The sequence below is a fragment of the Acinetobacter sp. XS-4 genome (assembly GCF_023920705.1).
Lineage (GTDB): Bacteria > Pseudomonadota > Gammaproteobacteria > Pseudomonadales > Moraxellaceae > Acinetobacter.
This window is the reverse complement of the sequence record NZ_CP094657.1, coordinates 3,458,994-3,574,336: the sequence shown is the minus strand read 5'-3', so window position 1 is coordinate 3,574,336 and position 115,343 is coordinate 3,458,994. Positions and strand designations below refer to the sequence as shown.

Below are 115,343 nucleotides of genomic sequence, written 5' to 3'. Positions count from 1 at the left end.
TATTTATCTAAAGAACAAACCAAAAAAATATTACAACCCGAGGTTTATGAACAAATGTTTTAAGATGGTAGCAGAATTTGCAACCTCTATTTATATGCGCTAATTTCTTAGAAAAGGCACTGTGTAATCTCCTTAGAATAAAAGGCAAAATATGATGTTATCTTCTAAAGCTTCACTGCGATTAACTTTGCTTGCTTCTGCTATATTTTTGGTGGCATGCCAACCTAAAGCTGATCCTAAGGATTCTCAAGAACAGCAGAAACCAGCAGTTGAGGAACAAAAGCCAGTAGAGCTGACTTTGAAGGGTGAAACAGTTCCTAGTAAGGTCGCTTTACCTGATTGTGATGGTAAAACTTGTCCTGAATTCACAGTTGAACGTTTGCAGAGTAATTTTCCATTTATTGACAAAATTCTAGATCAGCAAATTTTAAAAACTCTAGGTCAAATTTTAGAGATTGCTGAACCAGACGCTAAAGTGAAGCAAGCAGATCAAAAAACAGAAGCTTCAGCAGTTGCGAGTGCAGAGCAAAAAAATAGTTTTGATGCACAGGTTCAACGTTATGCTAATTCATTTATTGGTTTGGACAATGAGTTAAAAGCTTTAAGTAGTAATCATCAGATTAATCTTTTGGTGAAACCTAAGATTTTGCAGGCTCAAGGTAAAGTTGTAACCGTGGTACTGAATAGTAGTAGCTATTTAGGTGGTGCACACGGTTCTGCTGCACAGCATTATTATAATTTTGATTTAAAAGAACAAAAGCAGATCAAGCTTGAAGATTTGTTACGCCCACAGCAAAAAGCTGCATTAGAAAAGTTAGCCCATGAAGCCTTTAAGACTTGGGTTGCGGACTCTAAACTGGCTGATAGTGTAGGTGAATATGAGCAAGCTTGGCCGTTTAAACTATCTGATAACTTTTTATTGGGTGAGCAAGGTTTAATTCTTCAATATGGTGAATATGAAATTGGACCGTATGTGGTTGGACTCCCTCGATTAGTCATTCCATATGACCAATTACAGGAAGTTTTAAAACAAGAGTATTTGCCACAGCCTAAAGCTAAACCAGCTTCAGCACCAGTTGTAAAAAGTGCTGGCTAATGCATTTGTTTGATACCCATACCCATTTCGATGTTGCCGATTTTGATGAAGATCGGCAGCAGTTAGCGCTTAATGCCAAAAAAGCTGGGGTTGATGCATTAGTTTTAATTGGTTTTGTGCAGTCACGCTTTGACGAGTTGGTACAGACTCATCATCAGTTAAAGAGCTGGGAAAATGTGCCCACTTCATATTTAGCATCAGGTTTACATCCGTTTTATATTGAGCAGCATCAGCCAGAACATCTTTCTTATCTTGAACTCATCTTGCAGCAACAGGACTGTGTGGCGGTAGGTGAAATTGGCCTAGATACTTTCTTAAAAGAACATAAGCAGCCCGATATATATGCTAAGCAAAAACAATATTTTGCAGATCAGTTAGAGCTGGCAACTCAATACCAAAAACCAGTATTACTCCACATTCGAAAAGCGCATGGTGATGTGCTTGCTATATTAAAAGCTCAAAAATTTAAATTGGGTGGTATTGCTCATGCGTTTAGTGGCGGTGTAGAAGAAGCAAAGGGTCTTATTCAGCTTGGTTTTAAAATTGGTGTGACGGGGCAGATCACCAACCCAAATGCAAAAAAACTTCATACTGTTGTACATGCCATAGGTGCCGAGCACTTGGTAATTGAAACAGATTGTCCAGATATGACACCACTTTGCTGTCAAACCTCAACTGAGCAGCGTACTCGTAATACCCCCGTTAATTTGCCTTACGTTTTACAAAGTTTGGCCGAAAATTTAAATATGCCAGAGTCAGATTTGGCTAAGGTACTGTGGAAAAACTCTCTCACTGCATTGAAATTATCGTAATAAAAATCAAAGATTAAAAATATTAACTAAAACAAAACACAGCGATTAAAAAAGAAGCTTAAAGTAAGAAAACAACATGTAAAAACGTGAAAAATAACATTGCCAGACATGGGAGGATAACCCAATGGCTAAGTATAGCAATATCAATAGTTTTAATGCTTTACAGACGCTAACAGTAGGTTCCAGCAATTATCAGATTTTTAGCTTAGCCCAAGCAGAGAAAACGCTAGGGGATATTGCCAAACTGCCGAAATCTTTAAAGGTATTATTGGAAAACTTATTACGGTTTGAAGATCAGCACAGCGTTAAAACTGAACACATCCATGCTTTAGCAGAATGGCTAAAAACCCGTAGCTCAGATCAGGAAATCCAATATCGTCCTGCCCGAGTTTTAATGCAAGATTTTACGGGGGTGCCAGCGGTAGTTGACTTAGCTGCAATGCGAGCAGCGATGGCGCAAGCAGGCGGCGACCCTGAAAAAATTAACCCGTTATCGCCTGTAGATTTGGTGATTGATCACTCGGTGATGGTCGACTATTTTGCCGACGATCAGGCATTTGAAGAAAACGTACAAATTGAGATGCAACGTAACGGTGAGCGATATCAATTTTTACGTTGGGGGCAATCTGCATTTAATAACTTTAGTGTAGTGCCACCGGGCACAGGTATTTGCCATCAGGTCAATTTAGAGTATTTGGCTCAAGCGGTGTGGCTAGGTGAAGATAACGGTCAGACTTTTGCTTTTCCCGATACTTTAGTCGGTACAGACTCACATACCACCATGATTAATGGTTTAGGTGTTTTAGGTTGGGGGGTAGGGGGTATTGAGGCCGAAGCGGCTATGCTGGGCCAACCGATTTCGATGCTGATTCCTGAGGTTATTGGTTTTAAGTTAACAGGAAAATTGCCAGAAGGGATTACTGCAACTGACTTGGTGTTGACCATTACTCAAATGCTCCGTCAAAAAGGTGTAGTGGGTAAATTTGTAGAGTTCTATGGTGATGGTTTAGCAGATTTACCACTTGCTGACCGTGCAACCATTGCCAATATGGCACCAGAATATGGGGCGACTTGTGGTTTCTTCCCGATTGATGAAGTGACACTAGGATATTTGAGATTAACTGGTCGTCAAAGTGATCGTATTGAACTAGTCGAAGCATATAGCAAGGCACAAGGCTTATGGCGAAATGCAGGTGATGAACCTGTTTTTACAGATACTTTAAGTCTTGATATGAGTACGGTTCAGGCAAGTCTAGCAGGACCAAAACGTCCACAAGACCGAGTGCTTTTATCAGAAGTACCTAAAACCTTTAATGCGCTCATGGAGTTAACATTAAAACCAGCCAAAGAAGCTAAAGAGCGTTTAGAAAATGAAGGCGGTGGCGGTACTGCTGTCGAGGCAAAAAAAGCAAATATTCAACATGAAAGTCCTTCTTGTGTGATTGAAGGACAAACTTATCCATTAAATCATGGTGATGTTGTTATTTCAGCCATCACATCTTGTACCAATACTTCTAACCCAAGTGTAATGCTGGCAGCAGGTCTGCTTGCTAAAAAAGCCATTGAAAAAGGTTTGCAACGTAAACCGTGGGTGAAAAGCTCTCTTGCACCGGGTTCTAAAGTGGTGACTGACTATTTGCTGGCTGCTGGGCTTACGCCATATTTAGATGAGTTGGGCTATAACTTGGTAGGATATGGTTGTACAACTTGTATTGGTAACTCAGGTCCACTACCTGAGCCAGTTGAAGAAGCAATTCAATGTCATGATTTAAATGTTGCATCAGTACTTTCTGGTAACCGTAACTTTGAAGGGCGCGTACATCCATTAGTTAAAACAAATTGGCTTGCTTCGCCACCTTTGGTAGTTGCTTATGGTTTAGTTGGTAATATTCGTACCGATTTGACTACGCAACCTATTGGGCAAGGTAAAGATGGGCAACCTGTTTATTTAAAAGATATTTGGCCAAGTCAGGCGGAAATTGATGCTGTCTTACAGAAAGTAAATACGGACATGTTCCATAAAGAATATGCTGCAGTGTTTGATGGTGATGAAAGCTGGCAATCGATTCAGATTCCAAAAAGTAAAACTTACGAATGGGCTGATGATTCAACTTATATCCGTCATCCGCCGTTTTTTGAAGGGATTGGTGAGCCACCAAAACCAATTAAAAATATTGAACAGGCAAATATCTTGGCAGTGCTTGGTGACTCGGTAACGACTGACCATATTTCACCGGCAGGTAATATCAAAAAAGACAGTCCGGCCGGTCGATATTTACAAGAGCAAGGTGTTGAGCCAAAAGACTTTAACTCTTATGGTTCTCGACGAGGTAATCATGAAGTCATGATGCGCGGGACCTTTGCCAATATTCGTATTAAAAACGAGATGCTTGGTGGTGAAGAGGGTGGTAATACCATTCATGTACCAAGTGGTGAAAAGCTCGCTATTTACGATGCCGCAATGCGTTATCAACAAGAACATACACCACTTGTGATTATTGCTGGTAAAGAGTATGGAACAGGTTCTTCACGTGACTGGGCTGCCAAAGGAACAAATTTATTAGGCGTGAAGGCAGTCATTGCCGAAAGTTTTGAGCGTATTCACCGTTCAAACTTGGTGGGTATGGGCGTGTTGCCACTACAGTTTGTTGATGGGCAAACTCGACAATCTCTCAACTTAATAGGCCATGAAGTGATATCAATTCGAGGTTTGTCGGATGGTGTTCAACCTCATCAAATTCTTGAGGTTGATGTGAAAGGGCCAAATGGAGTCGCCAGCCACTTTAATGTGTTATGTCGAATTGATACGTTAAATGAGGTTGAGTACTTTAAAGCGGGTGGTATTTTGCATTATGTACTGCGGAATTTGATTGCTGGTTAATGTTATTTTGAGATTAATACCAATCAATATTTGTATTGGTTGGTATTGGAAGAATTATTACGGCAGAGTCTTATCGTAAAAAATTCTAATGGTAGTAGCTCATAACCCTACTTTTGTTTCGGCAAAAGTAGGCAAAACCATTGCCATTCACAGAACCTGTTCAATACTGATTAATATCTTATGTTTTGCAAAAACAGTATCTTGTTAATGCTCGACAGGCTGTGAATGGCTTTGGCACCAATCAGATAGCTATCTAGTACAAAGTAGCAATTTGGTTTTGAAAAGCAGTAAAATACCTCCCGTGTTTTATATCCCCAAAGAGTAGCAATGACCGATCTTCAACAAGATGAATATGACCGCCGTTTTGCAGGTGTAGCCAAAGTTTATGGTGATTCATCGTTCCAACACTATGAAAAAAGTCATGTGATGGTGATTGGGATTGGTGGGGTAGGCAGTTGGGTGGTTGAAGCTTTGGCTCGTACGGGTATTGGCGAGATTACACTGGTAGATATGGATGTGATTGCAGCATCAAATGTGAACCGTCAGTTACCTGCAATGACATCAACTTTAGGCTGTGAAAAAGTTGAGATTATGGCGGAACGTTGTCGCCAAATTAACCCACATATTAAAGTAAATATTATTGATGACTTTTTAACGCCTGATAATGTCAAAGAGCTGTTAAACCCTGTACCCGATATTATCTTGGACTGCATTGATGACGTAAAAGCAAAGTTGGCTTTAATGCTGCACTGCCGTTTTAATAAAATTCCTTTGATTGTTTCTGGTGGAGCAGGTGGTAAGCTTGACCCGCTTAAAATTCGTGTGGCTGATTTATCAAAAACAGAACAAGACCCAATGTTAGCGAAGCTACGTAGTCAGCTTCGTGCTCGGGGCATCTGTAAAAAGCCGAAAGAAAAATTTGGAATTACTTGTGTTTACTCAATCGATAATCCATTTTCAAGTGCAGATGTTTGTCCATCGGCTGGGTTGCGCTGTGGTGGCTATGGTTCAGCAGTAGTGGTGACTTCAAGTTTTGCCATGATTGCAGTAGCTGAAGTTTTGAAGAAACTTGATTTAAAGAAAGTTTAATTAAAATATAAAAAAAGCATGCTCTTATGTTGGAGGGCATGCCTTTTGTTTTTTGAGAAAAACAATTTAATCATATAACTCTATAGTGTCGTGTTTGGGCTGTATTGGAAGCTGCTGATCATAAAACTTAAAACACCATAAAAGTAGAACAATGACAGTGAAGATGGTGAAACCTTTTAAATAATTCATGAATAATTCAATCAAATGAATGGTCTTGATAAAATTCTAGCGAAGGTAACCTATCTAATCTAATATAGAAAATAGACCTAATAATCTAATTTTGAGATGGCGATGCTCACATTAAAGCAATTTCAATATTTCATAAAAATTGTAGAAGAAGGGAGCTTTACTGCTGCTTCAGAAAAGCTCTTTATTGCTCAGTCTGCTTTAAGTCGACAAATTAAATTACTAGAAGAAGAGATAGGGTTTCAATTATTTGATCGCACTGACAAGAAAGTAAAACTTACAGCCGCAGGAGAAGTGTTTTATAAAAAAATAAAAGACAATATGCTCTATTTAAATGAAATTATTGGGCTTTCTAAAAATATTGCAGAAGGAAAAAATCGCCAGATTAAAATTGCTCACTCGAGCAGTATCATTATGGATGATAAAAAGGTTGCGATATTAAAAGAAATTAGCTTAACGCAAGAAATCAATTTTGAGATAAATACCTTGTCATCTGAGCATCAAATTTTGGCTTTACTGAATGGGGAAATTGATATTGGCTTGATCAGACCACCTGTTCGGCACTCATTAGATGATATTAACGTTCTTAAGCTATATGAAGAACCTTTAATGGTGGCTGTGCATATTGATCATGCTAAGTTTGCAAATAAACGAGAGATTCAGGTCAAAGATTTAAAGGATGAATACTTCGTTTCTACACCACATTCTAAACGAGGTGGTTTAAGCTATTTAGTTTCAAATCTATGGTTGGTTGCTGGATTTACACCTCAGAAAGCTGCGATTCAGTCACGCAAGATTTCCCAATTACAACTGGTCGCTGCAAATTTGGGGGTGAGCATTGTTCCTGAAGAATTTCAGCAAATTTTGCCTGCCAATGTAAAGTTGTTACCTTTGGCAGATCATCTATTATTTTCAGAGGTAGTTTTAGTCTATAGAACAGAGAACGATGAAATTATTCAGCATTGTGCCGAACTCATGCATCAATTATTTCAATCTTAGAAAATGATTAAGCGGCTAATCTATAGTAGGTGTAAGTAACGCTATCGTCTTTATAGACATCATAGCTATTTTGCTTGAAGTCAGAGACCCATTCACTTCCTGTATATCCAGCAATATGTCCATAAACATGGTTGCGGGTTCTGTGAATGATATAGATGTCACCTTCTTGTGGTTCATCAAAGGCAGGATTAATTTCTTTATACCCAATCTTTTTTAAAGTGTCTCCCCAATCTGAAGCTGCGATTGGGTGGTTTTCGACATTGGCACCAGCAGATTCTAGTGCAAGGCGGATACTTCGTGCGCAACGCGCTTTACTACGTCTAGAGGTAACACTTTCTAATTTTTCTACAAATTTATCAACATCTATAGCGGGGGTACTGGAGGTTTCTGTCTGATGACTATTGGGTTTCATGGTGAAAGGATAAGGAAGGCTTGGAGTGCTGTGGGATACAACAATAGCTGCCTGATTTGAATCCTGATACATATAATTATCAGCTACTTGTCCGTCATAAATAATCATCGTGAAATCTCTACCGTACTATCTATATCCATATTAAAAAAATCACCACCTACCTGTGGCGTTCAGAGATACTAATAGGCGTACCTTAAAAGTTTTGTTTGTGTTATGTAATAACGTATCTTTTTAACTAAAATTACAAGTTGGTGCTAAAAAGATATTTATTAAAATCACTCATAAAAACAATTTAAATTAAGTTATTGATATTATTATTTATAAATAATTAATCAGAGCTTAAATTTGAATATTTTAATTCAGTATTTGCGAATATACTCAAAATCTAAGTCTCTGATTTAAAATGCCACATTTTCTTACAATTTAAGAAGCCATCATAAGCTTAAACTTGATGCTCTTTTAAATATTCCTCAGTACGAATTAGAGCGGCTTGCATGTTGCTAATTGCCTGTTCTACATCACCTAAAGTTTTTGCATTTCCGCCACTTAGCGCCTGACGCCATTTGCGAGCACCCGGTAAGTTTTGGAATAATCCTAAAATATGGCGTGTAATAATTGAGAGGGGAGCACCTTCTGCCATGCGTTGTTCGATATAAGGCAGCATTTGTTCCATAATATCGAAACGATCTGGCGCATCTAAATTCCAAAGCTGACCCATTTCTGCGAGTAAGAATGGATTATGATAGGCTTCACGGCCAATCATAACGCCGTCTACGTGCTGTAAATGTGTTTGAGTTTCAGCAAACGTTTTAATCCCGCCGTTAATTTCAATAGTGAGATGTGGGCGCTCTTGTTTTAAACGATAGACATCTTCATAGCGTAAAGGCGGAACTTCACGATTTTCTTTCGGTGATAGGCCTTTCAAAATAGCAATACGAGCATGCACTACAAAATGAGTGCAACCTGTTGCCGCCACCGTATCTACGAAATGAAGCATCTCTTCATAAGAGTGCATGTCATCAATACCAATACGATGTTTGACTGTTACAGGAATAGTTACTGCTTTTTGCATGGTGTGAATGCATTCAGCAACCAAGTCTGGCTCTGCCATTAAGCAGGCACCGATTTTATTGTTCTGTACACGGTCACTTGGACAGCCTACATTGAGGTTGACTTCATCGTAACCCCAGTCTTCGGCCATTTTTGTGCAGGTTGCAAGCTCTTGCGGGTTTGAACCACCCAACTGCAATACAATCGGATGTTCTTGTGCGCTGTAGTCTAAATGGCGTTTAGCATCGCCAAATAAAATCGCACCTGTGGTGACCATTTCTGTGTATAGCACAACATTTGGGTTAAACAAGCGCGCAAAGAATCGATAATCCTTTGTAGTCCAGTCCATCATGGGTGCGACAGAAATACGAGGTTGTAACGATTGAAGTGATTGCATAACCAATAGCCCAAAAGTCGCTAAATTAATGAAAGGGCAGCATTATACGAGGTTTATGCTTGAATCGACAGGGGCATTTAACCGAGTAATTTATAACCACCCTTATGTTGAATATAGGAAGATGATTTATAACAAGTTACCTTATTGGGAAACCATTTTCTTTTTTTGTAAGACCGTATCGAACATGCTAAATAAAATACAAAGTACGACTAACCCAATACCGGCAAGGCAAGTCATGGTCCATCCACCACGGTTCCATGCAAAAATTCCTAATGCCGAACCACCAGCACCACCAATAAAGTAAGTCGTCATATAGATAGCATTAATACGAGATTTTGCATCTGGTCGTAAACGGAAAATAATGCTCTGGTTACTGGTGTGTACGAGTGCTAGTGCTAACTGAATTAAAGCAAAACCAATAATATAACTAGAGAGTAAAGTTTGCCCATAATAGAAACAGATCCAACTTAATAAGAATAATCCGCAGCCCATCCATGTCAGTAAGCCAGTATGTCCTTGATCTGCATATTTACCAATGTAACGTGTTGATAAAGCACCAAAGATACCCACTAAAGGCACTAGTCCAATAAAGAGGTCAGGTAAATGATGTGCTGAGGTAAGGAGTAATGCGATGGTGGAATACAGGATACTTACTGCTGCAAATGCAAAGCCACCTGTAAGCGCTCTTATTAATAAACGCTTTTCCTCTTTTAGAAGCTGAGCCATAGAACCAAAGATCTGTCCATAGTTCATTTTCATACGCAAGACATAAGGCAGGCGACTTTTTAGGGTATATGCCAGTAGTAACATTAATATACCACTTACGACATACACCACTTTCCAATGGAATAAGTTAGAGAATAAACCCGCCAGACTGGTAGAGAGTAAAATTCCGACCAATAAGCCACTCATTAAAAAACCAATGATCTCACCAGTTTTTTCGGGTTTTACAGTCATTGTGGCAAGTGGAATAAGCACTTGAGCTGCAACTGAAAATAAACCTGCTAAAATTGTGCCGATCCATAGCATGGGTAAGTTAACAGCAAAAGCAGACGTAAATAAGCCAACTGCACAGAGCACCATCAAAAATGGAATAGCCTTGGCTTTATTGACAATATCACCCATCGGAACAATAAAGAGCAGTCCGAGAGCATAAGACACCTGAGCAAATGTAACGGTTAATGCTGCTTGTGCCTGAGTCACGGCAAAGTCTTGTTGAATCGAGTGAATCAGGGGCTGACAATAATAGTTCACACCTGCACATAAACCACATGCTGCTGCCATCAACCAAAGCAACGGTTTATTCTGACTGATATCTTCAGGGGTAGACATGATGTCCTCTCGATTTTTTAGGTGTATGCGGTTGCTTCGACTTCAATGAGCATATGCTCTAATGCAAGGCGTGGTACAGGAATGAGTGTACAGGCTGGAAAAGAATGATTTTTCCATAAATTTTGCATAATTTTAATCAAAACTTGATGTTTTTCGACCGAATGGTCAACAACTAAAACTCTTAATACAGCAATATTGCTAAGCTCTGTATTGGCTGCTTTTAAAGCATGTTGAATGTTATCAAAAGTTTGGATAACTTGTTTTTCAAAATTTGGGCTTAATTCACCTTTTGAGTTTTCGCCTCCTTGACCTGCAATATGAATAATCTTTTTAAAATTTTCTACCACAGCAACATGACTATAAGCATTTGGGGTAGGGTCGTATAATGTTGCTGGATTTATTATTTTGAAAGTCTCTTGATTCATGTAACTCAACCGTTTAGTAAAATTTAGATGAGTATCCAACCTCAACTTAAGTTGAGGTCAAGAAAATTTAGTGTTTTAGTCTTTTCTTGCTGAGTGTAATCATCATCACACCAATAATATTGAGAAGACAGCCTGCCCATTGCCACATGTTTAAATGTTCATTTAGAAAAACAACTGCAAGCAAAATCGTTAAAACAGGTCCAATTGAAGCAATCATTGCTGATTGAGATGCTCCAAGTCTTTCAATACTTTGCATGAGCATAACAGTAGGTAAGACAGTCACTAAGAAGCCTAGACCAACTCCATACCAAATCACACTAGATGGTAGTTGTAATAGAAGTTGAATTGGGTGAGGTGTGCTTAATACATAGTGCGTTAATGTACCGATACAAGCCACAGTTAAAGCTAAACCTGTGAAATTCCAAGAACCAAATTTCTTAATGAGTGGAGGGGTTAGTAATAAATAGCCCGCAAAAGCCACCGCACCTGCAAATACTAAACTTGTGCCTAGCCAGAAGTTGCCCTGAATTGGTGCGTTGTTGTGCTCTTGAAGCATGACCAACACGGTTCCACCATAACTAAGAAAAATGGCAAATAAACTTTTTGCATCTAATTTTTGTTTGTAGAGCAGACTTGAGACGATGACGGTAAGCGTGGGATATAAAAATAGAATAATTCGTTCCAGAGAGGCACTAATAAACATGAGACCCATAAAATCGAGCCAACTTGCAAAGTAGTAGCCTAATAGACCGGCAAAAATTAAAATTAGCCAATCCTTCTTTTTTATGCCCTTATTATGATGCCTGTTAAACCAACAAATGAGTAGAAAGAACGGTAAGGCGCTTAACATGCGTAAAGCCATCAGGACTGTAGCGTCTACTAATGGAGAAAGGGCATAAGTCTGTTTAATAAAGATTGCTTTTGTACTGAATAGAAAAGCAGAGCAAAGAGCAAAAAAAGACCCGATTTGAAACGAAGAAAACGAAATTTTCATATACAAGACTGTATAAGAGAGACTATTGTCTGCAAAAAAAAGAAAAAGCTTCCTATATTACACCTCAAATCAAATATCGTGAATCATCAGTTCAAAATATGGGTATTTATTAAATAAATATTGGGTGGTATTTTAAAAAAGTTCAATTAGAATCCAAATTCTGTACAAAGAATACACATGGGGGAAACATTGCAGCTTAGCAATGTTTTTGACAATGAGAAATTAGCTTGAGGAACGCTCATGCAGATCGGAATCCCAACCGAAACTGTCGTCGGTGAAAATCGTGTAGCTGCTACGCCAGAGACAGTAAAGAAGTTGATTAGCGCTGGTCATAGCGTTGTGATTGAACGTGGTGCTGGTGTAAAGGCCGCGTACATTGACAGTGCTTATGAACAGGTCGGTGCAACCATTACGGATGATGCCTATACGGGTAGTCAAATTATTTTGAAAGTTCGCGCTCCACAAGGCGGGGAAATTCAAAAACTTCCAGCAAATACTGCTGTTGTAGCAATGTTTGATCCTTATCGTAATACCGAGCTAGATCAGTTTGCGAATCAGCAAGTTTCTGCTTTTGCTCTGGAATTGCTTCCTCGTACGCTTTCTCGTGCGCAGAATATGGACGTATTGTCTTCTCAGGCAAACCTTTCTGGTTATAAATCAGTGTTGCTTGCTGCTGCTGAATATCAGCGCATGTTCCCAATGCTTATGACTGCTGCTGGTACGGTAAAACCTGCTCGTGTTGTGATTATGGGTGTGGGCGTTGCAGGTCTTCAGGCAATCGCAACAGCAAAGCGTTTAGGCGCAATCGTTGAAGCAACCGATTTACGTCCTACAGCAAAAGATCAAGTTGAATCTTTAGGTGGTAAGTGGTTAGACGTACCAATGTCTGAAGAAGAACAACAACGTGCAGCAGATGCCGCTAAAAATGGTTATGGATGGATGCCGGGTGAGCAGTACATCAAAGACCAAGCAGCGATTGTTGATAAGGCTGTTTCTAACGCTGACATCGTGATTACTACTGCGTTGTTACCAGGCCGTGATGCACCACGTCTGATTAAAGCTGAAACTGTTGCCAAGATGAAACCAGGTTCTGTCATTTTAGATATGGCTGTTGAAACTGGCGGTAACGTTGAAGGCTCTAAAGTGGGCGAGACTGTTTTTACAGAAAATGGCGTGAAAATTTTGGGTGTTCCAAATATTCCGGCAACTGTAGCGACAGAAGCTTCTGCGCTATATGCACGTAACGTTTTTAATTTCGTAGAGACTTTATTCGACAAAGAGAAAAACTTTGCGATTAATCAGGAAGACGAAATCCAAAAAGCCCTATTGGTCACTCATGGCGGTCAAGTACTGCTTAAGCGTGGTTAAGGAGATTTCTCATGGTTGAAACTATTACAATTTTCGTCCTTGCCATCTTCGTAGGTTATTACGTAGTTTGGGGTGTTACACCAGCTTTACATACGCCACTTATGGCTGTAACCAATGCGTTGTCATCTATTATTGTAGTGGGTGCGATGTTGCAAACTGTGGGTCTACCTATTTTGGGTGTAGATGCTAACGTTGCATTTCAAAGTGTGAATGTGGTGAGCGTACTTGGTGCGATTGCAGTATTTTTGGCAAGCATTAATATTTTCGGTGGCTTTGCAGTAACTGCACGCATGCTGGAAATGTTCAAGCCTAAGCAAAAGAAATAAGAGGGCTTTGACATGGAATTTATTCAAGCAAACGCAAACTGGTTGTACCTTGTTGGCGCAATCCTCTTTATCTTGACGCTTCGTGGCTTGTCTGGCCCTAAAACAGCAATTCAAGGTAACCGTTACGGTATGATCGCGATGGCGATTGCAGTGGTAACGACCTTCTTTGTTGCGAATAACCCAGTCATCTGGATGATTGTTGGTGCAATGGTGTTGGGTGCAATCGTAGGTATTGCACGAGCTCGTACTGTACCAATGACACAAATGCCAGAGACTGTTGCACTCATGCACTCTTTAGTTGGTTTGGCTGCTGTCCTAATTGCAATTGCTGCAATTTTGCATAACAACCAATTAACTGAATTGTTTGCTCAAAATGAGGCGGCTTTAACTGCTGCTGGTGTACAACATGTTCACATGAGCAGTGTTCATTTATTTGAATTGTTCGTGGGTTGTTTTGTTGGTGCGATTACCTTTACTGCATCTGTATTTGCGTATGGTAAATTGGCTGCAAAAAAATGGGCGAAAACAATTTCTGGTGCATGGGTTAAACCTGTTCAGGCGCTTATCTTTATTGCGATGTTGGCTTGTGGTTTCTACTTCTTCACGACTGGCAACATGACTGCTTTCTGGGCAATGACAGCACTTGCGCTTGCGTTTGGCTGGGTATGGATTGCACCAGTCGGTGGTGGTGATATGCCTGTAGTGGTATCGCTTCTTAACTCATTCTCGGGTTGGGCTGCGGCAGGTATTGGTTTTACACTTGAAAACAACATGTTGATCGTTGCGGGTTCTCTCGTAGGTTCATCTGGTGCGATTCTGTCGTACATCATGTGTAAAGCAATGAACCGTTCGATCATCAATGTATTGTTTGGTGGTGCAATGGGCGGTGCGGCAGTTGCTACTGCTGCTAAAGGTGAACAAGTTCAGCGTAACCATCGTTCTGGTTCTGCCGATGATGCTGGTTTCTTGATGTCAAATGCTGACAGCGTTGTGATTGTACCGGGTTATGGTATGGCGCAAGGTCGTGCACAAAATGCTGTAAAAGAATTGTGTGAAATTCTAAAAGAGCAAGGTGTTCGCGTTCGTTTTGCAATCCATCCAGTTGCTGGTCGTATGCCTGGCCATATGAACGTATTGCTTGCTGAAGCAGATGTAGCATATGAAGATATCTTGGAAATGGATGAGATTAACTCAGACTTCCCAGCAACAGATGTCGTGCTTGTAATTGGTGCAAATGACGTAGTAAACCCTGCTGCAAAAGATGATCCAACTTCACCGATTTATGGCATGCCGATTCTTGAAGCACATAAAGCGCGTACAATCATGGTGATTAAGCGTTCTATGGCTACAGGTTATGCAGGTCTAGACAATGATTTGTTCTACAATGAAAAAACGATGATGATCTTTGGTGATGCGAAGAAAGTTGTGGAAGATATGACGAAAGCAATCAATGGTGGTGGTCACTAATCTGACCTTAATCAGGATTGTAAAAGCCACCCTCGGGTGGCTTTTTTTATTTGGCTTACTTGTTTAAAGAAATTTTTCTACAAGGTCTATTGATTGTTGATAGAGGTCGCGTGCCAGTTGCTGGTTTTTGGCATGTGAAGATTTCCAGTCTGGCATGTGTGCACTGACATATTCACCATTACGATTTTGCCATGCATCGCCAGTTGCCATTTCTGTAATGAGATTTGCTGGAACTGAAGTGGGTACTAATCCTAATTTCATCGCGGCATAAACTGGCTTTGGTAAGTCACGGTAAATGTCGGAAGCAACACCGCCAGGGTGTAATGCATTATTGGTAATTGAACTTCCAGCTAGTTGCTCTGCTAATGCGTTGCTGAACAGTAAATTTGCAAGCTTCGATTGCCCATAATAGAACAGGGGGTTATAAAAACCTTCTGCACGAAACTTGTTGGGTTTGATTGAACCAACCCAGTGAGCAATAGATGCAAGATGAACAATACGTGCTTTATGAGATTGTTGTAAAACTGGAAGTAGTTTTTGAGTTAGTAAAAAATGACCCAAGTAGTTAACACCGAATTGCTGCTCGAAACCATCAACAGTTAGTTGTTTGGTTTTGGCAAATAACCCTGCATTGTTAATGAGTACATCGAGGCTGCCATATCGATCGGCAATTTCATCTGCTGCTTTCCGGGTTAACTCAAGGCTGTTTAAATCGAGGGAAACTAAATCGACTTGTCCTTGGTTAAGGGAGCGTAATTTGGTTTGGGCCTCTTGCGCTTTTTCTGGATTTCGGCACGCTAAAATAACATGTTGCCCTTGTTTGATGAGTTGTTCTGCTGTGGCGAAACCAATACCTGTGTTGGCGCCTGTAATTAATACTTTCACTTTCTGTACTCCAGTTATGCTATTTATTGGTGGGGACTTCAAGAGTTTGTATATTGCTGCAAATCTGACAATTTGTCATGTCAAATTTAAAAATGGCTGATGGCTGACTGTTTGTGGTAGGTGTCAAAGTATTTGAGGGGGCGGGGTGTTATTTGAGATTTGTTAATACGATTGTCAGATAAATAAAAAAAAGCGGCTCAAAAGAGCCGCTTTTTTTAAAAGCAAAATTTTAAGCAACCGACTCTGGAGCGGTACGCCATAAGCTTTCTAAATCATAGAATTTACGAGCTGTTGGTAGCATCACATGTACTACAACAAAGCCGAGATCAATCAAGATCCATTCTGCATCTCGTTCACCTTCAACGCCAATCGGGCGGAAACCGGCTTTTCGAGCTTCTTCTGCAACATTGTCTGCGAGTGCTTTCACATGACGAGTAGAGGTGCCGCTCGCAATTACGATAGCATCAGCGACATTGCTAATTGAGCTAACATCTAACTGGAGAATATCTTTTGCTTTTACATCAACTAAAGCGTCGTGGACGACTTTGAGACAAGTTTGTACGTCTTTATTTGAGGCATTCATTGCGAAATCGTGAGAATTAGACACGCTGGGCGATGGTTCTAAATTCATATAGGGTATATTTTCCTGACAATTACTCACTATCTAATATAGTCGTTTTCGCGCTAAATTTCAAACAGAACTCGTAACAGTTTATATATTTACATCATCGGAAAAATACTTTTTCTTCCAAGTAAATGACTGATTTGAAGTATTTTCAGGTTTATATTCTGCTGCAATATAGTTCTGATAAGAACTTTGTTTTAACCAAGAAAAAATTTGTTCATAAGGAATTTCAGCTGTATCAGGCTCATGACGGCCCGGGCAATCCGCAAATTGAATGTGTCCAATTAAATTAATATTTTCTTGCAAACCCTCAAGTACATCTTCACCCATCATTGCCATGTGATAACAATCATATTGCATTTTTAGAGTAGGGTCGTTGACCGCTTCTAGCATTTCTTGTGCCTGCGCAATATTTTGTACTAAAAAGCGGGGCATATCTGTACCGTTAATCATTTCAAAAACGGGTTCTATATCGTGTTCACTAAGTAAGTTGCAGGCAAGTTTTAAATTAGCTGCTAAGGTTTTCAAGCAAGGAAGTAAGTCGGCATCTAGAGGTTGCTTCCCAGCCAAAATATTAACACGAGGAACTTTTAAAGCAGTGGCATAGCTAATGGCTAACTCTAATGCTTCACGGAAAGCTATTTCTTGGCCGGGTACGCCTGCTAAACCATTTCCGCCTTGCATAAGATCACCCGCAGGTACATTAATTAGGCAAAGGCTAAGATTGTAGTGCCCGAGTTGAGTTTGAATATCTGAAATAGCCAATTCATAAGGAAATTGAATTTCTACATATTCAAAGCCCTGTGCATGGGCCAGAGCAAAGCGTTCGATTAAAGGAACTTCGGTAAAAATCATGGATAAATTGACTGCAAGACGACCCATACTCAAACTCCGTTTATTTTTGCTCTAGTAATTGAATCATAGTAGCTAAATCTTTCTCAGCAAAGCCATTTTTTTGGTGAGTTTGTAGCTGTAATAGAGCTTTTCGTGCAACGGGGATGTCTAAATTAACATTGTGAGCTAATGTTACTGCGTTATTAAGATCCTTAGATAATGTTTGAACTTTCCACTGAATTGGCTCAAATGTATGAGTTGCCATACGCGGGGTAAGAATTTGAAAGGGTTTAGAGTCAGCAAATCCACCCGCTAAAGCAGGAGCAAGCAATGTTGTATCTACACCAGCTCGATCTGCAAGTGCGACAGCCTCTGCAATTAGGGCGCTGTTAGCTGCAACAATAAGTTGATTGCAAATTTTGGTGGCTTGGCCAGTTCCTGTATCTCCCATTCGAGTTACACGCTGGGATAGAACATTGTAAATAGGGGTTAGGTGGGTAATCGTTTTATTATTACCACCTGCAAAAATAACAAGTGTGCCTTGTTCTGCACCTGCTGTTCCACCCGATACAGGTGAGTCAATCCATGTTACTTGATGCGTGGCAGCTGCTTGAGCAAGCGTTTTTGTTGCAGCAACAGACAAGCTCGAGAAATCGACAATAACCTGTTCAGCTTTTAAGTTAGGCTGAATTTGTTCAAATACGGCTTCTACTGCTTTGTCATCTGCTAGACAGGTTAAAATAACTGGATACTCACCAATATTTGAAAGTTCTAACGGTTTTGCACCGATATCAATCAGCTCTTCACATGCAGAGAAAGTGCGATTCCAAACCGCAACTTGAAAGCCGGCTTGAATAAGGCGGGTTGCCATCCGACTTCCCATAAGCCCCATACCTAAAAAAGCAATAGGGGTATTACGATCAAAATTCATCATCTAAGCTCTTTATTTATATTGGCGTGGTAAAAAATTAACTTCCGGATGTTTGTCTTTTTTACGAGCAAGTTTGCTATTTTTACCAAGTAATAATTTAAGTTGCCAGATTTTTTCTAGACGCAATGATTTTTCTGGTTGATGCTCCATTGCATCAAGTACACGTTTCGCTGCAGTGAGGGCATCAGGTGAACGCTGCAACATTTCAGTTGCAATCTCATTTGCTCTCTCTAGAGGTGAGTTACTTAAATGAGTTACAAGACCGATTTCTTTTGCATAATTCCCATCAAAAACACGAGCAGTTAAGGTGAGTTCTTTTGCAAGGTCAACGCTAATTAAACCTTTTAATGAGCGAGTAAGTCCCATATCAGGAACTAAACCCCAACGACTTTCCATAATCGACATTTTTGTTTCTGGATGAGAAATTCGGATATCGGAAGCCAAGGCGAGTTGCATGCCCGCGCCGAAACAATATCCTTCTAAGGCTGCAATAACTGGTACAGGTAAATTCTGCCAAGTCAAAAATGCTTTTTGAAAAAGACTTTGTCCGGGTTTTACAAGTTCCCAAATGGCAAAAGCAGAGTTTTTCGGATTGTTGAGGTCGGATAAATCAATTCCAGCACTAAACACATTCCCTTCGCCTGTCAAAATAACACAGCGAATATCTCTATCCTTTTTAATTGCTTTTGCAGTTGAAACTAACTCTTTTAATAAGGCAAAACTCATCGCATTGCGTTTATCTGGACGGTTTAAATATACCGTTGCAATGCCATTATTTTTTTCAATACGTAAGAGTGCCATGAGATTCCCGCTTCTTTTTTTATAGATGAACGGAGCATAACATGGCTGTAATTTGGAAACATGACAGCCCAGTCATGCCTCTTTAATAGATGTGTTAGTCAGGTATCACCAAGATCTGGAGAGCAGCACTTTCTACTTCTTTAACGACAAGACCGAGTTCATTAAAGCGCTGCATCACTTCTTCAATGAAACCTTCATCTGCTATACGGCGTTCCTTGCGTAGCGTTGAAATAAATTGCTCAAAGTCCCCAGTCACTTGTTGTAGTTTTGGTGCACCTACATAGCGAGTAGCGCCATAGAGGCGATGTAAAACATGCTCAAGTTGAGGGAAGTCTTCAAGCTCAATGAGCTGCTGCATTTCATCTAGCTCAGTTGGAAAACTGTCAACTAACATTTTAAGTAGATCTTGTGCTAAGTCTTCTTTATTTGCTGCAAGCTGCAAACTTTGTTGCCAGTTTAAAATTTGTGGGTCTAAAGCTTCCGCAACGACATGATGGTCTTTATCTAAAGCTTTTGCTGTAAAGTTGTTTTTAGTCCATTGCGTTAAGATCTGGATGATTTGCTCCATTTGGATTGGCTTGGTGACATAGTCATTCATGCCTACTTTAAGGAGTTTTTGCTTTTCATCAGCAAGTGCGTGGGCGGTTAGTGCAATAATTGGAAGCTGCATTTCTCCGTCTAAAGTCGATTCTAAAGAGCGAATAGCACGAGTTGTATCAATACCTGACATGACAGGCATTTGAATATCCATAAACACCAAATCAAATGGTTTAAGTTTCTGATCAATTCGCTCTTGGATCAGGTTAAGTGCTTCTTGCCCACTGAGTGCTTTAGTTGTTTTAACATTGAGTTCACCGAGCAAGGCTTCTAAAACAATTAAGTTAGGAAGATGGTCATCTACTGCCAGAATGTGTAAACCCTGACCATTAAAGTCTTGTTGTTCCTCTTCAAAAATAGGTTGATCATTTAATAATTGAATGAGTCCGCTTCGACTTAATGGTTGATAGAGAGGACGAGCACGGTATTCACTGAGCATGTTTGGCTCAAGTGTCATTTGATAGCCATAGACGGCTAAATTGCCTTGATAACGGCTACGGATTTCTTTTAATAACGCTTCAGTGTCACCGCTATGGTCAACAATGAGCCATGTATTATCTTTCTGATCAAGATGTTTTAAGCGGCTAAACAAGTCCAGAATCGATTGTGTCTCGATGTGAGGAACATGGTAGTTTTCAAGGTAGTAACGTAAAACACTTGCTGTAGCTGGATGAGCAAGATAAGACACCACTTGTAAATGCTCAAAGTGTGGGTGTTCGATTTCGTAATCTTCATCTACCACAAATTGTGCGGTAAACCAGAAGGTCGAGCCTTTTTCTGTTGGAGCGCGTTCTTGGTTATCTTCAAAGCCAATTTGACCATGCATGAGATGAACAAGTTGTTTAGAGATAGCAAGACCTAAACCTGTGCCGCCAAATTGACGTGTAACTGAGGCATCGCCTTGCGAAAATGATTCAAATAATTTTTTGCGGTCTGTGCCACTTAAGCCAATACCACTATCTTGAACACTGAAATGAAGCAGACATTGCCCAATATCATCATGCTCCATACGAACACGAACAATAATTTCGCCATCTGGAGTGAACTTGATTGCATTAGAAATTAAGTTGGTCAGAATTTGCTTGAAGCGTAAAGCATCGCCAATTACTTGCTGTGGAATATTGTCTGCATAGTAAAAAGCCATGGCGATATGTTTTTGAGCAGCCAAAGGAGACAGCATATCCATGACATCAAAAATGGCTTCTTCTAAATCAAAAGGTGCTGTTTCAAGTTCTAACTTACCCGCATCAATTTTCGAGAAATCTAATACATCGTTAATTAATGCCAATAAATGAGCAGATGACTTGCGAATGGTTTGTAAATAAAGATTTTGCTCATTATTTAAATTTTGTTGACGAAGCAATAAGTGAATAAAGCCATCAATACTGTTGAGAGGTGTGCGAAGCTCATGACTAATATTGGCAAGGAAAACTGACTTTGCTTGGTTTGATGAAATCGCCTGGTCACGTGCTTGACGATAGGTAATGTTTTGGACTTCTAAGGTATCTAGGGTTCTGCGTAAGTCTTCTTCTGTTTGTTCGGTGTGCTCTTTTAATTCTAAAAAGCTAAAGTGCAATCGTTTAACAACATTTGCAATATCTCGCTGTAGTAAGCGTAGTTCCCCAGTACTGTTAATGACTAGGTGCTGGTCTAGAGTATCTGCATTTAGGCGTTGTAACTGCATGCGAATTTCATACATCGGCGCAATCCAACGACGAGAGTAAAAATTCAAGCAAAGTAAAAGTAATAGTAAGGTCATTAATCCAGTAATGACGAGAGCAATCATAATGCGATAACGTGCCAATTCTAGAGGTTGGTTATCCATTTCAATCATTAACCAAACAGGGGCTTTTCCAGCTTTATTACTAATCTGCATTCCATAAATATTGTTGTGGTTATAAGAGATTGGTCCAAAAAAAATATTATTACTAGGAAAGCTAGGCCAATAACGATTATCACGATAACCAATACTTAAATAAGTCTGTCCATTGTTATCAATTAATACCGCGCGTTTAAGATTTTTTTCGCTAAACATGCTTTGCATAATGTGCTGGGCATGATCGTATTCATCGGGCTGTAGTTCAACCAGCGTATATAGATCTTTCGCAATTTGATTGTAGCGAGCTAGAATGGCTGAGGCGTGTTGTAGCTGTTGTTGTTTTACCGAATGGGACGTTTCAGTTAAAACCAGAAAAGCACCGACCCCTGTTAAAATCATAATCGGCACAAAAATTAGAGCAATCAATTGCCCATATGCATGATTCAGACGTAAGCGTTTCGATAAGGTTTTATTGAAATTAGACATGGCTACATCAGATTTATCTCTCTGTACGGCATCTTATCACGCTTTATTTTAAAACAGACGGCATTTTATAAATGACCGAGCTTTAATCACTTTCATGAAAAAGCATATTGAAATGGGTGCAGTACCGAGCATTTTTTCATACAATAGGCCCACCTCGATATAGGTGTTGATCATGAGTAATACACAACCTGACTTTTTAGCCGACGAATTTTTGTTAGATCACTATGTAGGTAATACACCTCTAGTTCGTTTGCAGCGTTTAGCTTCTCATACGCAAGCGACAGTTTTGGCAAAGTTAGAAGGTAATAATCCGGCAGGTTCTGTAAAAGACCGTCCTGCATATAACATGATTATGCAGGCAGAAAAACGCGGTCAAATTAAGCCAGGTGACACCTTGATTGAAGCAACCAGTGGGAACACAGGTATTGCTTTGGCAATGGTTGCAGCCATGCGTGGTTATAAAATGAAATTAATCATGCCAGGGAATTCAAGTCAGGAGCGTAAGGATGCTATGCGTGCTTATGGTGCAGAATTGATTGAAGCGCCGAATATGGAAGCTGCACGAGATATGGCTTTGCAAATGCAAGCTGAAGGTCTAGGTTTGGTCCTCAATCAGTTTGGCAATCCAGATAATGTCGAAGCGCATTACCTCACCACTGGCCCTGAAATCTGGAAGCAAACAGGTGGAAAGATTACCCATTTTGTAAGTTCAATGGGTACAACCGGTACCATCATGGGAATTTCAAAATATTTAAAAGAACAAAATCCAGATATTCAAATTATTGGTTTACAGCCTTCTGAAGGTTCAAATATTGCTGGGATTCGTCGTTGGCCACAAGAATACTTACCTACGATTTTCGATCCAAAACGTGTTGATCAAATTATGGATATTCCGCAAATTGAAGCGGAAAAAATGGCTCGCCGTTTAGCACGTCAGGAAGGAATTAGTGCAGGTACATCTTCTGGTGGGGCGGTGTGGGCATCCATTAAAATTGCAGAAGAAAATCCAGATGCTGTTATTGTTTGCATTATCTGTGACCGTGGCGACCGCTACTTGTCTACAGGATTGTTTTCAGTACAGGACTGATAACTCATAATTGAGAGAAATAATGCGTTTCCCTACCTTAGTTTTTGATATTGAAACTTTAACTGATTTAAAAGCGGGAGCGCATTTATATCATCTTGATTTGCCAGAGGCTGATGTAGAACAAGCATTGACTAAATTGCGTCGTCAAGAATCAGGCATGGATTTTCAGCGCTTACCTTTGCATGAAATTGTTTGTATTTCTGGACTATGGATTGATGAGTCAGGTTTTCGATTGTTTTCTTTTAGCAGGGAACAATATTCTGAAGCTGAAATTTTGCAGAAATTCTTATCAATTTTTGATAAGCGTCATCCAACTCTAGTGAGTTGGAACGGCTCACAATTTGATTTACCCGTTATTCTATTTCGCGCAATGTATCATGGGCTTTCTGCACCAGGCTTATTTGATCAAGGTGAGATTGATAGCCAGAAGCGTTTTAATAATTACCAAAACCGTTATCACCATCGCCACATTGATTTAATGGATGTGATGGCAATGTTTAATGGTCGTAATTTTCAAAAACTTGATGATATCGCCTGCATTTTAGGTTTGCCGGGTAAGCGTGGTGAATCGGGTTATCATGTACCAGAATATGTTCGTAATCAGCAGTGGTTAAAATTGACTAGCTATTGTGAAGGGGATGTGCTCAATACATGGTTTGTCTATGTACGTTGGTTGTTATTAAAAGGACAATTAACAGTAGATGAACATAATGATTGGGTAAGCTCTAGTATTGATTATTTGAAAAATATTCCTCAGCAAGCAGATTTTCTTGAAGTATGGGAACGTACCTCAAAACATAGTGAATTTACTTCACACTATTTTAACTCTTCAGATTTTTAGGTTCATCCTTTGAAACAACAAGCCAAATCTCGCAAGCCTCAACAACCTGAATATATTTTTCAAGTTGAAACACTTTCTCATGAGGGGCGGGGAATTGCGCATTATGGTTCTCATTCTGATCATCCAGCAGATAAGCATGGCAAGAAAGTTTTTATTCGTTATGCATTGCCCGGAGAAACTGTAAAGGCTCAGATTACCCATCAAGCGAAGCGTCTTGAAGAAGCTGAGATGGTGCAGTTGTTAGGAGAACCTTCAACTCATCGTATAGATGCAATTTGTCCTCATTATGGTATTTGCGGTGGCTGTAGCATGCAGCATATCCATCCTGATGAACAAATCCGCTTAAAGCAAAGTGTACTGCAATCGCATCTACAGCACTTTGCAGGCATTCAACCTGAACAGTGGTTAGATCCGATTCGATCTTTACAAAGTGATTATCGTCGTCGTGCTCGAATAGGAGTGCGTTATCTGCCAAAGCCAGATCGCTTAATTATGGGGTTTCGTGAACATCGTAGTAATCGTTTAACTTCTATCCATAGTTGTAGTGTTTTGGATAAAAAACTATCAGATAGCTTGCCTGAGCTGCGCATTTTACTCCAAAGTCTAAAAGGCAAAGCGCATATAGGTCATGTAGAATTAGCAAAAGGTGATCATGAAATTTCTTTATTGGTTCGTCATGTAGAAAAATTAAACAATTCTGATGTCAACCAATTAAAGCAATTTGCGTTAGACAAAGGGTGGCAATTGTATTTGCAGCCTAAGGGGCCTGAAAGTATTCATCGTATTGATGATGAAAAAGGTGCTTTACGTTTACACTATGCCTTAGAGCGGTTTAATGTAAATTTTGCTTTTTCGCCATTGGATTTTACTCAGGTCAATGCCACAGTAAATGAACAAATGGTTCAATTGGCATGTGAATTGCTTCAATTGCAATCAGGTGAAAAGGTACTTGATCTATTTTGCGGTTTAGGCAATTTCTCACTCCCGTTAGCACGATGTGTTGGTGAGAGTGGTCAGGTTGTTGGTGTGGAAGGGAGTGAAGAAATGGTGAGGCGGGCAACAGCTAATGCAAAATGCAATAGTTTGGTGCAGGCAACCTTCTTTTCACAAGATTTAACAAAAGATTTTTCGCATCATTCTTGGGCAAATCAAGGATTTGATGCATTATTGATTGATCCTCCTCGTGCTGGTGCATATGAAATTATGCAGTATGTATCAAATTTTGGAGCAAAAAGAATCGTTTATGTATCATGTGATCCAGCTACACTGGCAAGGGATGCGGGTGTTTTGGTCCAACATGGTTACCAGTTAAAAAAAGCAGCTGTGATGGACATGTTTACGCACACAGAACATGTTGAATCCATTGCACTATTTGAAAAAATTCAAGAGATAAACGATTAAAAACATGAGTTACATATTGAGGAGAATGGTATGGTCACAGTACGTGAACAGTTACCTGAGCAACTAACTGAGTTGTCTGAGGAAACGACTGTAGAGCATGCCGCCGAAACGCAAATCGGTTTAGCCTCATGGTTGGATCGGGTGCGTGAAATATTAGATGGGGCGAAGCTTGAACAACTTGAGCAGGTTGCTCATTTAACCCTGCAAAAAGAGTTAGATTCAACGGTTAATCATCGTTCCAATACTTTCGCTACTGGCGTTGGAATGGCCGACATTTTGGCACATCTCCATGTAGATGAAGATACTCTATCGGCAGCCATGCTCTATCGTAGTGTGCGTGAAGACATTACTGATATAGAAGAAGTCAAAAAGAAATTTGGAGATCAGGTCTATAACCTTGTCAAAGGCGCTTTGGCAATGGGTAAGCTCTCGGAACTCATTGAGAAAAATAAACGGTTAGAAGATCACTTTAATAACAATCAACGAGAACATTTAAGTGGCATTTATAAAATGCTGATTTCGGTTACCGAAGATGTTCGTGTTGTTTTAATTAAACTTGCTGAACGTACTTATTCTTTACGAGAACTGGCAAATTCATCTCGTGAGCGTCAAGAACGCGTAGCACGTGAAATTCTTACTATTTATTCGCCATTAGCACATCGACTCGGTATTGCTCAGCTTAAATGGGAACTTGAAGATCTCGCTTTTCGCTATTTAGCTCCAGATCGTTATAAAGAAATTGCATCATTACTGAATGAAAAACGTTTAGAACGTGAACATTATATTCAGTTCGTGATCGACCGTTTAAAAAATGAGTTAGCGTCTTACGGAATCGAGTCAGAAATTACAGGTCGAGCAAAACACATTTATTCGATTTATCGAAAAATGAAAAGCAAAAACCTGAGTTTTGATCAGCTTTATGATATTCGTGCTTTACGTGTGTTGGTTAATAGTGTCCCTGAGTGCTACCACTCTTTGGGTATCGTTCATCAAATCTGGCGTCATATTCCTCATCAGTTTGATGACTATATTACCAACCCGAAAGCAAATGGTTATCGCTCTTTGCATACTGCTGTAATTGCCGAGAATAAATCCCTTGAAGTACAAATTCGTACTCATGAGATGCATGACGAAGCGGAATTAGGCGTATGTTCGCACTTTAACTATAAGGAAGGTTCAAAGAATACTGACCATTCCTTTAATCATCGTTTGCATTCATTGCGTGCTGTTTTAGAGCATTATCAAGAGCGCAATGAAACGACGGTACATCAAAATGAAGATGAAACAGAAGGCTTTGAACAGTTACAAGACTTTGAAGGCTTTGAGAAGATTTACGTTTTTAGTCGTGATGGTGATATTAAGGAATTGCCACGTGGCTCAACAGTTTTAGATTTTGCTTATCATGTACATACGGAAGTAGGGAACAAGTGTTACGCAGCGCGAGTTAACCAGCGTTATGTTCCACTTACCTATACTTTAAAAACGGGTGAACAGGTTGAGATTTTAACTAAAAAAGATCGTGATCCAAACCGAGATTGGTTGGTGAATTCTTTGGGTTATATTAAAACCTCTCGTGCCCGTGACAAGCTGCGTCATTGGTTTAGACAGCAAGATCGTAGTAAAAATCTTGAAGTTGGCCGTGAACTTCTTAATAAAGAGTTAGCTCGTCTAGCGATTCACCCAAAAAGTATCGACCTAAATGATTACTCATCACATTTTAACGTAAAAACGGGTGATGACATTTTGGTGAGTCTAGTAAGCGGTGATATTAGCTTACATGCCTTGATTAATCAGGTGAACCGTCAAATGCATTTAGATCAGGATGAACCTGAACTAGTGCTTAAACCAGCATTAAATCCACGTGCTAGCCATACGTTATCGGCACATGGAATTTTAATTGATGGTTTAGACAATGTAGAGTTGCACATCGCGCAGTGCTGTCAGCCTGTACATGGTGAGTCAATCGCTGGATATATTACTTTGAACCGTGGTGTTAGCATCCACAAAGTCATTTGTTCAGACTATCAGCGTATGATTAAGCAAGAACCAGAGCGTGCTGTTGAAGCTGATTGGGAAATGCAGCCAACGCGTGGTCAAAGCGTTCAAATTGTGGTGGAAGCTTATGATCGTCGTGGTCTGCTTAAAGACTTAACTCAAGTGATTTTCTCTGACCAAATCAATATTCGTCAGGTTAATACAATTTCTGAGGCAGATGGTATTGCCAATATGAAGTTGTTAATTGAGGTGAAAGGATTGGCGCAGCTATCTCGTTTATTGGCTCGCTTAGAGCAACAGCCTGGAATTATTAGTGCGCGACGCATGATTCAAGGTGTTTAAATAAATTGAGTAAAAAGGCTGTCAAATGACAGCCTTTTTTATATTGGATTATTTTCTCGATAAATAAATGTTAGTCAGCCGATTTAAAAACTGAGGGCTTAAAGTCGAGAGTTGATAAAGCAGTTTAGTTTTTATGCCAACTGGAGTGTGAGTAGGCGTCCAGAAATGAGCCTTTTTCTCTACAAGCGTAAGTACCTGTTGAGCAATATCATTTGGAGTTAAATCTACTCCCATATTTTGAATTGTGCCTGCATCCATACCCTTAACCATTGCAGTTTGCACAAATAGCGGCATCACATCTAAAACGCGAATACCATATTTTTTCCATTCCACATCCAAACCTTCAGTAATTCCGCGAACGGCAAATTTACTGGCAGAATAAGAAATTAAATCAGCTTGCCCATAAATTGCAGAAGCTGAAGAAAGATTGATAACGCGTGCAAAAGACGCTTGCTTTAAATAGGGGAGCGCAGCGTGACAGCCATTGATAACACCGTTTACATTAATATTTATTGTTCTTTGGTGAGCTTTAATATCAGTTGTTTCAAATGCACCAGAATATAAAATACCGGCATTATTTACCAAAATATTGAGTTCACCAGCCCAGTCGGTAAATTCTTTTAATATGTGTTGCCACTGGCTGTAATCACTTACATCCAGGTAGCCGGCACGGGCATTTGCCCCTAGGTCATTTGCCAATTCTTGAGCAAGCGATTCATTAATATCATAAATGCCTACTTTATATCCTTGTTTGTAGAATACGCGTGCAATTTCAGCCCCAATACCTTGAGCGGCACCACTAATCAGAATACTGTGTCTCATCTTTTTTCTCTTTGTCAGTACAATAGTGCGACTGATTTAATCGCTTTGATTTTGATCATAACAAATTAAAATCTTAGTTTAACTGACCGACTTTTTAAACTTGAGGGTTACCATGGATAAATTGCTTAAAATCATGCAAGAGTTACGAGAAAAATGTCCGTGGGATCAAGCTCAAACCCCCATGACTCTTACCAAGTATGCGATTGAAGAAGCATATGAAGTTGAGGCTGCCATTCGTCAAGGTGACATTGATGAAATTAGAAATGAGCTAGGTGATTTGTTATTACAAGTTGTTTTTCAATCACAAATGTTTAGTGAGCAAGGTGCTTTTAATTTTCAAGATGTTGTTGAAGCAATAAGTGAAAAGTTAATACGCCGTCATCCACATGTTTTTCAGGCAAATCAATTTAATAATTTAACGCCAGAACAAGTAAGTGAGTTATGGAAACAAATTAAACAACAAGAAAAACAAGGCAAGCCCCAATCAAGATTGGACGAAATTAAGCATGGACCAGCTCTATTGCAGGCACAAGAAATTCAAGAAAATGTCGCAAAAGTTGGGTTTGACTTTGAAACCGTAGAAGATACTTATGGAAAACTAGAAGAAGAGCTAGATGAGTTTAAGCAAGCACTAAAAAATCAAAATATTGATGAAATTCAAGATGAATTTGGAGATTGTCTGTTTTCATTAGTCAATGTTGGACGTAAACTCGCGATTTCAAGTGAAACATCACTTTTATCAACAATACATAAATTTAGAAGCCGTTTTGCTTTTATTGAAGATCAAGCGCGAAAACAGCAAAGAACATTAGAGGACATGACCTTGTCTGAAATGGATGAATTGTGGAATCAGGCAAAGCGGCAGTTACGTTTAGGGGAAAAAACACATGCAGCTAAACATGAGTCTTTGGAAGAGTAAGTCTTATATTTTTATTATTTTATTTTGGAGCCTGATTTCATCAACCTTTGTTCAGGCTCAATCTTTTGATCAAAATTTTAAGGAGTGGAAGGCGAAACAGCAGATGTATGATCAGAAGTTGAGCATGCAACACTCCTCTCATTCTAATGTTTCAAAAAGTTCAAACATGACTGATGCTTCAGGGCAAGTGCATTTAAACCAGGCTAATATTGAGGAGCTTCAAAAGCTAAAAGGGATTGGTGAGAAAAAGGCTCAGGCGATTGTAGAATACCGTCAAAAGAATGGCGGCTTTAAAAATATTGATGAATTTAAAAACGTAAAGGGCATAGGTCCAGCCATTTTTGAAAAGAATAAAACGCGGTTGAGTTTATAAATCATGTGTTTGTCAATTGTCATTTCATGCGCAAACTACAGAGAATCAAATTGCCCTTTGTGTGCGTTAGAGCTATGATTAGCGACAACTTGTTATTTACGTACTGACGTAGGAGACAGCGTCTTTTGCAAACCTTGCGAGCGTCAAAATGTGGTTTGTCCACAGCCCAACTTCCTTCTTCGATTTTAGATGTGATCGATAGCCTGACTAAAGCTGGCTATGAAGCTTATATTGTTGGGGGTGGTGTCCGTGATTTAATGCTAGGGTTTAATCCTAAAGATTTCGATGCAGTCACCAACGCGACACCTTCTCAAATTAAAGAAGTTTTTGGCAGACGTTGCCGAATCATTGGTCGTCGATTTGAATTGGCACATGTCTATTCAGGGCGTGAGCTTATTGAAGTTGCAACATTCCGTGCCCCTCCTAAAAAAGCAGTTACGAGTGCCTCTGGCATGATTTTACGTGACAATAACTGGGGTACCATCGAACAAGACTTTGCTCGCCGTGATTTTTCAATCAATACGTTATATTACCAACCACGTAAGAGTATTGTGCTCGACTTCTGCAAAGCGATGGACGATGTTAAAAATAAAACTCTACGTTTATTAGGTGATCCAGCACAGCGTTTTGAAGAAGACCCAGTGCGTATGCTGCGTACTCTACGTTTTGCAGCCAAGCTAAATTTCAAGATTGATTCAAATATTCTCGATATCTTTAATGCAGAAATGACGCAATTATTGCGTGATGTCTCTCCGCATCGTTTGTATGATGAATCTCAAAAGCTTTTCACAATGGGACATTTGGCGCGTGTTTTGCCAATGTTGATTGAGTTTGGTGTTTGGAAGCAACTTTTTGCCGATATTCAGCCTAATCTCACTCCATTTATTTTAAGAGCAGCAAAGAATACAGATCAACGTATACAAGTAGGTAAAACCATTAATCCTGCGTTTTTCTATGCAGTGTTATTGTGGCAACCATTTTTAGAGCGTTGTGAATTTTATTTATCTAAAGGTGTTGTGCCGGCTGAAGCCCGTGCGCAAGCAGGTTTAGATGTTTTAAAACGTCAAGCAACACGTACTGTTATTCCTCGTTTTGCAGAAACTTTTATTCGTGAAGTTTGGGAAATGCAGACTCGTTTGCTTAATCCAAAACCACAGCAAATAGAAGCATTGGCAGGGCATGCTCGCTTCCGTGCTGGTTTTGACTTCTTATTACTTCGTGAAAAGTCAGGTGATGACGCAACACAAGGAATGGGAAGCTGGTGGGAAGCTTACCAAGAAATGTCAAATGACGAAAAAGAAGCTGCTATCAGCCAATATAATCGTCAGAAAGCTAGAAACCGTCGTAAAGCTGCCGCTGAGCCTATTGAAAATAATAAAGTTGACACGGAAATTGAACCTTTGGTTGATATTCCGGAACCACGCACTCGCCGTGGGAAAAAAGAACGTACTAGACAAGATCAGGCTGTAGGTCGATTTGTTGAAAAAGCGACTGCTTCAGAAGCAGGCGTGACGGGCGATCATCCAATTTTAAAACGTAAGCGGGTACAACGCGATTTAAGCCAAGTTGTTTTTGGGCCAACGCAATGACAATAACCACTTATATTGGTTTAGGAAGTAATTTAGGCGATTCACGTCAAATTTTATCTGAAGCCATTGCTAAGCTTAAGACCTTAGGAGTGGTTAAAGTTTCTAAACTTTATCAAAGTCCACCTATGGGACCTCAAGATCAGCCAAATTATTTAAATGCAGTTGCAGAATTAAATACGGATCTTGCACCTTTAGATTTGCTTGATCAGTTACAACGTTTTGAGCAAGAAGCTGGTCGTGTACGACTTCGTCGTTGGGGTGAGCGAACCTTAGATCTAGATTTGCTTATATATGGCAATGAAAAAATTCACAATGAGCGCGTAACTGTGCCGCACATAGGAATTTTACAACGAGATTTCGTTGTGATTCCTTTATTAGATTTAGATGCTGATTTACAGATTAATGATCAGCCACTTAAAAATTTAGAACTGATACAGCAGCCGACACTGACTGTACTTGCGGATGATTCTTGGGCTTAAGCTCTCGATTCATTATGTTCTGCAAACTCCTGTAGAGGATATCATCATGATTAGTCTAAGTGACTTAAGAAAATTTAAAGCCGAAGGACGTAAGTTCTCTTGTCTAACTTGTTACGATGCAAGCATGGCAAAAGCAATGGAACTTGCTGAAATTGATACAATCTTAATTGGTGATTCTCTTGGAATGGCAATTCAAGGGCGAGATTCAACTTTGCCAGTAACCGTTGAAGATATGGCTTATCATACAGCAGCGGTTCGTCGTGGTAATCAGCATGCCTTGATTATGACTGACTTGCCATTTATGAGTTATGCAACCTTGAATGATGCTTTGCAAAATGCAAGAACAGTCATGCAGGCTGGCGCTCAAATGGTGAAAATCGAAGGCGGTGCATGGTTAAGTGAAATCGTGCAGGTGCTAACCCGTAATGGAGTGCCTGTTTGTGTACATTTAGGGTTAACCCCTCAATCTGTACATGTGTTCGGTGGTTATAAATTACAAGCTAGAACGCGTGAAGCGGCAGATCAGCTCATTGCTGATTGTACAGCAGTGGTTGAAGCGGGCGCATCGGTGTTATTACTTGAATGTGTTCCTGCTCAGTTGGGACAAGAAATTGCTGAATTATTCCCGAATACCCCTGTAATTGGTATTGGTGCGGGTAATGCAACCGATGGTCAAGTATTGGTTGTGCAAGATATGTTAGGTTTAACTTTTGGTCGAGTTGCTCGTTTTGTTCGTAACTTTATGAAAGAACAATCAGGTGAAACTGCCATTTTAGATGCATTTAAAGCTTATCATGCTGCGGTACTTGATCAGTCTTTCCCTGCCAAAGAACATACTTTTCACGTTGAGCTGTAATTCATGAAAACAGAAACTACCATACAAGGTCTTGCAGCTTCTTTAAATCCAGCTAGAGCTGCACGTAAAATTATTGGTTTTGTCCCAACAATGGGAAATCTGCATGAAGGACATCTCACACTTGTTCGTGAAGCGAAAAAGCTATGTGATGTTGTGGTTGTAAGCATCTTCGTAAATCCGACTCAATTTGGTCCAGGCGAAGATTTTGACAACTATCCTCGTACTTTAGAGCAAGATAGTCGCTTACTTGCCGATGTTGGCTGTGACATTATTTTTGCGCCATCAGTTGAGCAAATGTACGGTACACAACCGCGTTTAACGAACATCAGTGTGAGTCAGATTACAGATGCTTTGTGTGGTAGTTCGCGTCCAGGACACTTTGATGGTGTCGCTTTGGTTGTAACTAAGCTCTTCAATATTGTGCAACCGAACTATGCTTTCTTTGGACAAAAAGATTACCAACAGCTAGCTGTTATTCGCCAGTTTGTACAAGATTTAAATCTTCCTTTAGAAGTGATTGGTGTGCCAATTGTTCGCGCAGCAGATGGCTTGGCGCTTAGCTCAAGAAATGGTTATTTAAGTGCTGAGAACCGTCAGATCGCTCCGGTTATTTATCAAAGTTTGAAGCAGGCGGAACAACAGTTACATGAAGGCAAAGATTTGCAACAAGTTGTAGAAGATATCAAAACTCAGTTGACAGATAATGGTTTTGTTGTTGATTATGTTGAAGCTCGTCAGACGAATCTGCTACCTGCTACTCAATTTGATCGTGATATTGTGTTGTTTGTCGCGGCAAAACTGGGTGCAACTCGTTTGATTGACAATTTAGAAGTTGCCTTTACACCCCAATAAAAGAGATCAAAGGACAGCCATGCCATGAAGCGTATACTTATCGTGACAGGACAGTCTGGTTCAGGAAAATCTTCAGCCCTTCAAGTATTAGAAGATTTGGGCTATTACTGTATTGATAATTTGCCTTTGGCATTGCTGCCTGAAATTGTGGCAAAGCTAGATCATGAAAATAATCTGGAGCAATTAGCTTTAGGTGTGGATGTAAGAAGTACTCGGGCAGATATGCAAGAGTTTGATCATGTTTTTGAACAATTACAAAGGCATGGAACTGTTGATGTTATTTATCTGACGACACAAGATCAGGATTTGATTGCGCGTTTTAGTGCATCGCGTCGCCCACATCCATTAGCTAATCGTTTTAAAAGTCTGTTGCAATGTATTCATGAAGAAAAGCAGTTACTGCTTCCAATTCAGTTCCGTGCTACGGTTCATATTGATACAACAGATAAAAGTGTTCATGATTTAAAGCATATTTTACTGTCTAAATTGGGGCAGTCAGATAAGCTTATTGTCATATTGCAGTCATTTGGATATAAACATGGCATTCCTTTAGATGCCGATTATGTTTTTGATGTACGGCATTTACCAAATCCGCATTGGGATTTAGAATTAAGACGTTTTTCTGGTTTGGATGAGCCAGTAAGACTATTTTTAGAAGCAAGTCCGCAAGCAAACGAAATGTTTGATGATATTCTTCACTTCTTAAAAAAATGGCTTCCCGCATTTGCTGAAGGACATCGTCACTATATGACGATTTCTATTGGTTGCACTGGGGGGCAACATCGTTCGGTTTATATCGTAGATAGACTAAAACAAGCACTTGAGGCAGAATGGTCTGTTCAGGTCTTACACAGAGAAATGAAGCACTGGTCATGATAGACACAACTGTTGATGTAATTAATAAACTCGGTTTACATGCTCGTGCATCAGGGAAACTGATAGAGGTCACTACAAAGTTTCGTTCGTCGATTCAGATTGGAAAAGGCGATCATTTAGTAGATGCAAAAAATATTATGTCTTTGCTGATGTTAGGTGCAGGTAAAGGGACCACTTTGCGATTGGTCATTGATGGTACCGACGAAGAACAGGCATTAAATGAAGTACTGGCGTTATTCGCAGCAAAATTTTATGAGGCAGATTAATCGTGGCACGTGGTTCCCAACGTTATACTGAAGAAGATTTCGGTTCTTTAGAAGGACGTGCAAGTAAAACCGAACAGAAAAAAGCAGTGCAACGCATGGCTGCTTTAGGTGAGCAACTCGCACAACTTTCTATTAAACAAATTCAGAAACTTCCAGTTGATGAGCGTTTAATTGATGCTTTAATGGAAGTGCAGAACATTAGTTCTTTTGAAGCACGTCGTCGCCAATTTCAACGTATTGGTAAATTGTTGCGCAATGAAGATGAGACTATTATTTTGTCTTATTTAACTCCGCAGCAAGGCGCAAAAAGACAGGCTCAATTAATGCGTTGGGTTGACCGCATGATTGAACAGGGTGATCCTGCAATTAATGAATTTAGTAAAATTTATAATGCATCGGAACGTCACACCTTGCGTCAACATGTGTTGAGAATCAATCGTGATAAAACTCAACAGTTGAGCGAAGCAGAAATCGAGGCATCAAAAGTTAAATTTGTTAACTATGTACAGCAAATTGCATTATTGTCTGATCAAGGCTAAATGCGCTTAAATAAAAAAAGCGACGCTCAAGGCGTCGCTTTTTTTATTTATATATTTTCAGCACGTTCTTTTGCCCACTCACGCAAAATAAACTTCTGTAATTTGCCGGTCGATGTTTTTGGAATTTCTGTAATGACCACATCTTTAGGAACTTTAAAGCGTGCTAACTCTTTTTGGCAATGTTCAATAATTTCTTCAGGTGTTGCCGTAGCACCCATTTTTAATTCAATAAATGCGCAGGGCACTTCTTGCCAACGAGCATCGGGTTTAGCGACGACAGCAGCAGTTAAAACAGCTGGGTGCCTATACAACACATCTTCTACCTCTAGAGATGAAATATTTTCTCCACCTGAAATAATAATGTCTTTCGAGCGGTCAGTAATTTTTGCATAACCATCGGGATGGCAAACGGCTAAGTCTCCCGTGTGGAACCATCCGCCAGCAAAAGCTTCTTGAGTTGCTTGAGGGTTCTTTAAATAGCCTTTCATGACAATATTGCCACGAAACATAATTTCCCCCATGGTTTGTCCATCATTCGGGACAGGCTGCATTGTTTCGGGGTCTAATACACGCATACTGTCTTGTAATGGATAGGGTACACCTTGGCGAGAATGAAGCTGAGCTTGCTCAGCAATTGAAAGCTCATTCCATCCAGATTGAGAGGCACATAGGGCAGAAGGTCCATATGTTTCTGTTAAGCCATAAACATGATTTACGTTAATGCCCATATTGCGCATACCTTCAATAATAGCAACTGGAGGAGCTGCGCCAGCAACCATTACTTCAACATGATGATCAAAGTTGGTTTGTTTCTCTTTAGGTAAGTTAATAATCATTGAAAGAACAATTGGAGCACCACAGAAATAATCAACTTTATGTTCTGCAATGAGTTGCATGACTAATTCTGGGTCGACTTTACGCAAACAAATATTCGTTCCACCGCTGGCTGCGATACTCCATGCAAAACACCAACCATTACAATGAAAAAGGGGTAATGTCCATAAATACACAGCACGAGGTTTCATTCCGCAAGCTAAGATATTGCTTGCAGCATTCAGATAAGCCCCACGATGATGATAAACAACGCCTTTAGGATTGCCTGTAGTTCCAGATGTATAATTTAAGCTAATTGCATCCCATTCATCTTCTGGTAAATGCCATACAAAGTTAATATCGCCTTGGGCTATCCATTCTTCATATTCAAAAGAGCCGATAAACTGATTTTCACCTTCATATTCATCATCAGCTACATCAATGACAATAATATGTTGGTCAGGAATAAGAGAGAGGGCTTCTCTTGCCAAATTAACAAATTCAGGGTCAACCAAAAGCACTTTGGTTTCAGCATGTTCCAACATAAAAGCGATTGTTTTTGCATCTAAGCGTGTATTGAGCGTATTGAGGACGGCACCAGTCATTGGAACTGCGAAATGTGCTTCAACCATGGCTGGAATATTTGGCAATAAGACGGACACAGTATCATTTTTTTTAATTCCCAGTTGTTTGAGCTGAGAAGCAAATTGGCAACAACGTTGGTAAGTTTCTTTCCATGAAATTTGGCGCTTACCATGAATAATCGAAGCTTGATTTGGATAAATATAAGCTGCACGTTCTAAGTAGCGTAGAGGTGATAATGCAACAAAGTTTGCGGGTGTGCGTGGTAATTCATCATAAGCGCTAACCATGGTAAACAACTCCGTGTTCTATTTTTTAATTCATTCTTTGAAAATATGACTTAATACTCATCAATACATCTATGCTTTAGTCTTAAACAGAAATACCGTTCAGTCAGAAAATGAGCAAAAATGCTATTTTCCTCATCTTAAACCACTTGTGCTGAGTGTGTTCAAAAATCTTCCCAATATATTTTTAAGTCATTTATTGCTGTTTACCTGATAAGCAAAATGTATTTATGATTTTGTGGGTTCAAAGGTTTTCACTTTGCTTGAACAAGTGTAAAATCTTTCAGGTTTTTTAATTTTGCTTTACACCGTTTTTATATTTTGAGGTTCGCCTCGATCATAATCTCGCGGTGAAATGCTCCTTCGTATAGGGCATCACTCCTTAAGGATTTTTTTTATGCCAATTATCACATTGCCAAATGGCGATCAAAAGAATTTTGATCACGCTGTATCTGTTATGGAAGTTGCCCAAAGTATTGGGCCCGGTCTAGCAAAAAATACTGTTGCGGGACGTGTAAATGATCGCTTAGTTGATGCATGTGACTTAATTACCGAAGATTCGACCTTACAAATCATCACTCCAAAAGATGAAGAAGGTCTTGAAATCATTCGCCATTCTTGTGCTCACCTTGTAGGACATGCTGTTAAACAGCTATTCCCTGAAGCTAAGATGGTGATTGGTCCAGTCATTGAAGAAGGTTTTTACTACGACATCTGGATGCCTCGTCCTTTTACATTAGATGATATGGCAGCTGTCGAAGAGCGCATGAAAAAGCTCATCGACCAAGATTATGATGTCGTTAAAAAAATGACACCGCGTGACGAAGTAATTGCTGAATTTACTGCACGTGGCGAAGAATACAAATTACGCTTGATTGCAGACATGCCTGAAGAAACACAAATGGGCTTGTACTACCATCAAGATTATTTGGATATGTGTCGCGGTCCACACGTACCAAATACCAAATTCTTAAAATCGTTTAAATTGACAAAAATCTCTGGCGCTTACTGGCGTGGTGATGCGAAGAATGAACAGCTTCAACGTATTTATGGTACAGCATGGGCTGATAAGAAACAGCTTGCTGCATACATTAAGCGTATTGAAGAAGCTGAAAAGCGCGACCACCGTAAAATTGGTAAAGCCTTAGACTTGTTCCATATGCAAGAAGAAGCACCGGGTATGGTGTTCTGGCATCCAAACGGTTGGACGATTTACCAAGTTCTTGAACAATACATGCGTAAAGTTCAGCAAGACAATGGTTACCTCGAGATTAAAACGCCACAAATCGTAGACTTTACGCTTTGGGAAAAATCTGGTCATGCGGCAAACTACGCTGACAACATGTTTACGACTCATTCTGAAAGTCGTAATTATGCGGTTAAGCCAATGAACTGCCCATGTCACGTGCAAGTTTTCAACCAAGGTTTGAAATCGTACCGTGATTTGCCAATTCGTTTAGCTGAGTTCGGTTCTTGCCATCGTAACGAACCATCTGGTTCTTTACACGGCATTATGCGTGTACGCGGCTTTACACAAGATGATGCTCATATCTTCTGTACTAAAGAACAAATCGGTCAAGAAGTTGCAGACTTTATTAAACTCACTTTAGATGTTTATAAAGATTTTGGCTTTGAAGAAGTGCAAATGAAACTTTCTACACGTCCAGAAAAACGTGTGGGTGATGACGCACTTTGGGATATGGCTGAGAAATCTTTAGCAGATGCTTTAGATGCAGCGGGCCTTGAGTGGGAACTACAGCCAGGTGAAGGCGCGTTCTACGGTCCGAAAATTGAATTCTCATTGAAAGACTGTCTCGGACGTGTATGGCAATGTGGTACTATTCAGTGTGACTTCAACTTACCAGAGCGTTTAGATGCGTCTTACGTAACTGAAGACAATGATCGTGATCAGCCTGTTATGTTGCATCGTGCAATTCTTGGCAGTTTTGAGCGTTTTATTGGTATACTAATTGAACACTACGCTGGTTTCATGCCACCTTGGTTGTCGCCGTTACAAGCATGTGTCATGAATATTACGGACTCTCAAGCTGAAGCTTGTGAGAAAGTCGTAGCGAAACTCAAAGAAAATGGTCTTCGTGCTATTTCTGACTTGAGAAATGAAAAAATCGGATTTAAGATTCGTGAGCGTACTCTAGAGCGTATTCCTTACTTGTTAGTTCTTGGTGATCGAGAAGTTGAAGAAGGTACAGTGAATGTACGTACCCGCTCAGGAAAAAATTTAGGTACTATGTCAGTAGATGCATTCATTGACTTAGTGAAGTCTGCCGTCGCCGAACGTGGCCGGTACATTGTGGAGTAAGAAAGATTAAACAGCCTGACCGTAACCAACAACAAGGTGCAAAAAGCAACCGTCCAGCAATTAACGATGAGATCCGTGCAAAAGAAGTACGCCTTGTCGGTGCTGAAGGGGAGCAAAAAGGAATTGTTTCATTAAGTGAAGCACTGCGTGCTGCTGAAGAGGTAGAGCTTGACCTTGTTGAGATCGTCGCAAACGCCGAGCCGCCTGTTTGTAAAATTATGGATTACAACAAGCACTTGTTTGACCTTAAGCAGAAGCAAAAAGATGCGAAGAAAAAACAGCATCAAGTGCAAGTGAAGGAAATCAAACTGCGCCCTGCAACTGATGTTGGTGATTATCAAGTTAAGCTTCGTGCTATTTTGAAATTCCTTGAAGAAGGAAACAAAGTGAAGATCACTTTACGTTTCCGTGGTCGTGAAATGGCTCATCAACAACTTGGCTTAGCTCAATTGCAAAAAATTGAAGCAGACGTGGCTGAGTATGGGGTTGTGGAACAAGCACCAAAAATGGAAGGCCGTCAAATGGGTATGTTACTTGGACCGAAAAAGAAAAAGTAATACTCAAAAAAAGCACTGCAAAAGCAGTGCTTTTTTTTACCCTCATATTAATAAAAAAAATCACTTAACTTTTCTTTGTTCAGTTTTATTTAAGACAATTGCTATATTTTTTAAGAAATTCAATTCACGAATTTTATGTGTTTTTTAGTGTTGGAAATCTCATCGCCCCTCTTAAAACATGATATAACGCAAGACGCAGTCATGATAACGATGAATAGGAAAATAGAATGATTGATCTATATTATTGGGGAACTCCCAATGGACATAAAATCACAATTGCCTTAGAAGAAATGGGATTGGATTACACCCTTTACCCAATTAATATTTTAGAAAATGATCAATTTCAACCAGATTTCCTGAGAATTTCCCCCAATAATAAAATTCCTGCGATTGTTGATCAAAATGGACCTCGTGGTGAGCCGATTTCTATATTTGAATCGGGTGCTATCTTGCAATATTTAGGTCGAAAAACTGGATTATTTTACCCAAATGATGAACAAGAGCGAGTTGAGGTTGAGCAGTGGCTTATGTGGCAAATGGGTGGTTTAGGGCCGATGCTTGGACAAAATCATCATTTTAATAAATTTGCTCCTGAAAAAATTCCTTATGCCATAGAGCGCTATTTAAATGAAACTAAACGTTTATATGGTGTGCTCAATAAACAACTGATTGGTCAGAAGTTTGTTGCTGGGGAATACTCGATTGCTGATATGGCAATTTTACCGTGGATTTTACGCTATGAATGGCAAGGTATTCAGCTTGAAGATTATCCATATGTACAAGAATATATTGTTCGCTTAACAGCACGTCCAGCAGTTCAAAAAGCCCTATCAATTAAAGTGGCTTAATTTCTTGCCTAGATTTAGTAAATGCTTAAAGCAAAAAGTAGTTTGGTGTAATTGATTATGCTGAGTTACTTTTTGCTTTTTATCAGTGCTTTTGGCGCTGCGACCTTATTGCCTCTACAATCTGAAGCGGTATTGGTAACCTTATTATTAAAAGGACAATATTCAGCTTTGCTTTTAATTAGTATAGCTACTTTGGGTAATGTCTTAGGTTCTTGTGTCAATTGGTGGTTAGGTTTAAAGATAGAGCAATTTAAACATCGAAAGTGGTTTCCTGTTTCTGAAAAGCGTTTAGAACAAGCCCAACACTTTTATCATAAGTATGGCTTTTACTCCTTACTTTTGAGCTGGGCACCTATCGTTGGCGATCCAATTACTTTGGTTGCTGGACTCTTCAAAGAAAATTTTTGGCGTTTTCTTAGCATAGTCATTATTGCCAAAGCAGGGCGCTATTTGTTTATTTACTGGGTGGTGATTGGTTTTATTTAAAATAAAAAAGCATCCGAAGATGCTTTGATTTATAACTATTTAAATTAATCTTCTGAGCTTTTGGTAATGTCTACTTTAAATAGATCGTTCGTTTTGATCCAACAGAAAGTCACAACAACCAAAGTCATACAGCCTCCAAAAATTGTAGCGGTAATTGTGCCTAAATATTTAGCCGCTAAACCAGATTCAAAGGCTCCTAATTCATTACTCGAAGATACAAACATACCATTTACCGCAGCAACACGGCCTCGCATATTTTCTGGTGGGAAAATTTGCAAAATGGTTTGTCTTACAACAACAGAAATACTGTCACATGCGCCTGTCATAGCAAGAGTAAAAAGCGATAACCACATATTGTTTGAGAAGGCGAATAGAATAGTAAATATTCCAAAACCTGCTACAGCAAGTAACATGTTACGCCATGCGTGCTGAGTTGGCGGAAAGCGAGTCAAAGCAATCATGGTGATAAGTGCGCCAATAGATGGAGCTGCTCGTAAATATCCAAGCCCTTCCGGACCGACTTTTAATATATCTTCTGCGAAAATTGGTAATAACGCGATAACACCGCCAAATAAAACAGAAGCTAAATCAAGAGAAATCGCCCAAAGAACAATTTTGGTTTTCCAAATAAAGCGGAAACCTTCTCCTAAGCTTTCTAAAATATTGTCAGTTTCAATTTTAGGGAAATTACGTTTATGTAATAAGTTAATTAAAATAAAGCAAATACCAAGTAAAACTGCAACACTAAATAGGCTGGTTTCTCGGCCTAAATAAGCAAGCATAAAACCACCCAGCATTGGTCCAATAATTACACCACTTTGCCAGCCAATGGTTGTCCATGTCGCACCATTTGCATAAAGCTCGCGTGGAATTAAAAATGGTTTTAAAGATGTTGCAGAAGGATTGTAGAAACCGCGGATGGTTCCTAAACCAAAAATAACAGCATAAATGCCCCATGAAAGGAAGCTAACACTGATATGCCCTAAACCATGTAAGTGGAAAAGCAACCATAAAACCAAGGGAAGGGGAACTGAGAAAAATAAACAGATTTTCATAATAATCTGTTTATTAAACCTATCTGCGAAATAGCCTCCCCAAAGAGAAAGGGCAATAAAAGGAATTGCTTCTGCAAGTCCGATTAAACCTAAAGTCAGTGGGTCTTTGGTGATTTGATATAATGAGTAGGCAACAATAATTTCTTGAATCAAAATTGCAAGCGTTAAGCAAAATTGATTGATCGTAACGATAGAGAAATCTCGATACCGCAATGCAGCGAAAGCATCATTTTGTGTATTCATATTCTTTTGAATTTAAGAGATTGCGCTTATTATAGGCGATGATTTTGTGGATTTTCTCGTAATTTGATAATTGATTATAGAAAATATCGTTTATATAAAATAGACAATTTACTATCAAAAAATGAGCATTTTACTTTTGTTTTAAGTTGGGATGCTTTAGAATATCGGCTCCCTTACCTGCAGGTCGTTTTTGCAATGGTGCAAACGTTCCGAACAGGTGTTCAAAAGAGGTTGTTATGCCTAAGATGAAAACTCGCCGCGGTGCTGCTAAACGCTTCAAAGCGACTGCACACGGTTTCAAGCGCAAACAAGCATTTAAGCGCCACATTTTGACCAAAAAATCTGCTAAACGTATCCGTCAATTACGCGGCTGTGTAATGGTTCATGTTTCTGACATGAACTCAGTTCGTCGTATGTGCCCATACATCTAAGGAGATTATAAATGGCTCGTGTAAAACGTGGTGTAGTGGCTCATCGTCGTCACAAAAAAATTCTTGCTCGCGCTAAAGGTTACTATGGTGCTCGTTCACGCGTTTACCGCGTAGCGTTCCAAGCTGTAATCAAAGCTGGTCAATACGCTTATCGTGACCGCCGTCAAAAGAAACGTCAATTCCGTGCTCTATGGATTGCGCGTATCAATGCTGGTGCTCGTCAAAACGGTTTGTCTTACAGCCGTATGATCGATGGCTTGAAAAAAGCTCAAGTGATCATCGACCGTCGCGTATTAGCTGACATCGCTATGCATGATGCAGTAGCATTTGCTGCTTTAGCTGAAAAAGCTAAAGGTGCATTAGCTGCATAAGCTTAGAGATTCAAAAAAAGACCGCTTTTAGCGGTCTTTTTTATTATTTAGTTAAAGCCCAAAATAATAAGCCAGAGCACAAATAATAATCGTTAGAATAATCAGCTTAATAACGCCTGAACCAGTGCCTTTGTGGTGGTGAGATTTCAAATGTTGTGGATTTTCATTTGATTGCTCGAATGGGGAGGTTTTAACTACAGGTACAATCTGAGCTGTTTGGTAGTGATTAGCAGCCTTAACAATAAGTTTGGCAAACAAATCATCAGTTTTTTGCGTAAAATTTCTTAAATTAATGAGTTGTTCTTGGTCTAGCTCTTCTCCTAACGGATCATTTGCAAGGCGTTTCTTTTGTTCTAAATAATTAGCCAATGCTTGAGTACGATATAAAAGCTGATGGGCATAATCTGCAGGATAATTCTCTGGAATTAAAGCAAGTCTTGGTTCTTGGCTCGTAATGTTTATACCATCAAAATGAGCTTTTTGAAATTCTGGCTCCTCAAACCCTGCTGCATATTTACTACGAAATAATTCACTATCCATAAAGTCAGCTATTTCTTGCCATGGCGGGTTTTTTAAATCAGCTTCAATTTTTTTCGATAATTTTTCATTGAGTTCAAAACGCCAGAAAGTTTCTAAACGAAGCTCACAGGTTTGTGAAGCAGGCGCTTCAAACTCATTATCATTGTTATACCATTCAGCAAGTTCATGGCCGAAAATCCATGCAAATTTCTTATCATTTTGATGGCTAATGATAAAATGGCTATAAGGTAAAAGCTCAACATTGTTGTTTGGATTTTGCTCTTCATTGAGAAGGCTTGATAAGTGTAAACTGAGTTGAGTGGTGCCTTGTTTTTTTAGCGCTTCAACCCAAACTTGAAAGTGCTGGGCAAGTAAATGCTGAGAAGCTAAGTCACGAAACTGAAAACTATGGTGGTCAAAAATATGATGTTGTCGCCATTGGGTAAAGCTTAAATTCTGGCGGAGGTATTCATTACCATACGTCACAAGCGTAAGTTGTTGTTTCCAAATTTGATTGAGCGCCATAATAGTTGATCTCATTGACGATGCTATTATTTTATACGTTTTATCTTTTTGTTGCCTAATACATTTTTCATGATGGATAAACTTCATCAATCTGATGAAAAACTGTTAGAATGCAGTGTTTTATTATATTTTTTTAATTTGTTGCTTTGAGAGTTAATATGTCACTGGAAGCCCTGACCACAGAAGCGCTTGCTGCCATTGCAGCAGCTCAAGACCTTGTTGCACTTGATCAGGTACGTGTGCAATTTACAGGGAAAAAAAGCCAGCTTGCAGAACAATCGAAAGCATTAGGGAAAATGGACCCTGAAGAACGCAAAGTACAAGGTGCTGCGATTCATGCTGTTCGAGAAACAATTAATACTGCTTTAACAGAACGTCAAGCGGCATTACAACAGGCAGCACTTGAGCAAAAACTAGCAAGTGAAACGATTGATATTACTTTGCCGGGCCGCGGTCAACGCGTTGGTACAGTTCATCCTGTTACTCAAGTACAAGAAAGAATTTGTCAGTTCTTCACTAAAGCTGGTTTTACAGTTGCGACTGGTCCAGAAGTTGAAGATGACTATCACAATTTTGAAGCATTAAATATTCCTGGTCACCATCCAGCGCGTGCCATGCACGATACTTTCTATTTTGATGCCACTCATTTACTGCGTACGCATACATCTGGTGTACAGATTCGTACAATGGAAACAAGTGAGCCACCAATCCGTATCGTATGTCCGGGGCGTGTTTATCGTTGTGACTCTGATCAAACGCATTCGCCAATGTTCCATCAGATTGAAGGTCTATATATTGCCGAAAATACCAGCTTTGCTGAGTTAAAAGGTTTGTTGATTAATCTGCTCAATGAGTTTTTTGAAAAAGATTTAAAGGTACGTTTCCGTCCATCATATTTCCCGTTTACTGAGCCAAGTGCAGAGGTGGATATTATGGATGAACGTGGCCGTTGGTTAGAGGTTTTAGGCTGTGGCATGGTACATCCAAATGTATTAAGTGCCGCGGGTATTGATCCTGATAAATACAAAGGCTTTGCTTTTGGTTTAGGGGTAGAGCGCTTTGCGATGTTGCGTTATGGCATTAATGACTTGCGTATGTTCTATCAAAATGATGTGCGTTTCTTACGCCAATTTGCCTAACAATTTTTCAGGATTAAAAAAGGTTTATAAAGATGAAGATTAGCGAAAATTGGCTACGTACATGGGTTAATCCAGCAATTGATAGTGATACATTGTCTGATCAATTGACGATGCTTGGTCTTGAAGTGGATGAATTGGCACCTGTGGCTAAACCATTTACAGGCGTTGTAATTGGTGAAGTATTAACTGTTGAACAGCACCCTGATGCAGACCGTCTACGCGTTACAACAGTGAATATTGGTTCAGGTGAACCTTTACAAATTGTATGTGGCGCACCAAATGTTCGTACTGGAATGAAAGCTCCAGTTGCAACCATTGGGGCTGTATTACCTGGCGATTTTAAAATCAAAAAAGGTAAACTTCGTGGAATTGAATCACAAGGTATGCTTTGTGGTGCTTCTGAGATTGATCTTGAAGATAAAATCGATGGTTTGCTCGAACTACCAGCTGATGCTCCAGTAGGAGTAAATATCCGTGAATACCTCAAACTTGATGACAATGTCATTGATATCAGTATTACGCCAAACCGTGGTGACTGTTTTAGTATTCGTGGTATTGCCCGTGAAATTGCAGTTATTAATAAGCTGCAAATGAATGAGCCTGTAATTAACTCGGTTGATGCCACCATTGCTGATGAGAAAAAAGTAGTTATCAGTACTGAAGGTGCTCCGCGTTATCTTGGTCGTGTGGTTAAAAACGTTAATGTAAAAGCTGCTACTCCTGATTGGATGGAACAGGCTTTATCACGTTCAGGAATCCGTACTCATAGTATTTTGGTTGATGTGACGAACTATGTCTTAATGGAATTGGGTCAACCAATGCACGCATTCGATTTGTCTAAAATCGAAGGGACTGTACATGTTCGTCAAGCAACACAACAAGAAAAATTACAACTTTTAAATGATCAAGAAGTTGAGTTGCAAGAAGATATAATGGTGATTGCTGATGATCAAAAAACTCTAGCAATTGCGGGAATTATGGGTGGTTTATCATCAAGTGTAACTGATGATACGACTGATATTTTCCTAGAAAGTGCTTTCTTTGCACCACTTGCGATCGCTGGGCGTGCTCGTCGTTTTGGTTTACATACAGACTCTTCGCAGCGTTATGAACGTGGTGTAGATTTTGAATTACCTTTAATTGCGATGAATCGTGCTTCTCAGCTTATTCAGCAGTTAGCAGGCGGCGAGTTTGGTCCAATTACTGTAGCTGAAAAAACTGATCTGCTTCCTAAGCGTGAAGCAATCGAATTGAAGCAAGCTCAAGTAGACCAATTATTGGGATATCAAGTTGCGGGTGATTTCATTGCTGATGCTTTAACTCGACTAGGATGTAAGGTAACAGTTAAGGCAGAAGGTGAGTGGAGTGTAGTGCCACCATCACATCGTTACGATATGGCCATTTATCAAGACTTAATTGAAGAAGTTGCGCGTATTGATGGCTATGACAATATCCAGATCAGCTTACCAAACATGGATGTTAAATTTGCTCAATACCAAGATCGTTTTGAACTCACTGAGCTGCGTCAAACGATTGTGACTTTAGGTTATCAAGAAGCAATTAGCTTTAGCTTTGCTGATGCAAAACTTGAAAAGCAATTAAATCCCGAAGTTAAGCCACTGATGCTAGCAAATCCAATTTCAAGTGATTTAGCTGCAATGCGTAGTACTTTACTTTCTAGTTTAATTCCTTGTGTACAATATAATCTCAACCGCCAGCAAAGTCGTGTTCGTTTCTTCGAATTCGGGCTGCGTTTTGATTATCAAAATGCTAAAAGTATTGAAGACTTAAAACAGACTCCTACCTTGGCTCTAGTTGCAGTTGGCTCGCAAGAACCAGAATCATGGCATGCTAAGCCTCAACCAATGGATTTCTTTGATTTCAAAGGTGAGATTGAAGAGATATTAGCTGCTGGACGTGTAAATGTTGAATATGTTCGTTCAGAACGTGCATGGTTGCACCCAGGACAATCGGCTGAGATTCTAGTTGGTGGTAAATCAATTGGTTACTTGGGCCGTTTGCACCCATCTTTAGAAAATGAGCTAGATTTAAGCACAACTTGGGTTGCTGAACTTGATCAAGCAGCTGTTTTGCAATCTTATGTATCTAATTTTACAGAATTATCACGTTTTCCTTCGGTTAGACGTGATATTGCGCTTTTAATCTCTGATAATATAAATGTTAGAGATATTCAGCAGTTAATCGAACAAACTGGTGGAGAGCTTTTAGACTCTACATGGTTATTCGATGTGTATACGGGGCAGGGTGTCGAAGATGGTAAGCGCTCGTTAGCGTTTGCACTTTTGTGGCAACATCCTTCACGTACGCTTGAAGATGCTGAAATTAAATCTGGTATGGACAATATAATCCAAGTGTTAGAAAACACTTATCAAGCGACATTGAGGGCCTCATGACAGCATTAACTAAAGCAGACATGGCTGATCATTTAAGTGAGTTAACCAGCTTAAATCGCCGTGAAGCAAAACAAATGGTCGAGTTGTTCTTCGACGAAATTAGCCAAGCGCTTATTGCTGGGGAGCAGGTTAAGCTCTCTGGTTTTGGTAATTTTGAGTTAAGAGATAAACGCGAACGCCCAGGACGTAATCCTAAAACAGGTGAAGAAATTCCAATTTCAGCACGTAGGGTAGTGACCTTCAGAGCAGGTCAAAAGTTTAGACAACGCGTTGGAAATGAGCAGATCGATTGATCTGCTTTTTTTTGCTTATATTTAGATAGCTTTATTTAACTAAGCTGTGATGTCAATTTATCTAGATAGTTTAAGCGAAGTGATCTTTGGAATATAAAATTTAGGCGTAAAAAAAGAGGACAAAATGTCCTCTTTTTTTCTAATCTAATATATAGATTAGTGTGCAGCAGAAGCAGGAGCTTCAGAAGCAGCAGGTGCAGAAGCAGCAGCAGCAGAAGCTTCAGAAGCAGCGTCAACAGCTGAAGAAGCAGCAGTAGCAGCTTCAGAAGCAGCAGTAGTAGCTTCAGAAGCAGCAGCTACAGCTTCAGAAGCAGCAGCAGGAGCTTCTTCTTTCTTAGAACAACCAACGAAAGCTAAAGTAGCAGCTACAGCAGCAACGGCAGCAAATTTTTTGAATAACATGGCATCACTCTCACAAAAAAGATTTGAGATTAAAAAAACCTAAGTTGGACTGTTTTGCTTTTATTATTCCTAAAACGTAGCTAGGTAACAACGCATGGAGCAGTCTAACTGGTCTGCCGCTATGCTATCACTGCAAATGCTGAAATACTACTGTCGTCTGTCAAAAAAATGGATGAAAAACAGAAAAACAGTCTGTTTTTTAACAGAAAAAAACAATCAATCGGCTCGAGTGTATTGGAAAAGGTAGTGGTAAACTACTAAAAAACATATTTTTTTTAATTCAAAAATAATTATTATCAAAAGCTTATAAGTAAAATTACATAAAAAACTGCAAAATGTATTTTTGTGTAAAGCTTGTCAACCAAATAAAAAGCCACTCAAAAGAGTGGCTTTTTATTGAAGATTAATCGATTAAGTTGAGGCTTTACGCTTCATTTGATCGAAGAAATCATCATTTGTTTTGGTTTCTTTCATACGATCAAGTAAGAATTCCATTGCCGCTAATTCATCCATAGGATGTAGAAGCTTACGGAGGATCCATACTTTACGTAAGTTATCATCATCCATTAAACGCTCTTCACGACGAGTGCCAGATTTCTTAATATTCATGGCAGGGAAGACGCGTTTTTCAGCAATACGGCGATCAAGTGTAATCTCTTGGTTACCTGTACCTTTGAATTCCTCATAAATTACGTCATCCATTTTACTGCCTGTTTCAATCAAAGCAGTTGAAATGATCGTAAGAGATCCGCCTTCTTCAATATTACGTGCAGCACCGAAGAAACGTTTAGGGCGTTCTAATGCATGAGCATCTACACCACCAGTTAATACTTTACCTGATGATGGGATAACGGTGTTGTAAGCACGAGCAAGACGGGTAATAGAGTCAAGAAGAATCACAACGTCTTTTTTATGTTCAACAAGACGTTTTGCTTTTTCAATTACCATTTCTGCAACTTGTACGTGGCGAGCAGGAGCTTCATCAAATGTTGAAGCAATGACTTCACCGCGAACAGTACGTTCCATTTCAGTTACTTCTTCTGGACGCTCGTCAATTAATAGAACAATCAGGAATACTTCTGGATTGTTTCTAACAATCGATTGAGCAATATTTTGGAGTAACATTGTTTTACCCGCTTTTGGCGGTGCAACAATAATAGAACGTTGTCCTTTACCAATTGGCGCAACTAAGTCAACAACACGAGCAGTTAAATCTTCTGTCGTACCATTACCGAGTTCCATAACCAATTGTTCAGTTGGGAAAAGGGGTGTTAAGTTTTCAAATAAAATTTTATTTCGAGAATTTTCTGGCGTGTCATAGTTAATCTGGTTAACTTTGAGCAACGCAAAATAACGCTCACCTTCTTTTGGAGGGCGAATAGTACCTGTGATGGTATCACCTGTACGCAAGTTAAAGCGTCGGATTTGTGAGGGACTCACATAAATATCATCCGGACCTGCTAAATACGAACCTGCGGCAGAGCGCAAAAAACCAAAACCATCAGAGAGAATTTCAAGAACGCCATCACCAAAAATTTCTTCGCCATTCATTGCATGGCGTTTCAAAATGGCAAAGATAATATCTTGCTTTCGGTTACGAGCCATACCTTCCAGGCCCATAAATTCAGCAATTTTAATTAATTCACCAATTGGTTTTTTCTTGAGTTCAGTTAAATTCATAAGGGTCAGAATTAGGAAAGAGTAGAGTGTGGTTTAAAAAGAAGAAAAATCGCTCGCATACAAAAAAGATTATCGCAATTGTATTTACACAATAACAATTCAGAAGTCTGATTGATTGTTTCGAAGAAAAATGTGAAAAAACAATTTCTGTTGCCGAGTGGCGATCTTTATGTTTGTGTCTTGTAAGAAGCCGGACGAAGATGATTCCCTTCAGTGCCTCTTGAGCATGCAATATAAGCCAGCTTATTTAATTTGTCAATTTATAGCCGAAAAAAATACGCTATAAAAAAGTATAGCGTATTTTTATTCTTAGCATTTTGACTTAAACATTTTCATCAATAAAGCTAACAAGTTTAGAGCGAGGCACAGCACCAATTTGTTGAGCTACGACTTCACCATTTTTGAAAAGTAATAAAGCAGGGATATTACGGATATTGTATTTCACTGCAATATCTTCGCAAGAAGTTACATCAACTTTAACAATTTTTACTTTACCAGCATATTCACTTGATAAGTCTTCAAGAACAGGTGCAATTGCTTTACACGGCGCACACCAACCTGCCCAGAAGTCAACAAGTACAGGTGTTTCAGCGTCTAGAACATCTGCTTGGAAGTTATCATCAGTTGTATTTACAATAGTCGCAGACATGGTACGGCTCCAATTTTTAGAAAAAGTGCTATTACTACAGGAGAAATTATCTCTATCAGTATTACATAGCTACTTAGTTCAATGTAAGGGTTTGATGCTATTATTCAAGGCTTCAGTAAATTTGTCTAATGGATGCTCACGATATTCATCATCGACTTGTACAATCAACTCACAAATAGAAAAATATAAATGACAGTTAATTGTTGATGAAAATGGCTTTTCAATTGCATTCGTGTGAATTACTCTAGGCGTGAATTGTTATGGGTTTAGTTCAATAATGTCTGACTTTTTGATTGATGAAGAATTACTTGCCGCCATAGATATGGGGTCGAACAGCTTTCACCTTGCAATTGCACGGGTAGATCATGGTGAAGTTAAAAAAGTTGCTTCGATGTCAGAAAAAGTACAGCTTGCAGCTGGTTTAGATGAAAATAAAAATTTAACGGAAGCTGCTCAACAGCGTGGTTTGGCATGTCTAGCCCGTTTTGTCGGAAGATTGAGTTCTGTTCAACCTAATCGTTTACGAATTGTGGCTACTAATGCCTTGCGTCAGGCAAAAAATGGTCATGAATTTATTCAAAAAGCTGCAGAAATTTTACCTAAACCTATTGAAATTATTGCGGGGAGAGAAGAAGCCCGTCTGATCTATTTGGGTGTATCGCATACCATGGCCAATGGTGGGCGTCGCTTGGTTGTTGATATTGGTGGTGGTTCTACCGAATTCATTATTGGTGAAGAGTTTGAACCTATTTACACTGAGTCATTACAAATGGGTTGCGTGGCTTATACAACAGCCTATTTTTCTGATGGGGAAATTACCCAGAAATCATTTGATAAGGCTGTAGTTGCTGCTCGTAAAGAACTTTCTGCTATTGCAACGACTTATAAAATGGAAGGGTGGGATACAGTCGTTGGTTCGAGTGGAACGATTAAAGCCTGTCGCCAAATTATGGTTAATATGGGCTTAAGTGATGAACAAGAAAATGTCACTCGAGAAGGGCTATACAAACTTAAAGATAAATTGCTTAAGTTTAAAAATGTTTCTGAAATTGATTTTGAAGGATTAAGAGAAGATCGACGAGCAGTTTTGCCAGCCGGATTGGCAATTTTGTACGCAGTTTTTGAAGTTCTAGAAATTGATCGTTTGGCATATTCTGATGGTGCATTACGCGAAGGTGTCATGTATGACCTGTTAGGTCGATTTAAACATGAAGATATCCGTGATCGTAGTGTACAGGCCTTAATGGGGCGTTATAACGCAGATCCCAAGCAAGCAGAAAGAGTTGTAAATACAGCACAACAATTATTTGATGGTGTTGCGAAATCTCTTAATTTAACCAGTGAAGACAGTGACTTACTGCGTCGAGCTGCTTATTTGCATGAAATTGGTTTAGCAATTAGTCATGGTGGTTATCATCGCCACGGTGCTTATTTATTACAGCACTCAGATATTCCAGGTTTCTCGCAAATTGATCAAAATCATCTTTCACATTTAGTTGCTCACCATCGTCGTAAATTGCGAAATGATGTAAAAAACGAAATTTTGAAGGCTGGTGGTCATAAATTACTTTACTTAAGTTTATTACTTCGCCTAGCAGTTTTACTCAACCATAGTCGAAGTGATCAGATGCTTCCTGCCATTGAACTGACCATCATAAATGATCAACAATGGCAGCTTAGTGTTTCTGGTGATGCCAAACAATGGCCATTGTTAGTTGCCGACTTGCACGATGAGCAAGAGCAGTTTAAGCATTGGGACATTGAATTGAATATTCAGTCGGAAAAATTTATCGATTAAAGGGATAATATTCGACCTATGAAAAAATCTACTCAGTCCAAAGCTTGGACAACGGTTCAAATTGCACGTCATCCTGAACGTCCGCAGTTTCTAGATTATGTCGGTGAAATCTTTACAGAGTTTGACGCCTTGCATGGTGATCGTTTGTTTGGTGACGATGGTGCGATGGTAGGTGGTCTTGCTCGTTTTGACGGTCAACCTGTGATGGTCATTGGACAACACCGTGGTCGTAGTACCCGTGAAAAATTAAAGCATAACTTCGGTATGGCTAACCCTGAAGGTTACCGTAAATCTCAACGCCTATTAGATATGGCTGAGCGTTTTAATCTTCCGGTCTTCACGTTTATTGATACGATGGGTGCTTACCCAGGTGTTGGTGCTGAAGAGCGTGGACAAGCCGAAGCAATTGCAACGAGTCTTGCTCAACTTTCAAGCTTGAAAGTTCCTGTTGTTGCAACAGTACTGGGTGAAGGTGGTTCTGGTGGTGCTTTAGGTATTGGTGTTGCTGACAGAGTCATTATGTTATCGCACAGTATTTATTCTGTGATTTCACCAGAAGGCTGCGCATCTATTTTATGGAAAACTGCTGAAAAAGCGGCTCAAGCGAGCGAAGCTTTAGGTTTAACAGCAGACAAATTACAATCTCTAGGTATTGTTGAATATGTAGTAGATGAAGGCGAGGGGGCACATTTAGACCCTGAGCAAGTTATGCAAAACCTAAAAGTAGTTCTGAAGCAAGCTTTGGATGAATTGCTACCACTGGAAGCAAATGAACGATGCGAAGCACGTTATCAACGTTTAATGAAGTTTGGCAGCGCAAATTTAGGCATAATGTCTTAAAGCAGGCTCAACTATTTTCAGAAAATAGTTCTTTTCTTATTGGATGTAGTGGTGGCATGGATTCTATGCTGCTGCTACATTTGATGTCTCAAATTTTCCCTCAAAAGATCCGAGCAATCTATATCGATCATCAACTGCAATCACAAAGTGCAGAGTGGGGGAAATTAGTCGCTGAACAAGCTACTCGTTTAGATATTCCTTTTATTATTCAAAAAGTTCAGGTTACCGATGGGAATCTGGAAGCTCAAGCGCGTCAGGCACGTTATCAAGCTTATCGACAGCATTTGCAATCCAATGAAACTTTAGTACTTGCTCATCATCAGCAAGATCAGGCTGAAACGGTCATATTACGTTTGTTATCGGGTGCAGGTGTTGATGGATTAGCGGCTATGCAGTCTGTGGATTACCGTGTAGACATGACGATTTGGCGTCCTTTTTTAGATTTATCTCGTGAGCAAATTGCTGATTGGACTACTCAACTTGAAATTGAGTATATAAATGACCCGACAAATTACGATATTCATTATGATCGGGCGTGGTCGCGTGAGGAACTTTGGCCATTTTTACAAAAACGATTTCCTAAAATGCAGCAAGCACTGAGCCGGACCAGCTATTTGATGCAAGATGCTTCTGAAATTTTAGAAGAAGTTTTGAAAGCTGATTTAAAGTATTGTGGTACTGCTGAGTGTTTAGACTTAACTAAACTTTTAGATTTATCAGCTGCCCGTCAACGTCAATTGCTTTCAGTATGGATGAAAGGTGATGGGCAATATCGACCTGCATTTGAAATGGTTGAGCGTTTAAAAAATGAAGTGATTGATTCAAAGTCCGATGCACAAGCTGCATTACACTGGAACCAATTTCATTATGTCCGTTATCAAAAAGATCTTTATAGGTTGAGTAAGCAAGTTTTTCTTGCTGAAAAATTAAACCCTGTTGAAGTAGAGTCGGAGCATCATTTCCAAATGGGGGAAATAGTGCATTACGCTTCAGGGCATTTTCAGATTACACAAAAAAATATCGGTTTGGCTCCATCTTTATTAAATGAAAAATTGACAATAGTTCGACGTCAAGGCGGTGAAAAAATCCATTTATATGGTCGTGTTGGCCAGTGGCCGTTAAAAAAAGCAATTCAAGAAGCACATATTTTGCCTTGGCTTCGTCATACAATTCAAATATTAGTCATAGATAATGTTATGCTTGGGGTTTTTACACCGAAAGGATTTTGGTTGGCTCAGTCTCCGTATTGTGAGCAAGGAGGATGGCAACCAGATTTAATTTCTTATTCTTGTAATCTGGTAAATGGCGAATATGGTTATGGCAAGTGCAGTAAATTGTAATATCTGTTTTATTGGTGGCGGTAATATGGCCCAAGCTTTAATTGGCGGGCTCATCTCAAGAGGTTTACCACCGACACGTATTACTGTTTCAGATCCTGTTGAACAGATCCGTCAATTATTACAAGAGAAAGAGGTTCACGTAACACAAGATAACGTGGCTGCAATTCAAAATGCTGATGTTGTCGTACTGGCGGTAAAGCCGCAAGTTTTGGCGACTGTTTTACGTCCGTTGAAAGGTCTTTTATCAGATAAATTGGTCATTTCAATTATTGCTGGTGCTGAAATTCAAACGATATCAAACTTAATTGATAGCAATCGAATTGTTCGCGTTATGCCGAATACACCAGCTCTGGTTCAAACTGGCGCGCACGGTATCTATGCAAATGATGTAGTCGGTGCTTTGGATCGTGAATTAACAAGTCAGATTTTAGCGGCCACAGGTTTAACAATTTGGGTAAACTCCGAAGCTCAAATTGATGCCGTAACAGCAGTTTCTGGTTCAGGCCCTGCATATTTTTTCTATTTGATGGAAAGTATGATCCGTGCGGGTAAAAATTTAGGACTGGATGAAAAAGTTGCAACCGCGTTAACTCTTCAAACAGCGCTAGGTGCAGCTCAAATGGCAATTACCAGTTCAAACACTCCATCTGAACTTCGTAAGAATGTGACATCGCCAAATGGTACAACACAAGCTGCACTTGAAGTTTTTGACCGTGCACAAATCTCCCAAAATATTCAATCTGCATTGGCTGCTGCTCAGAAGCGTAGCCAAGAATTGGCTCAAGAATTGAGTGACAGTGCGAAATAGCTTAAATAGGATAAGACAACTATGGGTGCAAATTCTGCGCTAATTTTTGGAATTTTAATTAACGTCGCGATTTTATTGGTCTTTTTCCGTTTTTTAATGCAATTGGCGGCAGTAAGTCCTTATAATCCTGTGGTTTTATCGACCGTAAAGGCGACTAAAATTGTTGATATTTTTGGCCGAATTTTTCCGACGGTCGCAAAAGGCCGGTTTAATTTAGCTGCGTTAGCTCTTTTAATTATTTTATATTTACTGAAAATTTTCGGTGTAATGTATCTTTCTGGCTCTATGCCAAATAGTCCGATTCATTTAGTGATTCTGACATTTGTGACTATGATTCAGGACTTGATTCGTTTCTGTCGTTATTTAATTTTTGCAACAATCATTTTGAGTTGGGTGGTTATGTTCACCCAATCTCGTTCACCTTATATTGAGGTGATTCAAGATTTAGCTGAACCATTACTTGCGCCATTCCGTCGTTTATTGCCTAATATGGGAATGATTGACTTATCGCCAATTTTGGCTTTTTTGGCGCTCTATATTGCCGAAATTTTAATGAATGAAGTTGCTAAAGTTCTCTTAACTGGTCTTTAAGCTAACTCAATAAAAAGGGCTGTATTTCACAGCCCTTTTTTTATTTCTATTAATTAATGGGCGTCATCCCAGTTTTGTCCTTGTCCTACTTCAACCACTAAAGGCACGGAAATTTCTACAACAGATTCCATGACTTTTGCGATTTGCTTCGAAAGTTCTTCAGCAATGTTTTGATCGGCTTCAAAAACTAATTCATCGTGTACTTGAAGAAGTAACTTGGCTTGATCTTTTGGCAAGATTTTATCAACTTCAATCATTGCAATTTTAATAATATCAGCTGCACTACCTTGTAAAGGTGCATTGATGGCAGCACGTTCGGCAGCCTTACGTACCATCACATTTCGTGCATCAATATCTGGCGTATAAAGACGACGGCCTAAAATAGTTTCAACAAAGCCTTGCTCTGATGCAACTTGACGTGTGCGTTGCATGTATTCATAGATACCAGGGTAACGTTGGAAATATTGCTTAATATAGTTTTGTGACTCTTGACGTGTGAAACCTAACTGACGAATCAAGCCAAACTCAGACATACCATACAGTAGACCAAAGTTTACTGCCTTGGCTTGGCGACGTTGATCATTGGTCACATCTTCAATTGCAATACCCAATACTTCTGCTGCAGTACGGCGGTGAACGTCTTGACCGTGCTGGAATGCATGTACTAAAGCATCATCTTGAGAAAAATGTGCCATTAAACGTAATTCAATTTGCGAGTAATCGGCAGCCAATAGAACTCGGCCTTCTGGTGCAATGAATGCTTTGCGAATCTGACGGCCGATTTGTCTACGAATTGGAATATTTTGTAAATTAGGATCGGAAGAGGAGAGGCGGCCTGTCGCTGTGAGTGCTTGGTGATAGCTCGTATGTACACGGTGCGTATCATTATGAGATTGCTCAACCAGACGGTCCGTATAGGTACTTTTGAGCTTTGCCAAACCACGATGTTCTAGAATAATTTCCGCTAAAGGATGTTCAATTTTTTCTAAAACACTTTCACTGGTGCTGTATTGTCCAGTTGCAGTTTTTTTACCGCCTTTGATTCCTAATTTATCAAATAGGATTTCACCTACTTGTTTAGGTGAAGCAATATTAAAAGTTTCATCTGCAATTTCCATGGCCTTGTTTTCAAGACCTTCCATAGTTTTTGCAAATTCAACACTTAATTTATCTAAGAAAGCATGATCTAAACGAATGCCATCTTCTTCCATGCCTGACAAAATTCGGGCAACTGGCATTTCGATGTTATATAAAATATTTTCTAACTCAGGAAATGGCTTAAGTTTGTTTGAAAGTACTTCATACAAACGATAGGTCACATGCGCATCTTCTGCTGCATAGTGAGCAGCAACTTCAATCTCAATTTGATTAAAAGTTTTCTGCTTTGCACCCTTACCAGCAATTTGTTCAAAGGTGGTGGTTAAGTGGCTTAAGTAGACACGAGCTACATCATCCATGCCATGACGAGTTGCTGCCGCATTTAGTACATAAGATGCCAGCATGCTATCGAAATACCAGCCTTTTAGCTCTATACCGTGGTTTGCAAAAATGTGTGCATCATATTTAAGATGATGACCGATTTTTTTAACCGCTTCATTTTCTAATACAGGCTTAATTTGAGCCAGAATTTGTTCACGGTCCAGCTGCTGCGGTGCATTTTCATAATTATGCGCTAAAGGCACATAATAAGCGTCTTGTGCATCAAAGGCGATTGAGAAACCAACCATCTCGGCAATACGGTAATCAAGACTTGTAGTTTCTGTATCAATGGCAAAATGATCAGCATTTTGCATGCGTTGCAAGAGTTGATCCCATGCTTCTTGAGTTAAAACAGTATGATAATTTGCAGTTCCAAGTTGGTCATCTTGACTGGTTAAGCTTGCCTGATCTTCGGTTTCTATAGCGTCATCCGGTTTAACTTCATCTTGAACGACTACTTGTGAAGCTTGTTGTTTATAAGTAGAGCTGTTTGGATTATTCGGATGATCAAGTGACTGTAACTGATTTCTAAATTCAAGCTCAGTATATAAGTTGCGTAAAGCATCAACATTTGGGTCGATAAGCTTTAATTCATGCCAGTCGAGTTCTAAAGGAAGATCACACACAATGCTTGCTAGCTGGTGATCAAGCTTAATATTGTCTAAATTATCTTTGATATTCTGGCTAATCTTGCCTTTAAGCTGGTCTGCATTGGCAATGATATTCTCTAAAGTGCCATATTCAGTCAGTAATTTAGCTGCTGTTTTTGCACCTACGCCTGGAACCCCCATAATACCGTCGGATGCATCACCCATTAGCGTTAAATAGTCGATAATCTGATTTGGCCAAACGCCAAATTTTTCAAATACACCGTCAGTGTCCATTACGCGATCTTTAAAGCTATCTTCGAGTTTTACATGATCATTGACAAGCTGAGCCATGTCTTTATCTCCAGTTGAGATAAGCACATGATGGCCTTCGAGCACGGCACGTTTAGCAAGTGTCCCGATAATGTCATCTGCTTCTGCACCCGGAAGACTATATAAAGGAATCCCTTGAGCTTTAATCAATGCATGTAAATATGGAATCTGTTGAGATAACTCTTCGGGCATACTCGGGCGGTCACCTTTATAGATCGGTGAAAGCTTATGACGGAAAGTTGGCTCAGGCGTATCAAAAATTACGGCCATATGCGTCGGTTGCATACGACGCATAAGTTTTTGAATCGCAGAAATTGCTCCACGTATTGCATTGGTATGTAACCCTGTAGAGGTCGTCAATGGTGGTAATGCATGATATGCACGAAATAAAAAATAGGACCCATCAACCAAGACAAATGGTGGCATTGAACAATTCCTTAATTTGAATTACGGGTATTTTACGTGAAAACGGCTATGAATGCAGGATTATGATTTTTGCAGTATTTTGTATGTATAAATATACGCTTGTATTGGCTTGAAGTAAGATGACATGTAATGAAGGTGTCATATTGCTAAGCCCATGTATAAAAAAGACAAACAGGGAATGATCATTGTTTTGATCGCTTTGACTTTGTTTTTAGCCATTTCAATTGGTTTTAAATTTCAGAGTGCTGTTGTTGCTTTATCTATTGCACTTATTGTCATACTGGTTCAGCTATTATCAAATCTGCATCAGCGTCTGTCTCATTTAGAACAACAGTTTTCTCAGCAGAAAAAACCACTTTATTCTATTCATACGCAAACAATAGTGATTTATGCGGCTGCCTTGGTTGCATTAGTTGCTTATATGAATCACTGGATGTGGATTGCTGGCGGGGCATTACTGGCTTTATTGCTATGTTTGATTCAAACAATTAGTGCATTTCATACTCGACTGTTGTATCTCGAGTCGGCAAAACAAACTGTTCATGTAAACGATACTCTACAAACAGAAGTTATACCTCCAGCGGTAGTGCAAGTTGATTCCAATAATGTTGATACGCTAGCCCCAACTGAAACAGCAATTTTAAATGAAACAGAACAACCGGCCCATGTACAGAGTACATGGTGGCAACCAGCAGTCGACTGGATGGTTCATGGCAATCCAATTTTAAGAGTTGCTGTCGCTGTGTTGATGGTTGGGGTGGTGTTGTTATTGCGTTTCGCAAGTGAGCACTGGCAACTTAGTTTAGGTGTAAAACTTGGTTTTATTGCAATTGCTGGAGGTGTATTAACGGCATTTGGATATAGTTTGCAAAAGAAAAATCAGCTTTTTGCTGTGGCATTGCAGGGTGTAGGACTAGCTGTTGTATTCCTAACACTCGTGTTCTCGCATCATTTTGGTGTAATTGCTAACCTCACGACAGCGAGTATTCTGTTTGCGATATTATTGGCTATTACGGTATTCCTGAGTTTAAAACAACAAGCTATTTATTTGGCAATTTTAGCACTCGGCATGGCTTATGCGGCTCCTTTGGTTATTCCACAATATCGTCCAGATGTAGTCTTCCTATTTAGCTACTATTTGGTAATTAACTTAGCAGTTGCTGCGGTTAATTTTATTCAGCCTTGGAAAATCTTAAATCAGATTGCTTTCTTTGCCACGATGTTTATTGGTGGTAGTGCAATAGGTTTTTATGCAGAACCAGCAAAGTTTGACACATTAGACTGGATTTTATGGCTACATATAGGTTTGTTTATTTGGCTTAGTGTTCGTTATAGCCAAAATATATCTCGAGTTTCAGCACGTGAACAACAAGAAGGCATTCGTTTACCTCCTTTGCTAGATGTAGGCCTTATTTTTAGTGTGCCTGTACTAGGTTTTACGCTACATGCCTATTTGGTCCATGAGTCTACTCAAGCGTTGACGATTGGTGCTGCTGTTCTGGCTGGTACCTATGCGGTATTAACTTTCTGGATCAAAAAGATCCATCCTCAACTTTCAGTTCTTGCCAAAAGCTTTTTCATCCTCGCCGTCGCATTTTTTGCTTTAATCTTTCCACTCGCGAAAGGGGCACATTGGACTGCGATTGGTTGGGTTGCTCAAGGTACGGCCCTCATTGTATGGGGGGTAACTGAGCGCTACCGTTTGAGCCGATATATTGGTGTAATTTTAGTTTTACTCAGTTCAGTTGCATTGTTTTATCAATTTTGGGCGAATGAAGAGTTCCCGACTCTAAGCACAAGCATTTATGCAATTGCCCAATTCATTTCTGCCTTTTATTTATTGCAATACAACAGTAAAGAGCAACACTATTTTAGTGCCAGCATGTTTAGCGGTATTTTCTTGTGTTTAGGGGTGTATGCGGGTGCTATCGCTGGTATAGAAATTTTGACATGGCAACATCACGGCTTAAGTCCATATTTGATGATTGCGATATTATTATTATCAATATTTAGTGTAGTGGTTCATTATAAACTAAGGGTTCAATGGCAGAGTTTACAGTTAGGTTTAATTGGCCTGTTATTATTGTTAATTCTAGGTGAAGCCTTTACCAGTCAAGTATTTAGCATATTTAAATGGCCGAGTATATTACAGCAGGGTACTTTTCTCATCGCAGCAATGCTTCTTAGTGCTTTATTCATTATGGCTCAACCGCAATCAGATCAGTTTGTATCTTTAAAAGTCTGGTCTGGTTTGAGTTGGTTGGCATTAGCGATGGTTGGTTTAGCAATTTTTCCACAAATGCCACTTGTTGCTCTGGCTTTCGTTCCTGTGGTTTATTCCCTTTGGGCGTATAAAGCTTATAAAACGACACTGTTACATCAAATTCCAGTGTGGTGTTTAAGCTTACTCTGGTTGCTAGTAGTGAGCGTAGATCGGCATTCTGCAGAGTACCTTTACTTTGTTCCTTTGATTAACTTAACTGACTTCCTTTCAATTTCAGTATTTGCTGGTCTACTCTTTATTATTTATCAGCATGCTTTTGATCAAGATAAATCACTGGAGTGGACTTTTAAAATTACAACAATTCTAGTGGGATTGTTGGTATTCAGTAGTGTGGTGGTCAGAGGCTTGCATCATTACTGGGCGACACCACTCTGGAGCGCTGAAATTTGGACAAATGGCTTGGTGCAGTTAAGTTTGACATTGCTCTGGGTTATTTTGGCATTCATTTTAACCACGTTCTCAAGCCGAAAAATGATTCGTCAATTATGGTTTGTAGGTGCTGCGCTTTTAGGGATTGTCGTATTAAAGCTGATTTTGCTTGATCTATCGCAAAGTGCGACCTTAACTCGAGTCATTTCATTTATTGGAGCGGGTGGGGTAATGTTGATTATTGCTTATCTTGCGCCATTACCACCATCATCCGCTGTACAGAAAAATGAAGAGCCTAAGCTTTAGGCTCTCGATTTAATTCTTTTTGATTACTGTATTGATCGATATCATCTTCAGCAAAAACATTAGATGGTCGATCAATCAATCCCATTTTAGGAACAGGAATTTCAATTCGGTTATCTAAAAATCCATTTCGAATTCTTTCTTGCATTTCATCTCGAACTTTTAAAGAGTTCTCTTGTCGACACCACATTGTAAATAAAAGCTCAATTGATGATTCTCTGAATGCAGTAACTGTAACAGCGGGTTTAGGATCATCTAATACAAGAGGATAATGAGCTGCTACGTTAAGTAGAACCTCGCGAACTTTAATGATGTCTTCATGGAAGTTAATTGCAAGTGTAATTGGAATACGCCGTATTGGGTATTTAGATAAGTTGTGTACAGGAGCACGAATGAGTTGTTCGTTTGGCAAACGAATATAGACATTGTCTAATGTAAGCAGCTTAACTGAAAGCAAATCAATCGAGATCACTTCGCCTTCGATGGTATTACCACGAATCAGGGTAATCTGAATCGTATCGCCGACTTCAAATGAACCTTCACCAATCAAAAATAAACCGCTAATCAAGTTACTGGCAGAAGTTTGTGATGCGAAACCGAGCGCTACGGTTAAAATCCCTGCCGCGCCAAGAAATACACTGAGTTTAAAACCAGCTTCTTTTAAACTCGTCATAATGAAGAGTAAGAAAATAAAATAAAAAATACCGCGGCGCCACACCAGACGTTGATGAGCATTAAAACGTGAGCCAATGGTTCTAATAAATGTATTTGAAATAATACGGGCAAGAACAAAACCAATAAAACACAGCACAACACCGACTAAAATTTCACTAATACGTTCGGTATTGATATTGGTAAATATGCTTGTGAGGCTATCAGCGATATCCTTAGGAATACTTGTATCAGCCATATAAACCTCTTAAAAGAATGAATCAAACATATTGAATAATGCACCACCAGGTGAACGTGGCGGATGAACATAAGTCACTTCACCAGCAAGAGGGGGAGTACGATTTTCAATACGAATGCGTGCAGGACGATCAGAACCTTCATAGTAAACTTTAATTTGAGAAGTCCATAAACGACCGGTACTTTCACTATAAAAAAGAGGCAGAGCGGTAACGGGCACGTTCATGCGGTCAAAACGCAATTGATGATTACTGGTGTTGTGAAAATCAATTGGAGTTACAGCACGAAAAGCTCGAGGTGTTAACAGGTTTAAATCGGTACGCCCATCTACAGAAGTGGCATAACAAATTTCACCTTGCTGAGCATTTGGGCCAAACCATGTATCTTTAGGCTGAATCACAGGAATCTCAAACAAAGGCTCATGCTGACTTTCAACTAAACCTGCAATCCATAGTGGTGTACTAATATAAAGAGTTCCGCGTTGACCTGCCGGAATGTAGATAGGATCAACGGGTTTAATTACTACAGATCGGTCTGCCAGACGTGGCATGAGTAAAAATTCTGGGTTAGTTTTCCGAAACATGTAGCGTTCTACTTGAACATTATGTGGAAAGGCAAAATTCGGGTCGGCAATTGGGTGCCAATCTTGCTCATTATCGTCTTGAAGAGATGGGCGATAATATTCGATACGCCATTCTTTTATACCGCGCGTTAGACGAAAAAGCATTGAACCAAATTGCCATGCTTTAGACTGATTAATTTCAAAGCGCTGCTCTCCCCACCATTTTAAGGAATTCTGGGGGCGAGGCTGATATTCATTATTTTCAAACAAGACGTAAAATTCCTCTACCGAGTTGTTAAACAGACTTCACGCTGTAATCTGCTTAGAGTACACTCAAAATCATCTTACTCATCATTATAAATTGTGATGCAAATATTGAAACAAATACAAGTTCCATATAGTTTTGCCAAGCGTCATGGTGTTTTATTTCGTTATGACGGTGATCAAGTATTTATTATTAGACGTCAAAACACTGAAAAAATTGCATTGCAGGAAGCAAGACGAATTCTAGGTAAGCCAGCTCACTTCCAATTATGTACTGAACAAGAATTTAATACGCTCTTAAGTACAAGCTATGCAGGTGATACAGGGGAATCACAACAAGTTGCAGCAGGTTTAGAAGATCATCCAGATTTATTAAGTTTGGCCGATCAGGTTCCTGAAACAGAAGACCTAATGGACCAAGAAGATGATGCTCCAATTGTTCGTCTTATTAATGCGCTACTTTCAGAAGCAATTCGAGTAGGAGCTTCTGATATTCATATTGAAGCTTTTGAAAAGAAATTATCTGTACGATTACGTGTAGATGGTCAATTACGTGAAGTTGTACAGCCGCGCCGTGAGTTGGCGCCGTTGCTGGTTTCACGTATTAAAGTCATGGCAAAACTCGATATTGCAGAAAAGCGTGTGCCGCAAGATGGGCGTATTTCTTTACGCCTTGCTGGTCGTGAAGTAGATGTCCGTGTTTCGACTTTACCATCTTCGCATGGTGAAAGGGTCGTAATGCGTTTGCTCGACAAACAAGCTGGTCGACTTAATATGATCCATTTGGGTCTAATGGCAAATGACTATGAGCGTCTAACTCAGTTAGTACATCGTCCTCATGGAATTATTTTAGTCACAGGGCCTACAGGCTCGGGGAAAACGACGACCTTGTATGCAGCCTTATCTGATCTAAATGACAATACACGTAACATTTTGACAGCTGAAGATCCGATTGAATATCAACTTGAAGGTATTGGGCAGACACAAGTTAATACCAAAGTGGATATGACATTTGCTCGTGCTTTAAAGGCAATGTTGCGTCAAGATCCAGATGTGGTGATGGTTGGTGAGATTCGTGATTTGGAAACGGCTGAAATTGCAGTACAAGCATCGTTAACCGGTCATTTGGTTTTATCAACACTACATACCAATACAGCTATTGGTGCGGTCACTCGACTTAAAGATATGGGGATTGAACCCTTTTTATTATCGAGCTCTTTAATTGGGGTGATTGCTCAGCGTTTGGTTCGTACTTTATGTCCACATTGTATGACATGGCGTGAAGCTGATACTTTTGAAAAACAGGTTTTTCAACATATTCATAATGAACCATTGTTGCAGTTACCTGAAGCCAAAGGATGCGATCATTGCTCACATTTAGGTTTCAATGGACGTACAGCTATTTATGAAATCGTGCCTGTTGATGAGCCTATGCGCCGTTTGATTCACGGAAATGCAGCTGAATTTGAATTAGAAAATCATGCTCGTCAGTACTCTGGTTCTATTCGCGATGATGGTTTACGTAAGGTGCTTTCAGGTAAAACTACACTTGAAGAAGTGCTTCGAGTAACCAATGAAGCAAGTGAAGCATAATGTGTAAGATGTAAAAAAATGCCCGATAAGATTCGGGCATTTTTTAAACTTAAAGAATTACTCAGTTACAATATTAAAAGTTACATCAATATTATTACGAGTTGCATTTGAATATGGACAAACAATATGAGCTGCTGCAACTAATTTTTCAGCTTCTTCACGGTCCATGCCAACCAAGTAAACATTTAAAGTCACTTCGATGCTAAAACCTGTAGGAATTGGACCAATACCTACTTCGCCTTCTACATAAGCATCTTTGCTAATATTGAATTTATCGCGGTTTGCAACAAATTTTAAAGCTCCTAAAAAGCATGCTGAATAACCAGCTGCAAATAATTGCTCAGGATTTGTTACAGCACCACCAGCGCCACCCATTTCTTTAGGTACGCCAAGTTGTACATCTAATACACCGTCTGATGAAGTTGCACGGCCATCACGACCACCGGTTGCTTTAGCTTTTGCACGATAAACAACTTTTTCTAATGACATCGTTTTTATTCCTAAAATAAATTGAATACAAATATATCGTACACGACTTAATTATTTTGACAAGTATATTTTTTGAAAAAATTGCTGTTTATTTAACTAGGTTTGTGCGGAGTTTGGTAAGTTGATCTTTTAGGTCCAGTAGCGTTGTCATATCGCATGAACTTGCCTCTAATACTTCGGCTGGAATATTCATTGCCTGATCTTTTAATTTTTTCCCTTCATCGCTAAGCGTAATAATAACTTGGCGTTCGTCTTGCGTTGAGCGGGTGCGATGAAGAAAGTGTAGGGCTTCTAATTTTTTCAAAATAGGGGTGAGGGTGGATGATTCTAAAAAAAGCTTGGTGCCAATTTCTGAAACAGTCACTTCATCCTGTTCCCACAAAACTAACATCACCAGATATTGAGGATAAGTAATACCCAAAGGTGTTAAAAGTTTTCGGTAGAGCTGATTAAGAGCTAAATTTGTTGAATAGACGAGGAAACATAGTTGATTCTCAAGCTTTAAGTTTTGACAGTCTTGGTCCATATATTCCTCAAAGAAACTCATATTGCTTTTGTAGTATATCGTGTTCTATTCAGTTTCTTAAATGTTCATAAGAATAGGTTATGAATAAAGTAAATTAAGAGACATAAAAAATGGAATAATTACATCAATTATTCCATAAGATAAAAATATTTTAGATAAAACTGTCTACCACAGATCTGCAATTTTCTTCATTAAACGTGCACGATATTTAGCGGTCGGATTATTTACGCTACGTTGTTGCTCTTGTTCATAAAAATCTTGCCAAGCAGTAATCATTTCAAGCGTTGTTCCTTGTTTTTTAATCATAGAAACATCTGCTGGCTGAATATTTTCTAAACGTTGTCTTGCACCTTCTGCGCCCGTTCCCCATCCAATTATTCTCTGGCCAAATGCAGGCAAAGGAATATCTTTAGGGGTAGAGGGAAGAATATCTGATTTGAGCTGCGCCGTTGGTGAAACGAAATGATTTGTTGTACCAAACTCAGCATAACAATGGATATTTGCCCCCAAGCAAAAAAAGCTAAATAAGTATTTCCACATGAATAATTAAACTTTTAATAGTGAATTAATTTACGGTGTGTCATTAGAGGCATTGAAGAGCGGACGAGATCTTGTGCTGTTAAATCAAAGGGTACAGTGATTAAACCATTTCCTTCATTTTCAATCATACTTAAAATTTGACCACGACTATCTGTTGCCCCAGAGTGTCCCCAGGTTTGTCGTTTTTCACCATGCCAGCCCTGTTGTGCTGCACCTAAAACATAACATTGGCTATCCATTGCTCGAGCCTGTAGCAAAAGCTGCCAGTGCATTTGTCCAGTTGTGTAGGTAAATGCAGCAGGGGCAGTAAGAATATGAGCGCCTTGTTGTCTTAACGTTAGAGCAAGCTCTGGAAAACGCAAGTCATAACATACCATTAAGCCAATATTGCCAAAAGGAGTAGATGTGACTACTACGTCTGTTCCCGGTTCAAAGAAACGAGACTCCTGATAACCACCAACAGCATCACCGACTTGTACATCAAATAAATGGATCTTGTCATAACGCGCTTCTGTACGCTCAGGGCTAATACAGAGGCTAACAGTTCTGACGCGACCATCTTGAATAGTGGATCCATCTGGACGAAATGGGCAGGGCAAGGTGCCAGCCACAATCCAGATTTGATATTGATGTGCTAATTTCTCAAGCCTTTGTTGAATAGATTCAAATTGCTCAGCGGTTTCACGTTGTTTTCCAGCAGCAAAACATACAAAGTTTTCGGGGAAAACAATCAAACTGGCATTTTGCGCCTTGCTCTGCTGAATCAAAGACTCAATGACTTGAAAATTATTTTCAATATCATCTTGAGAGTTCATTTGAGCAACAGAAACGAGGGTCATATTCTAATCCGGCTTAATGGTGAAAATCAGGCATTTTGCTTGTCTGATACCTGTTCAAGCGTATCTTGTTCTTTCTGTAACTGCTTCACAAGTGGCTCAAACATATTCTGATTGTTTGCATTGAGTTTCATCAATGTCTTATGTGCATCCAGAACAGTTCTTAGCATCGCATTATGAGTGATTTGTTCATCTGTTAACGTTAACGTGCAAACATTAGGATCACCACAATAATTCAAAATGACAAAAACCTGCCCTAGCCCCATACTGTTGGCTAAGGTTGTGATATCTGGATTGGTAGATAGCATTACAGCTTGAATATGATGAGTTTGTTTCAGCTTTAAGCCTAGCTTAGCTAGAATGCCTAATACAGTACTATCAATAAATGTTGTTTGGGTTAAATCAACGATTGCACCTACAACATTCTCTTGCTGTTCAATTCTGTTTAAAAGTTTGTCTAGACTTATACAAGAATGGGCTCGCACTTCACCAATAAGTTTGAAAATATGCGTTCCATTTAAACTTGCATATTCAACATGACCTGTTGACATATAAATGCCATTTTCAGAGAAGGATAGAAAAATTATCACATAGTGCCATCTCAGACTCAAGAGTCCTTAAGTCGTATATTATGTAATTAATTGATTCGTAAATTAATTCATTCGACAAAGACTGAAGATGGCAATATCGTCAGCCACATGATCGGGTGCTTGAAATGATTGATTTTGCAAATGATGGACCAATTGTTGGAACTGATCGTTTAAACCGCCATCAAAAGGTTCGAGGGCCCCGTCCGAGCAAACAATGAAGCGAGCTTGTCTATTTAATGTACAAACATGCTCTTCAACTTCGAGTTCGTCAGTTAAACCTAGTGGGAAACTGCTCGTTGTTAGAATTTTTGGTGCCTGATTAGGCTCAAAAATGATAGGAGGAGGGTAGTGCCCAGCACTTGACCAGCGAAGAGTATGTGTTTCAAGGTTTAAAATACCCACCACAATCGTAATGTGCTTTTCGATATTCTCTTGAACTAACATTCCGTTTAATTTTTTTATTAATTGTCTTGGAGTTTTAGAACGACCATGAAATGCTGCCATCCATGATGTTAATAAACTACTGGTTACACCATGACCTGAAACATCAGCAAGATAGAATAAAACTTCTTTATCATTTAATTTCCAATAATCGTACCAATCACCGGAAAGATAAGCTGAAGGCTGAAAGAAAGTTTCGACTTCATAATTTAATAAATCAATTGGATTAGGCAATAATCGTTTTTGCAGTTCAGCAGCTGAAGGTAAATCACGACTATCTTGGTTACGCTTATATTGAGCATCAATTCTTGATAGGGCTTTATTTAAATCACTAGGTAACTGATTCCACACCCAGCCTGCAAGAGCACCTGCTTCCCATGCATGCGCTAAAGCAGCACCTTCGTGTTCAAAAGCAATGACCACAGTGGGTAAATTCCACTTATAAGTTAGGAAATCTTGTACATCTGCAATTGCGATGATGGTTGGATCATATAAATCTAAATCATCTATGTTAATGACTTGTAAGCCTGGCAGTTTATCCAAAGCTTGCTCTAAATAAGGGATAGAGCGTGTCGGTTTAATAAAATACATAGAAGATATGGTAGTCCTTTTATATGATCACTTTATTCATCATAGAGTATGTATGATCAAAATCAAGGTATTGCCGAACTCTCAATCCAAGCAATACCTTTATTTCACCTTAAGGGTTTGGATTCTCATCTGGTGTATCTTCTGAGTCATCATCAATGAAAGACACATCAGCTGAGTTGCCCTTTTTCTCGGCAATCTGGAATGCTTTACGCTGGAGATATAAGTCTCGAATCATGGCATATTGATCACCCTGTAAGGTTTGATCTAAATCTAGATATTGAGCGCGTGTATCAACAGCTTGTAATAGGTTACTCGACCAATAAAGACCTTCTTGATCATCCATAATATATTTTTGAGGACGAGCTTGAGCATCTACTGCTAAACCAAAACCATCACGTAAGGTACTTGGACCAAAAAAAGGCAACATAAGAAATGGGCCGGAAGGAACGCCATAGTACCCTAATGTTACACCGAAGCTTTCTTCTTCTGGCGGTAAGCCTAAGCGACTGGCTGGATCTGCCAAACCAAGAGTAGTTAGAGTGTTAATCGTAAATCGACCTAAAGTCTTTGCTGCGCGGCTTGGTCTTCCTTGAATGAGCTGATTAACTGCATTCCATGGTTCACCAAGATTTTTACGAAACTGACGATAAGAGCCTTGAACATCTTCTGGGGTCTTTTCTCTATATTGAACGGCAACTGGACGTAAAAAATTGCGGTCCAACATATCATTAAACGAATAAATTGGACGGTTCAATGACTGCAAAGGATCTTTAACTAAATCTGGTTGTGCTGCATTTGCATTAATTTTTAGATCTTTAACTTTAATATTTTTTAAATCTTTAATAATTTGTGAACGGGGATGGTTTGGCCCTGTTTCTTCTAATGAACTAACATTAGTAGATTCACTTGTCATGTTTTCTTGAGCGTATATAGAAGTGCAAACACCTACAGATAACATGCTTAGTAAAATTAAATTAGAATAATTCATATAATTCCTTAACCACCAGCCAGGCTAATACTTAATGTGCAGTTGGATGGAGATATGCTTTAATATAAAATTGATAACCTATTATCAATGTAAAATTGATCAAATAATATAGATAAAATGCTAAAAAGGCTAAAAAATAAGCATACGATAATATTAAATTAAAAAAGGGGTTGCCAATGAGATTTAATGGTCTATAATGCACATCCATCGGCGGTGATGCAGATAAGAACTTGTTGAAAAACAGTTACTTGGAATTAAGTTGATTACTTTAGGTAGTGAATTTGAAGAGAAGTTGGTTTTGAGAATAAGTTTTAAAAATATCGAAATTACCTGTTGACTTTTAAGAGATTGAGAGTAATATAGCCGACCTAGCTTGCTGGTGACGAACCAGGAAGAAGATCATTAAGAAATTATGAAGAACAACTTGTGTGGATTTTTACTGATTGATTGATCGAAATATTATCATTGATTGATTGGTTTAAATTACTCGAAGTTTATTTGAGCGAAATTTAAGTCAGAAAATTGATGAGCCAGAATTGGCACCTTGTCTTTAATAAGGTGCAAAATGATTTTTAACTGAAGAGTTTGATCATGGCTCAGATTGAACGCTGGCGGCAGGCTTAACACATGCAAGTCGAGCGGAGTGATGGTGCTTGCACTATCACTTAGCGGCGGACGGGTGAGTAATGCTTAGGAATCTGCCTATTAGTGGGGGACAACATTTCGAAAGGAATGCTAATACCGCATACGTCCTACGGGAGAAAGCAGGGGATCTTCGGACCTTGCGCTAATAGATGAGCCTAAGTCGGATTAGCTAGTTGGTGGGGTAAAGGCCTACCAAGGCGACGATCTGTAGCGGGTCTGAGAGGATGATCCGCCACACTGGGACTGAGACACGGCCCAGACTCCTACGGGAGGCAGCAGTGGGGAATATTGGACAATGGGCGCAAGCCTGATCCAGCCATGCCGCGTGTGTGAAGAAGGCCTTATGGTTGTAAAGCACTTTAAGCGAGGAGGAGGCTACTTTAGTTAATACCTAGAGATAGTGGACGTTACTCGCAGAATAAGCACCGGCTAACTCTGTGCCAGCAGCCGCGGTAATACAGAGGGTGCAAGCGTTAATCGGATTTACTGGGCGTAAAGCGCGCGTAGGCGGCTAATTAAGTCAAATGTGAAATCCCCGAGCTTAACTTGGGAATTGCATTCGATACTGGTTAGCTAGAGTGTGGGAGAGGATGGTAGAATTCCAGGTGTAGCGGTGAAATGCGTAGAGATCTGGAGGAATACCGATGGCGAAGGCAGCCATCTGGCCTAACACTGACGCTGAGGTGCGAAAGCATGGGGAGCAAACAGGATTAGATACCCTGGTAGTCCATGCCGTAAACGATGTCTACTAGCCGTTGGGGCCTTTGAGGCTTTAGTGGCGCAGCTAACGCGATAAGTAGACCGCCTGGGGAGTACGGTCGCAAGACTAAAACTCAAATGAATTGACGGGGGCCCGCACAAGCGGTGGAGCATGTGGTTTAATTCGATGCAACGCGAAGAACCTTACCTGGCCTTGACATAGTAAGAACTTTCCAGAGATGGATTGGTGCCTTCGGGAACTTACATACAGGTGCTGCATGGCTGTCGTCAGCTCGTGTCGTGAGATGTTGGGTTAAGTCCCGCAACGAGCGCAACCCTTTTCCTTATTTGCCAGCGAGTAATGTCGGGAACTTTAAGGATACTGCCAGTGACAAACTGGAGGAAGGCGGGGACGACGTCAAGTCATCATGGCCCTTACGGCCAGGGCTACACACGTGCTACAATGGTCGGTACAAAGGGTTGCTACCTAGCGATAGGATGCTAATCTCAAAAAGCCGATCGTAGTCCGGATTGGAGTCTGCAACTCGACTCCATGAAGTCGGAATCGCTAGTAATCGCGGATCAGAATGCCGCGGTGAATACGTTCCCGGGCCTTGTACACACCGCCCGTCACACCATGGGAGTTTGTTGCACCAGAAGTAGGTAGTCTAACCGCAAGGAGGACGCTTACCACGGTGTGGCCGATGACTGGGGTGAAGTCGTAACAAGGTAGCCGTAGGGGAACCTGCGGCTGGATCACCTCCTTAACGAAAGATTGACGATTGGTAAGAATCCACAACAAGTTGTTCTTCATAGATGTATCTGAGGGTCTGTAGCTCAGTTGGTTAGAGCACACGCTTGATAAGCGTGGGGTCACAAGTTCAAGTCTTGTCAGACCCACCATGACTTTGACTGGTTGAAGTTATAGAAAAGAAGATACAGAACTGATGATGTAAGCTGGGGACTTAGCTTAGTTGGTAGAGCGCCTGCTTTGCACGCAGGAGGTCAGGAGTTCGACTCTCCTAGTCTCCACCAGAACTTAAGAGAAGTTCGGATTACAGAAATTAGTAAATAGAGATTTAGATCTTAGTTTATTAACTTCTGTGATTTAAGTATCACGGTATTAAGCATGACCTGACGAAGGCGTGTTTATTCATTAACAGATTGGCAAAATTGAGTCTGAAATAAATTGTTCACTCAAGAGTTTAGATTAAGCAATTGATCTAAATGAATTGAGAACTAGCAAATTAACTGAATCAAGCGTTTTGGTATATGAATTAGATTGAAGCTGTACAGTGTTTAAGTACACAGGCAACAGATAGTAGCGATGAAGAATCGCACGGACAACACTCACTTGTAGGTGTTGACGACTGTTTGGGGTTGTATAGTCAAGTAATTAAGTGCATGTGGTGGATGCCTTGGCAGTCAGAGGCGATGAAAGACGTAATAGCCTGCGATAAGCTCCGGGGAGGCGGCAAATATCCTTTGATCCGGAGATTTCTGAATGGGGGAACCCACCTACTTTAAGGTAGGTATTGCAACATGAATACATAGTGTTGCAAGGCGAACGAGGGGAAGTGAAACATCTCAGTACCCTTAGGAAAAGAAATCAATTGAGATTCCCTTAGTAGCGGCGAGCGAACGGGGATCAGCCCATTAAGTTATGTGTGTTTTAGTGGAACGCTCTGGGAAGTGCGAACGTAGAGGGTGATATTCCCGTACACGAAAGGGCACACATAATGATGACGAGTAGGGCGAGGCACGTGAAACCTTGTCTGAATATGGGGGGACCATCCTCCAAGGCTAAATACTCCTGACTGACCGATAGTGAACCAGTACCGTGAGGGAAAGGCGAAAAGAACCCCTGTGAGGGGAGTGAAATAGATCCTGAAACCGCATGCATACAAGCAGTGGGAGCCGACTTGTTCGGTGACTGCGTACCTTTTGTATAATGGGTCAGCGACTTATATTCAGTAGCGAGGTTAACCGTATAGGGGAGCCGTAGAGAAATCGAGTCTTAATAGGGCGTTTAGTTGCTGGGTATAGACCCGAAACCAGGCGATCTATCCATGAGCAGGTTGAAGGTTGGGTAACACTAACTGGAGGACCGAACCCACTGTCGTTGAAAAGCCAGGGGATGACTTGTGGATAGGGGTGAAAGGCTAATCAAGCCTGGTGATAGCTGGTTCTCCCCGAAAGCTATTTAGGTAGCGCCTCGGACGAATACCATAGGGGGTAGAGCACTGTTTCGGCTAGGGGGTCATCCCGACTTACCAAACCGATGCAAACTCCGAATACCTATGAGTACTATCCGGGAGACAGACTGCGGGTGCTAACGTCCGTAGTCAAGAGGAAAACAATCCAGACCGCCAGCTAAGGCCCCAAAATCATAGTTAAGTGGGAAACGATGTGGGAAGGCATAGACAGCTAGGAGGTTGGCTTAGAAGCAGCCACCCTTTAAAGAAAGCGTAATAGCTCACTAGTCGAGTCGGCCTGCGCGGAAGATGTAACGGGGCTAAAACTATGTGCCGAAGCTGCGGATTTGACTTTAAGTCAAGTGGTAGGGGAGCGTTCTGTAAGCCGATGAAGGTGTATTGAGAAGTATGCTGGAGGTATCAGAAGTGCGAATGCTGACGTGAGTAACGACAAAACGGGTGAAAAACCCGTTCGCCGAAAGACCAAGGGTTCCAGTCCAACGTTAATCGGGGCTGGGTGAGTCGACCCCTAAGGCGAGGCCGAAAGGCGTAGTCGATGGGAAATTGGTTAATATTCCAATACTTCTGTGTAATGCGATGAGAGGACGGAGAAGGTTAAGTCAGCCTGGCGTTGGTTGTCCAGGTGAAAGGAAGTAGGCATGCATCTTAGGCAAATCCGGGGTGCTCTATGCTGAGATCTGATAGCAAGCTGTACTTGTACAGCGAAGTGGCTGATACCATGCTTCCAGGAAAAGTCTCTAAGCTTCAGTTACACAGGAATCGTACCCTAAACCGACACAGGTGGTCAGGTCGAGTAGACCAAGGCGCTTGAGAGAACTCTGCTGAAGGAACTAGGCAAAATGGTACCGTAACTTCGGGAGAAGGTACGCTGTTGTTGGTGATGGAACTTGCTTCCTGAGCTGATGACAGCCACAGAAACCAGGCCGCTGCAACTGTTTATTAAAAACATAGCACTCTGCAAACACGAAAGTGGACGTATAGGGTGTGATGCCTGCCCGGTGCTGGAAGGTTAATTGATGGGGTTAGCGTAAGCGAAGCTCTTGATCGAAGCCCCAGTAAACGGCGGCCGTAACTATAACGGTCCTAAGGTAGCGAAATTCCTTGTCGGGTAAGTTCCGACCTGCACGAATGGCATAATGATGGCGGCGCTGTCTCCAGCAGAGGCTCAGTGAAATCGAAATCGCTGTGAAGATGCAGTGTACCCGCGGCTAGACGGAAAGACCCCGTGAACCTTTACTGCAGCTTGACATTGAACTTTGACCTTACTTGTGTAGGATAGGTGGGAGGCTTTGAAGTTGGAACGCTAGTTCCAATGGAGCCGTCCTTGAAATACCACCCTGGTAATGTTGAGGTTCTAACTCTGCCCCGTAATCCGGGGCGAGGACCATGTCTGGTGGGTAGTTTGACTGGGGCGGTCTCCTCCTAAAGAGTAACGGAGGAGTACGAAGGTGCGCTCAGCGTGGTCGGAAATCACGCGTAGAGTATAAAGGCAAAAGCGCGCTTAACTGCGAGACCCACAAGTCGAGCAGGTACGAAAGTAGGTCTTAGTGATCCGGTGGTTCTGTATGGAAGGGCCATCGCTCAACGGATAAAAGGTACTCTGGGGATAACAGGCTGATACCGCCCAAGAGTTCATATCGACGGCGGTGTTTGGCACCTCGATGTCGGCTCATCTCATCCTGGGGCTGAAGCAGGTCCCAAGGGTATGGCTGTTCGCCATTTAAAGAGGTACGCGAGCTGGGTTTAGAACGTCGTGAGACAGTTCGGTCCCTATCTACCGTGGGCGCTGGAAATTTGAGAGGATCTGCTCCTAGTACGAGAGGACCAGAGTGGACGAACCTCTGGTGTACCGGTTGTGACGCCAGTCGCATCGCCGGGTAGCTATGTTCGGAAGGGATAACCGCTGAAAGCATCTAAGCGGGAAGCCTACCTCAAGATAAGATTTCCCTAGGACTTTATGTCCTCTAAAGAGCCGTTCGAGACTAGGACGTTGATAGGTTGGATGTGGAAGCATAGTGATATGTGAAGCTGACCAATACTAATTGCTCGTGAGGCTTGACTATACAACACCCAAGCAGTTGTATATAAAGCATCAATCGATTCATTAATGTACAAAGCAACTTGATTTAGTTATATGCTTAGCTAAAATGAACAAATAAAGTAAGATTCAATCAGCCCATCTGTAAAGTTTTGGAAAACGCATCGGCACATTAAGACCAATGCAAGTATCCATACCAGTTGTGCTGGCGACCATAGCAAGAGTGAACCACCTGATCCCTTCCCGAACTCAGAAGTGAAACCTCTTAGCGCTGATGGTAGTGTGGGGTTTCCCATGTGAGAGTAAGTCATCGCCAGCTCATTATTCTAAACACCCCGGACTCATTAGAGGTTGGGGTGTTTTTTTTGCAGAAAATAAATTGCGTGATTAATGTAGCAGAAGATATAAAAGAGCCGAAAAATAGTAAGGCCTGCCATACATCATTTAATAAACAAAGATATCTAATCGATAAATAAGATTGCTTGTAGCAAGTTTTTTAATAAAAAATCCACTTTTTCTTCTGGAAATTTCACACTGATATGTATGATAAATAGAAACTATATGTTATAAATATTAAATAGGCATGATTTTTGCTTGTTTAATGGAATCTAAAATATATGAAATTATCTGTTGGGTTGAAAGTTGCGAATTCTCTATCGTTAACACCTCAATTGCAGCAGGCGATTCGTTTGTTACAACTCTCTAGTTTAGAGCTTGAACAAGAAATTCAGATCCAATTAGATAGTAATCCTTTGCTTGAAAAAATAGAAGAAGAGTCATTAACAGAAAGCTTATCTGAGTTAGAAAGTAAAGACTCAGATGATTTAACAACTGAATTAAATGCAAACCATTTGCCTGATGATTTACCAGTCGATACTGATTGGGATGATATTTATACTCATCAATCAACGGCTTTAGCTACCCCAGAATTTGAAGAGCGAGAAGATAATCGCCAAGTTCAATTATCTTTAAAAGAACATATTTTAGAACAGGTTAATCTGTTGCACTTTTCTAAAATAGATCAATTAATTGCTTATTGTATTGTTGATGCATTAGATGATAAGGGTTTCTTAGATGCTGAAATAGAAGAAATAATTTTAGCAGCCCAACAATTATTAAATGAAATGGATATTGAAGAAGAGATAGAAGAAGATGAAGTTTTGGTTGTATTAAAGCATATTCAACGACTTGACCCATTAGGGATCGGTTCACGTAATTTAGCGGAATGTTTAAAAATACAGCTCGAATTTCTACCAAAAGATGTTGAATATTTGAATGAGGCAAAAAGCTTATTGCAATATTATGAGCTTTTAATAGCAAATGATTTAAATAAATTACTCAAGCAGACAGGTCTAACTAAGGATCAATTAAAGTTTGCAATCAACCTTTTAAAAACATTAAAACCCTATCCAGGTATGGATTTTGATAAAGAAGAATCAGATTATCAAATCCCAGATGTAGTGGTTTCTAAAAAGGACTTACATTGGCAGGTTCAACTAAACCCAGATGTATTACCTAAATTAAGAATTAATTCTTTTTACTCCAGTATGATTCGTAGAGCAGATCAGAGTGAAGATAATTTATATTTGCGTAATCAAATGCTTGAGGCGAAAAACTTTATAAAAAGCATTGATGAAAGACATAAAACACTATTAAAAGTAGCATCATGTATTGTGGAACATCAGAAAGCTTTTTTGGAGATCGGTGCAGAAGCAATGAAACCATTGGTTCTTCGAGATGTTGCTGAAGAAGTGGAATTGCATGAATCTACAGTTTCTCGTGTAACCACAAATAAGTATATGCTTACTCCACGTGGCCTTTTTGAGTTGAAATATTTTTTCTCTAGCCATGTAGGTACAACTGCTGGTGGAGAGGCTTCTTCTACTGCAATTCGTGCAATGATTAAGAAACTTGTAGCAAGTGAAAACCCGCGGAAACCTTTGTCAGATAATGTAATTGCTACATTATTGAAAGATGAGGGGATTGAGGTAGCAAGAAGGACTGTCGCAAAATATCGTGAATCGTTACATATTCCTTCATCGTCTGAAAGAAAAGTCTTGATCTGAATTTTGAAGTATGGCTATTCTAGACATTCATTATGACGAAATAATGAAATTTTAATTTCACCAAGAGGAGTCGCTAAAATGGTTTAATTGTCCTAAGTTTCTTTTTGATAGCATTAAATCGTTTTGGTTCTTCTTTAAATAACCTAAAAAGGTGAGGGATAGAATTATGCAAATAACGATTCGTGGTCATCATTTAGCAATTACACCAGCTATAGAAGAAAATATTAAATCAAAATTTAATCAATTAACGAAACACCTAGATCAGGTGAATAGTATGCAGATTAAATTAACAAAAGATCATCAAATTGATAAGCGCTCTCATAAGGGCAGTTCAAATCATGTCGCAGAGGCTATTGTAAGATTACCGGGGATTGAGTTGTTTGCTCAGGCGACCGCTGATGATATGTATACTTCAATTAAAAAATTGACTGAAAAATTAAAAAGACAATTATTAAGATATCGAAAAATGCAATGTACTTATTCACAAGTTGCTGTTTCTGTTGAATAAGTTTTTTTTAATTTAAGAGAGGCTTGAAAGATAGCCTCTTTTTTATTGATAAAATATAAACACGTACTGAATTCTTGGAAAAAGTTATAGTAAAATACTCCGTTTTACCCCTTAGGTTGTGTCAGAGGTCTTTGCAATGAATAGTGAACAGCTCACTCAAATTTTAAAAGAAGCTTTCCCTGTAGCGGAAGTAGCGGTGAGCGGACAGGCCGGAAAATTTGACCTCCGTATTGTGGATGATCAATTTGAAGGTAAGCGTACAGTGGCTCGTCAACAATTAGTTTATGCACCATTAAATACTTATATTGCAAGTGGGGAAGTTCACGCGGTAACAATTCGTGCAATGACCAAAGATGAATGGCGTAAAGCAAGCCTTTTCGGAGCTTAAATATTAATGGATAAATTTTTAATTACGGGTGGTGTTAAGCTCGAGGGCGAAGTGCGCATTTCTGGTGCTAAAAATGCTGCTTTGCCATTACTTGCTGCAACTATTCTTGCAGATTCTCCAATTACAATAACCAATGTTCCAAATCTCAAAGATGTTAATACGTTGGTCAAGCTAATTGGTGGGTTAGGGGTAACGATTGGCTATGAAAATGACACAGTAAAAGCTGATATCTCTACTTTAGATAATCAGTTTGCACCTTATGAGTTGGTAAAAACAATGCGTGCCTCAATTTTGGTTTTAGGACCATTATTAGCACGTTATGGTAATGCTAAAGTTTCTTTACCTGGTGGTTGTGCGATTGGTTCAAGACCTGTAGATCAGCATTTAAAAGCTTTAGAAGCTTTGGGTGCACATATTGAAGTTGAAAATGGTTATGTCCATGCTTCAGTTGATGGTCGTTTAAAAGGCGGTGATGTTGTTTTTGATATGGTGACTGTTGGCGGTACCGAAAACATCTTAATGGCAGCAGCATTAGCAGATGGTGTTACGACTATTCGTAATGCAGCACGTGAACCAGAAATCACTGATCTTGCTCAAATGTTAATTAAAATGGGCGCCAAGATTGAAGGTCTTGATACAGATACTCTTGTTGTAACAGGCGTAGAAAGTTTGCATGGCTGTGAATATGCGGTTGTTGCTGATCGTATTGAAACGGGTTCATATTTAGCAGCTGCTGCAATTACGGGTGGTCGTGTCAAAACTACACATACTGACCCTGCATTGCTTGAGTCTGTTTTGGATAAGTTTGAAGAAATGGGTGCTGAAGTCACTCGTGGTGATGACTGGATTGAACTTGATATGATGGGTAAACGCCCTAAAGCTGTAAGTTTTAGAACTTTGCCACATCCAGAATTTCCAACTGATATGCAAGCACAGCTGATGGCAGTAAATGTGATTGGTCGTGGATTCGCAACAATCTCTGAAACGATCTTTGAAAATCGTTTTATGCATGTTCCTGAATTGTCACGAATGGGCGCTAATATTCAAGTGGAAGGTCACGATGCTGTCGTAACAGGAGTTGAAACCTTACAGGCAGCACCTGTTATGGCAACAGATTTACGTGCTTCATTCTCTTTAGTTCTAGCTGCTTTAGTTGCAGAGGGAGATACGCTAATTGATCGTATCTACCATATTGACCGTGGTTATGAACATGTCGAAGAGAAGCTTCAAGGTTTAGGTGCCCAAATTAAGCGAGTAAGTTAATGAATGATGTAAGAAACGATGATCCTAATTTTGATGTGATGGGTAATTTTGATCATGGTTTGACCTTGGCATTGAGTAAAGGGCGTATTTTAAAAGAGACGTTACCTTTATTGGCTACAGCGGGTATTAATTTACTCGAGGATCCGGAAAAGTCTCGTAAACTAATTTTCCCTACTACGCATAAGCAAGTACGTATTTTAATTTTACGTGCATCTGATGTACCAACCTATGTAGAAAATGGTGCAGCAGATATCGGTGTGGCGGGTAAAGATGTGTTGATGGAGCATGGTGCTCAGCATGTCTATGAGTTGCTTGACCTGCAGATTGCTAAATGTAAGTTAATGACTGCTGGTAAAGTAGGTATGGAGCATCCAAAGGGTCGTTTAAAAATTGCCACGAAATATGTCAATCTTACACGTCAATACTATGCAAGCTTAGGTGAGCAGGTTGATGTTATTAAGCTCTATGGTTCTATGGAGTTAGCACCTTTGGTTGGTTTAGGTGATTACATTGTGGATGTGGTCGATACTGGTAATACTTTAAGAGCAAATGGTCTTGAGCCATTAGAAGAGATTTGTAAAGTTTCTTCACGTTTAATTGTAAATAAAGCCAGTTTTAAACGTAAACAAACTTTGTTAAATCCAATCATTTCACAGCTTGAGCAAGCTGTTCAATCGCGTTAAAAGCAATTTCCCATCATGCTTTTGCGATAGTTAAGCTAGATGATGCCCACAAGCGCATAGAAAAAGGGTAAACTTACTTTTTCTTTTTCGCCTTGTGGGTAAATTGATGCGACGTTTATCGACTCAAGATCAAAACTTCAAACAGGTTTTTGCTGAGCTATTAGCATTTGAAACCGTGAATGATCTTAATTTAGTGCAAACAGTAGATCAAATTATTGCTGATGTTCGTCAGCATGGTGATGATCATGTTTTAAAACTTACTCAACAGTTCGATCGACATCCTGCGCATCAATTTTCAGATTTAGAATTATCTCAAGAACAACTTAAAACTGCTTTTGATAATTTAAGCCCAGAAATTCGTGATGCTCTAGAGTTGGCAGCAAAGCGTATTCGTACATTTCATGAAGCTCAGAAACAAGATAGCTGGACTTATATAGATGATTTGGGCAATACATTAGGGCAAAAAGTTACGCCTTTAGACCGTGTTGGTATTTATGTGCCAGGTGGGTTAGCCTCTTATCCATCTTCAGTTTTAATGAACGCTGTACCTGCTCATGTTGCTGGTGTACCTGAAATTATTATGGTTGTTCCAGCACCGAATGGTGAATTAAATCCATTGGTTCTTGCCGCAGCTTATCTTGCGGGAGTTAGTCGAGTATTTACCATTGGTGGGGCACAGGCTGTAGCAGCTTTGGCTTATGGTACTCAGACAATTCCACCTGTAGATAAAATTACTGGTCCAGGGAATCGTTTTGTAGCAGCTGCTAAACGTGCTGTATTTGGTCAAGTCGGCATCGATATGATTGCTGGACCTTCTGAAATTTTAGTATATGCAGAAGGTGAGAATAATGCAGATTGGTTGGCTATGGATGTTTTATCACAAGCTGAACATGACACAGTTGCTCAAGCTATTTTTATAACTCCAGATGAAGCTTTGCTTAATGCTGTAGAGTTGGCAATTGAAAAACATTTAAATGAATTGCCAAAGGCAGATATCGCTCGGACTTCAATTGAAAACCGTGGTGCTTTGGTATTAGTCAAAGACCGTGCAGAAGCAATTGAGTTGATTAATCAGGTTGCACCAGAGCATTTGGAGCTGTGCCTAGATGATGCTGAAACCATGAGCGAAGATATTCGTCATGCTGGAGCAATTTTCATGGGACGTTATACACCCGAAGCAATCGGTGACTATTGTGCTGGTCCAAACCATGTATTACCGACATCTGGAACTGCTCGTTTTTCTTCTCCATTAGGCGTTTATGATTTCCAAAAACGTTCGAGTCTGATTATGTGCTCGAAAGATGGGGTTAAAACGTTAGCTAAAACAGCTGATATATTAGCTGTCCAAGAGAACTTAGATGCCCATGCACGCTCAGCTCGCTATCGTTATCAATAAGCTTATAAACCTTGTAGTTTTTTAATTATTACTCAGGGCTGATTTTCAGCCCTTTTTTGAGATAAGACCATGACTTTATCTACAGCACAAATGCGCTTTTGGAGTCCAGAAGTTCGTGAATTAGAGCCTTATGTTCCGGGTGAGCAGCCTAAAATTCAGAATTTATTGAAACTTAATACGAATGAAAATCCATATCCGCCATCACCAAAAGTAGTCGAAGCAGTTCAAGCTGTTTTAACTCAGCAAGCTGATGCATTGCGTTTATATCCAGATCCAGATGCAACAACTTTAAAGCAAGCAATTGCTAAACAACAGGATATTGATGTATCTCAAGTTTTTGTTGGCAATGGTTCAGATGAAGTACTTGCTCATATTTTTAAAGCATTTTTTCTTCAAGACGAACCGATTCTTTATCCAGATATTACTTATAGTTTTTATCCTGTTTATAGTCAGTTCTTTGGAACAAAAACTAAAGAAATTCCACTCAATGATAATTTCGAGATAGAAGCTAAGGACTATATACAACCAAATGGCGGGATTGTTATTACAAATCCTAATGCACCAACCAGTGTTGCAATGGGTTTGCCAGATATCGAGCAAATCTTAAAAGCAAATCCAGATCGGGTGGTGGTGATCGATGAAGCTTATGTTGATTTTGGTGCAGAATCCGCAGTTGGTCTTGTAAATCGCTATGAGAATCTTGTTGTTTGTCAAACAACCTCGAAATCTCGTTCATTAGCTGGTTTGCGCGTTGGTTTTGCAATCGCTCAGTCACATTTAATCGCAGCGCTTGAAGCTGTCAAAAATAGTTTTAACTCATATCCTATTGACCGTTTTGCAATTGCAGCCGCGGTAGCTTCTTTTGAAGATCAGGCTTATTTTGAAGAACAACTTCAGAGAGTTATTTCCAGTCGTGAAAAGCTAGTAGATGACTTAACTGCTTTGGGCTTTAAAGTTTTGCCATCTAAGGCGAACTTTATTTTTGCTTCACACTCAGTCCATGATGCAGGCAAACTCGCACAGCAATTGCGTGAACAAGGTATTATTGTGCGTTATTTCAATAAGCCTCGTATTAATCAATTTTTGCGTATTACAGTGGGTACTGATGAGCAGAATATGCGTTTAGTGCAAACGTTAAAACAAGATATTCTTTAAGTTTTAGTCTGCTGTGCTGTTCATCAAGTTCAGCATGGCAGAAATTTTATCAAGGCTTTCTTGATATTCTGCTTCTGCATTTGAGGCAATCGTAATACCACCGCCTGCCCACAAAGAGAGCTGATTTTGATATTGTTGAAAGCTGCGGATAAGAATATTCCAGCGACCTGTTCCATCAAAATTGAAGTAACCTAATGTCCCGCAATAAGCACCTCTTGCTTCTTCTTCTAATTCTTCAATAATTTGCATCGCCCGAATCTTTGGGGCTCCTGTAATTGATCCCCCCGGTAAAGCAGAGAGCAACATTTGCATTGGATTAATATCATCTTTAAGCGTGGCAACAATCTCACTGACCATATGATGAACTTGATTAAAACTTTCAATCTCGAATAATTGCGTTGTTTTTACGGATCCTGTATTGGCATAAATGCTCAAATCATTACGTAATAAATCAACAATCATGACATTCTCTGCCTGATCTTTTTGCGAGTTTTTTAAGGTTTGTTTTGAAATAAAATCTTTTTCGATATTTTCATATCGAGGCATGGTTCCCTTAATAGGTCGGGTCTTAATTTGTTTATTTTGATTGAATTCGATGAAAAGCTCAGGAGAACAACTTAATAACTCAAATTGATCTAATTTTAAATAACCTGCATATGGCGCATTAGTAAGACTCCATAAATCTTCAGCTTTATTTAATAAGGAACCTTTGAAATCAGCTTTAAATTCTTGGGTTAAATTGATTTGATAACAATCTCCAGCTTTAATGTATTCTTGTATTTTATTAAAGGCCTCGAAATATTGTTCTTTAGACCATCTTGGTTGAATCGCAGTTTTTAATTCAAATATATTTTTAGATTTGTCAGAAATAAAAGTCTCTAATTTTTTTTCAATATATTTGAATAGGTCGAGTGCATCTGCTTCATCACTAAAAAAATACCAATCATTATCTATATATTTTAAAAAAGAACGATATTGGCCTAAGAATAAAGATGGTTGTCTATGAGTTTGGGTATTAATAAATTGATGTGCTGCAAAATCATAACTAATAAACCCTATGTAGCCGCCGTTAAAACTTGTAGCCGCTTTAATATTTTTATTTTCATTAAAATTATTTTCTTTAAGTTTAATAAAATCTAGTAATTGATTCGATTTTGATATATTTGTATATTCATTAAAATTTTGACGATGAAATATTAAGTTATTTTTATTTTGAATAATAATGTATTGTTGAGGTAGGAAACCAATAATGGGATTGTTATTGTCATTTAAATAAATGAGCCCAGTTAACCCTTGTAAAATTTTTAAAATCTCGGCAGTATTTTTACCATGTAGTGAGATTTTTTTCTTTAACTGAGACATTTTTAAATAACGGAATAGTTAATGAGAGAAAGATTAGTTTACTACAACTTACGGATCATCAGGAAGAAGACTTAGAATAGCGGCACTTTTCGCTGATAAAATAGTCGAATTTTAGTGTGGAATTGGAGCTGGCTTTAGAAGCTAAAAGAGAAATAAATCGAGTGTACCGTTTGTCGGGTAGTTGGCAAAAAATGCACAACACTAGTTGAACAAAAAGTAACGTAGATGTAATTTAGTAATTGCTAAGCAAAACTACTCAAGGATTGGAAGTTTCGGTTGCTATATAAAGAAAAATGCAACTTGAGACAATGAGAGTGGTTAAAGTCAAAAAATAAATGCTCTTGGGAGAGTGCTCAATGAAAATGTTCACTAAACTTGCTTTAGTTTCTTCTTTAGCTATCAGTGCAAATGCAATGGCAATGCAGTCAATGGACGATGCTGCACTAAGCGCTGCTACAGGTCAAGATGGTATTAATATCGGTATCGCTTTAGGTTCTGGCGGTGTGTCAATCGATAAATTATATCTACACGATAATGATGGTTTGGCATCATCAACAGGTATTACTGGTGCATCAGGTACTGCTGGTGCAATCGCAATTAGTGGTGTTACCCTTACTCAAACTGGTACAGGTAATCTTTTAGATTTAGCAATTGATACGAATGGTGCTTCGGGCTCAAACGGTGCTTTCTTAAACGTTGCGGCGACAGTAGGTGCTGTTGATATCCATGTAGGTTCAATTGGTGTAGGTACTTCTGGCACTTTAAACCAGACAACTGCTGTACGTGGTATTACAGAAACAGCTCCAACTGAAATTATCTCTGGTTTAGATTTATCTTTAGGTCAGATTTCAGCGAATGTTCAGTTAGGTGCTACTCCACAAGGCGCAATGATCAAAGTAAATTCAAGTTTACAAGGTGGTTTAACACTATCTAACTTTGGTATTAATGATGCTGCTGGCGGCGGTAAAATTGTCCTAGATAAAGTAATGGTACGTGGTGCTGGTAATACTACTGGTGATTTAGACGTGAATGCGAATATTTCAGTTGTACCGACTGGCTTAAAAATCCAAAATAATAGTACTCAAGGTATGAATGTGTATGCACAGGGGATTCACCTAGGTGCTGCTGCTAATGCTTCAATTGGTGATTTAGAAATTCAAGGTTTAAATGTAGGTACTTCTACAATTACAATTTCTGGTCACTAATTTAAAAAGTTAAAAATTAAAAAAGCGCGTTTAATACGCGCTTTTTTATTGGGGGTTTAATTAAATTTATCATAAGAATTAATAATATTGTTATATGTATACTAAATATATTAAAAGTACTGATGTTTAAGAGTGAGAGTTAATTAACACTTTAATTAAAGTAGAACTATGCATTCATCAAAAAGATTAAAAAAAAGCTGTTTTTTACAAAAAAAAAAGGTATCTTCAACACACAGGGATGTAGAGCTATTGCTCTAAGAATAAAATGAATAAGGCCGGTTAGGCCACCATTTAGACCAAGTGCTTATGTTAGAGATAGTTTTAGGCTCAGCATTGATGTATTACTTTGCGACAGAAGCCTTCGAAATAGAAAAAAAGCCACCAGGAACTGTTTATTACACAGAGACTGCCGATTCACGTAATTTATCATTTCATCGAAATCACATTGAACCAGTCAAGATCAAACCTGCTGTAGAAGATCAATTTCGTGGAATTGTTCGGCAAGCATATGACTATAGCTGTGGTTCGGCTGCGCTTACCACTTTGTTAAATGGCTATGTCGGAACCAGTTTGACTGAGCAACAGACCATGAGCGGTTTGCTACAGTATGGTGAATATCAACGCATTATTGAGCGCCGAAGTTTCTCATTACTCGATATGAAACGCTTTGTCACAGCAATCGGTTTAGATAGTGGTGGTTATCGTGGTGAGTTCTCTGATTTAGTAAAACTTGGGCAACCTGCAATTGTTCCAATTTCTTATGCTGGTTTTAAACATTTTGTTGTGTATAAAGCTTATAAAGATGGGCGAGTCTATGTGGCTGATCCTGCATTAGGCAATATCAGCTTTGATGAAAATCGCTTTAAAGAAATTTGGGATAATAATACTTTATTTGTTATTTCAGTCCCCGAATCTCAGCGTAAAGATCTATTGGCTTTAAAAGATGCAGATATGCGTCATGTAGAGGATGCAACCGTCAACAGATATGCATTTGTTGACGTGCAATATCCGACATTTAATTATGATCGTTTAGCAAATAAAGCCTCAACCATGAGACGCGTATTAGATAACGATAATCACTCTGCAACCTACGGACTACCAATAGAAACCTATATGCGTCTTTATTACAAACGTAAATAGTCAAATTTTAATTTAGTAAAATAAATAAATTGGGTGGAAAAATATGAATAATCGATGGATAAAGATGAGTGTATTGGCTTTAAGTCTGAGTGCCATTACAGGGACAATTTATGCAGAGGATCAAGTACAACAAGGACAAGGCGGATCGAGCCAGGATGTAAATGCAGGTAGCACAGGAAGTTCTACACCTGTAGATACAACAAACTCGAATACTACTATAGCAGGAAGTACAGTACAGTCGTCTGATACACCAGCAACGGATAATAGTACGGTAGCGGCCAGCGAGGGTGGTGCGCATCAAGCTGCAACTGCATTACAGAAAAAAGAAGGTGATGCAACTCAAGAGACGAATTTACAAGAAGTATTTACTTCAAATGAGCGGCAATATTCGTTAATCAAAAAAGGGGGCATTTCATCTTATTATGACCTCGATTACACATATTATCGTGATACACGAATTGATTTAGCTTTATCAGATAATTCATCTCAGCTTAACCGTTTACGTGTCGAAGAAGATGCTAACCATACTTTAACAAATAGTTTTACGGTCCAATATGGGGTTTTGGACAACTTAACTTTATCCGCAACTCTTCCTTTTGTTGCAAAGTCTGAAATTATTCGTGATACGACTACTGCAGGGTTAGGGGATATTTCTCTTGGTGCTCGCTGGGAACCCTTCCCATTAAAACAAGGCCGATTACCATTGGTACTTTTTGGTAGTTTATCGTCTAAGACAGGTGATAGCCCATATGAAATTGGTTTAGATGAGCTATCAACAGGTAAAGGTTACTACTCTGCTGGTGTAGGCGCGAGTACTCGTAAATATATCGATCCTGTAGTTTTATTTGCTTCTGCTTCTGCCAATTATGGTTTTAAAGAAACAGGTTTGAATCAGGCACGTGGTACACGAACATTAACCTCATTTGACCCTGGAATCAGTGGTGGTTTTTCTTTCGGTTTTGCTTATTCATTTAACTACGATGTTTCATTAACTATGTCGTATCAGCAAAGCTTTAACATGAATGCTGAATTCCAGTTTGATAATGGTGACTCATATACATCTCCAGATCAAAGCAGTGCGATGCTTTCATTTGCTCTTGGTGTCCGTGTTTCACCTGAAACGATTGTTAATGGTACGGTAGGTATTGGTTTAACCGAAGATGCGCCAGATATTTCACTTGGCTTGTCATTCCCGTTAGATATTTTAGGTTTTACTAAAAAACAAAAATAAGGAGATATGCAGGTGAAATATCCTAAATTATGTCCTCTAACGGCGGCAATTGTTATCTCCGGTTTTTCTAGCTTTGCCAATGCTCAATTAGGACAAAACTTAGCTGTTGATATTCGTTCACTATCGATGGGGAATGCTGTAACGGCAGATCCTCCAGGGATCAGTGCAGTTCATTTTAACCCAGCAGCACTAGCGAAAATTGACGGGCTACAAACAGATGTACAAGGTATTCTTGCAAACTTTGATATCCAGCGTGAGTTCTCAGCTCCTCCTGGTTACAACATTTTTGGTTATTCAGACGATCCTTTAGTTTGTAATGATGGACCAGAAATTTCTGCCAACATTTGTACAGATTTTAAAGATTCTGTACATGGTGATGTTGAGTATGCAAGTTTATATGTACCAATTCTTAAAAAAATGGTTGATTTGGGAGCTGGCTACCCACTTGTTGCTCCTACAGCAGGTATAGCTTATAAACCACCAGGCTCAAAAGTAACCTTTGCAACGGCAATGTATGCGCCTTTAGTCGCAGGTTTTGGGGCAGAAAATGGTAATCCTGGTAACTATATGGGACAACAGGTTGCTGTAGAGCGTATTACCTATCTATCCCCATCTTTTGGTTATCAAGTAAATGATCATTTATCAATTGGTGCTTCGATTGGTATGTCGTATAACGCGATTGCTTTAAATACCGATTTACGTTTTCCTAATGAAATGATTGGTGTGCTGCGTATGGTTGATGATGTGGTGTGCGCACCCTTCAAAGACAATAACGATATGATTACCGATCTGCTGTTATTGGGAATTTGTAATACAAAAGAAGGAATGAATCCATTTAATAAAATGGGAGCCTTACAAGTTTCCATGGAGCAGTCTTTAAGCCCTAGTTATAACTTGGGATTGCTTTGGGAGCCGACAGATGATTTTGGCTTTGGTATGGTATATCAAAGTGCTGCCAAGATGCGTCTCAAAGGCAAATACATGATTAATAATGCCAAAGCTCCTCAACAGTTGGTTCAGGGATTAAACTCATCGGCAACTGGGCAAATTTTAGCTGCGATTCTTGGACTACCAGGATATGTTCCTGATACTGAGTCAGGTTTAGTCGCGATGGATTTAGAGTATCCTGCACATTTTCAGGCAGGTATTAAATACAAAATATTTCCAGATTTACAATTAAACTTTGATGTTGGATGGACTGATTATTCTGCTTGGGATAAGTTTAAATTTGAATTTGATAGACAGATTACATTATTAAAGATTGCCAAACTTCTATCGAATGATGTGACTGATAACTCTTTAGCATTGCCATTAAAGTTTACTTCACCTTGGAGTTGGGGTATCGGTTTAGAGTATTCAGCAACTGATCGTTTGAAGTTACGAGCAGGTTATGAGCCGCGTGCTAGTTCTATTCCTAATGATAAGCGTAATACCATGGTTCCGATCAATAATGCGCAATTATTCGGTTTAGGGGTAGGTTATCGTTTTGATGCTGATACAGATTTAGATCTTTCTGTCGGCTTCTTACGTAGTCGTGACAATATTCCAGCTTGTAGTAGTACTCTATCGAATAAGTGTGGTGTCGATAATATTTTATTAAACCCTTATTCAGGTTTAGATGTAAAAACGAACACAAAAGTCACAGTACTTGGTTTGAGTTATAGAACAAAATGGTAAAACAGTATAAACGGATGTTTAACCCTAATTTCGCTATCTTGACCTTATGTGTTGCGATAGCGAATGTTTCTGTTTCTTATGCAGACGGATTTTATACGATTATAGGTCCCGATGGCCGTCCTATGATTGTGCCTAGTAAAAGAGTTGACCAGAAAAAACAAACCTCCTCTAAAATAGAAGAAACACAGCACCAAAGTCCAACAACTAATACGATAGTTGTTCCAGCTCAAAAAGTGTTTAAAGAGGACGCGCGCAATACAGAGTCACCAAAAAAAGTAGAACGACAACCACAAAAGAAATTAAATTCTGCACCGACTGCACCGACTGCACCGACTGCACCGACTGCACCGACTGCACCGACTGCACCGACTGCACCGACTGCACCGACTGCACCGACTGCACCGACTGCACCGACTGCACCGACTGCACCGACTGCACCGACTGCACCGACTGCACCGACTGCACCGACTGCACCGACTGCACCGACTGCACCGACTGCACCGACTGCACCGACTGCACCGACTGCACCGACTGCACCGACTGCACCGACTGCACCCCCAAAAACTCAAACTGCTATTGTTGCTGATAAAGAATTAAAAACATCTACGGAGAAAACTAAATCTTTCGAAGGTGAAAAGGTTCAACCAGTCTCTAATAATGAGTGGAAGAAAAAGCTTATTTTAGTTCCGCCACCAATAAAAAACACATCACAAGCAGCTCCATCAGCCGTCTCTTCACAGGATAAGTCTAAATTTACAACGATTGATAATGTTGAATATGTAAATAATGAGTATCTTGAAGATCAGGAATTTAATCTTGAAGGTAAAAAGCGTTTTTATCTTATGCCTGATGGCTTGGGACGAACTGAATCAATAGAGCGTAAGAAAGGTGTGAGTCGATCAACTTTAGATCAGCTTTTTAATCGGCAGGCTAAAGATGAAGAGTCTACTGTGGTATTGGCTCCAACATATATGCGTTTATCTTCGCAAGAGTTAGAAGCAGCTTTTGAACAAGATAAATGTTTTATTAAAGGTTATAACAAACAGATTAAGACACTTAGTATAAATAAAGAAGTAAGTGTATGGCCTCGTAAGCCGTTGAAAGAAAAATTTGAATATGAGGTTGTACAGTTAAACCCTTCTGTTCAGCATTTAAAACTTATGTCATTTGCTGCTAGTAATGAGAAGCCTCTTTATTACTGGCCTTTAGTCATCTTTTTAGATAATAAGGGTTGCATTTTAGAAGGAGTTAGTGGGTTTAAGAGTAAAGCTTATCCTTCAACGATGTTACAACATTCATCAATTCAAGGTGTTTTAAAAGTACCACCTTCGGCACATTACATGATGATGACACCTTTATCTTCTGCAGTGGATGTTGCAGAAAAAGAGTTAACAAATCAGGGACAAATTCAAATTTCCGTATTACGTTAAAAATAAGTAGGGTATCTAATGAATAAAAAAGTTTTATGGCCTTTTGCACTAACCACATTAGCGATTATGCTAAATGGTTGTGGTGGTGGTAGTTCTAATATTAGTGAAGATCCGAATTCTGGTACTAATAACGGAAATTTATCTTCAGGTAGTTGTACGCCAACAACGAGCGACACTGGTGCAGAAGATACAACTTGTTTGCAATTCGCTTTAGATTATCCGATAGCTGGTATTAATTTTGATTGTAGTTCGGCAACTAATTTTCATTATGCGACTAAACTTTCAGGAAATGCGGTAATTGGGTCGTGCAAAGTAGGAGATACAGCACGTTTTTATATTCAAAGTAAAGATAATAAAAAGGTTTTCTTAGGAAACGTTAATCTGGATACGATTGGGAAGTTTACTGCCGTGAATGGTAGGACTAAAGTGATCAATCCGATATATCTAAGAGTGCTGGATTTAGCAAGTGGTATTACAGGTAAAACTCCAGCAACATTAGATAAAAATGATGAAACAATTAAAGTAGCGATTGCTTTAATAAAAATCTTTCAAAGTATTGGTGTGGAAAATGATGATAACCTGATTGGGGATATACAACCCACCCAACTTACAGATACAAAGAAAGATCAGCTTACTAAAATTTCTCAGAGCATAACAGCTACAGAATTAAAAAATGGTGCGTATGCAAGTATTTTAAAACCTTGGTTAGATGTAGGACAAATCTCTGATGATGAAGCTTATAAGTTAGTTGTACAAACGACTAACTTAAGTAATGCTGGCATTTTTGAGTCATTCAATTTATTTACTAGTTCAAGTCCCATATTTCAAAACTATCAAGTTTTTTATGGGTGTAATAGAGCTACACAGGAAGAATGTTTTAATAACACAATTAACTTAAGACATTCAGCAGATGAGTTTTATTTATTATCAGACCGACAAGGTTATACATTAGGATATGGTTTGCAGTGGAAGGGTAATGCTATTGTAATAAACAATCAAGTACAAAACCCTTATTTGTTAACCTCAAAAGTTAAACCAGCTAGATTAAATGCAAATGCACAGAATGCCTGGTTAAATCCTATTAGCCGTGAGATTCAGCCAACTACTCCGCTTCGTTTTAGCACCTCTGATAATCCGAATGAAGATTTACAGATTTATCAAGGTAAATTCTTTAATGATTATGGAGTGGCAGGGACAGAACCATTCTATAAATACTTAACAAAACTCAGTACAGGTAATCCGCAACATTATGGCCTCTGGCGTCAAAATGTTGATGGTGATAGCTACAATGGGATATTGAGTATTGTTAAAAGCAGTCCTATTAGTTATCTAGAGAGAAGGGTTTTTAAAACTTCTGGTAACGTAAAGGTGGGAGACAATTATATTTTTCCTCTTTACGCGACTCTGACATTTAATTTTTCAGATAAGACGATTCAACCTGTAAATTTAGGTATTGTTATTGATGAAAATGGGGATATTCGTACTGATATCAAACCTAATTCAACAACAAATGATATGTCAGGCCAATGTGCGACTGTGTCTGAAAATAGTTTAGTGGATAGTAATGGCGTACAACAATATCGAATTGGTACTACAGCGGCGACAGTTGATGATCCTTCAAATAGCCAACAGTCTGTTTACGTTCGTATGATTTTATCTAATCCAAAATTTGAGAATATTGATGGTGCAATGGTTGGGGTAACTTTTGTAGGCGTTTCTCCGGGGCCTGCGAAATTGAATCTATTTAATTTATTGGCAAATAAGGTAGATAGTACGAGCATTGATTTCGATACTAATACTGCTTGGTTTAATCAACATGCGGCAGCTCAAGAAAGCTATAATACGCTTAAGGATGTGCCTGCTCCAACCGCTGCGGATAAAGCTTTGGCTCAACGTAAATTTGGTACAGTAACAATCAAACTAGCGGATCAATCTATTCCAGCTTGTAAAGCAATTAAAACTAAGTCTTAAAATATTAAACAAATAAAAAAGACCGCTAGGCGGTCTTTTTTATTATCTAATTGATTAACCCGTATGATCTAAACGCGTACCCAAAGTTTCAAGATGTGTTGGGAAAACTTGTTTTTTACGGTCTTCAAAATAATGTCTTAATGTATGTTCTACACTAGGGAAAGCAAGTTCACCCCATGGAATTTCATGCTCTTCAAACAGGCGACTCTCGATACTTTCTTCACCTGCACCAAAAATTCCATCTTTCAGCTGTGCTTTGAAAAGTACATAAATTTGGCCAATACGAGGAATGTTGTACATGCAGTAGAGTTGCTCTATTTCTATCTCGGCTTCTGCTTCTTCACGAGTTTCGCGTGCTGCACCTTGTTCCATGGTTTCGAACAATTCCATATAGCCAGCAGGCAAAGTCCATAAACCATAACGGGGTTCAATTGCACGACGACAGAGTAATACTTTGTCTTCCCATAACGCTAAGGCACCGCAGATTACTTTGGGGTTTTCATAATGAATATTTCCACAATGAGTACAAACACGGCGTACTTTATGATCACCTAAAGGAATTTTTTGTTCGGTTTTATGCCCACACGCTACACAGAAACTCATAATTATCATCGAGTATAGAGATGACTCAGCATAACTGAATTTTTAGACTTACGCATCAACTCTATTCCCTAAGTTTGATTTTCAGATATGATGCAAAGAGATAGAGAATAATAGGTGAATGGTATGGAAGAGCACTTGCTAACACAAAAGTTACAGCAAAGATTGCGCTTTTCCTCCCGCATACAAGAAGCACAAGCAGCAGTACTGATTGCAATTACAAATGAAAATGATCCTAAGGTACTGCTTACACGCCGTTCAATACATATGAACAACCATGCGGGGGAAGTTTCTTTTCCAGGTGGAAAGCGTGACCCTAGTGATACCAGTAATATTGTGGTGGCCTTAAGAGAAGCTCAGGAAGAGACAGCTTTAAACCCTTTTGATGTGCAGTTACTCGGCGATTTGCCAATGCAACGTGCAAGAAGTGGTTTGTCTGTAAAACCGATTGTTGGGCTTATTCCTCCAGAGGTGACTTTAATCCCTCAACCTACCGAAATTGATCGAATTTTCTTTGTCCCTTTGCAAGAATTAATCGATACAAGACCCATGCCTTACGAAGTACGTTATGCCCATCAATCTTTATACTTTCCGAGTTTACAGATTGATAATGAAATTATTTGGGGTTTAACTGCTCGTATGTTAGTTGCTCTGTTTAAATATGGACTGGGTTATCAAAAAGATTGGCCATTTTTACTAAATTCCCCAACCTTTGGAATGCCAAAGTTTTCTCATAAGAATAAATGATCAGGATTGATAAATTATGATGTATAGCTATCAAGGACAGCACCCAAAAGCCTTACATGAACCATGGGATGGCTGGGTTGCTCCAACAGCAATGCTAATTGGACAAGTAGAGTTGGGGCGTCAAGTCAGCATTTGGTTTGGAGCTGTAGTACGTGCCGATAACTGTGTAGTTCGAATTGGTGATTTCTCTAATATTCAAGAAAATTCTGTATTGCATACCGATGCTGGACTTGAGTTAAATATTGGTGAATATGTCACGGTCGGGCATAAAGTCATGCTGCATGGTTGTATGATTGGTGATAATAGTTTGATTGGTATGAATGCCGTAATTTTAAATCGGGCTGTGATTGGTAAAAATTGTATTATCGGTGCTAATGCTTTAATTCCTGAAGGGAAGGTGATTCCAGATAATTCAGTGGTGATGGGTTCACCTGGCAAAATTGTCAAAACTTTAGATGAAGATGGTGCAGCAAAAATACGCTTGAGTGCATTGCATTATGCTGAACACTTTAAAAACTATGCAGATTTAAAAGAATTCCACTTTTAACTCTTTTTTAGCAAAATATTTTTATGCCAAGCACAAGCTTGGCATTTTTATTTAAAAGAGAACAACTCGCCTATCAGAGCCGAGTGGGGTATCATAACCCTCGTTTTTAATCTGATTTAATACTAAGGTTGTGCATGAAATTGCTTGCGTTGGAAACTGCAAATGAGCAGTGTTCTATTTCATTAGTCGATGAAACCCAAGAACTGTTTTTTCAACTCGATACGCGGGCGAAAGCACAAACCCAGACCATTTTGCCCATGATCGAACAAGGGCTAGAACAAACAGGTCTTGAGGTTGCTGGTCTAGATGCGATTGCCTTTAGCCGTGGGCCGGGTTCTTTTAGTGGTGTTCGAATTAATGCAGCTGTGACTCAGGCATTGGCATGGTCACAAGATTTACCAGTTATTCCTGTTTCGAGTTTGCAAGCTTTAGCTCAAGCGGCATACCGACTTGAAGGTTTGAAACAGGTCACAGCGGTTCTCGATGCTCGTATGAACGAAGTTTACATTGCAAGTTATGTGCTAGATGAGCATGGGATTATGCAATGTATTGATGAAGAAAAATTAATGGGCTACGAGCCAGCAGCAGCTTATGCAAAACATTGTTTAATCGGTTCGGGCGCTAAGCTACTTCAAGCTGATGCAGAACATCAAACAATCACTGCAACTGCACAAGACATTGCTTCTATTGCACGTGTCTGTGCAGCGCAAAAGCAGTGGGTTGAGGCTGAACATGCTTTGCCAGTTTATTTACGTGATGATGCATGGAAAAAAATAGCAGATCAGGGTAAAGCAAAATAAAGGCTAATCATGCACATATATTTTGAAGTGGATTTTCAAGAACAAGCACAGCACTACCAAGCTGTGCTTTGTTCTAGAGGTGTGACTGTCGATTTGCAGTTAGTTGAAAAACTGAATGCACGTTTTTTACGTTTAAATCCTGAGTTGGCACTTTGTGTGGATGAAAACGGGCTATGGTTATCTGCAAATGGCATGAAAATGCAGCCCGACTGGAAAGCCGAGATTTCCCGTTTAAAACGTGCAAGTCTTAAATCAGAAATGATTGCTCGGGCTTGTCAGTTAGGTGAAAAACCAATACTGGTTGATGCTACAGCAGGCTTGGGGCACGATAGTTTACTCATGGCTTATTTAGGCGCACAAATACAATTGGTTGAACGCCATCCAATTTTGTTTACCTTACTTGAAGATGCAAAAGCACAAGCTGAGCAAGATAGCTTTTTAAGCCAGTTTATGGATCGGATTCAACTGATCTTTGCTGATTCTGCAAGTTATTTACAACAGTTACAGCAAACAGCTCAAATGATTGATGTGGTTTATCTAGACCCGATGTTTCCGCAGCGTGATCAGAATCACCAAGCAATCAAAAAACAAGCTCAAGTTAAAAAACAGATGCAGCTTTTACACCTACTTTTACCCGAAGATGGTGAGATGGATCTGGGGGATAATTTGCTGGTTTTGGCACGGAAAGTTGCTAAACGTGTGGTGGTTAAGCGACCACGCCATGCTATTTTCTTGGCAAATCAAGAGCCAGCTCATCAATGGCAAGGAGATGCTTGTCGTTTTGATGCGTATTTTCAGTAGGCTTATGTAAGGTTCGGTTTTATTGCTTGAATAATGCACAAATATATGTGATATAGTTCAAAAGCATGATTGCTAAAATTCTTAGCAGGCATACACTTAAGATGCCTGACAAAAACGAAATTTTTGAAAACCTTTTATGATTGATCTTAAACCCTCCATTAACTTTTGGCATGATTTTAAAAGCAACCAAATTGCCGGAATGTGGCTGTTTTTGGGATCAAGACGTTCTCTACAAATTGTACATCCATCTATTCTTCAGCTGATTGTGTGGGGAATTTTAGGGGGATGTACTAACTCTCTTTATAGTTGGCTTGTCGCTGGTCAAATCGGTGATTTCAATTCACAAGGTTTAATTGGTTATGCACTTTGGCCATTCATTGCCTTAATTGTTGGTATATTTTTATCACAGCGCACCAACCAACCTCGCTTAATGCTAGTACCTGCTTTGCTATGGTTGGTTCTAGATACAAATATCTTATTAATTCAATGTTTAATTCAGTATTTAGGTTCTAACGGTTATCTCAACTTTATTCCCGATGCTATTTATAACGGAATTTTACCGAGCTTATTTGTAGCTTTGTTTGTGTGGCAAAGTTTAGCAGTAATTTGGGTTTTCTCACGCGAACTTAAGTGGCCTTGGTGGGAACGTGCACTCGTCATGGTTGCAACTATTGCAACGATGGTGGTGTGGCAACTTTCCGTAAAAGATCAACCGATTTGGAAGGTCGAAGATTCGGCTCCTACATTTGCTGAAGATGCTTTTTACGCACAAAGTAAGTTACTGAACGATTCTTTAGAGCAAGTCCAATATGGCGAACAGGCAAAAAGCCATTGGTATTTTTTAGGCGTGGCCGGTGATAGTTATCAAGATGTTTTTAAATCGGAAGTGGTCCGTATTAAAGAACAGTTTGATACACGTTTCGGAACGATTGGACGTTCGATGATGCTGGTTAATAACCCAGACACCCGTACAGAAATTCCAATTGCCTCTAAAACCAGTATCGAGTTAGCGCTACGCCGTATGGGGCAGCAAATGAACCGTGATAGTGATGTCCTATTTCTATATATGACTTCACACGGTGAACAGAATCACTTCGAAATTGAAAATGCACCATTAGATTTAGGGCAAGTAGACCCAAAATGGTTGCGAGAAACACTTGATAAATCCGGTATTCGCTGGCGTGTAATTGTCATCTCAGCTTGTTATTCAGGAAGCTTTATTCCTGCTTTACAGTCTCCGGATACTTTAATTATTACTGCATCGGCTGCTGATAAAACTTCTTTTGGATGTAATAACGAAGCTGATTATACTTATTTTGGTCGAGCTTTCTTTGATTTGGCTATGCGAGAGCAATCGTCGATGAAAGACTCGTTTAACACAGCTAAGCAAACAGTAACCAAATGGGAAGTGGCTCAAGGTGTTGAACCTTCAGAGCCTCAGTGGATGATTGGTAAAAATATGGAACTCATGCTACCTCAATTGGAAAAGTATCTATTTCCTCAGCAAAATACGGGTAGTGTGGATATTGCTCAAACGAAAACAGAGGCTAAAAACGATGCAACTCCTGCAAAAAAACCGCTGCTTTGAGGGCGAGCAGCATATATACCAATTTGAATCTCAGTTGTTAAAAGGACCTGCTAAGTTTGGTGTTTATTTACCACCAGCAGCTTTAGAAGGGAAAGCCTGTTCAACTTTGTTTTATCTTGCTGGGTTAACGTGTACTGAAGGAACCTTTGCCATTAAAGCACATGCGCAACATATGGCAGCACAACTAAGCCTAATATTGATTACCCCAGACACTTCTCCTCGTGGAGAACAAGTCGCAACAGGGGATAACTGGGATTTAGGCCAAGGTGCAGGCTTTTATATTAATGCCACGCAAGCGCCATGGTCTGAGCATTATCAAATGGAAAGCTATTTAATTGATGAGTTATACCCACTCGTTTTAAAAAGCTTTCCTGTAAATGCTCAACAAGTTGGTATCTTTGGACACTCAATGGGTGGCCACGGTGCATTAACTTTAGCGCTTAAATATCCTGAAAAGTTTAAGTCAGTATCTGCTTTTTCTCCAATCTGTGCACCAACTGAATGTGCATGGGGAGACAAAGCCTTTAGTCATTATTTAGGTGCAGATCGCGATAGCTGGTTGGCTCATGATGCCACAGCTTTAGTATCAAAAAATGGTGCAGTATTTGACGAAATTTTGGTTGATCAGGGATTAGATGACCAATTTTATGAACAACTTCACCCTGAAAAATTTAAGCAAGCATGTTTAAAAGCAGGACAGCCTTTAACTTTAAGACAACATGCTGGCTATGATCATGGTTATTACTTTATTCAAACCTTTATGGATGAACATTTGCAGTTTCATGCAATCCAGTTAGAAAAGGCCGCTGGCTAATTAGTGTTGCCATTCCACCTGAAATTCTTGTTGAGCCATGCGGTTTAGATGATCAAGCACCACTTTTTCTAAGTGGTCGTGGTCATCTAACTGGCTATCAATAGCAACGTTTAACTGCTCTGTTGCAGGCGCAAGCGTAATAGTTGCTGTAGGCATTAAGATTTTGAAATCTTGTTCAGTTTCTTGTACTTCAAACTTGTGCTTCCAATGATTAACTAGACGTTTTGCAATACGTTTACCATCGTTTGTTAATAGATGAGTTGTGCTTTTCATTATAAATCCTCACATTGGTTGAATGTACCTTAACAAATTCGTTTAGTACTTGGCATTCTATTGTTGCAACATTACGTTGCAAGTTTGAAATGTTGTCATTTGAGCAGGAAGAGCGGCCCAATTCGGTGATTTTTTGTTATAATTTAAGCCTCTCCTTATATTTTTAGCCAGGTCATCCACCTATGTCCAAGCCTTATTTGATTGCTCCTTCTATTTTATCTGCTGACTTTGCTCGTTTAGGTGAAGATGTAGACAAAGTTTTAGCCGCGGGTGCAGATGTGGTGCATTTTGATGTGATGGATAATCACTACGTTCCAAATTTAACTTTTGGTGCTGGTGTATGTAAGGCTTTAAAAAATTATGGGATTACAGCTCCTGTTGACGTGCATCTAATGGTATCTCCAGTTGACCGAATTATTGGAGATTTTTTGGAAGCGGGTGCAGATATTATTACGTTCCACCCAGAAGCATCGCACCACATCGATCGTTCATTACAGTTGATTAAGTCAGGCGGTGCAAAAGCAGGTTTAGTCTTTAACCCTGCAACGCCTTTACATTATCTTGATTATGTACTTGATAAAGTTGACCAAATTTTATTAATGAGCGTAAACCCTGGTTTTGGTGGACAAAAGTTCATTCCGATGACATTAGAAAAATTGCGTGAAGCTCGTAAAATTATCGACGCGAGTGGCCGTGATATTCGTTTAGAAGTTGATGGTGGTGTTGGTCCTGCAAATATTCGTGAAATTGCAGAAGCGGGTGCAGATATGTTTGTTGCTGGTTCAGCTATTTTTGGTCAACCAGATTATAAAGTAGTCATTGATCAAATGCGTGCAGAGCTTGCGAAAGTAGGCAGTGTAGACGCTTAAAAAGTATATTGAACTGAGAATAAGCTTGTGGATAACTTTGTTTATAACTATATGGATAACTGTGTTGATAACCATATGGATAAGATGTTGGTAAAATAAACAAAATTAGATCAACCGTTTATTCTCTAAGCGAAATGTATGAAAAAAGAACGTTTTGGCGTTCTTTTTTTATGCGTATCGGATATTTTATTATCTGATTTTTTATTAAGCTTAACTAAAAAATAACCTGTGCAAAAAACGATAGGGCTCTGGGTAAAAATCTTTTAGAAATAGATAAGTATAAAACTGTAAAAGTGTCATGAAAAATAAAGCTAAATTTGCTTTAATAAGATTTTAGCAAGAGATTTAGATAATTAATGACGATAAAAATTTTAGCGGTAGATATGGATGGGACTTTTCTTAATTCTAAGAAGCAGTACAACAAAGCACGTTTTTTAAAACAGTACGAACAACTCAAACAAAATAATATTCATTTTGTGGTTGCCAGTGGTAACCAACTCGCAAAGCTGATTACCTATTTTCCAGAAATTAGTCATGAAATTGCTTTTATTGCAGAAAATGGCGCGCATGTTGTAGATGCAGGGCAAGAAATAGCTTTTGCTCATTTAAGTCAGAAACAATACATTGAGATTTTAAAAGCGATTGATCCTACATATACCTCAACCATGGTGATCTGTGGAAAACAGAGTGCTTATGTACATAGCAGCATGAATGCAGAGGACTATGCCAAAGTCGCTCGATACTTTGAAAAGCTAACAGTTATTGATGACTTTTATGCACTAGATGACTTGGTGTGTAAAATTACTTTTACTGCTCAGGAAAATGATAGCTTTGCAATTTTTGAACATTTTCAGAAGCAAAGTTTTGTGACTGATAAAGTCTTAGTGCCTGTTTCAAGTGGTTTTGGTTTTATTGATTTGATTCTTCCAGATCAGCATAAAGCCCATGGTTTGAAGCTATTGCTACAAAAATGGCAGGTTGAATCTGATCAAGTGGTTGCGATTGGTGATAATAATAATGATATTCAGATGATTAAAGCTGTCGGCTATGGATTTGCGGTTGAAAATGCAGTTGAAGCTTTGAAAGCCGTAGCCCCTTATACAACTGTAAGTAATGAACAAGAAGGTGCACTAGAAGTGATTGATTTAGTCCTTCAGCATCAACCACCATTTGCTTAATTACTTTAAAACAAACAGTTAAGATTGAAAATTGTATCTGTTTAAAAACTTGGTTATGCTAATGGGGTTAAGATTACTCATCGGCTCTAGGCGATAAACCACAATGGCTCTACAACACTTACGCAAGTATGCTTGGTTTGTGTTCCTAATGACTTTGGTCATTGGGTGGAGTGGTGTGTCTGTTGCTCAAACGCCTATGCAGCATGATCTTCATACTATGCCGTGTCATAGTGAAAAAACTTCGCATAAGAATATGCATGTTCAAATAGATGATCAGACCGCATGTCATCAAAATATGACTCAGTCTGTTCACTCGCATGGTGAGCATTGTCAGGACTGTAACCCAGTTCATTGTCAAATTGTGAATTTGGCATTGCAGCAAGCTGTGCCAGATATTGACTCGCAATTTATTCCAATCTCGTCTCAATTTAGCAGTATTTATCAGGCTCAGCATTTAGCCGGATACTGGCAAGAAATTTTACGTCCTCCAAAAGCTTAATCCTTTCTTACTTATTTTTTTAGTTCAAAGGATTACAGCAATGTCTCATAAAACAATTAGCAGCCTCGTCGCTGTATTTGGTCTATTGGTTTCACCATGGACTCTCGCGGCAATTAAGGAATATCACCTTAATATTAATGAACAACAGGTCAATGTTACCGGTCAGCCGCTCAAACGAATTACGGTAAATGGAAAATTTACAGCACCACTCCTTGAGTTTGAGGAAGGGGATGAGGCTGTTATTCATGTTCATAACCAGTTAAAGAATCAAGATACCTCTTTACACTGGCATGGGTTGTTACTGCCAGGGTTAATGGATGGCGTACCGGGTTTCAATGGTTTTAAAGGAATCGCGCCAAACGGAGATTTTGTTTACCGCTTTAAGGTGAAACAAAACGGTACATATTGGTATCACGCCCATAGCAAAGGCCAAGAGCAAGATGGTTTATATGGGCCACTCGTGATTTACCCGAAAGGGAAAATACCCGTAGCTGCACATGAAAAAACGGATCGTGATTATGTGGTGATGCTTTCAGATTTTCATCATTCTTCTAGCGATAGCATTATGAAGAATTTGAAAAAATCTCCTGAGTATTATCAAAACCGCCGTGAAACCGTATCTGATGTTTTGAAGCAAGTTAAAACACAAGGCTTAAAAGCAACTTGGCAAGATCGTTCGATGTGGAATCAGATGCGGATGTTAAAAACCGATATGTCTGATGTGACGGGTTATACATTCTTAGTTAATGGCAAGACACCACAGCAAAACTGGACAGGTAATTTTAAAGCTGGAGATAAGGTTCGATTACGATTTATTAACGCATCGGCAATGTCATTTTTTGATGTCAGAATTCCAAATTTGAAAATGACAGTTGTAAGTGCAGATGGGCAGCCAGTCAAACCTGTTGCAATTGACGAGTTTCGTATTGGCACAGCCGAAACCTACGATGTCATTGTAGAGCCTAAACAGCCAAATTATCAGATTGAAGCCGAGTCTATTGACCGCAGTGGTTTCGCTATCGGTACTTTGCACAATGAAAATACGCAAGCTGTGGGGGCTGTTCAAATGCCGCAGCCACGTCCACGTTCTTTGCTAACCATGGATGATATGGGCATGAGTCATGGCAATGGGGCAAGTGATGAACATACTGGCCATCAAATGAACATGCAACATGACATGTCGGCTATGCCTGAAATGAAAAAAGAAGAGAGCCAGACTAATCATGATCACACAATGATGAACATGAGCCATGACATGAAAAATATGTCATCTAGCGAACATGATCATTCCATGATGCAAATGAAGCATGACATGTCAGCGATGCCTGAAATGAAGCATGATATGCAGGCAATGCCATCGAGTGAACATAACCACGCTATGATGAATATGAAGCATGAGATGCCAACTCAATCTGAGAATAAGCCTACAAAGGATGAGCCCGTTTATGGCTGGGCAAATGCTTCGACGCCAGCGGGTATGAAAGCACTGCAATATGGTGATTTGCAATCTTTAACACCTCAGCCAGACACACGTGCGCCAGAACGAGAGCTTGTTATTCGTTTAGGCGGCAACATGGAGCGTTATATCTGGACCATTAATGGCAAGAAATTTAGCGAAGCTGAGCCATTGCAAGTTAAGTATGGCGAACGTATTCGCTTGAAGTTCGTGAATGACAGCATGATGGCTCATCCAATGCATTTACATGGCATGTTCATGCAATTGGAAAATGGTCAGCAAGCTGAAAACTTGCCAAATAAACATACCGTTATTGTTCCACCAGGAAAGACAGTTACTGCATTATTAACAGCCGATGCTTTAGGAGAATGGGCGATTCATTGCCATCTGCTTTATCACATGAGTGCAGGGATGATGAATAAGTTGATTGTGGCTCAAGTGAATGATGGAGCAGTAGATGCATCTCAAGCACCTGTTCAATCTGAAAATGAGAAAGGAGCGAGTCATGCGCATCACTAAGTTATTTTCTCAAATGATATGTTGCGGTGTTTTCTCTGGTGTATCGGTTCTTGCTTTTGCCCAAGAACCCTTAACGCATGATCATTTACGCGAACATGGTGGACAGATCTATCAAGCAACAAAAATTGATACGGGCTGGACTCAAAATGAAGAAGGAAAAGGCAGTTTTTCTTCTGAATTAGAAAGTTGGGTGGGAACTGATGAAAATAAATTATTCATCAAAGCTCATGTTGAAAAAGCCGAGTCAGAAGATGCTAATTACGGTGGTTCAGTACTTTACAGTCGAAATGTAGCCGATTATTGGGATGTACAGGCTGGGGTAAACTACGAGCGTTTACAGCGGGAAGACAACAAGCAAGATCGCTGGGCAGGTGTAGTAGGCTTGCATGGTATGGCACCTTACTTTTTTGAAACTGATGCATATCTTTATGCAGGTGAAGACCAGCTATGGAAGTTAAGTTTAGAAACGGAAAGAGACTTACTCTTTACCCAAAAGCTAATTGGTAAACCTTATTTAAAAGCAGATGTTGTTTTGCAAGATGAATCTCGCTATGCAAGTAAAACAGGTTTATCAAGTTTACAAGCTGGTTTTCAAACCCGTTATGAAATTAACAAAAAGGTCATGCCATTTGTTGATTTGGGATACGGCTATGAAAAAGGTTTAAAACAAACGGCTTGGCAAACAGGTACCGACTCTGAACATGGTTGGTATTATGGAGCAGGGTTAACACTTAAGTTCTAATTGCAGAACAAAAATTAAGCTTAATGACATGCCATTGGTTTATACTGATGGCATTGTTTTTTGTGTCAGTTATGGTGCACAGATGGCTTTAGAAAAACAAGAGAATCAAATACATTTAAGTAAAACTGGCTCTAGCTGCGGGTGCTCAAGCATGCCGTCTCAGGAGTATTCTACACCTAGTGAAGCTGTGCCTGGAAAGAGCCAATGGGTGAGTTATTATCATATTCCCCACATGGATTGTGCAGCTGAAGAGCAAATGGTACGGATGGCTTTGGCTTCTTATGCTGACGATATTCAAGAGCTTCATTTTGACTTGCCAGCACGTCATTTGGCGATTTATCACAGTGTTCAAACTGAAAAGATTACTCAAAGTCTACAGCGTTTAGGACTAGGGGCAGAATTACAACAAACGCAGCCACATTATGAGCCTATTGAAAAACCTAAAAAGGTTCGAGCTAGTTCTTCAACCAATGCAGCACAAAAGCAAGTTTTACAATGGCTGTTACTCATTAATGGCGTCATGTTTGTCATTGAGTTTATGGCAGGTATTATTGCCTCATCGACAGGATTAATCGCCGATTCACTCGATATGTTTGCCGATGCTGCAATTTATGGCATTGCTTTATTTGTGGTAGGTAAAAATCTAAATGCACAATTAAAGGCTGCCCATCTTTCAGGATGGTTTCAGTTTGGCTTAGCCATAATTGTGTTAATTGATGTGCTCCGCCGTTTTATTTACGGCAGTGAACCCGTTTCAATTCTCATGATTTTAATTGGTGGATTGGCTCTTGCAGCCAATATTAGTTGCCTTTATTTAATGAGAGACCATAAAGAGAGTGGGGCACATATGAAGGCGAGCTATATCTTTTCTGCAAATGATGTCATCGTAAACTTAGGTGTCATTGTCGCGGGAATATTAGTTGCTATAACAGGTTCTCCTTATCCTGATTTAATGATTGGATTAATTATTGTCTTGTTTGTTTTAAATGGCGCACGAAAAATTTTACAGTTAAAAAATGAATAAGATTTTCTAAGACAGGTAAGTTTTAGATAGAGTTTGCCTTCATTTTTTATTTTAAAGTAAACTGAGTTCTCACATAAAGGAGGAACGACCTCCCCCATATTGGGTAATCATGTCGGGACGACCTGACACTATAAAAATTAGTGAATGTTATGGCTTGGGCTATTTTAATTTTAGCAGGTGTATTTGAAATCATTTGGGCATATTCTATGAAAATGTCTGAAGGTTTTACGCGTTTAACCCCTAGTGTTATTACCGTAGTTTTTATGATTTTGAGCGTAATTCTACTTTCAATTTCAATGAAAACTTTACCCCTTGGCACTGCCTATACGGTTTGGACAGGAATTGGCGCAATCGGGTCATTTCTCGTCGGTATTTTCTTTCTTCATGAGCCTGTTGGCGCTATGAGAATGATTGCCGCTGTATTGATTGTGTCAGGTTTGGTTTTAATGAAAATTTCATCGCCGTCCTAAGAGAATAAAACTATGTTGCTGTCTTATAAGTATATCAATTCGCCTGTTGGGCAATTAAAGCTGGTTGCGAATGAAAATGCTTTGGTGGCAGTACTCTGGGACAATGAAAATCCAAAACGTGTTCGACTGGCTGAGCTGGTCGAACAACTTGAACATCCAGTTTTATTAAAAACTGAGCAACAATTAAAAGAATATTTTGAAGGCAAACGCCGTGAGTTTACATTACCACTCGATTTCGAAGGAACCGTATTTCAAAAGCAGGTCTGGTCTGCTTTACTGACTATTCCCTATGGTGAAACAAGAAGTTATAAAGATATTGCTGTTCAAATTGGCAATGTAAAAGCGGTGCGAGCAGTAGGCGCGGCAAATGGAAAAAACCCAATTTCAATTATTGCACCTTGTCATCGTGTCATTGGTGTGGGCGGTGCCCTAGTTGGTTTTGCTGGTGGGCTTGATAAGAAAGATATTTTATTAAAACTAGAGCAACAATGAGCCGTTTTTGCGCTCGATTTTTTTAAACTTTTCTACTAAGCTGTCCATTATTATATTTCATAAGGTCGATGCTTCATGGCAGCGCTTTTTTGAAATATTGATTTTATTCATAACAAACTTTGGATGTTCTAAAAATGGCTGTCGGTGACGTAACAATGCCACAAATGCATGTGGTAAAAGGTGTAAAAATTGGCTCAACAGAAGCATATGTACGTTACCCAAACCGACGAGATTTAGTCATTTTTGAGTTTGCAGAAGGTTCAAATGTTGCAGGTGTCTTTACGCAAAATGCATTTTGTGCCGCGCCTGTTCATGTCTCTAAAGCTCATCTTGCACAAGGCAACCCGCGCTATTTAGTGATTAATACAGGTAATGCCAATGCAGGAACTGGACCTACAGGCTTGAAAAATGCTCAAGATACTTGTGCAAAAATGGCGGAGATTGCTGGGGTAACTAGCTCAGAAATTTTGCCCTTTTCTACAGGTGTGATTGGTGAAAAGCTTCCAATGGAGCGTTTACTTGCTGGTCTTCAGCCTGCATTAAATAGCGTACAAGAGGCTGCTTGGAATGATGCTGCATCAGGCATTATGACCACGGACACAGTACCTAAAGGTGCATCTGAACAATTTGAGCTTGATGGTACTACTTATACTATGACTGGTATTAGTAAAGGCGCTGGAATGATTCGCCCGAACATGGCAACCATGTTGAGCTTCGTGGCAACAGATGCACCTATTAGCCGTGATTTAGTGCAAAAGCTACTAAAAACCACGGTTGAGCATTCATTTAACCGTATTACGATTGATGGTGATACCTCAACAAATGACTCTTGTATTTTTGTTGCAACAGGTCAAGCGGGTGGGGCTGAAATCACATCAGAGAGTGATGTACGCTACGTTAAAGTGTTAGAAGTACTTGCTGGTGTAATGAATCGTTTAGCACAGTTAATTGTTCGTGATGGCGAAGGTGCGACGAAGTTTATTACTGTTGCTGTAGAGGGTGGTGGTAACATTCAGGAGTGTTGTGACATTGCTTATAGCATTGCGCATTCACCACTCGTCAAAACTGCACTTTTTGCATCGGACCCGAACTGGGGACGCATTCTAGCTGCGATTGGCTATGCAGGAGTTAAAGACTTAGACGTGTCTAAAATTCAAGTGTGGTTAGACGACGTACAAATCTGTAAAGACGGCGGCGCAGCTGAGGACTATACTGAAGAAGCGGGTGCGCGCGTTATGGCTCAAACCGAAATTACCATTCGTGTTGATTTAGGACGTGGTCAGGCCAAAGACACGGTCTATACATGTGACTTATCTTACGACTATGTCAAAATTAATGCTGATTACCGTTCTTAAATATCAGTTATAATCAAGCCTCGACAAAGAGGCTTTTTTATTAGCCCCAACTTTTGATATTAAATGATTCAATCCATAAATCATTTAAGCAATAACGTTATATGCGAGCAGGTATGCCAGCATGAAGGATAGAGAAGACGTTTTATGAGTGATGCGACTTTAATTGCCAACGATGCAAAAAACATTGTACAAGCGCATTTAGACCGTTTAGGTGAGCCAAAAGACAATCGCTTAAGTGAAGAAGCAAAACAACAAAAGTTTGCACAGATCGAAGCAGAGCTCAAAAAACGTGATGCTGTCCTTGTTGCTCATTACTATTGCGACCCTGAAGTACAGGAACTTGCTGAAAAAACAGGTGGATGCGTTTCTGACTCTTTAGAAATGGCCCGTTTCGGACGTGATCATGCTGCTTCTACACTGGTTGTGGCTGGTGTAAAGTTTATGGGAGAAACAGCAAAAATTCTGTCTCCTGAAAAAACTATTTTAATGCCGACACTTGAGGCAACCTGTTCACTCGACTTGGGCTGTCCAGTTGACGAGTTCACAGCATTTTGTGATCAGCACCCTGACCATACTGTAGTTGTTTATGCGAATACATCGGCTGCTGTTAAAGCACGTGCAGATTGGGTAGTGACTTCAAGCTGTGCTGTTGAAATTGTTGAGCATCTAGATAGTTTAGGCGAAAAAATTATTTGGGCACCAGATCAGCACTTAGGTCGCTATATTCAAAAGAAAACTGGTGCAGATATGTTGCTTTGGGATGGCGCATGTATTGTGCATGAAGAATTCCGTGCACGTGGTATTGCCAACATGAAAGCACTGTACCCAGATGCGGCTGTATTGGTACATCCAGAATCGCCAGAGTCAGTTGTGGACATTGCAGATGCGGTCGGTAGTACTTCTCAACTGATTAAAGCTGCGCAGACTTTGCCAAATGAAAGACTCATTGTGGCAACTGACCGCGGTATTTTCTACAAAATGCAGCAAGCGGTACCCAATAAGATTTTAGTTGAAGCGCCAACAGCGGGTGAGGGAGCAACTTGTCGTTCATGTGCTCACTGTCCGTGGATGGCAATGAATGAACTCGATGGAATTTTAGAAGTTTTACAAAAAGGTGATCAGGAAATACACGTTGAACCAGCGCTTGCTGAACGTGCCAAAATGCCTTTAGATCGAATGTTAGCCTTTAGTGCATCGTTAAAGCGTTAAAAAACCTCAAAATGCTTGTTAAATATACATTTGATAAGGATTTTTAACTTTTTTTGACAATAGGTGTTGACGTCTGAGGGCGTCGCGCCTAGAATGCACACCGTACCGCACGATGTGCGATACAGCAAAAGCTGAGATAGATCGGAGCATAGCACAGCCTGGTAGTGCACCTGGTTTGGGACCAGGGGGTCGTAGGTTCGAATCCTACTGCTCCGACCACTTAAAATAATATTTTAAGATCGGCGAAGTATCGCATGATAAGCATCATCGGTTAAGCGCCTGTAGCTCAGTTGGATAGAGCATCCGCCTTCTAAGCGGATGGTCACAGGTTCGAATCCTGTCAGGCGCGCCATTCGGTAGCTTGGTACATAGAACTATTTGATGGTGGATGTAGCTCAGTTGGTAGAGCCCTGGATTGTGATTCCAGTTGTCGCGGGTTCGAATCCCGTCATTCACCCCAATTTCGGAGCATAGCACAGCCTGGTAGTGCACCTGGTTTGGGACCAGGGGGTCGTAGGTTCGAATCCTACTGCTCCGACCATATTTAAAAGCGTTAAAGCTTTAAAAATATCCCAAAGATTAAAAAGAATTTCTTCTTATCTTATCGATAGAAGGAATTTTTTGTTTTCTGGTTCGAAATTTTAATTCAGTCGCACTCTAATATTTGAACGTGTTTATATAAGCTCTGTTCTCTGTTCTCTGTTCTCTGTTCTCTGTTCTCTGTTCTCTGTTCTCTGTTCTCTGTTCTCTGTTCTCTGTTCTCTGTTCTCTGTTCTCTGTTCTCTGTTCTCTGTTCTCTGTTCTCTGTTCTCTGTTCTCTGTTCTCTGTTCTCTGTTCTCTGTTCTCTGTTCTCTGTTATTGATATTTCTGTCTTAACTCATCTTTTTCTTGATCTGATAAAAATGCGATTTTTAGGCCATTTTCTTGAGCTGTATAAATTTGTTCAGGGCTTAAGCCTGCTAATGGGGCGGCACTTAAATATTCATGTTGTATCTCAATGCCTTCTACCGCAGGGTCATCCGTATTAATAGTGGCAAGTACACCATGTTCTAAAAAAGTCTTTAATGGATGTTCTGCTAGTGAGGATACTGTATTGGTTTGAATATTTGAGGTAAGACAAGATTCAATACCAATCTCATGTTTAGCTAAATAATCTAAAAGTTTTAAATCTTGAACTGCTTTAACACCATGTCCAATTCGTTCGGCACCTAATTCTTCAATAGCTTGCCAAATACTTTCTGGGCCGGCAGCTTCGCCTGCATGTACTGTAATGTGCCAACCTGCATCACGCGCTTTTTTAAAGTGATCAATAAATAAATTGCCCGGAAAACCAAGCTCATCTCCAGCAAGATCCAACGCTTTAATATCATTTTTATGGGCAAGTAGGGCATTTAATTCTTTTTCGCAGGCTTCTTGACCAAAAGTACGGCTCATAATGCCAATTAAATTCGCTTTTACTCCGTAAGCTTGACTACCTTCTTTGACTCCAGCAATCACAGCTTCAACCACGCCTTCAAGTGGGAGTTGATGGGGCATACCCATGTAACCCGGTGAAAAACGCAGCTCTACATAATCTAGGCCTTGTTGGGCAGCATCCTGCATATTTTCAAATGCAATACGCTTACAGGCATCTAAACTGGCTAATACTTTTACGCCCCAATCTAGCTTAGATAAAAAACTTAATAAGTCAGGTTGGTTATCCATCACTTGTACGTGTGGTCGTAAAGATTCAATGTCGTAAGCAGGTAAATCCAAATTGTATTGTTGGCCCAATTCTAAAATGGTTTGAATGCGGATGTTGCCATCAAGGTGGCGGTGTATATCTGTAAGGGGGAGTGTTTTTGTAATCATAGATTTCTTCTTATCTGTTCATCTTAATTTATCATGCCTGTTTAGATGCACTGATAAAAGTTTGGATTTGCTATGTTTTTGTGAAAAGTGTTGAGTTGAGTTTTTTGAAGTTAATATATTTGTATAAGTTTTAATTTTGATGACATTGTTCTGGCCTAAGAAGACAACGCAGTCTGTGTAAGATACAAGCACCAAGATTTTTATTGTTTTTAATTTCGCTGCGCCTGTTTTTGTTGACTCTTCAACAATAGATTGGCTGAAGAATGGTCATTGGTATTTTGCTTTTTAGTTGTAAAGATGAATAAAGGCTTGCTAAAGACCAAACCGATAAAGCGATTAATTTATCTGTAGAAATCTATTTCTGGCAAGTAAATGAAAAAGAAGAAATAGGAAGCGCTCAAATGAAGTCGGTACTTTGTCATCAAGCAACATTACAAGTGGTGGACCAACCGAAATTAACTCCTACAAAAGGACAGGTGTTATTAGAGGTGGTTCGATGCGGGATTTGTGGCTCTGATTTGCATATGCAACATCACTGCGACCACATGCATGATTTAGCCGCACGTGTCGGGTTTCATGGTTTAGCTAAGTCTACGGACCCGTTTGTACTGGGACATGAGTTTTGTGGCAAAGTTTTGGATTATGGCCCAAAAACTCGTCATAAATTTAAAGCCGATACACTCGTTTGTGCAATGCCTCTTTTAAATGTAGATCAGCATGGTTATTTGTCTACAGGGCTTTCACCAAATGCATCTGGTGGTTATGCCGAGCAAGTATTGGCTCAATCAAGCTTGATGTTTGAAGTACCTAACGGTCTAGATGCGGATAGTGCTGCCATGACTGAACCTATGGCGGTTGCATTGCATGCTGTTCGCCGTAGCCGTGTGAAAACTGGTGAACCTGCGATTGTAATTGGCTGTGGTCCTGTCGGGTTAGGTGTCATATTAATGCTTAAAGCGGCTGGTGTTAAAACAGTGGTCGCCAGTGACTTTTCACCAAACCGCCGTAAGCTTGCCGAGCAATGTGGTGCGGATATTGTGGTAGACCCTAAAGAGACATCGCCATTTGCCAACTGGAAAGAGTTTGGTTTGCTTGGCAATGTTTCTGACGCGATTAATATGGGTATGGGGCTGTTTGATAAGTTGCAAGCGACACGCTTACCATGGTGGCATGGATGGCGCATGATTGATAAGTTAGGTGCTTTGCCAAAACGTCCTGTTATTTTTGAGTGTGTGGGCGTACCGGGTGTTTTACAGCAAATTATTGAAGGGGCACCTTTATTTTCCCGAATTGTCGGGGTAGGTGTTTGCATGCAAAGTGACAAAATTGAACCCGCACTTGCGATTAATAAAGAGTTAGAAATTCAGTTCGTGTTGGGCTATACACCGCTTGAGTTCCGAGATGCGCTACACATGATTGCAGAAGGTAAAGTGAACTGCTCACCGCTCATTACCGGTGTTGTCGGTTTAGAGGGGGTTACGAGTGCATTTGAAGCATTACGTGACCCTGAACAGCATGCTAAAATCTTGATTGACCCGAAACGTAGTGGTTCAGATATTCAATTGATGAATCATTAATTCAAAGTCATTTACGTTGAACTAAAAGGTTGTGATCTGATTAATCACAATCTTTTTTTATGCGTATAGATCGCACGAAGTGGCTCAGCTAATTTGTATTGCTCTTTAGTTGTTCTAGTTCTTGGTAAATCCACTCAACAAATTTTTGAATAGTCGGTGAGATGTCTTGGCTCGAATGAATGAGATAATACTTTCGGCTGCCTTTTAGTTTTTTATTGGAAACAATCACCAGTTCTTTTTTTTGTAGTTCAGACTCAATCAACATTTGCGGAATTAGAGCCATTCCCATGTCATGACTGGCAGCAACCGCAAGCATTGAAAATAACTCATGGCGTTGTCCATCAAAAGGCTTCGGGTGCTGCATCTGGTGAGTCAGAAACCATTCTTGCCAAATGCTAGGCCGAGTGGTTTGCTGAAGTAGGGGAATTTTCAGTAAATCTTCTGAGCTTAGATCATAGGTATTTTCATTGATCATCATCGCATCTGGAAAATACTTTTCGATCAGTTTTGGTGAGCACACAGGTACAATTTCTTCATCCATTAAATAATGCGCTTGTATGCCGGGCCAGTGGTCAATTTGCTGCTGCGTACCTGCAAAAATCGCAGCGTCAAAAATATTATCGTTAAATAAAAAAGGCTTGGTACTGGTTTCTAAGTGAACCGTAATTTCAGGGTGTTTTTGATTTAAAAGATGAAGCTTGGGTAACAGCCAACGCGTTGCAAAGGTAGGAACTACACCTAACTTTAATGTTCCACCTAAACCTTTATGAGAAATCACATCAGCCGTACATTTTTCTAAACCCAATAAATAGGGCTTAATACTTTTAAAATACTGCTGACCTGCAATGGTCAGCTCGACACCATGTCGAGTACGTATAAAGAGTTCAACGCCCAAGAAATCTTCTAACTGTTGAATTTGGCGCGAGACTGCACTTTGAGTAATACATAGTTCTTGCGCAGCATAGGTATAACTTAGATGTTTTGCTGCACTTTCAAAGCAAATCAGGCCCTGAATTGAGGGGATGCTTCTTCGCATAAATAAAATCCTTTTATTTGTCGTCATATTTCAAAACAGCATATGACCTAAATGCAGATATCAGAGTTTAGTATAAAAATAAGCCATTTTTAATGAAATACAACGAATTAAATATCTAAATTTAATGCGACTAATTTTAAATATGCGTAAGTCGCATATCTGCATGAACATTTATCGTTTGATTACTGCATTTTTCACGCATAACATCGAGTTAAATAAAGAAGATCAAATCAAGCAGAGGATGCGATGAATCACATGGTGACAACAAAAAAAGCAAAAGTTCAATTTAACTGGCAAGATCCATTTTTAATTGAGCAACAGCTTACCGAAGATGAGCGCATGATTCGTGATGCGGCTCATGCCTATTGCCAAGAACGCCTGCAACCCCGTGTACTTGAACAATTCCGTTATGAAAAAACAGACCCATCTATTTTCCGTGAAATGGGAGAGCTTGGCTTACTGGGTCCAACCATTCCTGAGCAATATGGCGGCGCGGGTTTGAACTATGTGAGTTATGGCTTGGTTGCACGTGAAATTGAATATGTTGACTCAGGCTACCGCTCTATGGCGAGCGTGCAAAGCTCATTGGTGATGGTTCCAATTCATGAATTTGGTACTGAAGAACAAAAGCAAAAGTATTTGCCTAAATTGGCAACTGGTGAATACATTGGCTGTTTCGGTTTGACCGAACCAGACCATGGTTCGGACCCAGGCAGTATGATTACGCGTGCTAAAAAAGTTGACGGTGGTTATCGTTTAACTGGCGCAAAAATGTGGATTACCAATAGCCCAATTGCTGATGTATTTGTGGTTTGGGCAAAAGAAGTTTCTGCTGAAGGTAATGTTGGTGATATTCGAGGCTTTATTTTAGAAAAAGGCTGGGAAGGTTTATCTGCACCAGCAATTCATGGCAAGGTCGGTTTACGTGCATCGATTACGGGTGAAATTGTGATGGATAACGTTTTTGTGCCTGAAGAAAATGCATTCCCTGAAGTTCGTGGATTACGTGGTCCGTTCACCTGTTTAAATAGCGCCCGTTATGGGATTGCATGGGGTGCAATGGGAGCAGCCGAGTTCTGTTGGCATACCGCACATCAATACACAATGGACCGCAAACAATTTGGCCGTCCGTTGGCTGCAAATCAGTTGATTCAAAAGAAACTGGCAGATATGCAAACTGAAATTGCATTAGGTTTGCAAATAGCTTTACGTTTCGGACGCATGAAAGATGAAGGTATTGCATCAGTTGAAGGTACATCTTTAATTAAGCGTAACAACTGTGGAAAGGCGCTTGATATTGCTCGCATGGCACGTGACATGATGGGTGGAAACGGTATTAGCGATGAGTTTGGCGTGGCACGTCATTTGGTCAATCTTGAAGTCGTTAATACTTACGAAGGTACACATGATGTTCATGCCTTGATTTTAGGCCGTGCACAAACAGGTATCGCGGCATTTAGTAACTAATTAATTTTTAAAAGATAGAGGTGTTCTTTCGAGAGCGCCTTTAGGGTTTTGTACGCAAAAATTTATGGATAATGACAAGATTCATCGTAAGGATACTCATGTGAAGCTACATCTCTGTGTACTTAAAATTGAATATAAGATAATGAAAAGTATAGAAGATTAAGTCATACAGAAAACATAAGTAGGCTATCGATGACTCATTTGG

Annotated in this window: 104 protein-coding genes, 6 tRNA genes and 3 rRNA genes (1 of these 113 only partly in view); 79 read left to right on the top strand and 34 right to left on the bottom strand. The window is 39.6% G+C overall.

Annotated features, from left to right (window positions below):
• The 5 genes from MMY79_RS16560 to MMY79_RS16540 all read left to right on the top strand — a co-directional run.
• Positions 1-63, top strand: the final stretch of a protein-coding gene (locus MMY79_RS16560) for a hypothetical protein (protein WP_252610336.1). 780 nt of this gene lie to the left of the window's left edge; only the last 63 of its 843 coding nucleotides appear in the window; its start codon lies beyond the left edge, outside the window; its stop codon occupies positions 61-63.
• Positions 64-154: 91 nt separating this feature from the next.
• Positions 155-1,096, top strand: a complete 942-nt coding sequence (locus MMY79_RS16555) for an RsiV family protein (protein WP_252613552.1) — start codon at positions 155-157, stop codon at positions 1,094-1,096.
• Positions 1,096-1,908 (top strand): TatD family hydrolase, encoded by an 813-nt coding sequence (locus MMY79_RS16550; protein ID WP_252610334.1) that lies wholly within the window; start codon positions 1,096-1,098, stop codon positions 1,906-1,908. The genes MMY79_RS16555 and MMY79_RS16550 overlap by 1 nt, the downstream gene beginning before the upstream one ends.
• Before the next feature lie 124 nt (positions 1,909-2,032).
• Positions 2,033-4,789, top strand: a complete 2,757-nt coding sequence (gene acnA / locus MMY79_RS16545; RefSeq protein WP_252610332.1) for an aconitate hydratase AcnA — start codon at positions 2,033-2,035, stop codon at positions 4,787-4,789.
• Positions 4,790-5,116: 327 nt separating this feature from the next.
• On the top strand, positions 5,117-5,878 hold the full coding sequence (locus MMY79_RS16540) for a tRNA threonylcarbamoyladenosine dehydratase (protein ID WP_252610330.1): 762 nt from the start codon (positions 5,117-5,119) through the stop codon (positions 5,876-5,878).
• A 66-nt stretch (positions 5,879-5,944) separates the two neighbouring features.
• On the opposite strand, the gene MMY79_RS16535 is transcribed toward MMY79_RS16540, so the two are convergent.
• Complete coding sequence (locus MMY79_RS16535; protein ID WP_252610328.1) at positions 5,945-6,067, bottom strand: hypothetical protein; 123 nt, start codon at positions 6,065-6,067, stop codon at positions 5,945-5,947.
• 96 nt (positions 6,068-6,163) lie between these two features.
• On the opposite strand from MMY79_RS16535, the gene MMY79_RS16530 reads away from it, so the two are divergent.
• Positions 6,164-7,063 (top strand): LysR family transcriptional regulator, encoded by a 900-nt coding sequence (locus tag MMY79_RS16530; protein ID WP_252610326.1) that lies wholly within the window; start codon positions 6,164-6,166, stop codon positions 7,061-7,063.
• A 7-nt stretch (positions 7,064-7,070) separates the two neighbouring features.
• Here MMY79_RS16530 and MMY79_RS16525 read toward each other — a convergent pair whose 3' ends face one another.
• From MMY79_RS16525 to MMY79_RS16505, 5 genes are all read right to left on the bottom strand, one after another.
• Positions 7,071-7,583, bottom strand: coding sequence for a hypothetical protein (locus tag MMY79_RS16525; RefSeq protein ID WP_252610324.1), 513 nt, complete (start codon positions 7,581-7,583; stop codon positions 7,071-7,073).
• 334 nt (positions 7,584-7,917) lie between these two features.
• Positions 7,918-8,922, bottom strand: a complete 1,005-nt coding sequence (dusA, locus tag MMY79_RS16520; RefSeq protein ID WP_252610322.1) for a tRNA dihydrouridine(20/20a) synthase DusA — start codon at positions 8,920-8,922, stop codon at positions 7,918-7,920.
• Positions 8,923-9,063: 141 nt separating this feature from the next.
• Positions 9,064-10,254, bottom strand: coding sequence for an MFS transporter (locus MMY79_RS16515; RefSeq protein ID WP_252610320.1), 1,191 nt, complete (start codon positions 10,252-10,254; stop codon positions 9,064-9,066).
• Between the two features lie 17 nt (positions 10,255-10,271).
• Positions 10,272-10,679, bottom strand: a complete 408-nt coding sequence (locus MMY79_RS16510) for a Rid family hydrolase (protein ID WP_252610318.1) — start codon at positions 10,677-10,679, stop codon at positions 10,272-10,274.
• A gap of 67 nt (positions 10,680-10,746) precedes the next feature.
• Positions 10,747-11,673, bottom strand: coding sequence for a DMT family transporter (locus MMY79_RS16505; protein WP_252610316.1), 927 nt, complete (start codon positions 11,671-11,673; stop codon positions 10,747-10,749).
• A gap of 240 nt (positions 11,674-11,913) precedes the next feature.
• Between MMY79_RS16505 and MMY79_RS16500 the strand changes: the two genes are divergently transcribed.
• Genes MMY79_RS16500 through MMY79_RS16490 form a run of 3 tightly spaced genes read left to right on the top strand, consistent with a single transcriptional unit; the run spans position 11,914 to position 14,834 of the window.
• Positions 11,914-13,041: a Re/Si-specific NAD(P)(+) transhydrogenase subunit alpha gene (locus MMY79_RS16500; protein WP_004641209.1), complete on the top strand. Its 1,128-nt coding sequence runs from the start codon at positions 11,914-11,916 to the stop codon at positions 13,039-13,041.
• A gap of 11 nt (positions 13,042-13,052) precedes the next feature.
• A complete protein-coding gene (locus MMY79_RS16495) occupies positions 13,053-13,367 on the top strand; it encodes a proton-translocating transhydrogenase family protein (protein WP_003654992.1) in 315 nt (104 codons plus the stop codon).
• A 12-nt stretch (positions 13,368-13,379) separates the two neighbouring features.
• Complete coding sequence (locus MMY79_RS16490) at positions 13,380-14,834, top strand: NAD(P)(+) transhydrogenase (Re/Si-specific) subunit beta (protein ID WP_017391250.1); 1,455 nt, start codon at positions 13,380-13,382, stop codon at positions 14,832-14,834.
• A gap of 63 nt (positions 14,835-14,897) precedes the next feature.
• Here MMY79_RS16490 and MMY79_RS16485 read toward each other — a convergent pair whose 3' ends face one another.
• From MMY79_RS16485 to MMY79_RS16460, 6 genes are all read right to left on the bottom strand, one after another.
• A complete protein-coding gene (locus MMY79_RS16485; RefSeq protein WP_252610315.1) occupies positions 14,898-15,719 on the bottom strand; it encodes an SDR family NAD(P)-dependent oxidoreductase in 822 nt (273 codons plus the stop codon).
• A 229-nt stretch (positions 15,720-15,948) separates the two neighbouring features.
• Positions 15,949-16,350 (bottom strand): ribosome silencing factor, encoded by a 402-nt coding sequence (gene rsfS / locus MMY79_RS16480; RefSeq protein ID WP_034678192.1) that lies wholly within the window; start codon positions 16,348-16,350, stop codon positions 15,949-15,951.
• Between the two features lie 81 nt (positions 16,351-16,431).
• Positions 16,432-17,226: a TIM barrel protein gene (locus tag MMY79_RS16475; protein ID WP_252610314.1), complete on the bottom strand. Its 795-nt coding sequence runs from the start codon at positions 17,224-17,226 to the stop codon at positions 16,432-16,434.
• A 13-nt stretch (positions 17,227-17,239) separates the two neighbouring features.
• A complete protein-coding gene (locus MMY79_RS16470) occupies positions 17,240-18,109 on the bottom strand; it encodes an NAD(P)-dependent oxidoreductase (RefSeq protein WP_252613551.1) in 870 nt (289 codons plus the stop codon).
• A 12-nt stretch (positions 18,110-18,121) separates the two neighbouring features.
• Positions 18,122-18,910, bottom strand: coding sequence for a crotonase/enoyl-CoA hydratase family protein (locus tag MMY79_RS16465; RefSeq protein WP_252610313.1), 789 nt, complete (start codon positions 18,908-18,910; stop codon positions 18,122-18,124).
• A gap of 94 nt (positions 18,911-19,004) precedes the next feature.
• Positions 19,005-21,812 (bottom strand): ATP-binding protein, encoded by a 2,808-nt coding sequence (locus MMY79_RS16460; RefSeq protein ID WP_252610312.1) that lies wholly within the window; start codon positions 21,810-21,812, stop codon positions 19,005-19,007.
• A gap of 172 nt (positions 21,813-21,984) precedes the next feature.
• Here MMY79_RS16460 and cysM point away from each other — a divergent pair, with 172 nt between their 5' ends.
• Genes cysM through MMY79_RS16440 form a run of 4 tightly spaced genes read left to right on the top strand, consistent with a single transcriptional unit; the run spans position 21,985 to position 27,478 of the window.
• Positions 21,985-22,899: a cysteine synthase CysM gene (cysM, locus tag MMY79_RS16455; protein WP_252610311.1), complete on the top strand. Its 915-nt coding sequence runs from the start codon at positions 21,985-21,987 to the stop codon at positions 22,897-22,899.
• Positions 22,900-22,921: 22 nt separating this feature from the next.
• Positions 22,922-23,740: a 3'-5' exonuclease gene (locus MMY79_RS16450; RefSeq protein WP_252610310.1), complete on the top strand. Its 819-nt coding sequence runs from the start codon at positions 22,922-22,924 to the stop codon at positions 23,738-23,740.
• A gap of 9 nt (positions 23,741-23,749) precedes the next feature.
• Positions 23,750-25,141, top strand: coding sequence for a 23S rRNA (uracil(1939)-C(5))-methyltransferase RlmD (gene rlmD, locus MMY79_RS16445; RefSeq protein WP_252610308.1), 1,392 nt, complete (start codon positions 23,750-23,752; stop codon positions 25,139-25,141).
• Positions 25,142-25,171: 30 nt separating this feature from the next.
• Entirely contained in the window at positions 25,172-27,478 is a 2,307-nt protein-coding gene (locus tag MMY79_RS16440) for a bifunctional (p)ppGpp synthetase/guanosine-3',5'-bis(diphosphate) 3'-pyrophosphohydrolase (protein ID WP_252610306.1), read from the top strand.
• A gap of 48 nt (positions 27,479-27,526) precedes the next feature.
• On the opposite strand, the gene MMY79_RS16435 is transcribed toward MMY79_RS16440, so the two are convergent.
• The gene (locus tag MMY79_RS16435; RefSeq protein WP_252610304.1) at positions 27,527-28,300 is read right to left on the bottom strand and encodes an SDR family oxidoreductase; all 774 of its coding nucleotides are present in this window, start codon (positions 28,298-28,300) and stop codon (positions 27,527-27,529) included.
• Between the two features lie 112 nt (positions 28,301-28,412).
• Here MMY79_RS16435 and mazG point away from each other — a divergent pair, with 112 nt between their 5' ends.
• The 9 genes from mazG (at position 28,413) to yjgA (ending at position 35,049) form a co-directional block, all read left to right on the top strand.
• Positions 28,413-29,219: a nucleoside triphosphate pyrophosphohydrolase gene (gene mazG, locus MMY79_RS16430; RefSeq protein ID WP_252610302.1), complete on the top strand. Its 807-nt coding sequence runs from the start codon at positions 28,413-28,415 to the stop codon at positions 29,217-29,219.
• On the top strand, positions 29,188-29,592 hold the full coding sequence (locus tag MMY79_RS16425) for a ComEA family DNA-binding protein (RefSeq protein ID WP_252610300.1): 405 nt from the start codon (positions 29,188-29,190) through the stop codon (positions 29,590-29,592). Before mazG ends, MMY79_RS16425 begins: the two co-directional genes overlap by 32 nt.
• A gap of 125 nt (positions 29,593-29,717) precedes the next feature.
• Positions 29,718-31,181 carry a polynucleotide adenylyltransferase PcnB gene (pcnB, locus tag MMY79_RS16420; RefSeq protein ID WP_252610298.1) on the top strand — a complete coding sequence of 488 codons (1,464 nt, stop codon included), beginning with the start codon at positions 29,718-29,720 and terminating at the stop codon, positions 31,179-31,181.
• The gene (folK, locus tag MMY79_RS16415; RefSeq protein WP_252610296.1) at positions 31,178-31,660 is read left to right on the top strand and encodes a 2-amino-4-hydroxy-6-hydroxymethyldihydropteridine diphosphokinase; all 483 of its coding nucleotides are present in this window, start codon (positions 31,178-31,180) and stop codon (positions 31,658-31,660) included. The genes pcnB and folK overlap by 4 nt, the downstream gene beginning before the upstream one ends.
• A 46-nt stretch (positions 31,661-31,706) precedes the next feature.
• Entirely contained in the window at positions 31,707-32,516 is an 810-nt protein-coding gene (gene panB, locus MMY79_RS16410; RefSeq protein ID WP_252610294.1) for a 3-methyl-2-oxobutanoate hydroxymethyltransferase, read from the top strand.
• A 3-nt stretch (positions 32,517-32,519) separates the two neighbouring features.
• Positions 32,520-33,368, top strand: a complete 849-nt coding sequence (panC, locus tag MMY79_RS16405) for a pantoate--beta-alanine ligase (RefSeq protein WP_252610292.1) — start codon at positions 32,520-32,522, stop codon at positions 33,366-33,368.
• Between the two features lie 24 nt (positions 33,369-33,392).
• Positions 33,393-34,244 (top strand): RNase adapter RapZ, encoded by an 852-nt coding sequence (gene rapZ, locus MMY79_RS16400; protein WP_004794551.1) that lies wholly within the window; start codon positions 33,393-33,395, stop codon positions 34,242-34,244.
• On the top strand, positions 34,241-34,510 hold the full coding sequence (locus tag MMY79_RS16395; RefSeq protein WP_013198928.1) for an HPr family phosphocarrier protein: 270 nt from the start codon (positions 34,241-34,243) through the stop codon (positions 34,508-34,510). Before rapZ ends, MMY79_RS16395 begins: the two co-directional genes overlap by 4 nt.
• Positions 34,511-34,512: 2 nt before the next feature.
• Positions 34,513-35,049 carry a ribosome biogenesis factor YjgA gene (gene yjgA / locus MMY79_RS16390; RefSeq protein ID WP_252610290.1) on the top strand — a complete coding sequence of 179 codons (537 nt, stop codon included), beginning with the start codon at positions 34,513-34,515 and terminating at the stop codon, positions 35,047-35,049.
• A 47-nt stretch (positions 35,050-35,096) separates the two neighbouring features.
• On the opposite strand, the gene MMY79_RS16385 is transcribed toward yjgA, so the two are convergent.
• Positions 35,097-36,734 carry an acyl-CoA synthetase gene (locus tag MMY79_RS16385; RefSeq protein WP_252610288.1) on the bottom strand — a complete coding sequence of 546 codons (1,638 nt, stop codon included), beginning with the start codon at positions 36,732-36,734 and terminating at the stop codon, positions 35,097-35,099.
• A 394-nt stretch (positions 36,735-37,128) separates the two neighbouring features.
• Here MMY79_RS16385 and thrS point away from each other — a divergent pair, with 394 nt between their 5' ends.
• From thrS to MMY79_RS16365, 4 genes are all read left to right on the top strand, one after another.
• Positions 37,129-39,051, top strand: coding sequence for a threonine--tRNA ligase (gene thrS / locus MMY79_RS16380; protein WP_003655037.1), 1,923 nt, complete (start codon positions 37,129-37,131; stop codon positions 39,049-39,051).
• Between the two features lie 5 nt (positions 39,052-39,056).
• Positions 39,057-39,608, top strand: coding sequence for a translation initiation factor IF-3 (infC, locus tag MMY79_RS16375; protein WP_081399203.1), 552 nt, complete (start codon positions 39,057-39,059; stop codon positions 39,606-39,608).
• A 227-nt stretch (positions 39,609-39,835) separates the two neighbouring features.
• Positions 39,836-40,456 carry a glutathione S-transferase N-terminal domain-containing protein gene (locus tag MMY79_RS16370; RefSeq protein WP_252610286.1) on the top strand — a complete coding sequence of 207 codons (621 nt, stop codon included), beginning with the start codon at positions 39,836-39,838 and terminating at the stop codon, positions 40,454-40,456.
• Positions 40,457-40,513: 57 nt separating this feature from the next.
• Positions 40,514-40,942 carry a YqaA family protein gene (locus MMY79_RS16365; RefSeq protein ID WP_252610284.1) on the top strand — a complete coding sequence of 143 codons (429 nt, stop codon included), beginning with the start codon at positions 40,514-40,516 and terminating at the stop codon, positions 40,940-40,942.
• A 44-nt stretch (positions 40,943-40,986) separates the two neighbouring features.
• Here the strand turns inward: MMY79_RS16365 and nreB are convergent, their stop codons facing one another.
• Positions 40,987-42,240 carry a nickel resistance MFS transporter NreB gene (nreB, locus tag MMY79_RS16360; RefSeq protein WP_252610282.1) on the bottom strand — a complete coding sequence of 418 codons (1,254 nt, stop codon included), beginning with the start codon at positions 42,238-42,240 and terminating at the stop codon, positions 40,987-40,989.
• A 236-nt stretch (positions 42,241-42,476) separates the two neighbouring features.
• Here nreB and rpmI point away from each other — a divergent pair, with 236 nt between their 5' ends.
• Positions 42,477-42,671 carry a 50S ribosomal protein L35 gene (gene rpmI, locus MMY79_RS16355; protein ID WP_252610280.1) on the top strand — a complete coding sequence of 65 codons (195 nt, stop codon included), beginning with the start codon at positions 42,477-42,479 and terminating at the stop codon, positions 42,669-42,671.
• Positions 42,672-42,682: 11 nt separating this feature from the next.
• Positions 42,683-43,042: a 50S ribosomal protein L20 gene (gene rplT, locus MMY79_RS16350; RefSeq protein WP_000124858.1), complete on the top strand. Its 360-nt coding sequence runs from the start codon at positions 42,683-42,685 to the stop codon at positions 43,040-43,042.
• A gap of 51 nt (positions 43,043-43,093) precedes the next feature.
• Here rplT and MMY79_RS16345 read toward each other — a convergent pair whose 3' ends face one another.
• On the bottom strand, positions 43,094-44,086 hold the full coding sequence (locus MMY79_RS16345; RefSeq protein WP_252610278.1) for a hypothetical protein: 993 nt from the start codon (positions 44,084-44,086) through the stop codon (positions 43,094-43,096).
• Between the two features lie 158 nt (positions 44,087-44,244).
• Between MMY79_RS16345 and pheS the strand changes: the two genes are divergently transcribed.
• The 3 genes from pheS to MMY79_RS16330 are packed head-to-tail and all read left to right on the top strand — an operon-like array spanning position 44,245 to position 47,932.
• Positions 44,245-45,225, top strand: coding sequence for a phenylalanine--tRNA ligase subunit alpha (gene pheS / locus MMY79_RS16340; protein WP_252610276.1), 981 nt, complete (start codon positions 44,245-44,247; stop codon positions 45,223-45,225).
• Positions 45,226-45,257: 32 nt separating this feature from the next.
• Positions 45,258-47,639 (top strand): phenylalanine--tRNA ligase subunit beta, encoded by a 2,382-nt coding sequence (gene pheT / locus MMY79_RS16335; RefSeq protein ID WP_252610274.1) that lies wholly within the window; start codon positions 45,258-45,260, stop codon positions 47,637-47,639.
• On the top strand, positions 47,636-47,932 hold the full coding sequence (locus tag MMY79_RS16330) for an integration host factor subunit alpha (protein ID WP_000126166.1): 297 nt from the start codon (positions 47,636-47,638) through the stop codon (positions 47,930-47,932). Before pheT ends, MMY79_RS16330 begins: the two co-directional genes overlap by 4 nt.
• Positions 47,933-48,088: 156 nt before the next feature.
• Here MMY79_RS16330 and MMY79_RS16325 read toward each other — a convergent pair whose 3' ends face one another.
• On the bottom strand, positions 48,089-48,334 hold the full coding sequence (locus MMY79_RS16325) for a hypothetical protein (protein ID WP_111855386.1): 246 nt from the start codon (positions 48,332-48,334) through the stop codon (positions 48,089-48,091).
• Positions 48,335-48,428: 94 nt separating this feature from the next.
• Between MMY79_RS16325 and MMY79_RS16320 the strand changes: the two genes are divergently transcribed.
• Positions 48,429-48,581, top strand: a complete 153-nt coding sequence (locus MMY79_RS16320) for a hypothetical protein (protein WP_252610272.1) — start codon at positions 48,429-48,431, stop codon at positions 48,579-48,581.
• A 164-nt stretch (positions 48,582-48,745) separates the two neighbouring features.
• Here MMY79_RS16320 and rho read toward each other — a convergent pair whose 3' ends face one another.
• On the bottom strand, positions 48,746-50,014 hold the full coding sequence (gene rho, locus MMY79_RS16315; protein ID WP_004794523.1) for a transcription termination factor Rho: 1,269 nt from the start codon (positions 50,012-50,014) through the stop codon (positions 48,746-48,748).
• A gap of 322 nt (positions 50,015-50,336) precedes the next feature.
• Complete coding sequence (gene trxA / locus MMY79_RS16310) at positions 50,337-50,663, bottom strand: thioredoxin (protein WP_003655060.1); 327 nt, start codon at positions 50,661-50,663, stop codon at positions 50,337-50,339.
• 277 nt (positions 50,664-50,940) lie between these two features.
• Here trxA and ppx point away from each other — a divergent pair, with 277 nt between their 5' ends.
• The 5 genes from ppx to MMY79_RS16285 are packed head-to-tail and all read left to right on the top strand — an operon-like array spanning position 50,941 to position 56,040.
• A complete protein-coding gene (gene ppx, locus MMY79_RS16305; RefSeq protein ID WP_107880774.1) occupies positions 50,941-52,461 on the top strand; it encodes an exopolyphosphatase in 1,521 nt (506 codons plus the stop codon).
• Between the two features lie 18 nt (positions 52,462-52,479).
• A complete protein-coding gene (locus tag MMY79_RS16300; RefSeq protein ID WP_013198918.1) occupies positions 52,480-53,301 on the top strand; it encodes an acetyl-CoA carboxylase carboxyltransferase subunit alpha in 822 nt (273 codons plus the stop codon).
• Entirely contained in the window at positions 53,238-54,641 is a 1,404-nt protein-coding gene (gene tilS / locus MMY79_RS16295; RefSeq protein ID WP_289781516.1) for a tRNA lysidine(34) synthetase TilS, read from the top strand. The genes MMY79_RS16300 and tilS overlap by 64 nt, the downstream gene beginning before the upstream one ends.
• Positions 54,613-55,449, top strand: a complete 837-nt coding sequence (gene proC / locus MMY79_RS16290; RefSeq protein ID WP_252613549.1) for a pyrroline-5-carboxylate reductase — start codon at positions 54,613-54,615, stop codon at positions 55,447-55,449. The genes tilS and proC overlap by 29 nt, the downstream gene beginning before the upstream one ends.
• Positions 55,450-55,470: 21 nt before the next feature.
• Positions 55,471-56,040, top strand: coding sequence for a YggT family protein (locus MMY79_RS16285; protein ID WP_004794512.1), 570 nt, complete (start codon positions 55,471-55,473; stop codon positions 56,038-56,040).
• A 53-nt stretch (positions 56,041-56,093) separates the two neighbouring features.
• On the opposite strand, the gene polA is transcribed toward MMY79_RS16285, so the two are convergent.
• On the bottom strand, positions 56,094-58,865 hold the full coding sequence (polA, locus tag MMY79_RS16280; protein ID WP_252610270.1) for a DNA polymerase I: 2,772 nt from the start codon (positions 58,863-58,865) through the stop codon (positions 56,094-56,096).
• Positions 58,866-59,019: 154 nt separating this feature from the next.
• Between polA and MMY79_RS16275 the strand changes: the two genes are divergently transcribed.
• Positions 59,020-61,824 (top strand): DUF2339 domain-containing protein, encoded by a 2,805-nt coding sequence (locus MMY79_RS16275; protein WP_252610268.1) that lies wholly within the window; start codon positions 59,020-59,022, stop codon positions 61,822-61,824.
• Here MMY79_RS16275 and MMY79_RS16270 read toward each other — a convergent pair.
• Both MMY79_RS16270 and MMY79_RS16265 read right to left on the bottom strand, forming a co-directional pair.
• Positions 61,814-62,731 (bottom strand): mechanosensitive ion channel family protein, encoded by a 918-nt coding sequence (locus tag MMY79_RS16270; protein ID WP_174743639.1) that lies wholly within the window; start codon positions 62,729-62,731, stop codon positions 61,814-61,816. The two genes, MMY79_RS16275 and MMY79_RS16270, sit on opposite strands and share 11 nt — an antisense overlap.
• 9 nt (positions 62,732-62,740) lie before the next feature.
• A complete protein-coding gene (locus MMY79_RS16265; RefSeq protein WP_252610266.1) occupies positions 62,741-63,562 on the bottom strand; it encodes a hypothetical protein in 822 nt (273 codons plus the stop codon).
• A gap of 96 nt (positions 63,563-63,658) precedes the next feature.
• Between MMY79_RS16265 and gspE the strand changes: the two genes are divergently transcribed.
• Positions 63,659-65,149: a type II secretion system ATPase GspE gene (gene gspE / locus MMY79_RS16260; protein ID WP_252610264.1), complete on the top strand. Its 1,491-nt coding sequence runs from the start codon at positions 63,659-63,661 to the stop codon at positions 65,147-65,149.
• 57 nt (positions 65,150-65,206) lie between these two features.
• Here the strand turns inward: gspE and MMY79_RS16255 are convergent, their stop codons facing one another.
• From MMY79_RS16255 to MMY79_RS16225, 7 genes are all read right to left on the bottom strand, one after another.
• Positions 65,207-65,638 carry an organic hydroperoxide resistance protein gene (locus tag MMY79_RS16255; protein ID WP_002117290.1) on the bottom strand — a complete coding sequence of 144 codons (432 nt, stop codon included), beginning with the start codon at positions 65,636-65,638 and terminating at the stop codon, positions 65,207-65,209.
• 88 nt (positions 65,639-65,726) lie between these two features.
• Positions 65,727-66,164, bottom strand: a complete 438-nt coding sequence (locus MMY79_RS16250; RefSeq protein ID WP_252610262.1) for a MarR family transcriptional regulator — start codon at positions 66,162-66,164, stop codon at positions 65,727-65,729.
• 165 nt (positions 66,165-66,329) lie between these two features.
• The gene (locus tag MMY79_RS16245) at positions 66,330-66,704 is read right to left on the bottom strand and encodes a DUF4951 domain-containing protein (RefSeq protein ID WP_016139199.1); all 375 of its coding nucleotides are present in this window, start codon (positions 66,702-66,704) and stop codon (positions 66,330-66,332) included.
• Positions 66,705-66,718: 14 nt separating this feature from the next.
• The gene (locus tag MMY79_RS16240) at positions 66,719-67,543 is read right to left on the bottom strand and encodes a carbon-nitrogen hydrolase family protein (RefSeq protein WP_252610260.1); all 825 of its coding nucleotides are present in this window, start codon (positions 67,541-67,543) and stop codon (positions 66,719-66,721) included.
• Positions 67,544-67,569: 26 nt separating this feature from the next.
• A complete protein-coding gene (gigB, locus tag MMY79_RS16235; RefSeq protein WP_002117273.1) occupies positions 67,570-68,091 on the bottom strand; it encodes an anti-anti-sigma factor GigB in 522 nt (173 codons plus the stop codon).
• A gap of 102 nt (positions 68,092-68,193) precedes the next feature.
• Complete coding sequence (gene gigA, locus MMY79_RS16230) at positions 68,194-69,162, bottom strand: RsbU family protein phosphatase GigA (RefSeq protein WP_252610258.1); 969 nt, start codon at positions 69,160-69,162, stop codon at positions 68,194-68,196.
• A gap of 109 nt (positions 69,163-69,271) precedes the next feature.
• Positions 69,272-70,075, bottom strand: coding sequence for a VacJ family lipoprotein (locus MMY79_RS16225; RefSeq protein ID WP_252613548.1), 804 nt, complete (start codon positions 70,073-70,075; stop codon positions 69,272-69,274).
• 648 nt (positions 70,076-70,723) lie between these two features.
• On the opposite strand from MMY79_RS16225, the gene MMY79_RS16220 reads away from it, so the two are divergent.
• The 12 genes from MMY79_RS16220 to hisC all read left to right on the top strand — a co-directional run bounded on the left by MMY79_RS16220 (position 70,724) and on the right by hisC (position 83,207).
• Positions 70,724-72,261, top strand: a 16S ribosomal RNA gene (locus tag MMY79_RS16220).
• Between the two features lie 59 nt (positions 72,262-72,320).
• Positions 72,321-72,397, top strand: a tRNA-Ile gene (locus MMY79_RS16215).
• 56 nt (positions 72,398-72,453) lie between these two features.
• Positions 72,454-72,529 (top strand) — tRNA-Ala (locus MMY79_RS16210).
• Between the two features lie 351 nt (positions 72,530-72,880).
• A 23S ribosomal RNA gene (locus MMY79_RS16205) occupies positions 72,881-75,773 on the top strand.
• A 179-nt stretch (positions 75,774-75,952) separates the two neighbouring features.
• Positions 75,953-76,067 (top strand): 5S ribosomal RNA (rrf, locus tag MMY79_RS16200).
• The 16S, 23S and 5S rRNA genes sit together here with 2 tRNA genes alongside, the layout of an rRNA operon.
• A 298-nt stretch (positions 76,068-76,365) precedes the next feature.
• A complete protein-coding gene (locus MMY79_RS16195; protein WP_252610256.1) occupies positions 76,366-77,814 on the top strand; it encodes an RNA polymerase factor sigma-54 in 1,449 nt (482 codons plus the stop codon).
• 166 nt (positions 77,815-77,980) lie between these two features.
• On the top strand, positions 77,981-78,322 hold the full coding sequence (raiA, locus tag MMY79_RS16190; protein ID WP_252610254.1) for a ribosome-associated translation inhibitor RaiA: 342 nt from the start codon (positions 77,981-77,983) through the stop codon (positions 78,320-78,322).
• Between the two features lie 136 nt (positions 78,323-78,458).
• Positions 78,459-78,710 (top strand): BolA family iron metabolism protein IbaG, encoded by a 252-nt coding sequence (ibaG, locus tag MMY79_RS16185; protein WP_004794487.1) that lies wholly within the window; start codon positions 78,459-78,461, stop codon positions 78,708-78,710.
• A gap of 6 nt (positions 78,711-78,716) precedes the next feature.
• Positions 78,717-79,973, top strand: a complete 1,257-nt coding sequence (murA, locus tag MMY79_RS16180; protein ID WP_252610252.1) for a UDP-N-acetylglucosamine 1-carboxyvinyltransferase — start codon at positions 78,717-78,719, stop codon at positions 79,971-79,973.
• A complete protein-coding gene (gene hisG / locus MMY79_RS16175) occupies positions 79,973-80,656 on the top strand; it encodes an ATP phosphoribosyltransferase (RefSeq protein WP_003655841.1) in 684 nt (227 codons plus the stop codon). The genes murA and hisG overlap by 1 nt, the downstream gene beginning before the upstream one ends.
• Before the next feature lie 106 nt (positions 80,657-80,762).
• Positions 80,763-82,052: a histidinol dehydrogenase gene (gene hisD, locus MMY79_RS16170; RefSeq protein ID WP_252610249.1), complete on the top strand. Its 1,290-nt coding sequence runs from the start codon at positions 80,763-80,765 to the stop codon at positions 82,050-82,052.
• A 69-nt stretch (positions 82,053-82,121) separates the two neighbouring features.
• Positions 82,122-83,207 carry a histidinol-phosphate transaminase gene (gene hisC / locus MMY79_RS16165; RefSeq protein WP_252610247.1) on the top strand — a complete coding sequence of 362 codons (1,086 nt, stop codon included), beginning with the start codon at positions 82,122-82,124 and terminating at the stop codon, positions 83,205-83,207.
• Positions 83,208-83,210: 3 nt separating this feature from the next.
• On the opposite strand, the gene MMY79_RS16160 is transcribed toward hisC, so the two are convergent.
• Entirely contained in the window at positions 83,211-84,569 is a 1,359-nt protein-coding gene (locus MMY79_RS16160; RefSeq protein WP_252610245.1) for an anthranilate synthase component I family protein, read from the bottom strand.
• Between the two features lie 356 nt (positions 84,570-84,925).
• On the opposite strand from MMY79_RS16160, the gene MMY79_RS16155 reads away from it, so the two are divergent.
• From MMY79_RS16155 to MMY79_RS16130, 6 genes are all read left to right on the top strand, one after another.
• On the top strand, positions 84,926-85,774 hold the full coding sequence (locus MMY79_RS16155) for a DUF6160 family protein (RefSeq protein ID WP_252610243.1): 849 nt from the start codon (positions 84,926-84,928) through the stop codon (positions 85,772-85,774).
• Between the two features lie 306 nt (positions 85,775-86,080).
• Positions 86,081-86,914: a C39 family peptidase gene (locus MMY79_RS16150; protein WP_016802052.1), complete on the top strand. Its 834-nt coding sequence runs from the start codon at positions 86,081-86,083 to the stop codon at positions 86,912-86,914.
• Positions 86,915-86,957: 43 nt separating this feature from the next.
• Positions 86,958-88,145 (top strand): hypothetical protein, encoded by a 1,188-nt coding sequence (locus MMY79_RS16145; RefSeq protein WP_252610241.1) that lies wholly within the window; start codon positions 86,958-86,960, stop codon positions 88,143-88,145.
• A gap of 12 nt (positions 88,146-88,157) precedes the next feature.
• Complete coding sequence (locus tag MMY79_RS16140) at positions 88,158-89,822, top strand: outer membrane protein transport protein (protein ID WP_252610240.1); 1,665 nt, start codon at positions 88,158-88,160, stop codon at positions 89,820-89,822.
• Entirely contained in the window at positions 89,816-91,252 is a 1,437-nt protein-coding gene (filE, locus tag MMY79_RS16135) for a putative pilus assembly protein FilE (protein WP_252610238.1), read from the top strand. Before MMY79_RS16140 ends, filE begins: the two co-directional genes overlap by 7 nt.
• An 18-nt stretch (positions 91,253-91,270) precedes the next feature.
• The gene (locus tag MMY79_RS16130; RefSeq protein WP_252610236.1) at positions 91,271-93,223 is read left to right on the top strand and encodes a protein FilF; all 1,953 of its coding nucleotides are present in this window, start codon (positions 91,271-91,273) and stop codon (positions 93,221-93,223) included.
• A gap of 54 nt (positions 93,224-93,277) precedes the next feature.
• On the opposite strand, the gene MMY79_RS16125 is transcribed toward MMY79_RS16130, so the two are convergent.
• Entirely contained in the window at positions 93,278-93,826 is a 549-nt protein-coding gene (locus MMY79_RS16125) for an NUDIX hydrolase (RefSeq protein WP_002115876.1), read from the bottom strand.
• Between the two features lie 114 nt (positions 93,827-93,940).
• Here MMY79_RS16125 and MMY79_RS16120 point away from each other — a divergent pair, with 114 nt between their 5' ends.
• The 6 genes from MMY79_RS16120 (at position 93,941) to fghA (ending at position 99,120) form a co-directional block, all read left to right on the top strand.
• A complete protein-coding gene (locus MMY79_RS16120) occupies positions 93,941-94,570 on the top strand; it encodes a CoA pyrophosphatase (RefSeq protein WP_252610233.1) in 630 nt (209 codons plus the stop codon).
• A gap of 19 nt (positions 94,571-94,589) precedes the next feature.
• A complete protein-coding gene (locus tag MMY79_RS16115; RefSeq protein WP_252613547.1) occupies positions 94,590-95,117 on the top strand; it encodes a gamma carbonic anhydrase family protein in 528 nt (175 codons plus the stop codon).
• 134 nt (positions 95,118-95,251) lie between these two features.
• Positions 95,252-95,917, top strand: a complete 666-nt coding sequence (gene tsaB / locus MMY79_RS16110) for a tRNA (adenosine(37)-N6)-threonylcarbamoyltransferase complex dimerization subunit type 1 TsaB (protein ID WP_252610230.1) — start codon at positions 95,252-95,254, stop codon at positions 95,915-95,917.
• Between the two features lie 9 nt (positions 95,918-95,926).
• Entirely contained in the window at positions 95,927-96,718 is a 792-nt protein-coding gene (locus tag MMY79_RS16105; protein WP_252610227.1) for a class I SAM-dependent methyltransferase, read from the top strand.
• 136 nt (positions 96,719-96,854) lie between these two features.
• On the top strand, positions 96,855-98,306 hold the full coding sequence (locus MMY79_RS16100; RefSeq protein WP_151989052.1) for a C13 family peptidase: 1,452 nt from the start codon (positions 96,855-96,857) through the stop codon (positions 98,304-98,306).
• A complete protein-coding gene (gene fghA, locus MMY79_RS16095) occupies positions 98,275-99,120 on the top strand; it encodes an S-formylglutathione hydrolase (RefSeq protein ID WP_252610225.1) in 846 nt (281 codons plus the stop codon). The genes MMY79_RS16100 and fghA overlap by 32 nt, the downstream gene beginning before the upstream one ends.
• On the opposite strand, the gene MMY79_RS16090 is transcribed toward fghA, so the two are convergent.
• Positions 99,121-99,393, bottom strand: coding sequence for a DUF2218 domain-containing protein (locus tag MMY79_RS16090; RefSeq protein ID WP_009390654.1), 273 nt, complete (start codon positions 99,391-99,393; stop codon positions 99,121-99,123).
• 182 nt (positions 99,394-99,575) lie between these two features.
• Between MMY79_RS16090 and rpe the strand changes: the two genes are divergently transcribed.
• The 14 genes from rpe to MMY79_RS16020 all read left to right on the top strand — a co-directional run bounded on the left by rpe (position 99,576) and on the right by MMY79_RS16020 (position 109,747).
• Entirely contained in the window at positions 99,576-100,262 is a 687-nt protein-coding gene (gene rpe, locus MMY79_RS16085; RefSeq protein WP_000043044.1) for a ribulose-phosphate 3-epimerase, read from the top strand.
• A gap of 356 nt (positions 100,263-100,618) precedes the next feature.
• Positions 100,619-101,440, top strand: coding sequence for a Cof-type HAD-IIB family hydrolase (locus MMY79_RS16080; RefSeq protein ID WP_252610222.1), 822 nt, complete (start codon positions 100,619-100,621; stop codon positions 101,438-101,440).
• Positions 101,441-101,543: 103 nt separating this feature from the next.
• The gene (locus MMY79_RS16075; protein WP_252610220.1) at positions 101,544-101,939 is read left to right on the top strand and encodes a hypothetical protein; all 396 of its coding nucleotides are present in this window, start codon (positions 101,544-101,546) and stop codon (positions 101,937-101,939) included.
• 40 nt (positions 101,940-101,979) lie between these two features.
• Positions 101,980-103,914 (top strand): copper resistance system multicopper oxidase, encoded by a 1,935-nt coding sequence (locus tag MMY79_RS16070; RefSeq protein ID WP_252610218.1) that lies wholly within the window; start codon positions 101,980-101,982, stop codon positions 103,912-103,914.
• A complete protein-coding gene (locus MMY79_RS16065) occupies positions 103,901-104,656 on the top strand; it encodes a copper resistance protein B (protein WP_252610215.1) in 756 nt (251 codons plus the stop codon). Before MMY79_RS16070 ends, MMY79_RS16065 begins: the two co-directional genes overlap by 14 nt.
• 28 nt (positions 104,657-104,684) lie before the next feature.
• Positions 104,685-105,680, top strand: coding sequence for a cation transporter (locus MMY79_RS16060; RefSeq protein WP_252610213.1), 996 nt, complete (start codon positions 104,685-104,687; stop codon positions 105,678-105,680).
• Positions 105,681-105,829: 149 nt separating this feature from the next.
• Positions 105,830-106,150 (top strand): multidrug efflux SMR transporter, encoded by a 321-nt coding sequence (locus MMY79_RS16055; protein WP_004794435.1) that lies wholly within the window; start codon positions 105,830-105,832, stop codon positions 106,148-106,150.
• A gap of 12 nt (positions 106,151-106,162) precedes the next feature.
• Positions 106,163-106,642, top strand: coding sequence for a methylated-DNA--[protein]-cysteine S-methyltransferase (locus MMY79_RS16050; RefSeq protein ID WP_252610211.1), 480 nt, complete (start codon positions 106,163-106,165; stop codon positions 106,640-106,642).
• A 134-nt stretch (positions 106,643-106,776) separates the two neighbouring features.
• Entirely contained in the window at positions 106,777-107,997 is a 1,221-nt protein-coding gene (gene argJ / locus MMY79_RS16045) for a bifunctional glutamate N-acetyltransferase/amino-acid acetyltransferase ArgJ (RefSeq protein ID WP_252610209.1), read from the top strand.
• Positions 107,998-108,141: 144 nt separating this feature from the next.
• On the top strand, positions 108,142-109,206 hold the full coding sequence (nadA, locus tag MMY79_RS16040; protein WP_009390598.1) for a quinolinate synthase NadA: 1,065 nt from the start codon (positions 108,142-108,144) through the stop codon (positions 109,204-109,206).
• Between the two features lie 142 nt (positions 109,207-109,348).
• Positions 109,349-109,425 (top strand) — tRNA-Pro (locus MMY79_RS16035).
• Positions 109,426-109,481: 56 nt separating this feature from the next.
• Positions 109,482-109,558, top strand: a tRNA-Arg gene (locus MMY79_RS16030).
• Between the two features lie 32 nt (positions 109,559-109,590).
• Positions 109,591-109,666, top strand: a tRNA-His gene (locus MMY79_RS16025).
• 4 nt (positions 109,667-109,670) lie between these two features.
• Positions 109,671-109,747: transfer RNA gene (locus tag MMY79_RS16020), tRNA-Pro, on the top strand.
• Between the two features lie 315 nt (positions 109,748-110,062).
• Here MMY79_RS16020 and add read toward each other — a convergent pair.
• Positions 110,063-111,058: an adenosine deaminase gene (gene add / locus MMY79_RS16015; RefSeq protein ID WP_252610207.1), complete on the bottom strand. Its 996-nt coding sequence runs from the start codon at positions 111,056-111,058 to the stop codon at positions 110,063-110,065.
• A gap of 401 nt (positions 111,059-111,459) precedes the next feature.
• Between add and MMY79_RS16010 the strand changes: the two genes are divergently transcribed.
• Positions 111,460-112,635 (top strand): zinc-binding dehydrogenase, encoded by a 1,176-nt coding sequence (locus MMY79_RS16010; protein ID WP_252610204.1) that lies wholly within the window; start codon positions 111,460-111,462, stop codon positions 112,633-112,635.
• Positions 112,636-112,723: 88 nt separating this feature from the next.
• Here the strand turns inward: MMY79_RS16010 and MMY79_RS16005 are convergent, their stop codons facing one another.
• Positions 112,724-113,671 (bottom strand): LysR substrate-binding domain-containing protein, encoded by a 948-nt coding sequence (locus tag MMY79_RS16005; RefSeq protein WP_252610201.1) that lies wholly within the window; start codon positions 113,669-113,671, stop codon positions 112,724-112,726.
• A 246-nt stretch (positions 113,672-113,917) separates the two neighbouring features.
• Between MMY79_RS16005 and MMY79_RS16000 the strand changes: the two genes are divergently transcribed.
• Positions 113,918-115,138, top strand: a complete 1,221-nt coding sequence (locus MMY79_RS16000) for an acyl-CoA dehydrogenase (RefSeq protein WP_252610199.1) — start codon at positions 113,918-113,920, stop codon at positions 115,136-115,138.
• The last annotated feature ends 205 nt before the right edge of the window (positions 115,139-115,343 follow it).

What these genes read in the sequence shown, in the direction of transcription:
- MMY79_RS16270 (WP_174743639.1), bottom strand. Translation starts at nt 62,731, where the DNA reads ATGGCTGATACAAGTATTCCTAAGGATATCGCTGATAGCCTCACAAGC.
- rapZ (WP_004794551.1), top strand. Translation starts at nt 33,393, where the DNA reads ATGAAGCGTATACTTATCGTGACAGGACAGTCTGGTTCAGGAAAATCT.
- MMY79_RS16010 (WP_252610204.1), top strand. Translation starts at nt 111,460, where the DNA reads ATGAAGTCGGTACTTTGTCATCAAGCAACATTACAAGTGGTGGACCAA.
- MMY79_RS16510 (WP_252610318.1), bottom strand. Translation starts at nt 10,679, where the DNA reads ATGAATCAAGAGACTTTCAAAATAATAAATCCAGCAACATTATACGAC.
- MMY79_RS16105 (WP_252610227.1), top strand. Translation starts at nt 95,927, where the DNA reads ATGCACATATATTTTGAAGTGGATTTTCAAGAACAAGCACAGCACTAC.
- fghA (WP_252610225.1), top strand. Translation starts at nt 98,275, where the DNA reads ATGCAACTCCTGCAAAAAAACCGCTGCTTTGAGGGCGAGCAGCATATA.
- ibaG (WP_004794487.1), top strand. Translation starts at nt 78,459, where the DNA reads ATGAATAGTGAACAGCTCACTCAAATTTTAAAAGAAGCTTTCCCTGTA.
- MMY79_RS16090 (WP_009390654.1), bottom strand. Translation starts at nt 99,393, where the DNA reads ATGAAAAGCACAACTCATCTATTAACAAACGATGGTAAACGTATTGCA.
- MMY79_RS16155 (WP_252610243.1), top strand. Translation starts at nt 84,926, where the DNA reads ATGAAAATGTTCACTAAACTTGCTTTAGTTTCTTCTTTAGCTATCAGT.
- gspE (WP_252610264.1), top strand. Translation starts at nt 63,659, where the DNA reads ATGCAAATATTGAAACAAATACAAGTTCCATATAGTTTTGCCAAGCGT.
- MMY79_RS16195 (WP_252610256.1), top strand. Translation starts at nt 76,366, where the DNA reads ATGAAATTATCTGTTGGGTTGAAAGTTGCGAATTCTCTATCGTTAACA.
- MMY79_RS16470 (WP_252613551.1), bottom strand. Translation starts at nt 18,109, where the DNA reads ATGAATTTTGATCGTAATACCCCTATTGCTTTTTTAGGTATGGGGCTT.
- nreB (WP_252610282.1), bottom strand. Translation starts at nt 42,240, where the DNA reads ATGAATACACAAAATGATGCTTTCGCTGCATTGCGGTATCGAGATTTC.
- MMY79_RS16460 (WP_252610312.1), bottom strand. Translation starts at nt 21,812, where the DNA reads ATGTCTAATTTCAATAAAACCTTATCGAAACGCTTACGTCTGAATCAT.
- MMY79_RS16115 (WP_252613547.1), top strand. Translation starts at nt 94,590, where the DNA reads ATGTATAGCTATCAAGGACAGCACCCAAAAGCCTTACATGAACCATGG.
- MMY79_RS16075 (WP_252610220.1), top strand. Translation starts at nt 101,544, where the DNA reads ATGGCTCTACAACACTTACGCAAGTATGCTTGGTTTGTGTTCCTAATG.
- raiA (WP_252610254.1), top strand. Translation starts at nt 77,981, where the DNA reads ATGCAAATAACGATTCGTGGTCATCATTTAGCAATTACACCAGCTATA.
- MMY79_RS16070 (WP_252610218.1), top strand. Translation starts at nt 101,980, where the DNA reads ATGTCTCATAAAACAATTAGCAGCCTCGTCGCTGTATTTGGTCTATTG.
- MMY79_RS16505 (WP_252610316.1), bottom strand. Translation starts at nt 11,673, where the DNA reads ATGAAAATTTCGTTTTCTTCGTTTCAAATCGGGTCTTTTTTTGCTCTT.
- MMY79_RS16530 (WP_252610326.1), top strand. Translation starts at nt 6,164, where the DNA reads ATGGCGATGCTCACATTAAAGCAATTTCAATATTTCATAAAAATTGTA.
- MMY79_RS16555 (WP_252613552.1), top strand. Translation starts at nt 155, where the DNA reads ATGTTATCTTCTAAAGCTTCACTGCGATTAACTTTGCTTGCTTCTGCT.
- rsfS (WP_034678192.1), bottom strand. Translation starts at nt 16,350, where the DNA reads ATGAATTTAGAACCATCGCCCAGCGTGTCTAATTCTCACGATTTCGCA.
- MMY79_RS16160 (WP_252610245.1), bottom strand. Translation starts at nt 84,569, where the DNA reads ATGTCTCAGTTAAAGAAAAAAATCTCACTACATGGTAAAAATACTGCC.
- MMY79_RS16425 (WP_252610300.1), top strand. Translation starts at nt 29,188, where the DNA reads ATGCAGCTAAACATGAGTCTTTGGAAGAGTAAGTCTTATATTTTTATT.
- MMY79_RS16125 (WP_002115876.1), bottom strand. Translation starts at nt 93,826, where the DNA reads ATGAGTTTCTGTGTAGCGTGTGGGCATAAAACCGAACAAAAAATTCCT.
- tilS (WP_289781516.1), top strand. Translation starts at nt 53,238, where the DNA reads ATGCGAAGCACGTTATCAACGTTTAATGAAGTTTGGCAGCGCAAATTT.
- gigB (WP_002117273.1), bottom strand. Translation starts at nt 68,091, where the DNA reads ATGTCAACAGGTCATGTTGAATATGCAAGTTTAAATGGAACGCATATT.
- MMY79_RS16475 (WP_252610314.1), bottom strand. Translation starts at nt 17,226, where the DNA reads ATGGGTCGTCTTGCAGTCAATTTATCCATGATTTTTACCGAAGTTCCT.
- gigA (WP_252610258.1), bottom strand. Translation starts at nt 69,162, where the DNA reads ATGTATTTTATTAAACCGACACGCTCTATCCCTTATTTAGAGCAAGCT.
- MMY79_RS16285 (WP_004794512.1), top strand. Translation starts at nt 55,471, where the DNA reads ATGGGTGCAAATTCTGCGCTAATTTTTGGAATTTTAATTAACGTCGCG.
- MMY79_RS16005 (WP_252610201.1), bottom strand. Translation starts at nt 113,671, where the DNA reads ATGCGAAGAAGCATCCCCTCAATTCAGGGCCTGATTTGCTTTGAAAGT.
- MMY79_RS16055 (WP_004794435.1), top strand. Translation starts at nt 105,830, where the DNA reads ATGGCTTGGGCTATTTTAATTTTAGCAGGTGTATTTGAAATCATTTGG.
- MMY79_RS16365 (WP_252610284.1), top strand. Translation starts at nt 40,514, where the DNA reads ATGCTGAGTTACTTTTTGCTTTTTATCAGTGCTTTTGGCGCTGCGACC.
- MMY79_RS16330 (WP_000126166.1), top strand. Translation starts at nt 47,636, where the DNA reads ATGACAGCATTAACTAAAGCAGACATGGCTGATCATTTAAGTGAGTTA.
- MMY79_RS16345 (WP_252610278.1), bottom strand. Translation starts at nt 44,086, where the DNA reads ATGGCGCTCAATCAAATTTGGAAACAACAACTTACGCTTGTGACGTAT.
- MMY79_RS16550 (WP_252610334.1), top strand. Translation starts at nt 1,096, where the DNA reads ATGCATTTGTTTGATACCCATACCCATTTCGATGTTGCCGATTTTGAT.
- polA (WP_252610270.1), bottom strand. Translation starts at nt 58,865, where the DNA reads ATGCCACCATTTGTCTTGGTTGATGGGTCCTATTTTTTATTTCGTGCA.
- ppx (WP_107880774.1), top strand. Translation starts at nt 50,941, where the DNA reads ATGTCTGACTTTTTGATTGATGAAGAATTACTTGCCGCCATAGATATG.
- MMY79_RS16130 (WP_252610236.1), top strand. Translation starts at nt 91,271, where the DNA reads ATGAATAAAAAAGTTTTATGGCCTTTTGCACTAACCACATTAGCGATT.
- panC (WP_252610292.1), top strand. Translation starts at nt 32,520, where the DNA reads ATGAAAACAGAAACTACCATACAAGGTCTTGCAGCTTCTTTAAATCCA.
- thrS (WP_003655037.1), top strand. Translation starts at nt 37,129, where the DNA reads ATGCCAATTATCACATTGCCAAATGGCGATCAAAAGAATTTTGATCAC.
- MMY79_RS16495 (WP_003654992.1), top strand. Translation starts at nt 13,053, where the DNA reads ATGGTTGAAACTATTACAATTTTCGTCCTTGCCATCTTCGTAGGTTAT.
- rpe (WP_000043044.1), top strand. Translation starts at nt 99,576, where the DNA reads ATGTCCAAGCCTTATTTGATTGCTCCTTCTATTTTATCTGCTGACTTT.
- MMY79_RS16060 (WP_252610213.1), top strand. Translation starts at nt 104,685, where the DNA reads ATGCCATTGGTTTATACTGATGGCATTGTTTTTTGTGTCAGTTATGGT.
- nadA (WP_009390598.1), top strand. Translation starts at nt 108,142, where the DNA reads ATGAGTGATGCGACTTTAATTGCCAACGATGCAAAAAACATTGTACAA.
- MMY79_RS16535 (WP_252610328.1), bottom strand. Translation starts at nt 6,067, where the DNA reads ATGAATTATTTAAAAGGTTTCACCATCTTCACTGTCATTGTTCTACTT.
- trxA (WP_003655060.1), bottom strand. Translation starts at nt 50,663, where the DNA reads ATGTCTGCGACTATTGTAAATACAACTGATGATAACTTCCAAGCAGAT.
- rho (WP_004794523.1), bottom strand. Translation starts at nt 50,014, where the DNA reads ATGAATTTAACTGAACTCAAGAAAAAACCAATTGGTGAATTAATTAAA.
- MMY79_RS16435 (WP_252610304.1), bottom strand. Translation starts at nt 28,300, where the DNA reads ATGAGACACAGTATTCTGATTAGTGGTGCCGCTCAAGGTATTGGGGCT.
- MMY79_RS16540 (WP_252610330.1), top strand. Translation starts at nt 5,117, where the DNA reads ATGACCGATCTTCAACAAGATGAATATGACCGCCGTTTTGCAGGTGTA.
- dusA (WP_252610322.1), bottom strand. Translation starts at nt 8,922, where the DNA reads ATGCAATCACTTCAATCGTTACAACCTCGTATTTCTGTCGCACCCATG.
- add (WP_252610207.1), bottom strand. Translation starts at nt 111,058, where the DNA reads ATGATTACAAAAACACTCCCCCTTACAGATATACACCGCCACCTTGAT.
- murA (WP_252610252.1), top strand. Translation starts at nt 78,717, where the DNA reads ATGGATAAATTTTTAATTACGGGTGGTGTTAAGCTCGAGGGCGAAGTG.
- hisG (WP_003655841.1), top strand. Translation starts at nt 79,973, where the DNA reads ATGAATGATGTAAGAAACGATGATCCTAATTTTGATGTGATGGGTAAT.
- MMY79_RS16100 (WP_151989052.1), top strand. Translation starts at nt 96,855, where the DNA reads ATGATTGATCTTAAACCCTCCATTAACTTTTGGCATGATTTTAAAAGC.
- MMY79_RS16245 (WP_016139199.1), bottom strand. Translation starts at nt 66,704, where the DNA reads ATGTGGAAATACTTATTTAGCTTTTTTTGCTTGGGGGCAAATATCCAT.
- filE (WP_252610238.1), top strand. Translation starts at nt 89,816, where the DNA reads ATGGTAAAACAGTATAAACGGATGTTTAACCCTAATTTCGCTATCTTG.
- pheS (WP_252610276.1), top strand. Translation starts at nt 44,245, where the DNA reads ATGTCACTGGAAGCCCTGACCACAGAAGCGCTTGCTGCCATTGCAGCA.
- MMY79_RS16065 (WP_252610215.1), top strand. Translation starts at nt 103,901, where the DNA reads ATGCGCATCACTAAGTTATTTTCTCAAATGATATGTTGCGGTGTTTTC.
- MMY79_RS16465 (WP_252610313.1), bottom strand. Translation starts at nt 18,910, where the DNA reads ATGGCACTCTTACGTATTGAAAAAAATAATGGCATTGCAACGGTATAT.
- MMY79_RS16240 (WP_252610260.1), bottom strand. Translation starts at nt 67,543, where the DNA reads ATGACCCTCGTTTCTGTTGCTCAAATGAACTCTCAAGATGATATTGAA.
- hisC (WP_252610247.1), top strand. Translation starts at nt 82,122, where the DNA reads ATGACTTTATCTACAGCACAAATGCGCTTTTGGAGTCCAGAAGTTCGT.
- MMY79_RS16440 (WP_252610306.1), top strand. Translation starts at nt 25,172, where the DNA reads ATGGTCACAGTACGTGAACAGTTACCTGAGCAACTAACTGAGTTGTCT.
- MMY79_RS16275 (WP_252610268.1), top strand. Translation starts at nt 59,020, where the DNA reads ATGTATAAAAAAGACAAACAGGGAATGATCATTGTTTTGATCGCTTTG.
- MMY79_RS16500 (WP_004641209.1), top strand. Translation starts at nt 11,914, where the DNA reads ATGCAGATCGGAATCCCAACCGAAACTGTCGTCGGTGAAAATCGTGTA.
- MMY79_RS16450 (WP_252610310.1), top strand. Translation starts at nt 22,922, where the DNA reads ATGCGTTTCCCTACCTTAGTTTTTGATATTGAAACTTTAACTGATTTA.
- MMY79_RS16000 (WP_252610199.1), top strand. Translation starts at nt 113,918, where the DNA reads ATGAATCACATGGTGACAACAAAAAAAGCAAAAGTTCAATTTAACTGG.
- proC (WP_252613549.1), top strand. Translation starts at nt 54,613, where the DNA reads ATGGTTATGGCAAGTGCAGTAAATTGTAATATCTGTTTTATTGGTGGC.
- MMY79_RS16525 (WP_252610324.1), bottom strand. Translation starts at nt 7,583, where the DNA reads ATGATTATTTATGACGGACAAGTAGCTGATAATTATATGTATCAGGAT.
- rplT (WP_000124858.1), top strand. Translation starts at nt 42,683, where the DNA reads ATGGCTCGTGTAAAACGTGGTGTAGTGGCTCATCGTCGTCACAAAAAA.
- MMY79_RS16325 (WP_111855386.1), bottom strand. Translation starts at nt 48,334, where the DNA reads ATGTTATTCAAAAAATTTGCTGCCGTTGCTGCTGTAGCTGCTACTTTA.
- pheT (WP_252610274.1), top strand. Translation starts at nt 45,258, where the DNA reads ATGAAGATTAGCGAAAATTGGCTACGTACATGGGTTAATCCAGCAATT.
- MMY79_RS16395 (WP_013198928.1), top strand. Translation starts at nt 34,241, where the DNA reads ATGATAGACACAACTGTTGATGTAATTAATAAACTCGGTTTACATGCT.
- MMY79_RS16145 (WP_252610241.1), top strand. Translation starts at nt 86,958, where the DNA reads ATGAATAATCGATGGATAAAGATGAGTGTATTGGCTTTAAGTCTGAGT.
- MMY79_RS16255 (WP_002117290.1), bottom strand. Translation starts at nt 65,638, where the DNA reads ATGTCATTAGAAAAAGTTGTTTATCGTGCAAAAGCTAAAGCAACCGGT.
- MMY79_RS16385 (WP_252610288.1), bottom strand. Translation starts at nt 36,734, where the DNA reads ATGGTTAGCGCTTATGATGAATTACCACGCACACCCGCAAACTTTGTT.
- MMY79_RS16150 (WP_016802052.1), top strand. Translation starts at nt 86,081, where the DNA reads ATGTTAGAGATAGTTTTAGGCTCAGCATTGATGTATTACTTTGCGACA.
- cysM (WP_252610311.1), top strand. Translation starts at nt 21,985, where the DNA reads ATGAGTAATACACAACCTGACTTTTTAGCCGACGAATTTTTGTTAGAT.
- acnA (WP_252610332.1), top strand. Translation starts at nt 2,033, where the DNA reads ATGGCTAAGTATAGCAATATCAATAGTTTTAATGCTTTACAGACGCTA.
- tsaB (WP_252610230.1), top strand. Translation starts at nt 95,252, where the DNA reads ATGAAATTGCTTGCGTTGGAAACTGCAAATGAGCAGTGTTCTATTTCA.
- MMY79_RS16490 (WP_017391250.1), top strand. Translation starts at nt 13,380, where the DNA reads ATGGAATTTATTCAAGCAAACGCAAACTGGTTGTACCTTGTTGGCGCA.
- MMY79_RS16050 (WP_252610211.1), top strand. Translation starts at nt 106,163, where the DNA reads ATGTTGCTGTCTTATAAGTATATCAATTCGCCTGTTGGGCAATTAAAG.
- MMY79_RS16370 (WP_252610286.1), top strand. Translation starts at nt 39,836, where the DNA reads ATGATTGATCTATATTATTGGGGAACTCCCAATGGACATAAAATCACA.
- argJ (WP_252610209.1), top strand. Translation starts at nt 106,777, where the DNA reads ATGGCTGTCGGTGACGTAACAATGCCACAAATGCATGTGGTAAAAGGT.
- hisD (WP_252610249.1), top strand. Translation starts at nt 80,763, where the DNA reads ATGCGACGTTTATCGACTCAAGATCAAAACTTCAAACAGGTTTTTGCT.
- MMY79_RS16225 (WP_252613548.1), bottom strand. Translation starts at nt 70,075, where the DNA reads ATGACAAGTGAATCTACTAATGTTAGTTCATTAGAAGAAACAGGGCCA.
- MMY79_RS16515 (WP_252610320.1), bottom strand. Translation starts at nt 10,254, where the DNA reads ATGTCTACCCCTGAAGATATCAGTCAGAATAAACCGTTGCTTTGGTTG.
- folK (WP_252610296.1), top strand. Translation starts at nt 31,178, where the DNA reads ATGACAATAACCACTTATATTGGTTTAGGAAGTAATTTAGGCGATTCA.
- MMY79_RS16250 (WP_252610262.1), bottom strand. Translation starts at nt 66,164, where the DNA reads ATGGACCAAGACTGTCAAAACTTAAAGCTTGAGAATCAACTATGTTTC.
- MMY79_RS16320 (WP_252610272.1), top strand. Translation starts at nt 48,429, where the DNA reads ATGGAGCAGTCTAACTGGTCTGCCGCTATGCTATCACTGCAAATGCTG.
- MMY79_RS16300 (WP_013198918.1), top strand. Translation starts at nt 52,480, where the DNA reads ATGAAAAAATCTACTCAGTCCAAAGCTTGGACAACGGTTCAAATTGCA.
- MMY79_RS16080 (WP_252610222.1), top strand. Translation starts at nt 100,619, where the DNA reads ATGACGATAAAAATTTTAGCGGTAGATATGGATGGGACTTTTCTTAAT.
- panB (WP_252610294.1), top strand. Translation starts at nt 31,707, where the DNA reads ATGATTAGTCTAAGTGACTTAAGAAAATTTAAAGCCGAAGGACGTAAG.
- mazG (WP_252610302.1), top strand. Translation starts at nt 28,413, where the DNA reads ATGGATAAATTGCTTAAAATCATGCAAGAGTTACGAGAAAAATGTCCG.
- rpmI (WP_252610280.1), top strand. Translation starts at nt 42,477, where the DNA reads ATGCCTAAGATGAAAACTCGCCGCGGTGCTGCTAAACGCTTCAAAGCG.